The sequence below is a fragment of the Chitinophaga niabensis genome (assembly GCF_039545795.1).
Lineage (GTDB): Bacteria > Bacteroidota > Bacteroidia > Chitinophagales > Chitinophagaceae > Chitinophaga > Chitinophaga niabensis_B.
In genome coordinates this window covers 6,460,367-6,575,709 of the sequence record NZ_CP154260.1, presented here as the reverse complement: position 1 = coordinate 6,575,709, position 115,343 = coordinate 6,460,367, and the positions used below count along the sequence as shown (strand labels likewise).

94 protein-coding genes (2 of these 94 running past the window's edge) are annotated in these 115,343 nt (G+C 45.5%); 34 read left to right on the top strand and 60 right to left on the bottom strand.

The window, feature by feature from the left end:
- Both frr and AAHN97_RS26455 read right to left on the bottom strand, forming a co-directional pair.
- Positions 1-221: the 5' portion of a ribosome recycling factor gene (gene frr, locus AAHN97_RS26460; protein WP_343305084.1), read on the bottom strand. It extends 343 nt beyond the left edge of the window; the window shows 221 of its 564 coding nt (coding positions 1-221); its start codon is at positions 219-221; its stop codon lies off the left edge, out of view.
- 104 nt (positions 222-325) lie between these two features.
- Complete coding sequence (locus AAHN97_RS26455) at positions 326-1,396, bottom strand: MraY family glycosyltransferase (RefSeq protein ID WP_343308288.1); 1,071 nt, start codon at positions 1,394-1,396, stop codon at positions 326-328.
- Positions 1,397-1,626: 230 nt separating this feature from the next.
- Between AAHN97_RS26455 and AAHN97_RS26450 the strand changes: the two genes are divergently transcribed.
- Positions 1,627-2,466, top strand: coding sequence for a transketolase (locus tag AAHN97_RS26450; RefSeq protein WP_343305083.1), 840 nt, complete (start codon positions 1,627-1,629; stop codon positions 2,464-2,466).
- Between the two features lie 57 nt (positions 2,467-2,523).
- On the opposite strand, the gene AAHN97_RS26445 is transcribed toward AAHN97_RS26450, so the two are convergent.
- Positions 2,524-3,756, bottom strand: coding sequence for an ABC transporter permease (locus tag AAHN97_RS26445; RefSeq protein WP_343305082.1), 1,233 nt, complete (start codon positions 3,754-3,756; stop codon positions 2,524-2,526).
- A gap of 8 nt (positions 3,757-3,764) precedes the next feature.
- The gene (gene rbfA, locus AAHN97_RS26440; protein ID WP_074241188.1) at positions 3,765-4,130 is read right to left on the bottom strand and encodes a 30S ribosome-binding factor RbfA; all 366 of its coding nucleotides are present in this window, start codon (positions 4,128-4,130) and stop codon (positions 3,765-3,767) included.
- A gap of 113 nt (positions 4,131-4,243) precedes the next feature.
- Here rbfA and AAHN97_RS26435 point away from each other — a divergent pair, with 113 nt between their 5' ends.
- The 3 genes from AAHN97_RS26435 to AAHN97_RS26425 all read left to right on the top strand — a co-directional run bounded on the left by AAHN97_RS26435 (position 4,244) and on the right by AAHN97_RS26425 (position 8,168).
- Positions 4,244-6,064, top strand: coding sequence for an ABC transporter ATP-binding protein (locus AAHN97_RS26435; RefSeq protein WP_343305081.1), 1,821 nt, complete (start codon positions 4,244-4,246; stop codon positions 6,062-6,064).
- Positions 6,065-6,182: 118 nt separating this feature from the next.
- Positions 6,183-7,730 carry a glycosyltransferase gene (locus AAHN97_RS26430; RefSeq protein WP_343305080.1) on the top strand — a complete coding sequence of 516 codons (1,548 nt, stop codon included), beginning with the start codon at positions 6,183-6,185 and terminating at the stop codon, positions 7,728-7,730.
- A 162-nt stretch (positions 7,731-7,892) separates the two neighbouring features.
- Positions 7,893-8,168 (top strand): hypothetical protein, encoded by a 276-nt coding sequence (locus tag AAHN97_RS26425; protein ID WP_343305079.1) that lies wholly within the window; start codon positions 7,893-7,895, stop codon positions 8,166-8,168.
- Positions 8,169-8,442: 274 nt separating this feature from the next.
- On the opposite strand, the gene AAHN97_RS26420 is transcribed toward AAHN97_RS26425, so the two are convergent.
- Positions 8,443-9,459: a TraR/DksA family transcriptional regulator gene (locus tag AAHN97_RS26420; RefSeq protein WP_343305078.1), complete on the bottom strand. Its 1,017-nt coding sequence runs from the start codon at positions 9,457-9,459 to the stop codon at positions 8,443-8,445.
- A gap of 5 nt (positions 9,460-9,464) precedes the next feature.
- Entirely contained in the window at positions 9,465-12,791 is a 3,327-nt protein-coding gene (gene ileS / locus AAHN97_RS26415) for an isoleucine--tRNA ligase (RefSeq protein WP_343305077.1), read from the bottom strand.
- A gap of 230 nt (positions 12,792-13,021) precedes the next feature.
- On the opposite strand from ileS, the gene AAHN97_RS26410 reads away from it, so the two are divergent.
- Entirely contained in the window at positions 13,022-13,495 is a 474-nt protein-coding gene (locus AAHN97_RS26410) for a PepSY-like domain-containing protein (protein ID WP_343305076.1), read from the top strand.
- A 466-nt stretch (positions 13,496-13,961) separates the two neighbouring features.
- Here AAHN97_RS26410 and AAHN97_RS26405 read toward each other — a convergent pair whose 3' ends face one another.
- Entirely contained in the window at positions 13,962-14,888 is a 927-nt protein-coding gene (locus AAHN97_RS26405; protein WP_343305075.1) for a helix-turn-helix domain-containing protein, read from the bottom strand.
- Between the two features lie 104 nt (positions 14,889-14,992).
- On the opposite strand from AAHN97_RS26405, the gene AAHN97_RS26400 reads away from it, so the two are divergent.
- Together AAHN97_RS26400 and gyrB are read left to right on the top strand one after the other, a co-directional pair.
- Complete coding sequence (locus AAHN97_RS26400; RefSeq protein ID WP_343305074.1) at positions 14,993-16,675, top strand: hypothetical protein; 1,683 nt, start codon at positions 14,993-14,995, stop codon at positions 16,673-16,675.
- A gap of 144 nt (positions 16,676-16,819) precedes the next feature.
- The gene (gyrB, locus tag AAHN97_RS26395) at positions 16,820-18,799 is read left to right on the top strand and encodes a DNA topoisomerase (ATP-hydrolyzing) subunit B (RefSeq protein ID WP_343305073.1); all 1,980 of its coding nucleotides are present in this window, start codon (positions 16,820-16,822) and stop codon (positions 18,797-18,799) included.
- Between the two features lie 55 nt (positions 18,800-18,854).
- On the opposite strand, the gene AAHN97_RS26390 is transcribed toward gyrB, so the two are convergent.
- Positions 18,855-19,295, bottom strand: coding sequence for a DUF6756 family protein (locus AAHN97_RS26390; protein WP_430516958.1), 441 nt, complete (start codon positions 19,293-19,295; stop codon positions 18,855-18,857).
- A gap of 186 nt (positions 19,296-19,481) precedes the next feature.
- Here AAHN97_RS26390 and AAHN97_RS26385 point away from each other — a divergent pair, with 186 nt between their 5' ends.
- Positions 19,482-19,982, top strand: coding sequence for a hypothetical protein (locus AAHN97_RS26385; RefSeq protein WP_343305071.1), 501 nt, complete (start codon positions 19,482-19,484; stop codon positions 19,980-19,982).
- A gap of 249 nt (positions 19,983-20,231) precedes the next feature.
- Here the strand turns inward: AAHN97_RS26385 and AAHN97_RS26380 are convergent, their stop codons facing one another.
- Positions 20,232-20,954, bottom strand: a complete 723-nt coding sequence (locus tag AAHN97_RS26380) for an SIMPL domain-containing protein (RefSeq protein WP_343305070.1) — start codon at positions 20,952-20,954, stop codon at positions 20,232-20,234.
- A 152-nt stretch (positions 20,955-21,106) separates the two neighbouring features.
- Positions 21,107-24,478, bottom strand: a complete 3,372-nt coding sequence (gene mfd / locus AAHN97_RS26375) for a transcription-repair coupling factor (protein WP_343305069.1) — start codon at positions 24,476-24,478, stop codon at positions 21,107-21,109.
- A gap of 129 nt (positions 24,479-24,607) precedes the next feature.
- Between mfd and AAHN97_RS26370 the strand changes: the two genes are divergently transcribed.
- Positions 24,608-25,324, top strand: coding sequence for a ferredoxin--NADP reductase (locus AAHN97_RS26370; RefSeq protein WP_343305068.1), 717 nt, complete (start codon positions 24,608-24,610; stop codon positions 25,322-25,324).
- Here the strand turns inward: AAHN97_RS26370 and AAHN97_RS26365 are convergent.
- The 4 genes from AAHN97_RS26365 to dtd all read right to left on the bottom strand — a co-directional run bounded on the left by AAHN97_RS26365 (position 25,321) and on the right by dtd (position 28,081).
- Positions 25,321-25,728, bottom strand: a complete 408-nt coding sequence (locus tag AAHN97_RS26365) for a hypothetical protein (RefSeq protein ID WP_343305067.1) — start codon at positions 25,726-25,728, stop codon at positions 25,321-25,323. The two genes, AAHN97_RS26370 and AAHN97_RS26365, sit on opposite strands and share 4 nt — an antisense overlap.
- 72 nt (positions 25,729-25,800) lie before the next feature.
- Positions 25,801-27,231: a glycine--tRNA ligase gene (locus AAHN97_RS26360; protein WP_343305066.1), complete on the bottom strand. Its 1,431-nt coding sequence runs from the start codon at positions 27,229-27,231 to the stop codon at positions 25,801-25,803.
- Between the two features lie 69 nt (positions 27,232-27,300).
- Complete coding sequence (locus tag AAHN97_RS26355; RefSeq protein WP_343305065.1) at positions 27,301-27,627, bottom strand: nucleotide pyrophosphohydrolase; 327 nt, start codon at positions 27,625-27,627, stop codon at positions 27,301-27,303.
- Between the two features lies 1 nt (position 27,628).
- Positions 27,629-28,081 carry a D-aminoacyl-tRNA deacylase gene (dtd, locus tag AAHN97_RS26350; RefSeq protein WP_343305064.1) on the bottom strand — a complete coding sequence of 151 codons (453 nt, stop codon included), beginning with the start codon at positions 28,079-28,081 and terminating at the stop codon, positions 27,629-27,631.
- Between the two features lie 50 nt (positions 28,082-28,131).
- On the opposite strand from dtd, the gene arfB reads away from it, so the two are divergent.
- Positions 28,132-28,533 carry an alternative ribosome rescue aminoacyl-tRNA hydrolase ArfB gene (gene arfB, locus AAHN97_RS26345; protein WP_343305063.1) on the top strand — a complete coding sequence of 134 codons (402 nt, stop codon included), beginning with the start codon at positions 28,132-28,134 and terminating at the stop codon, positions 28,531-28,533.
- Positions 28,534-28,566: 33 nt separating this feature from the next.
- Positions 28,567-30,054 carry a lipopolysaccharide biosynthesis protein gene (locus tag AAHN97_RS26340; protein WP_343305062.1) on the top strand — a complete coding sequence of 496 codons (1,488 nt, stop codon included), beginning with the start codon at positions 28,567-28,569 and terminating at the stop codon, positions 30,052-30,054.
- Here the strand turns inward: AAHN97_RS26340 and AAHN97_RS26335 are convergent.
- A complete protein-coding gene (locus AAHN97_RS26335; protein WP_343305061.1) occupies positions 30,037-30,699 on the bottom strand; it encodes an MBL fold metallo-hydrolase in 663 nt (220 codons plus the stop codon). The two genes, AAHN97_RS26340 and AAHN97_RS26335, sit on opposite strands and share 18 nt — an antisense overlap.
- A 57-nt stretch (positions 30,700-30,756) precedes the next feature.
- Here AAHN97_RS26335 and AAHN97_RS26330 point away from each other — a divergent pair, with 57 nt between their 5' ends.
- Positions 30,757-34,119 (top strand): hypothetical protein, encoded by a 3,363-nt coding sequence (locus tag AAHN97_RS26330; RefSeq protein ID WP_343305060.1) that lies wholly within the window; start codon positions 30,757-30,759, stop codon positions 34,117-34,119.
- A gap of 50 nt (positions 34,120-34,169) precedes the next feature.
- On the opposite strand, the gene AAHN97_RS26325 is transcribed toward AAHN97_RS26330, so the two are convergent.
- Genes AAHN97_RS26325 through AAHN97_RS26315 form a run of 3 tightly spaced genes read right to left on the bottom strand, consistent with a single transcriptional unit; the run spans position 34,170 to position 35,483 of the window.
- A complete protein-coding gene (locus AAHN97_RS26325; RefSeq protein ID WP_343305059.1) occupies positions 34,170-34,520 on the bottom strand; it encodes a diacylglycerol kinase family protein in 351 nt (116 codons plus the stop codon).
- Between the two features lie 3 nt (positions 34,521-34,523).
- Entirely contained in the window at positions 34,524-34,820 is a 297-nt protein-coding gene (locus AAHN97_RS26320; protein WP_074241239.1) for a winged helix-turn-helix domain-containing protein, read from the bottom strand.
- Positions 34,821-34,850: 30 nt separating this feature from the next.
- Positions 34,851-35,483, bottom strand: coding sequence for a hypothetical protein (locus AAHN97_RS26315; RefSeq protein WP_343305058.1), 633 nt, complete (start codon positions 35,481-35,483; stop codon positions 34,851-34,853).
- 207 nt (positions 35,484-35,690) lie between these two features.
- Between AAHN97_RS26315 and AAHN97_RS26310 the strand changes: the two genes are divergently transcribed.
- The gene (locus AAHN97_RS26310; protein ID WP_343305057.1) at positions 35,691-38,198 is read left to right on the top strand and encodes a DUF5686 family protein; all 2,508 of its coding nucleotides are present in this window, start codon (positions 35,691-35,693) and stop codon (positions 38,196-38,198) included.
- 98 nt (positions 38,199-38,296) lie between these two features.
- Here the strand turns inward: AAHN97_RS26310 and AAHN97_RS26305 are convergent, their stop codons facing one another.
- From AAHN97_RS26305 to AAHN97_RS26285, 5 genes are all read right to left on the bottom strand, one after another.
- Positions 38,297-38,731: a helix-turn-helix domain-containing protein gene (locus AAHN97_RS26305; protein ID WP_343305056.1), complete on the bottom strand. Its 435-nt coding sequence runs from the start codon at positions 38,729-38,731 to the stop codon at positions 38,297-38,299.
- Between the two features lie 191 nt (positions 38,732-38,922).
- Positions 38,923-39,303, bottom strand: coding sequence for a VanZ family protein (locus AAHN97_RS26300; protein WP_343305055.1), 381 nt, complete (start codon positions 39,301-39,303; stop codon positions 38,923-38,925).
- Between the two features lie 35 nt (positions 39,304-39,338).
- On the bottom strand, positions 39,339-39,719 hold the full coding sequence (gene gcvH / locus AAHN97_RS26295) for a glycine cleavage system protein GcvH (RefSeq protein WP_343305054.1): 381 nt from the start codon (positions 39,717-39,719) through the stop codon (positions 39,339-39,341).
- Between the two features lie 87 nt (positions 39,720-39,806).
- Complete coding sequence (locus AAHN97_RS26290; RefSeq protein ID WP_343305053.1) at positions 39,807-40,469, bottom strand: peptidylprolyl isomerase; 663 nt, start codon at positions 40,467-40,469, stop codon at positions 39,807-39,809.
- 9 nt (positions 40,470-40,478) lie between these two features.
- Positions 40,479-40,811, bottom strand: coding sequence for a hypothetical protein (locus tag AAHN97_RS26285; protein ID WP_343305052.1), 333 nt, complete (start codon positions 40,809-40,811; stop codon positions 40,479-40,481).
- Positions 40,812-41,081: 270 nt separating this feature from the next.
- Here AAHN97_RS26285 and AAHN97_RS26280 point away from each other — a divergent pair, with 270 nt between their 5' ends.
- Genes AAHN97_RS26280 through rsgA form a run of 5 tightly spaced genes read left to right on the top strand, consistent with a single transcriptional unit; the run spans position 41,082 to position 45,972 of the window.
- The gene (locus AAHN97_RS26280) at positions 41,082-42,083 is read left to right on the top strand and encodes an AAA family ATPase (RefSeq protein ID WP_430516957.1); all 1,002 of its coding nucleotides are present in this window, start codon (positions 41,082-41,084) and stop codon (positions 42,081-42,083) included.
- 26 nt (positions 42,084-42,109) lie between these two features.
- Positions 42,110-42,982 carry a DUF58 domain-containing protein gene (locus AAHN97_RS26275; RefSeq protein ID WP_343305051.1) on the top strand — a complete coding sequence of 291 codons (873 nt, stop codon included), beginning with the start codon at positions 42,110-42,112 and terminating at the stop codon, positions 42,980-42,982.
- A 20-nt stretch (positions 42,983-43,002) separates the two neighbouring features.
- Positions 43,003-44,004 (top strand): hypothetical protein, encoded by a 1,002-nt coding sequence (locus AAHN97_RS26270; protein ID WP_343305050.1) that lies wholly within the window; start codon positions 43,003-43,005, stop codon positions 44,002-44,004.
- 9 nt (positions 44,005-44,013) lie between these two features.
- Positions 44,014-45,024: a vWA domain-containing protein gene (locus tag AAHN97_RS26265; RefSeq protein WP_343305049.1), complete on the top strand. Its 1,011-nt coding sequence runs from the start codon at positions 44,014-44,016 to the stop codon at positions 45,022-45,024.
- 18 nt (positions 45,025-45,042) lie between these two features.
- On the top strand, positions 45,043-45,972 hold the full coding sequence (rsgA, locus tag AAHN97_RS26260) for a ribosome small subunit-dependent GTPase A (RefSeq protein ID WP_343305048.1): 930 nt from the start codon (positions 45,043-45,045) through the stop codon (positions 45,970-45,972).
- On the opposite strand, the gene AAHN97_RS26255 is transcribed toward rsgA, so the two are convergent.
- A complete protein-coding gene (locus AAHN97_RS26255) occupies positions 45,969-46,136 on the bottom strand; it encodes a hypothetical protein (protein WP_343305047.1) in 168 nt (55 codons plus the stop codon). The two genes, rsgA and AAHN97_RS26255, sit on opposite strands and share 4 nt — an antisense overlap.
- Before the next feature lie 208 nt (positions 46,137-46,344).
- Positions 46,345-46,866, bottom strand: coding sequence for a gamma carbonic anhydrase family protein (locus AAHN97_RS26250; protein WP_343305046.1), 522 nt, complete (start codon positions 46,864-46,866; stop codon positions 46,345-46,347).
- Between the two features lie 34 nt (positions 46,867-46,900).
- Here AAHN97_RS26250 and AAHN97_RS26245 point away from each other — a divergent pair, with 34 nt between their 5' ends.
- Entirely contained in the window at positions 46,901-48,082 is a 1,182-nt protein-coding gene (locus AAHN97_RS26245) for an aspartate aminotransferase family protein (RefSeq protein WP_343305045.1), read from the top strand.
- Between the two features lie 69 nt (positions 48,083-48,151).
- Here the strand turns inward: AAHN97_RS26245 and AAHN97_RS26240 are convergent, their stop codons facing one another.
- The 3 genes from AAHN97_RS26240 to prfA form a co-directional block, all read right to left on the bottom strand.
- Positions 48,152-48,853, bottom strand: a complete 702-nt coding sequence (locus AAHN97_RS26240) for an OmpA family protein (RefSeq protein WP_343305044.1) — start codon at positions 48,851-48,853, stop codon at positions 48,152-48,154.
- Positions 48,854-49,009: 156 nt separating this feature from the next.
- Complete coding sequence (locus AAHN97_RS26235) at positions 49,010-49,585, bottom strand: hypothetical protein (RefSeq protein WP_343305043.1); 576 nt, start codon at positions 49,583-49,585, stop codon at positions 49,010-49,012.
- A gap of 77 nt (positions 49,586-49,662) precedes the next feature.
- On the bottom strand, positions 49,663-50,733 hold the full coding sequence (gene prfA, locus AAHN97_RS26230) for a peptide chain release factor 1 (RefSeq protein ID WP_343305042.1): 1,071 nt from the start codon (positions 50,731-50,733) through the stop codon (positions 49,663-49,665).
- 96 nt (positions 50,734-50,829) lie between these two features.
- Between prfA and AAHN97_RS26225 the strand changes: the two genes are divergently transcribed.
- Together AAHN97_RS26225 and AAHN97_RS26220 are read left to right on the top strand one after the other, a co-directional pair.
- Entirely contained in the window at positions 50,830-51,975 is a 1,146-nt protein-coding gene (locus tag AAHN97_RS26225) for an amidohydrolase family protein (RefSeq protein ID WP_343305041.1), read from the top strand.
- Positions 51,976-52,010: 35 nt separating this feature from the next.
- Positions 52,011-53,114, top strand: a complete 1,104-nt coding sequence (locus AAHN97_RS26220) for a mechanosensitive ion channel family protein (protein ID WP_343305040.1) — start codon at positions 52,011-52,013, stop codon at positions 53,112-53,114.
- A 134-nt stretch (positions 53,115-53,248) separates the two neighbouring features.
- Here the strand turns inward: AAHN97_RS26220 and AAHN97_RS26215 are convergent, their stop codons facing one another.
- The 3 genes from AAHN97_RS26215 to AAHN97_RS26205 all read right to left on the bottom strand — a co-directional run bounded on the left by AAHN97_RS26215 (position 53,249) and on the right by AAHN97_RS26205 (position 55,403).
- The gene (locus AAHN97_RS26215; protein WP_343305039.1) at positions 53,249-53,755 is read right to left on the bottom strand and encodes a hypothetical protein; all 507 of its coding nucleotides are present in this window, start codon (positions 53,753-53,755) and stop codon (positions 53,249-53,251) included.
- A gap of 10 nt (positions 53,756-53,765) precedes the next feature.
- Positions 53,766-54,308, bottom strand: coding sequence for a MerR family transcriptional regulator (locus tag AAHN97_RS26210; RefSeq protein WP_343305038.1), 543 nt, complete (start codon positions 54,306-54,308; stop codon positions 53,766-53,768).
- 120 nt (positions 54,309-54,428) lie between these two features.
- Positions 54,429-55,403: a M23 family metallopeptidase gene (locus AAHN97_RS26205; RefSeq protein ID WP_343305037.1), complete on the bottom strand. Its 975-nt coding sequence runs from the start codon at positions 55,401-55,403 to the stop codon at positions 54,429-54,431.
- 322 nt (positions 55,404-55,725) lie between these two features.
- On the opposite strand from AAHN97_RS26205, the gene alaS reads away from it, so the two are divergent.
- Both alaS and AAHN97_RS26195 read left to right on the top strand, forming a co-directional pair.
- Positions 55,726-58,341 carry an alanine--tRNA ligase gene (alaS, locus tag AAHN97_RS26200; protein ID WP_343305036.1) on the top strand — a complete coding sequence of 872 codons (2,616 nt, stop codon included), beginning with the start codon at positions 55,726-55,728 and terminating at the stop codon, positions 58,339-58,341.
- A gap of 159 nt (positions 58,342-58,500) precedes the next feature.
- A complete protein-coding gene (locus AAHN97_RS26195; protein WP_343305035.1) occupies positions 58,501-59,481 on the top strand; it encodes a PDZ domain-containing protein in 981 nt (326 codons plus the stop codon).
- A gap of 130 nt (positions 59,482-59,611) precedes the next feature.
- On the opposite strand, the gene AAHN97_RS26190 is transcribed toward AAHN97_RS26195, so the two are convergent.
- Positions 59,612-60,985, bottom strand: coding sequence for an aldehyde dehydrogenase (locus AAHN97_RS26190; RefSeq protein WP_343305034.1), 1,374 nt, complete (start codon positions 60,983-60,985; stop codon positions 59,612-59,614).
- Positions 60,986-61,084: 99 nt separating this feature from the next.
- On the opposite strand from AAHN97_RS26190, the gene gatB reads away from it, so the two are divergent.
- Positions 61,085-62,542 carry an Asp-tRNA(Asn)/Glu-tRNA(Gln) amidotransferase subunit GatB gene (gatB, locus tag AAHN97_RS26185; RefSeq protein WP_343305033.1) on the top strand — a complete coding sequence of 486 codons (1,458 nt, stop codon included), beginning with the start codon at positions 61,085-61,087 and terminating at the stop codon, positions 62,540-62,542.
- 212 nt (positions 62,543-62,754) lie between these two features.
- The gene (locus AAHN97_RS26180; protein ID WP_343305032.1) at positions 62,755-63,900 is read left to right on the top strand and encodes a TlpA disulfide reductase family protein; all 1,146 of its coding nucleotides are present in this window, start codon (positions 62,755-62,757) and stop codon (positions 63,898-63,900) included.
- Between the two features lie 36 nt (positions 63,901-63,936).
- Here the strand turns inward: AAHN97_RS26180 and AAHN97_RS26175 are convergent, their stop codons facing one another.
- From AAHN97_RS26175 to AAHN97_RS26140, 8 genes are all read right to left on the bottom strand, one after another.
- Positions 63,937-65,361, bottom strand: a complete 1,425-nt coding sequence (locus AAHN97_RS26175; RefSeq protein ID WP_343305031.1) for a RagB/SusD family nutrient uptake outer membrane protein — start codon at positions 65,359-65,361, stop codon at positions 63,937-63,939.
- Positions 65,362-65,384: 23 nt separating this feature from the next.
- On the bottom strand, positions 65,385-68,519 hold the full coding sequence (locus AAHN97_RS26170) for a SusC/RagA family TonB-linked outer membrane protein (protein WP_343305030.1): 3,135 nt from the start codon (positions 68,517-68,519) through the stop codon (positions 65,385-65,387).
- A 356-nt stretch (positions 68,520-68,875) separates the two neighbouring features.
- Complete coding sequence (locus tag AAHN97_RS26165) at positions 68,876-70,258, bottom strand: RagB/SusD family nutrient uptake outer membrane protein (protein ID WP_343305029.1); 1,383 nt, start codon at positions 70,256-70,258, stop codon at positions 68,876-68,878.
- A 4-nt stretch (positions 70,259-70,262) separates the two neighbouring features.
- Complete coding sequence (locus AAHN97_RS26160; protein WP_343305028.1) at positions 70,263-73,103, bottom strand: SusC/RagA family TonB-linked outer membrane protein; 2,841 nt, start codon at positions 73,101-73,103, stop codon at positions 70,263-70,265.
- Positions 73,104-73,330: 227 nt separating this feature from the next.
- Positions 73,331-74,797: a SusD/RagB family nutrient-binding outer membrane lipoprotein gene (locus tag AAHN97_RS26155; protein ID WP_343305027.1), complete on the bottom strand. Its 1,467-nt coding sequence runs from the start codon at positions 74,795-74,797 to the stop codon at positions 73,331-73,333.
- A 23-nt stretch (positions 74,798-74,820) separates the two neighbouring features.
- Entirely contained in the window at positions 74,821-78,078 is a 3,258-nt protein-coding gene (locus AAHN97_RS26150) for a SusC/RagA family TonB-linked outer membrane protein (protein ID WP_343305026.1), read from the bottom strand.
- A gap of 503 nt (positions 78,079-78,581) precedes the next feature.
- Positions 78,582-79,283: an IS1595 family transposase gene (locus AAHN97_RS26145; protein ID WP_343305025.1), complete on the bottom strand. Its 702-nt coding sequence runs from the start codon at positions 79,281-79,283 to the stop codon at positions 78,582-78,584.
- 243 nt (positions 79,284-79,526) lie between these two features.
- A complete protein-coding gene (locus tag AAHN97_RS26140; RefSeq protein ID WP_343305024.1) occupies positions 79,527-81,929 on the bottom strand; it encodes an efflux RND transporter permease subunit in 2,403 nt (800 codons plus the stop codon).
- A 120-nt stretch (positions 81,930-82,049) separates the two neighbouring features.
- Here AAHN97_RS26140 and AAHN97_RS26135 point away from each other — a divergent pair, with 120 nt between their 5' ends.
- Both AAHN97_RS26135 and recO read left to right on the top strand, forming a co-directional pair.
- On the top strand, positions 82,050-84,221 hold the full coding sequence (locus AAHN97_RS26135; RefSeq protein ID WP_343305023.1) for a hypothetical protein: 2,172 nt from the start codon (positions 82,050-82,052) through the stop codon (positions 84,219-84,221).
- 18 nt (positions 84,222-84,239) lie between these two features.
- Positions 84,240-84,974 carry a DNA repair protein RecO gene (gene recO / locus AAHN97_RS26130; protein ID WP_343305022.1) on the top strand — a complete coding sequence of 245 codons (735 nt, stop codon included), beginning with the start codon at positions 84,240-84,242 and terminating at the stop codon, positions 84,972-84,974.
- On the opposite strand, the gene AAHN97_RS26125 is transcribed toward recO, so the two are convergent.
- The 4 genes from AAHN97_RS26125 to rsfS all read right to left on the bottom strand — a co-directional run bounded on the left by AAHN97_RS26125 (position 84,971) and on the right by rsfS (position 88,961).
- Complete coding sequence (locus AAHN97_RS26125; protein ID WP_343305021.1) at positions 84,971-85,735, bottom strand: UDP-2,3-diacylglucosamine diphosphatase; 765 nt, start codon at positions 85,733-85,735, stop codon at positions 84,971-84,973. The two genes, recO and AAHN97_RS26125, sit on opposite strands and share 4 nt — an antisense overlap.
- 76 nt (positions 85,736-85,811) lie before the next feature.
- The gene (locus tag AAHN97_RS26120) at positions 85,812-86,447 is read right to left on the bottom strand and encodes a LutC/YkgG family protein (RefSeq protein WP_343305020.1); all 636 of its coding nucleotides are present in this window, start codon (positions 86,445-86,447) and stop codon (positions 85,812-85,814) included.
- Between the two features lies 1 nt (position 86,448).
- Positions 86,449-88,485 (bottom strand): ATP-dependent zinc metalloprotease FtsH, encoded by a 2,037-nt coding sequence (gene ftsH / locus AAHN97_RS26115; RefSeq protein ID WP_343305019.1) that lies wholly within the window; start codon positions 88,483-88,485, stop codon positions 86,449-86,451.
- A 71-nt stretch (positions 88,486-88,556) separates the two neighbouring features.
- Positions 88,557-88,961 carry a ribosome silencing factor gene (gene rsfS, locus AAHN97_RS26110; RefSeq protein ID WP_153660317.1) on the bottom strand — a complete coding sequence of 135 codons (405 nt, stop codon included), beginning with the start codon at positions 88,959-88,961 and terminating at the stop codon, positions 88,557-88,559.
- Between the two features lie 160 nt (positions 88,962-89,121).
- On the opposite strand from rsfS, the gene AAHN97_RS26105 reads away from it, so the two are divergent.
- Positions 89,122-89,862, top strand: a complete 741-nt coding sequence (locus AAHN97_RS26105) for a biotin--[acetyl-CoA-carboxylase] ligase (RefSeq protein WP_343305018.1) — start codon at positions 89,122-89,124, stop codon at positions 89,860-89,862.
- Between the two features lie 360 nt (positions 89,863-90,222).
- Positions 90,223-91,206 (top strand): aldo/keto reductase, encoded by a 984-nt coding sequence (locus AAHN97_RS26100; RefSeq protein WP_343305017.1) that lies wholly within the window; start codon positions 90,223-90,225, stop codon positions 91,204-91,206.
- A gap of 91 nt (positions 91,207-91,297) precedes the next feature.
- On the opposite strand, the gene AAHN97_RS26095 is transcribed toward AAHN97_RS26100, so the two are convergent.
- From AAHN97_RS26095 to AAHN97_RS26080, 4 genes are all read right to left on the bottom strand, one after another.
- A complete protein-coding gene (locus AAHN97_RS26095; protein WP_343305016.1) occupies positions 91,298-91,630 on the bottom strand; it encodes a translation initiation factor in 333 nt (110 codons plus the stop codon).
- Positions 91,631-91,641: 11 nt separating this feature from the next.
- The gene (locus AAHN97_RS26090) at positions 91,642-92,526 is read right to left on the bottom strand and encodes a diacylglycerol/lipid kinase family protein (protein WP_343305015.1); all 885 of its coding nucleotides are present in this window, start codon (positions 92,524-92,526) and stop codon (positions 91,642-91,644) included.
- A complete protein-coding gene (gene nadC, locus AAHN97_RS26085) occupies positions 92,523-93,383 on the bottom strand; it encodes a carboxylating nicotinate-nucleotide diphosphorylase (protein ID WP_343305014.1) in 861 nt (286 codons plus the stop codon). The genes AAHN97_RS26090 and nadC overlap by 4 nt, the downstream gene beginning before the upstream one ends.
- Before the next feature lie 121 nt (positions 93,384-93,504).
- Entirely contained in the window at positions 93,505-93,900 is a 396-nt protein-coding gene (locus AAHN97_RS26080) for a DUF4783 domain-containing protein (RefSeq protein WP_343305013.1), read from the bottom strand.
- A 233-nt stretch (positions 93,901-94,133) separates the two neighbouring features.
- Here AAHN97_RS26080 and gpmI point away from each other — a divergent pair, with 233 nt between their 5' ends.
- The 4 genes from gpmI (at position 94,134) to uvrC (ending at position 99,549) form a co-directional block, all read left to right on the top strand.
- Positions 94,134-95,657, top strand: coding sequence for a 2,3-bisphosphoglycerate-independent phosphoglycerate mutase (gene gpmI, locus AAHN97_RS26075; RefSeq protein WP_343305012.1), 1,524 nt, complete (start codon positions 94,134-94,136; stop codon positions 95,655-95,657).
- A 119-nt stretch (positions 95,658-95,776) separates the two neighbouring features.
- Complete coding sequence (locus tag AAHN97_RS26070; RefSeq protein WP_343305011.1) at positions 95,777-97,048, top strand: LVIVD repeat-containing protein; 1,272 nt, start codon at positions 95,777-95,779, stop codon at positions 97,046-97,048.
- A gap of 120 nt (positions 97,049-97,168) precedes the next feature.
- Positions 97,169-97,744, top strand: coding sequence for a hypothetical protein (locus tag AAHN97_RS26065; protein WP_343305010.1), 576 nt, complete (start codon positions 97,169-97,171; stop codon positions 97,742-97,744).
- The gene (gene uvrC, locus AAHN97_RS26060; RefSeq protein WP_343305009.1) at positions 97,741-99,549 is read left to right on the top strand and encodes an excinuclease ABC subunit UvrC; all 1,809 of its coding nucleotides are present in this window, start codon (positions 97,741-97,743) and stop codon (positions 99,547-99,549) included. Before AAHN97_RS26065 ends, uvrC begins: the two co-directional genes overlap by 4 nt.
- Before the next feature lie 284 nt (positions 99,550-99,833).
- On the opposite strand, the gene AAHN97_RS26055 is transcribed toward uvrC, so the two are convergent.
- From AAHN97_RS26055 to AAHN97_RS26015, 9 genes are all read right to left on the bottom strand, one after another.
- Entirely contained in the window at positions 99,834-100,460 is a 627-nt protein-coding gene (locus tag AAHN97_RS26055; RefSeq protein WP_343305008.1) for a DinB family protein, read from the bottom strand.
- 70 nt (positions 100,461-100,530) lie between these two features.
- Entirely contained in the window at positions 100,531-101,103 is a 573-nt protein-coding gene (locus AAHN97_RS26050; RefSeq protein ID WP_343305007.1) for a Crp/Fnr family transcriptional regulator, read from the bottom strand.
- An 87-nt stretch (positions 101,104-101,190) separates the two neighbouring features.
- Positions 101,191-102,222, bottom strand: coding sequence for a gliding motility protein GldN (gldN, locus tag AAHN97_RS26045; RefSeq protein ID WP_343305006.1), 1,032 nt, complete (start codon positions 102,220-102,222; stop codon positions 101,191-101,193).
- 23 nt (positions 102,223-102,245) lie between these two features.
- Positions 102,246-103,784 carry a gliding motility protein GldM gene (gldM, locus tag AAHN97_RS26040; protein WP_343305005.1) on the bottom strand — a complete coding sequence of 513 codons (1,539 nt, stop codon included), beginning with the start codon at positions 103,782-103,784 and terminating at the stop codon, positions 102,246-102,248.
- A gap of 54 nt (positions 103,785-103,838) precedes the next feature.
- On the bottom strand, positions 103,839-104,570 hold the full coding sequence (gene gldL, locus AAHN97_RS26035; protein WP_343305004.1) for a gliding motility protein GldL: 732 nt from the start codon (positions 104,568-104,570) through the stop codon (positions 103,839-103,841).
- 97 nt (positions 104,571-104,667) lie between these two features.
- Positions 104,668-105,948 carry an SUMF1/EgtB/PvdO family nonheme iron enzyme gene (locus AAHN97_RS26030; protein ID WP_074241342.1) on the bottom strand — a complete coding sequence of 427 codons (1,281 nt, stop codon included), beginning with the start codon at positions 105,946-105,948 and terminating at the stop codon, positions 104,668-104,670.
- A 407-nt stretch (positions 105,949-106,355) separates the two neighbouring features.
- Positions 106,356-108,374 (bottom strand): thioredoxin domain-containing protein, encoded by a 2,019-nt coding sequence (locus AAHN97_RS26025; protein WP_343305003.1) that lies wholly within the window; start codon positions 108,372-108,374, stop codon positions 106,356-106,358.
- Between the two features lie 90 nt (positions 108,375-108,464).
- The gene (locus tag AAHN97_RS26020; protein ID WP_430516956.1) at positions 108,465-109,097 is read right to left on the bottom strand and encodes a uroporphyrinogen-III synthase; all 633 of its coding nucleotides are present in this window, start codon (positions 109,095-109,097) and stop codon (positions 108,465-108,467) included.
- A 192-nt stretch (positions 109,098-109,289) separates the two neighbouring features.
- Positions 109,290-110,213, bottom strand: coding sequence for a DUF4271 domain-containing protein (locus AAHN97_RS26015; protein ID WP_343305001.1), 924 nt, complete (start codon positions 110,211-110,213; stop codon positions 109,290-109,292).
- A gap of 152 nt (positions 110,214-110,365) precedes the next feature.
- Here AAHN97_RS26015 and hemW point away from each other — a divergent pair, with 152 nt between their 5' ends.
- Positions 110,366-111,490 carry a radical SAM family heme chaperone HemW gene (gene hemW / locus AAHN97_RS26010; RefSeq protein WP_343305000.1) on the top strand — a complete coding sequence of 375 codons (1,125 nt, stop codon included), beginning with the start codon at positions 110,366-110,368 and terminating at the stop codon, positions 111,488-111,490.
- On the opposite strand, the gene AAHN97_RS26005 is transcribed toward hemW, so the two are convergent.
- The 3 genes from AAHN97_RS26005 to AAHN97_RS25995 all read right to left on the bottom strand — a co-directional run.
- Positions 111,487-112,506, bottom strand: coding sequence for an NAD(P)H-dependent glycerol-3-phosphate dehydrogenase (locus AAHN97_RS26005; RefSeq protein WP_343304999.1), 1,020 nt, complete (start codon positions 112,504-112,506; stop codon positions 111,487-111,489). The genes hemW and AAHN97_RS26005 overlap by 4 nt on opposite strands.
- A 116-nt stretch (positions 112,507-112,622) precedes the next feature.
- Positions 112,623-113,990: an efflux RND transporter periplasmic adaptor subunit gene (locus tag AAHN97_RS26000; RefSeq protein ID WP_343304998.1), complete on the bottom strand. Its 1,368-nt coding sequence runs from the start codon at positions 113,988-113,990 to the stop codon at positions 112,623-112,625.
- Positions 113,991-114,020: 30 nt separating this feature from the next.
- Positions 114,021-115,343 carry the 3' portion of a TolC family protein gene (locus AAHN97_RS25995; protein ID WP_343304997.1) on the bottom strand. The gene runs 120 nt beyond the window's last position, so the window shows 1,323 of its 1,443 coding nt (coding positions 121-1,443); the start codon falls outside the window, past its right edge — the gene reads right to left on this strand; its stop codon occupies positions 114,021-114,023.

The window sequence follows — 115,343 nt, the reverse complement described above, 5'->3', positions numbered from 1 at the left end:
TCCCAGGGCTGGATGGTGAGGGTACGGGCATCGGCCACACTCACATTTGCAACCTGGTTCAAAGCAGTGGGAGCACCATAGTAATCAACATAAATACCATCCAGGATCTGCGTATTCGCTTTACCAGCCCTTATTTTGGTGAGCTCGGTTTCCAGGTGCGAAATTGAATGCTGCATGGTTTCCTTTGCATCCTCCAGGATTAAATTAAGTTCGTCTTGCATAAGAAATAATACTTAAAGTGCATGCAAACCTACATGAAATCTTTTAATCATCAAAGGATGAGCCAGGATAGAAAAAGTAAATGGAGTTTATACAGGTGGCAATATTACTTGTCCTGTAACATTCCTTCTGTATTGATACGCAGAATCTTAGGTTTAGTAATGGCTGGCGCCACTTCTACTTCTTCCGCTAATACCACAGCCGGTTTCGGTGTTTCTTTCCGTTTCTTCAACACGAAAAGTATAGCGGTGAACCCTAAGGCCAGTGAGCCGATCAGGCCCATGAGGTAAGTTGTACCTATACTTTGTAAGGAAAAGGCTAAAGTGATAAAACCTGCATTGAACACCACGGCCACCAATGTTGCCTGGCGGTGCGAAAGCCCCAGGGCCAGCATGTAATGATGAATATGGTGCCTGTCTGCGGTAAAAGGAGATCTGCCGCGGCTCATCCTGATGGCAAATACCCTTAAGGTATCAAACAAAGGAATGATCAGGATGGCAAATGCGATAGCAGGAACTGCCTCCAGCGGCATTTTGCCCACCGGGTTACCTGCAATTTCAATGAATTTAACGATCAGGGTTGCGTTCACCAGACCCACTAAAAGTGAACCGGTATCTCCCATGAATATTTTCGCCGGGGTGATATTGAAGATCAGGAATGCGGCCAGGCCTGCAGCGAGACTGAATCCCATTACGGCAAAAGTAACCTCATTCACATAAAGGAAGTAAGCACCCAGCACTGCGGAAACCAGCATGCCGATACTACCCGCCAGCCCATCGATACCATCGATCAGGTTGAAGGCGTTGATCACTACGATAAAAGTGAAATAGGTAAGTAAAAGGCTGAAGTGGTATGGTAATGTTTCGATGCCGAACATGCCATACATATTGCGGATCTGGAGGTTACCCAGGTAAATGATTGCAAAAGCAGCCACCAGCTGACCTACCAGTTTCTTAACCGGGGAAAGGCCGGTGATATCATCTTTCATACCTACGATGAAAATGACAAAGAAAGCCGCAACAAGATATTGAAGAGGGAAAGTTTGCTGCGAAGGGGCGCAAACCAGTGTTGCCAGCACAAAGCCGGCAAAGAAACCCAATCCACCGAGCGTGGGGATACGGGATTTATGCGATTTGCGCTCGTCTGGTTCGTCATATAGATGTTTCAATTCTGCCACCCGGATTAAAACGGGTATGGCAAAATAGGTTATAACGAAACTCAGGACAGTCGCGATAATTACATTCTCCATACGGGGGGTTGTGGTGCAAAGATATTAAATTCAGTGATATGCGTATCAACATTTTATAAAAACTATGGTTTTTAGCCATTCTTCTAAAAAAACGCGGAATACGCTGAGAATCTGGGCAATTTCTTATTACTTTTGCGGCTTATAAAATGCCAATTATCATGCCAGAACTGAAAGATATAGCCACGCAGATCAGGCGGGACATTGTACGGATGGTACATGCTGTACAAAGCGGACATCCCGGAGGATCCCTGGGCTGTACGGATTATTTTACGGCCTTGTTTTTCAAGGTGATGGAACATCATCCCGAACCATTTGATATGGACGGTAAAGACCAGGACCTTTTCTTCCTCTCCAATGGTCACATTTCTCCTGTGTATTACAGTGCACTGGCGCATTCCGGCTATTTCCCCAAAGCGGAACTGGCTACTTTCCGGAAACTCAATTCCCGCCTTCAGGGGCATCCCACCACACATGAACATCTTCCCGGTGTTCGTATTGCCAGTGGCTCCCTCGGCCAGGGCATGAGTGTTGCACTGGGTGCAGCCCTCTCTAAAAAACTCAATAAAGACAGCAAACTGGTATATTCCCTTCACGGAGATGGTGAACTGGAAGAAGGTCAGAACTGGGAAGCCATTATGTTTGCAGCGCATCATAAAGTGGACAACCTGATCGCAACTGTGGATTATAATGGTCAACAGATCGATGGCCCTACAGATAAAGTAATGAGCCTGGGTGACCTTGGTGCTAAATTCACCTCTTTTGGCTGGGTTGTACTGAATCTGGATAACGGTAATGATGTGGATGAAGTGGTAGCTACCCTGGAAAAGGCGAAAAGCCTTGCCGGCAAAGGCCAGCCTATTGTAATTATCATGAAAACGGGCATGGGTAAAGGCGTTGATTTCATGGAAGGTTCCCATGAATGGCATGGCATTGCTCCTAATGATGAGCAATTAGCGAAAGCCCTGGCGCAATTGCCGGAAACACTGGGTGATTATTAAACCTTACAGTAAGTATAAAAAAAGGCGCCGTGTCAATTGATACGGCGCCTTTATATTTTAAGTGGCTTTTAGTGCTATTTCCTGGCTGGCAGCCCTTTTGGCCGGATACCAACTGGCCAGCACCCCTATAACGAGGATGGTTACACTCACCAGGATAAAATCATCTAAGTGCATCTCCACGGGGAAAGCATCTATCAGAAAAGAACCGCCTCCCAGCTTTACCAGGCCAAAATGCTGCTGCAATAAACAAATGGTGATAGCCAGGCTAAACCCGATGACGCTGCCAGCCCCTGCTATGATCAATCCTTCCGTTAGAAAGATCCGCTGAATAAGACTATTGCGGCTGCCCATGGCTTTCAGGATGGTAATGTCCTTCTGCTTTTCTATCACCAGCATAGATAATGAGCCGATCATGTTGAAAGCGGCAATTACCAGGATAAAGCTCAGGAACACATACACCACCCACTTTTCAGTTTGCATAATATTATATATGGTGGCATTCTGTTCCACACGGGTGAGCACTTTTACCGTATCTCCCAGTAATTCCTGCACTTTCCGCTTCACCTTCTTTTCCGAATACCCCGGCTTCACGGATAATTCCAGGGAAGACATTTCCCCGGGGCTCATGTTCAATAAGTTGCGCAGGAAGCTGATATCTGTGAGGATGTATTTGCTGTCAAACTCCTGCTGGATGGCAAAAGTGCCTACAGGATAGATCACCCCGGTATTCAGGGCCTGTTCAGGAAGTGCCGCATTGAGGTTACTGTTAGCATCCCTTTTAGGCATATATACGTTCACGGGTACCAGGCTATGTTCCACATCCACACCCAACGCAGTTTCTATTCCCATTCCAAATATGGCCTGGTAGCCATTTTCATGGCTAAGGTCAAACCGGCCCCGCACGATCTTGTCCTGCAAACCGGCTACAGATCTGAATGCAGTGTCCACTCCTTTCAGTACGGCAATGGTTTGTTCATTGCCAAAACGCAGTACGGCCTTTTCTTCGATGGACTGTGAATAATGTGCCACGCCCGGGATAGCTGCTATTTCTTTGAGCTGGCTGGCAGTTAGTATAATGGTTTTGCCGGTAGCCGGCGCTACTTTGAGTGTGGGGTAAAAAGAAGAATAGAGTGATTTAACAAGCCCGGTAAAGCCATTGAAAACACTCAGCACTGTGATCAAGGCGGCAGTACCTACTGCAATTGCCCCCACGCTTACCCATGCAATAATATTGATGGCGCTGGTGGATTTGCGGGCCCGGAAATAACGAAGTGCGAACTGCCAGATCATGTTGTAATTTACTTCTTGTCTTTATCCTCGTTGATCTTCTTAAAGAGTTCCTCCATCTTGAACACATGATCCAGCGTATCATCCAGGAAGAAATTGATGTAAGGCACGCGGCGTAATTGTTTGGCTACCCTGTTACCCAGTGCTCCCCTGATCTCACCCATCCGCTCATTGATCTTTTCCAGCATCTCTTCCGGGGATTTGATCTGGAACATGCTTAAATATACCCTTGCCTCCAGCAGGTCTGGCGTCATTTTCACGGAAGAGATGGAGATCATACCTCCCTCTGTAACGTTGAACCCCATACGCATGAATATATCACTCAATTCCTCCTGCACGAGTTGCCCTACCTGCTTTTGCCTTTTTGTTTCTTGCATTTTACTCAATTTAAGCTGAACGCCCCTCCATGGGAATCCGCTCAAAATTAACCATTTTATATGGTTATCCGCCCCGCTTTTAATGTACTTTTGCAGATCATCAATTAACAGGAATGAAGACTTTTAAGCGTTTGCTGGCATTTGTGAAGCCCTTGCACCATTATTTACCGGAATACCTGATCTATTCTATCATCGGGATCATATTCGGACTGGTGAATTTTGCCATGCTGGCTCCCTTGCTGGATGTGCTATTCAGTACGGAAAAAACGGAGGTACCTGCTATGCCTGAATTCTCCCTGACCGTTGGCTATTTTACGGATCTGTTCCAATACTACTTCCTCCAGATCAGCGATGTATATGGTAAGTTAAATGCTTTGGGATTTGTGTGTGCTATTATCGGGGCTGCTACAGTAATTACTAATACTGCCCGTTACCTGGGCATGCGGGTAATGATCCGGTTACGGATGAACATACTGGAAAGGATGCGGAATAAATTATACGAACAGGCAACCACACAATCCCTTTCTTTTTTCAATAAACGCCGTAAAGGAGATCTGTTGTCTGTTATGACGAATGATGTATCTGAAGTAGAATACATCATTGCTAACTCGATACAGGTACTATTGCGTGATCCGCTCATCATTATCGGCACTTTCATTGCGCTGTTCTACATATCGCTGAAGCTTACTTTATTCACCCTGATATTCTTTCCATTGTCCGGCCTGCTGATCTCTTATATTTCAAAACAGCTGCGCAAGAAAGGTTACTACAGCCAGGAGATGTTAGGAAAAATGCTGAATGTGTCCGAAGAAACACTGGGTGGTGTACGTATCATTCAGAGTTTTACGGCACAGAAATATATGCAGCAGAAATTTGGTGCCATCACCCATGCATTTACCCGTTTAAGCAAAGCCATCTATAATCAGCGTGAACTGGCTTCGCCTATTTCAGAAGCATTGGGTGTGATCTTAGTGGTTTTCCTTGTGCTGGTGGGTGGCTATATGGTACTGGAAACCGGAGAAATTAAACCGGGCACTTTCATCATGTACCTGGGATTATACTTCACCATCCTTCAACCCGCAAAGAATATCTCTGCTGCATTCACCTCTATGCAAAGAGGCCTGGTTGCAGGTGAGCGCATCTTTGATGTATTGGATGAACCGGTGGAGATCCAGGATAAAGCTGACGCTATAGCTGTGTCTGCCTTTAAGGATAATATCTCTTATCAAAACCTCTCTTTCAAGTATGATGAACAATATGTATTAAGGGATATTAATCTGACTATTGAAAAAGGAAGGATGATTGCATTGGTAGGAAAAAGCGGTGCCGGTAAATCTACCATGGCAGATCTGCTTCCGCGTTTCTATGATGCGAGTGAAGGAAAGATCACGATAGATGGAAAAGATGTACGTGATCTTAAATTGCAGGACCTGCGGCAATTGATGGGCATCGTTTCGCAGGAAGCTATATTGTTCAATGACAGTGTGTTCAACAACATCGCATTCGGACAAACAGATGCAGACCCTGCTAAGGTGATAGAAGCAGCGAAAATTGCCAATGCGCATGAGTTCATCACACACCTGGAAAATGGTTATGATACCTCCATCGGGGACAGAGGCAGCAAACTCAGTGGTGGTCAGCGTCAACGGCTCACCATTGCGCGGGCCATCTTTAAAAATCCACCGATCCTGATATTGGATGAAGCTACTTCTGCATTGGATACAGAATCCGAAAAGCTGGTGCAGGAGGCGTTGGACAAACTGATGCAGAATCGCACCACCATTGTGATCGCACACCGGCTTTCCACTATCCAGCATGCTCATGAAATAATTGTTATGGATAAGGGTGAGATCATGGAAAGAGGGCAGCACGACCAGCTACTGACCAACAACGGTATCTACAAAAAGCTGGTAGAAATGCAGGAATTTAAATAGTATAAAAAAATACACAACATTAAAAAGGCATTCTGTTGCAGGCAGAATGCCTTTTTTTATGGTATCATTTTTGGAGCTAGGAGGTACCTTATTTCTTCATTAAAAATCATTGAGACCTATGATTTCCGTAATTATACCAGTACTCAACGAAGGGGCTACTATCAGACAGGTGATCAAGGTGATCAAAAAAACGGCACGTGCTATTGAGATCATAGTAGTGGATGATAATTCAACAGATAATACCGTTGAGGAAGCGCTGAAAGAGAAAGTGCGTGTGATCACAAGCAGTCAGCGCGGTAAAGGCATTTCTATGCGGGAAGGCATGATGGCCGCCAAACATGATATTATTATGTATGTGGACGGCGACATCCTCACGTATCCGGAAAACCTGGTGGAGCTGCTGACAGATTCGATTGTGAATGATGAAGCAGATTTTACCAAATCATATTTTGAACGGCAGGCAGGCAGGGTAACACAGTTAGTTGCCAAACCGTTGCTGAGCATTCTGTTTCCCGATCTTTCACATTTCCAGCAACCGCTGAGTGGCATGATCGCTGCACGGAAATCTTTGCTGAAGCAGGTGCATTTTGAAAATGATTATGGTGTTGATATCGGCCTGCTGATAGATATGCATTTATTACAGGCGCGCATTCGGGAAGTGAATATCGGCAAGCTGGAAAACGCTATGCAAACATGGGAGCAGCTTAGTAAAATGAGCCGGGAAGTGTCCCGCACCATTTTGCGTAAAGCAGAAAGCATTCCGGTGCAGAACCTGGAAACACTGGGTAATATCAACATCATCCGTGAGCAGATGGAGTTCTCCATCCTGGAGTCTATAGACAAGTTGCAGAAGATGGTGATCTTTAACCTGGACGAAACGGTATTCACCCAAAATTACACCTACCTCGCTGCACTGGCATTTGATAAAGAGGATGCATTGTACCAGATCCTGGAGCATTATTCAGATCCGGTTGTCAGGCTGGAACGTTCTGCAGCGCTGTTCCAGGGCCGCAACCTGGCTGAACTGCTGGAAGTGGCAGACAGTATTCCGGTAACACCGGATATCCGGCATGTGATCCGTGAATTAAAGAAACGCGGTTATGTGTGCGGTTTTATCACAGATGGTTTTGAGTGTGTGGCAAATCATATGAAGAATAAACTGGGCGCTGATTTTGCATTTGCTAACCGGCTGCACCTGATCCACAGCGTGTCTACAGGCGAACTAACGATCCCTGAATATTTCATGGATGGAGGTAATCCTTCCGCTACTTACGATAAGAGCAATATCCTGAAATATATTTCAGACAAATACCACATCTCTCCACAGAATGTGATCTATGTGGGGAACGGTGAAAGCGACCGCGTTATGTTGCAGGAAGCAGGGGTTGGTGTGGCATATCATCCACAATTTGTGGAAGTGGAAACCATGGCGGACAAGGTTATAGAAGATATATGTATGGCACCTTTGCTGGATATTGCACAGGCAGGGAGCGCGGCACGGAGGAGCAACCGCTGGCCAAGCAAAAAGCTGATGCGGAATATCGGGATAGGAAGCCTGGCCGCGGTAGCAACAGCAGGGCTCGTTTATTTAGCAGCGAAACAAATTAAAAAGGCTTTTGAAACGGATAGTGATGATGTGGATGTGAAAGCGTTAAAGCCTGCATAAAGATTATCATCCAAGGAATACCCTGAGTGCTTCCCGGCGTTTTGCCGGGGAGCATTTTTTTTGTTTTAAACTCCGATAAAGTATCGGTTTCACTTAACAAAGTGTTGCTGTGTTTTCATGGTGTTTCTCGTTTAGACTTCTACATTCGTAAAAATGAAAATCATGAAAGTAAAGACTATGCGGGAGCGATTGCACGAAGCAATTGACCTGGCCAATGACGAAAAGATCATTGCCACATTCAGATCTATTCCATTAGAGATCAGCAGGAGTAAACATTTGTCTTTATCAGAAATACGGGAGCTGGTAAAGGATGCGGAGAAAGAATTCAGTGGATCTTCTTCATCGGAAGATCTGGAAGATATGCTTAAAGATGCGCACAGATCTTTTTTTGCGCTGTTGAAAAAGAGGCATGAAAACAGTGAAGAGGCATCCGCCTGAGCAAAGATTTCCATTGTAGATTGATCAACTCCCTATATCTCGTTGAGGGGTTTTATGCTTTACGAATGATCAATTTCACATTTAGTTTAAAGGGCCGGGGTCTCCCGGCCTTACAGATTGTAATTTTGGCCGACCTATATGCTGGAAACGGTAGCAGGCATTGGTATTCCTTGTGATCATGGCCTCATGGCAGATAGGATACTGCTTCTTTTTCCCCTATAAAAAAATGGCCGCCCGCTTATCGGACAGCCATTTACAATTATATAGTTGTTCACTATTTGCTTTTGGACAACTTTGCCTCAATGCTTAAGGTAGCATGTGGCACAGCTTTCAGGCGGGCTTTATCGATCAGCTTACCTGTAACACGGCAGATACCGTATGTTTTATTCTCAATCCGCACAATTGCTTTCTCCAGGTGATCCACGAACTGGATCTGACGGCTGGCCATTTGGTTCAGTTGCTCACGCTCCTGGGAACCGCCACCATCTTCCATGCTCATGTATTTATTTTCAGTATCATCAGTACCGGCTTCATCCTTGCGGGTGATCAGGCCCTGGAGATATACGAGTTCTTTTTTTGCAGCGTCCAGCTTTTTCAGGATGATCTCTTTGAACTCCTGTAATTCGCTATCGCTGTAACGGTAGATCGGACCAACCTGTGCATCTGGCTGATCTAATACGGATTTAGTGAACTCAGGGGTATAAGTGACGGTTTTCATCACTGGTCTGCCACCTGAAGATTTAGAAGCAGTTCTGGAAGTCGGTCTTTCCGTAAGCCGTTTAGCAGGTTCCACAACAGTGGATTTTTTAACTGTCTCCTTTTCTGGTTTGTCCTGTTTATTCTTTGCTGGCATTATATCTACTTTTTCTACGGGTTTAGAAATAACCGGTTGGGCAGCAGCTGGTGATTTAGCTGCGGGCTTGGTGGTAGCTGCCGGAGCGGGTTTGGCTTTAGGCGCCGGAGCAGGAGGTACTGCTTTCTTTACTGGCGCTTTAGGAGCCGGAACGGGCTTTTTACTGGCAGTTACAGCCGGCTTTTTAGCCGGAGCAGCCTTTGCAGGCGCTGCTTTCGCCGTTACCTTGTTTACTACGGCTTTCTTAGGAGCGGGTTTTGCCGCTGCCTTTGATGCCGCTTTTTTAGGAGCCGCCTTCGCCGGAGCTGCTTTTTTAGCAGGTGCCGGTTTAGCAGCCGATTTTTTAGCAGCAGGAGCGGGTGCCTTTTTAGCTACAGCTTTTTTGGCCGGAACCGCCTTTTTAGTAGTCTTACTAGCAACTTTCTTCTTTGTTGCCATGGGGATTAGCTTTTTTTGTTAACTAATACGTTGAACTTAAGATCGTTGACCTCTACCTCAATGCCCTCCTGTAATTGCGGCACTACATCCAAACTATCTGCCAAAATTTCCGTGCAAATATAGTCATTAAAGTTTATTATCGCCGTTTTCAAAGTCGCTACATCTGCCACTTTTACCGAAATCCGGTCAGTTAGCTCAAATCCGCTATCCTTCCGTATCTTCTGGATCCGGTTAACCAGTTCACGGGCATTACCCTCGTCCAGTAATTCAGGAGTAATTGTAATATCTAAGGCCACGGTAAGCGAACCTTTGTTAGCTACCGTCCATCCCGGAATATCTTCCGAGATGATCTCGACATCGGATAATAGTATTGGAACTCGTTCAGAATCAATAACTAAGCCAAATTCACCTTCTTTTTCCAACGTGGCAATGTCATGTTGAGCAAATGCATTGATGGCGTTAGCTACTGCTTTCATCTTAGCTCCCATCCTGCTGCCCAGGGTTTTAAAGTTTGGCTTGATCTTTTTCTTGATGAAACCTTCCGTTTCCGTAAGGTACTCAATACTTTTCACATTCACTTCGCTTTTCACCAAATGTTCCACCAAAGTCAACTGATCCCGCATATGAGGGTTCAGCACAGGTATCAGGATCTTCTGAAGTGGCTGACGGACCTTAATATTCATTTTCTTACGCAAGGATAATACCAATGATGAAATATCCTGCGCCAGTTGCATCCGCTCTTCCAGGTCTGTGTCTATCGCAGCATTATCTGCTACCGGGAAATCTGTCAGGTGAACGGATTCGGATGACAGCCTGCCACTTACTTCATTCAGGTTGCGGTACAGCCAGTCTGTAAAGAAAGGAGATACCGGGGCCATCAGCCGGGCTACTTTTTCAAGGCATTCATATAAGGTCTGGTATGCGCAGATCTTATCATGCTCATACTCCCCTTTCCAGAACCGGCGGCGGCAAAGACGCACATACCAGTTACTGAGATGTTCGTCCACAAATTCCTGAACGGCACGCCCGGCCTGCGTTGGCTCATATTCCTCCAGGCTGGAGCTCACCTGCCTTACCAGGGTATTGAGCGAGGAAATGATCCACCGGTCAATTTCCGGACGTTGTTCCAATGGGATATATGCCTCCTTAAACCTGAAATTATCCAGGTTGGCATACATCGCGAAGAAGTTGTACGTATTATATAATGTACCGAACAGTTTCCGTTGTACCTCTTTAATGCCTTCCACATCAAACTTCATGTTATCCCATGGAGAGGCATTGGTGATCAGGTACCAGCGGGTAGCATCTGCTCCAAACTTATCGATGGTTTCAAAAGGGTTCACCACGTTACCGAGGCGTTTACTCATTTTGTTGCCATTCTTATCTAATACGAGACCGTTGGATACCACTGTTTTATAAGCTACGCTATCGAACAGCATCACCCCCAGGGCATGAAGTGTGTAAAACCATCCACGGGTCTGATCCACGCCTTCAGCAATAAAATCAGCAGGGAAAGCCTGGCCTTTATCTATGGTGTCTTTATTCTCGAAGGGATAATGCCATTGCGCCACAGGCATGGCCCCACTGTCAAACCAAACATCCACCAGGTCTGGCTCGCGGCGCATGGGTTTGCCAGTGGAACTTACGAGGATGATATCATCCACATAAGGTTTATGGAGGTCCAGGATGCCTTCATGCAGGTAATGTTTGTTCACATCTCCTCCCAGCACTTCATTTGCAAGACGGATACCAGCATTCAGTTCAGCGATACTGCCTATGCAGATCTCTTCCGTACCATCTTCTGTACGCCATATCGGCAGAGGGGTTCCCCAGTACCGGCTGCGGCTCAGGTTCCAATCCACCATATTCTCCAGCCAGTTACCAAAACGGCCTGTTCCGGTAGCGGCGGGTTTCCAGTTGATGGTCTTGTTCAGTTCCACCATCCGGTCTTTCACCGCAGTGGTTTTGATAAACCAGGCATCCAGTGGATAATACAGTACTGGTTTGTCTGTACGCCAGCAATGTGGGTAGGTGTGCTCGTATTTTTCAACTTTGAAGGCCCGGTTCTCCTTTTTCAGTTTCACGGCGATGTCTACATCAACATCTTTATATCCGGGTTCATTCTTATAATCTTTTACATAACGGCCTCCGAATTCCCCAACGGAATCCAGGAATTTCCCTTGTCTGTCTACCAGTGTGAGGATGCCGATACCATATTTTTTACCTACGCGGTTGTCGTCTGCACCAAAAGCAGGTGCGGTATGAACAATACCGGTACCATCTTCCGTGGTCACAAAATCTCCCAGCAGCACGCGGAAGGGATCTCCCTCTTCCGGCTGAACATATGGCAACAGTTGTTCGTAATGGATATTTTCCAGCTGGCTGCCTTTGAAGGAGGCCAGTACAGTCCAGGGGATTATTTTGTCATCCGGCTGATAGGCAGCAAAATCGCCATTCTCTCCTTCCGGTTTGAAATATTTGCCCATGAGGTCTTTCGCCAATACCACATTAATAGGCAGATGGGTATATGGGTTAAAGGTTTTCACCAATACATATTCAATATTGGCGCCTACAGTAAGACCGAGGTTGGATGGAAGCGTCCAGGGAGTGGTGGTCCAGGCCATGAAGAACACTTCTTCAGAGCCGGCAGCATCAAATAAGAATTGCGATTTCTCTCCGGCGATGGCTTTAAACATGGCCACCACAGTAGTATCCTTCACATCTTTATAAGTACCGGGCTGGTTCAGCTCATGAGAGCTAAGCCCTGTGCCGGCAGCAGGTGAATATGGCTGGATGCTTACACTTTTATAGAGGAAGCCCTTCTTGTAAAGTTGTTGCAAACACCACCAAAGGCTTTCTATATAATTATTATCGAAAGTAATGTAAGGGTCCTGGAGGTCTACCCAATATCCCATTTTGCGGGTCAGGTTTTCCCACTCTCCTTTATATTTTAATACCTCTTTACGACAGGTATCGTTGTACTCTGCAATAGATATTTTTTTTCCAATATCTTCTTTCGTGATACCCAATGCCTTTTCCACGCCCAATTCAACAGGGAGACCATGGGTATCCCATCCGCTTTTGCGTTTTACCTGGAAACCCTGCATGGTTTTATAGCGGCATACCAGATCTTTCAGGGCCCGTGAGATCACGTGGTGAATGCCCGGTAATCCATTTGCACTGGGCGGGCCTTCATAAAATACGAAAGGCGCGGCCCCATCACGATTGGTGACGCTTTTTTCGAAGATCTGCTGCTGATCCCATGCTTGCAGTATATCCTGTTCTATTTGTGGTAAATTCAGCTGACTGTATTCACGATATTTACTGGACATATGAAAATCCCTCTTTTCGGGCTATTAATTGTGGCTGTAAAATTCTGCGAAGTTACGAAAATACAGGGAGGATTCAGAGGACTGCTACCATTCATAAAAAATAACGTTTTTATGAAAAAAGTGACCCAGAAATTGAGTAATTTACAATAAAGTATAGTTACTTTGCGTTTTTGGCATTGTTTTGGTTTAAGATTTAGAAGAGTATAACGCAGTAAAAACCATATCTTTTTATGAAAAAAGTAACCGTATTCATGTGCGCTGCTATCCTCACTTCTGGATTAGCTTTTGCGCAGCAAAAAACTTCAGCAAAAAAAACCAAGGCAGCAACAACAAAGAAAATAGAGGCTCCCGCAAACGTGAAAGATGCATTTCAGCAAAATGAACAATTTGCAGGAACAACAGATGCAGTATGGGCAAAAACATCTGCCGGTAACTGGATCGCTTCTGTGAATAAAGAAAATGTGAAAACTGCTGTTGAGTACAATGCCGAAGGAACCTGGATAGCTACACGCAGCGAATTTCCCGCAGGAAATGTACCTGAACCAGTTTTAGGAACTTTGAAGAACAAATATCCTTCTGCAGTTGTTAAAGAAGGATGGAAGATCGAAAGAGCGGATGTGGCATCTTACTACAAAATAAATATTGACGATAATGGGACTGCCAAAACCGTACTTTTGAACGATGCTGGCACTATTGTTGATTAAAGAAACTCCGTATAAAGAAATTAATTAAGTATTTCATAGGTATAGGGATAAATAGGACAGACCCTGCTCTTTTGGGCGGGGTTTTTCATTTTTAGTACATGCCGGAAAAGTTACGCAAAAAAAAGCCGTCATCAGAAAGATAACGGCTTATGCAAATTACAAGGAAAAACTTACGGACTCACAGGGCAATTCTTTAGGTCATTGTGGTGTTTGATACTGCCCCGCTTTATAATGGCTTTACTATCGTCTGCAAGCTGATCCTTAGGTCAAATCTGATAAGGAAGCTTATGAGGAACAGTGAATAGACATTCATTGATCGTGATACAAAGAAAGAACAATCTCTCCGAAAGCACTTTCCAAATCGGGAAAACAAATGATCATAAAGGGAAAAATGTCTTTATGGAATGTAGAACCGCCAGTACAAAGGGTTTACACACTGAGCTTTAAATTTTCTTTAGAATTACTGTTAGCGCAACAAAAGCTCACAGGGCTTGAGACCAGTATGTTTTTTGAAGGCAGTGGAGAAATGAGAGATGCAGGAATAGCCCATCATGATAGCTACTTCTGAAACGGAGAGGCCTTTTTCATAGAGTAACCCTTTCGCTTTTTCCATTCTTTCTTTCTGGAAGTAATCATAAATGGTGGTACCGAACATGGCTTTAAAACCTTTCTTCAGGTAACATTCATTCATGGCTACACGGCGTGCAAGGTCACGGATAGTGATAGGTGCATCCAACTGATCCAATAAAATACTACGGGCTTTTTCAATCTTCTCCCGGTCTTCCATATGTGTGAGGAAGCGGCAGCCATACCTTTCATCCGTATCATTCTGGATAAACTGATCGGAGCTGAATAATAGCAGCTCCAGGGCTTTACTTTGTAAGAAGATATTTTTAAGGATGCCTTCGTAGTTATGATGTACCATTTGCTCCAATACCGTTTTGGATTTGGTGCAGGGCTGAATGGTTTTTACAAAAGGCTTCTTGGATTGCAGTTCAAAGAGGGAGAAGGAAGTATTTCCTTTTTGCAGGGATTGAATGAAAGCTGGTTGAAAACGAACGGTGATCATGTCTACCGAAGGCATTTTCTCCTTACAATCATCATTCTTTTTCCCTTCGGAACAAAGCTGGTCTGTACACGAAGGATTTTTGCAGTACTTACTGCCGGCAACACAATACCGGAGTTCGATCATGGCAGACTGGCCACGTTTGGCAGGCTGATATACCACCATCGCCACGTCCTCTACAGGTAGCGGACGATCAAACACATACCGCTGGAGGTTATAGTCCAGGCAGTCAGGAACCGCCACAGTATCAGCTTCCGCCAATTGAAGGTGGTCGCTCAGAGCCGGTTGCGGGATGGCAAGTGATAATATCTCGTGTACTTCCTTCATCGTTTGCAGCACAAAACTAACGAATCGTTGTTATAATATTATTAGTTTGACAAACAGGTTACAAACCAAGGGAATTGGTACAAATTTAGCAACATCTTATAATAATGAAAAGGACCTGGAAGATCATCATAACGGTAGCGGTTGTACTGATATTTGCCTCGGCAGGTGTAACGTGGTACCTGAGCGTACACTGGAAGGGCATTCTGGACAAAGAGCTGAGGCGGTATGTGCAGGAAGGATCTGACAGTCTTTATACACTTGCCTATGGCCGGCTAGGCCTCAACCTGCTGAATGGCAGCCTCATTATACATCATGTAGCCCTTATTCCTGATAGCGCTGTTTATCAACGACTTGTGGCACAGCAAAAGGCCCCAAAAGTATTGATCAATGTGAAAATGGAGCGGTTACAGGTGAGCCGGATGAAGCTCTGGCGCTATTTTCTGAACAAGGAGGTGGACGCCAGCTCGTTCTCTCTTGTTAATCCTGAACTATTTATCACGGAAGATCAGCGGAGTGTGGATACTACTACCCATCAACGCCGTTTTGACCAGGTGGTGAATAAGAACATCCGCCATTTCAGCATCGGCAGGGTGTACATGGATAAGATCAAACTGACCTATACCCGGATCGGGAAAGATAGTAGTAAGGTGATCAGCAAACTGGAGGACCTGGGTGTAAATATCCGCGGCCTGCAGATAGATTCCCTCAGCCAAAGTGACCCTACCCGCTTTTTATATGCCCGGACCTTTGATGTGAGCCTGGAAAAATGGGACCACCGCACACCGGACAGTTTGTACTGGTTACATGTGAAGAAGGTAACCTACCATGCTACAGATGAGATCCTGGATGTGGGAGAAGTGGAACTAAAACCACGGTACAACCGGGCGGATTTCGACAAACAGATCAAAACGCAGAAAGACATGTTCCAGCTGGTTTTCAGGAATATCAACCTACAAGGGCTGTCGAGATTTGACCTTCTCCGGCAAAGCCTTCATATACAAAATGGCAGCATCGACGGCGGGGAATTAAATGTATACCGCAACAGGGGGCTTCCCATGCCGCCAGGAGATAAATATGGTCAATTCCCCAACCAGTTACTGGCCAAGCTGAAGCTACCACTGCAAATAGATACCCTTGCTGCCAGCGGGGTGGATGTGAGTTATACAGAACTGAACCCTAAAAACGGCGAAACCGGCAAGATCCAGTTCCTGAGAGCGGGAGGTACTTTCAGGCATATCACGAATATTGACTCCCTGGTAGCCAAGAATAAACATTGCACTGCAGACCTCCATGCCATCCTGATGAAAAGCGGAAAACTGAAGGCCAGCTTCGATTTTATCCTTGGCGATAAGAGCGGGGCTTTTAGCGTTTCCGGGCAGTTAAATAATATGGACGGGAAGGAATTCAACCCTGTTACAAAACCTTTAGGCATGGTAGAGATCCGGTCTGCCCAGATAAAAGAGCTGGAATTCAATTTCCTGGGGAATGAAAGAAGTGCCAGCGGCACCCTGAAATTCTTGTATTCCAATCTAAAGATCTCCATGCTGAAAGAGGAAAAAGACCCTAACGGAAACCAAAGGAAAGGGCTTGCCAGCCTGCTTGCCAACCTGATGGCCATCAAAAATGAAAACCCCTCTCCCGGCGAGGCTGTGCGAATTGTAAAACCAAGGTTTCAGAGAGATCCTCAAAAGTCCTTCTTCAACCTGGTTTGGAAGACCATTTTTACAGGGGTAAAAGAGACCGTTGGAACGGCTCTACTCGCCAGTATGGATGAGAGGAAAAAATAATACGTCTCCTTATTGATTTTTTGCTATTCACATACTATCCACCTCCTTCAAATATGCCGTATTATTCATGGGAATTAGGCCGATTTTGCTTACATTTGCATGATTGTCTACTGATTTGTTTAAAAAAGATTTTCAGCTAATAATATGAGTGAAGAACTAGCGCAAGCAACTACCCCCAGCAATGGCTATGATGCGGGGAGTATCCAGGTATTGGAAGGGTTGGAAGCCGTACGTAAACGTCCCGCCATGTACATTGGCGATATTGGGGTGAAAGGTTTACACCACCTTGTATATGAAGTAGTCGATAACTCAATCGATGAAGCCTTGGCCGGTTATTGCAAAAACATTGAAGTAACGATCCTGGAGGATAATTCCGTCCGGGTTGTTGATGACGGACGGGGTATCCCTACCGGCATTCACGCCAAAGAAAAACGTTCCGCCCTGGAGGTTGTAATGACCGTTCTGCACGCGGGAGGTAAATTCGACAAAAATACTTACAAGGTATCCGGTGGTCTCCACGGGGTGGGTGTAAGCTGCGTGAACGCCCTCAGTGATCCTTTGCATGTTACCGTACGCCGCGAAGGCAAGATCTTTGAACAGGAATACAGAATGGGGATCCCCCAATATTCCGTTCGTGAGATCGGTGACAGTGAAATTACAGGAACAACAGTTCATTTCAAACCGGACGCTACCATTTTCACAGAAACCACTTATAACCGCGAAACCTTAGCAGGCAGATTGCGTGAACTCGCATTCCTGAACAGGAAGATCCGCATCACCCTCACAGACGAACGTGAGAAAGATGAAAACGGCAATTCTTTCAGCGAAGTTTTCTACAGCGAAGGTGGTATTATCGAGTTCGTACAGCTGCTGGACCAGAATGGCCGTAGAACTGCTATCGTTCAGGAGCCCATTTACATTGAAACACACGATCCTGCCTCTAACGTAGCAGTGGAAGTGGCTTTGTTGTATAACGACTCTTTCCACGAGAACATTTTCTCCTACGTAAATAATATCAATACCATTGAAGGCGGTACCCACGTTGCTGGTTTCCGCAGGGCCATCACCCGTGTTTTCAAATCCTATGGCGATAAGAACAAAATGTTCGAAAAGTCTAAGGTTGAAGTAACAGGCGATGACTTCCGTGAAGGCCTCAGCTGTATCGTGAGCGTAAAAGTTCCTGAACCGCAGTTTGAAGGTCAGACCAAAACCAAACTGGGTAACTCGGAAGTAATGGGTATTGTGGACAGTGCAGTGGCCAATGTGCTGGACCACTTCCTGGAAGAGCATCCCCGCGAAGCCAAGATCATTATCAATAAGGTAGTATTAGCTGCCCAGGCTCGTGAAGCTGCACGTAAGGCCCGCCAGATGGTGCAAAGGAAAAGTGTAATGACCGGCAGTGGACTTCCCGGTAAACTGGCAGACTGCTCTGATAACGATCCTACCAAATGTGAACTGTACCTGGTGGAAGGGGACTCGGCAGGTGGTACGGCAAAACAAGGCCGTAACCGGAATACGCAGGCTATCCTCCCACTCCGTGGTAAGATCCTGAACGTAGAGAAAGCACTGGAACATAAGATCTACGAAAACGAAGAGATCAAGAATATATTCACCGCGCTGGGTGTTACCATTGGTACACCGGAAGATGAAAAAGCTTTGAACCTCAGCAAACTGCGTTATCACAAGCTGATCATCATGACGGATGCGGACGTGGATGGAAGTCACATTGCTACCCTGATCCTCACTTTCATCTTCAGGTACATGAAGGCGATGGTGGAACAAGGATATGTATACCTCGCCCAACCACCTTTATACCAGGTGAAGAAAGGTAAAGATCATATCTATGCCTGGACTGATGATCAACGTAAAGCGGCTGTGACTAAACTTGCAGGTGCCGGTAAAGAAGAAAGTGTTACGATCCAGCGTTATAAAGGTCTTGGAGAGATGAACGCTGAGCAATTATGGGATACTACCATGAATCCGGAAGTTCGTACGCTGAAGCAAGTAACTATCGATAGTGCTTTTGAAGCAGATCGCGTGTTTACGATGCTGATGGGTGATGAGGTTCCTCCGCGCAGGGAGTTCATTGAATCGCATGCGAAGTATGCTAGGATTGATGCTTAATTGAATGTTTTGAGAATATAGTGAGTCCCGGTTGCGTTAAGCGGCCGGGATTTTTTTATTTATCAAAAGGAGAACCGGCAATGCCACTTTTGTACAGCGTTATCTTTTCCGCATTACATTTAAAATAAGTTAACCAGCTGTATTTTTTATCTACAATATAGAAACTATACTTACTCAAGCTGATCAGGTCTTTAAGCGCTGCCGTGTTGCAGTCATATATCAGACGTTTTGCTGTAGGATAATCTCCCATCATCATTACTAACCAGTAATTGGCATCATTGGAGAGTGATGATAATAGTGTATCCAGTTCTTCTATTTCAATAGTAACCAGCTCCTCTTTTCGTTTAATATTATCTTCCCAATTGGAATCATAGGTTTTAATGATAAATCTATCTTCCATATTCTTAAGGATATCAGGCCACGAAGTGAATGGATCCTTAAATCCATGGGGGCCGTGTTTCTTTGCTATCTGGTCTATTTTCTCTTCCCAAAACATAATGGTTACAATATAGGTAACAATAAACAAAGCATCCCAATACCCTATCTCAACCCTATGTCAAGCCTATCTCCAGCATTCCATAGTCAAACCAACGTCCTCGAATAACAAAATTTATCTATAATATATTTTTTTAATCTATATATGTGCATTATATTGCACTTGTCTTTGTAACGCTTATATCCTATGAAATTGAAACAATCCTTACTGGCGCTGGGCCTACTGGCTACTGCTGCACTGAGCGCATGTGAAAAAGATAAAGATGTCGTTGTGGGCACCTGCTCGGTGAAAATAGATGACGTTCTTGTAAATATTAATAAACAACTTACCGCTACCTATTATGATACCGGCAGTGTTAACTCTTACCTGATCATTTCAGGGCTGGGGGCTGATAACCAGGGTATTACTATCAACGTAGTATTTCCGGACACCCAACTGAAACCGGGGACCTATGTTTTGTCCAACAGCACCTATAATTACCTGGCCTGGTATAAATCAGGATTCTCTGAGGCTTATTCTGCAGATGATGTGAACGATGGCGGCATAGCTACCATCACGCTGGAATCTATTTCCGAAACTAAAGCCAAAGGCACTTTCTCCGGTAAACTGATCAATGACGTGGATATATCGCTGTCGAAGACGATCACGGAAGGCAAATTTGATGTTAACGTATTACGCATGAAATAAACTTATTACCATATCCTATAATTCCCTATTTATCCCTGTTACCTATTACCTGATGCACTAAATCTTATAACTCCGCCGGGCGCAGTTTATAAGAAAATAGCAAAATAGAAGTGAATAGACAAGTTTAATTGACAGTAGAACAACGCAAAGCCATGCGTCTTCAGCCGCAGGCGAAATGTTTCAGACAGACAAGAAAAAGGCTACCAATGACGATTGGCAGCCTTTTTCTTTTATACTAATTTATATCTCTTATTTGATACCGAATACGGCTCTGATCTCTGCACGGATCTTGATGGTCTTTACATCAATGTTTGAATCCGGAACACCAGCACCTGCTGCATCTGCCTTCGCAAACATTCTCATATTTGCAGCTTCAGGACGAACATCACTGTACTGATCGTTATTGAACTCCTGGATCTCTATCACACCGCCTATCTTTTCATCGATGGCAGACAACAGGTATTCCGCTTTTGCTTTCGCTGCTTTCAGTGCATTTGTTTTTACCTGCTTGCGGTATTCTTCCATCTTGGAGGAGTTGAAAGAAGCGATGTTCACACTTTCAATACCTTCTTCATCTACAGCTGCGAGGATACCATTGATCTTGTCCAGGCGGTTTACTTTCAGCACATATTGTTTACGTGCCAGGAAGTCTTCTGTCGTTTTTTTCTTTTTCCACCACTGATCATAATTGTAACCAAATACATTACCGATGGTGAAATTCTCTTTGCTAATACCGGCATCCTGTACAGCTTTTTGTAACTGCGCTTCCAATGTGGTGATACCTACCTTGTTGGTTTTATTCTTATAGTATTCACGCAGGGTGATGTTGATGGTGATCTCGTCCGGTGTGATCTCCATCTCGGCTGTTCCGGTCACTTCAATTTTCTTTACCGGGGGTTTGTTGTCCGTTGTTTGAGCAAAAGATGTTGCTGTCATAAAGAGTCCCATTAATAATACGGTTAATCTTTTCATTGCTTTCAGTTTTAAATTCAAGTACAGGATGCAGGGTTTTGGTGTGTTTCCATATGCCCTTGCAGGCTTTAACTTTTCTTTTTGTTTTTAGTTAGGTAATGTGCGTGTAACGTACAACTCACGCATTTGTTACAATGATAATGCCAATCGGGTTAGTTACGGGCGTCACTCATTTTTTTGAGGAAGCTGTACAGATCATCCATGGTTTTGATCCGGTCTACTACTAACATAAAGTTCTTCCCTACCTGCTTCAGTTTTGCATTGTTGGTGCGCGTTTGTATATAAGACAGGATATGCTGGAAAGTGGGGGATTCGAAATACGGGCTATCCGGGTTATTAATAAAATAACAACGTAATTTTTCTTCTTTGAGGATCATCTTTTCAAAACCTAAGGCTATCGCTTCCCAACGACAACGGATAGTAGTGAACAGATCTTTTACAGGTGCAGGAACAGGACCAAAACGGTCTTCCATACCTGCTTCGAATTCTACGAGTTTACTTTCAATTGGTATATTATCAAGTTCCTGGTAAAGGTTCAGCCGCTCCTGTATACTTTCTATATATGAATCGGGAATTAGTATCTCCAGGTCTGTATCTATTGTACAGTCATTGATGAAATCTTTCTTTTCTTCGAGTTGTTCCTTGAAGAGGTCTTTGAAGTCGGTTTGCTTTAGTTCGCGGATGGCTTCATCGAGGATCTTGGTGTACATGTCGAATCCGATCTCTGAGATGAAACCGCTTTGTTCTCCGCCTAATAGGTTACCGGCTCCCCTGATGTCCAGATCGCGCATGGCTATCTGGAAACCACTGCCTAATTCACTGTGTTGCTCCAGTGTTTGCAGGCGTTTGCGGCTATCGGATGGTAAGGTGCTCATAGGAGGTGCCAGCAGGTAACAGAACGCCTTCTTGTTACTTCTTCCCACACGGCCACGCAGCTGATGCAGATCACTTAAGCCAAAGTGATTGGCACTGTTGATGATAATGGTGTTGGCATTGGAGATGTCCACACCGCTTTCTACGATATTAGTGCATACCAGTACATCATACTTCCGGTCGATGAAATCCATGATCACCTGTTCCAGTTGATGGCCTTCCATCTGGCCGTGGGCAGTGGCAATGGAAAGATCGGGACACAGTTCCTGGATCAGGCCTGCCATTTCACGCAAGCCGTTCACACGATTGTGAATGAAATATACCTGGCCGCCGCGTTCTGTTTCGTAATAGATAGCATCGCGGATGAGGTCTTTATCAAATACATGCACTTCTGTTTCAATGGGCTGGCGGTTAGGCGGCGGCGTATTGATCACAGAAAGATCACGGGCGCCCATCAGGGAGAACTGTAATGTTCTCGGGATAGGCGTTGCAGTGAGGGTAAGTGTATCTACGTTTACTTTGAGCGTTTTGAGCTTCTCTTTTGCTGTTACACCAAACTTCTGTTCTTCATCCACTACCATTACACCGAGGTCTTTGAACTTCACTTCTTTTCCTAACAGGGCATGTGTACCGATAATGATATCGATCTTACCTTCTGCAAGTCTTTGCAGTGTTTCCTTTTTCTCTTTGGCGGATTTAAAACGGTTGATATAATCTACGGTGCAGGGGAAATCTTTTAACCGTTCAGAGAATGTTTTGTAGTGCTGGAAAGCGAGGATAGTAGTGGGTACCAGTACGGCTGCCTGTTTACCATCCACTACTGTTTTGAAAGCGGCCCGAACAGCCACCTCTGTTTTACCAAAGCCCACGTCTCCACACACTAATCTATCCATCGGCGATGGCGATTCCATATCCCGCTTTACATCTGATACGGCTTTGCTTTGATCTGGTGTATCCTCATATATGAAAGAGGATTCCAGTTCTGTTTGCAGGTAGGTATCCGGCGTATGCGAAAATCCCTGTTGGGCTTTACGCGCGGCATATAGTTTAATGAGGTCTTTCGCAATATCTTTTACCTGCGTTTTGGCTTTCTCTTTCAGCTTATCCCAGGCATCGCTGCCGAGTTTATTCACTTTTGGAGAAACACCTTCTTTGCCGGTGTATTTGCTGATCTTGTGCAGGGAGTTAATGTTCACATACAAGAGATCGTTGTTCTTGTATATGATGCGGATGGCTTCCTGCATCTTTCCATTCACTTCTATCTTCTGTAATCCGCTGTATACGCCCACGCCATGATCAATGTGTGTTACGTAATCACCGGAGGATAACTCGCGCAGTGTTTTGAGGGTGATGGCTTTGTTCTTATTGTAAGCCTGTTTCACCTTGTATTTGTGATAACGCTGGAAGATCTGATGGTCTGTATAACACACCACTTTCAGATCGTTATCTATAAAGCCGTTGCTGATAGCAGCGGGAATGGGATAGAAACTGAAATCCGCTTTCAGGTCTTCAAAGATGCTGCGTAAGCGTTCCAGCTGGCGCGGGTTTTCTGCAAAGATGAAGAGGGCGGATTTAGCGGCATTATGTTTAGCCAGGTCTTTGATCAGCAGATCAAACTGGCGGTTGAATACAGGTTGTTCTGTGGTGCTGAAAGCAATTGACTGCACAGCGGCAGGTACTTTCTCAAAATTGAAATGAGGGCCGAATACTATACAGGAACGTTTTAACAACTGTTCCATGATCTCATTTCCTTTTACAAAATCGTCTTCCCCTAACAGCAGTTCTTCTTCTTCTCCCACTTTTACTTTCTGGCCGGTCTGCAACCAATCCTCCAAACGTTGTTCCATCTGGTTGATCACACCATGTACGTAAGCAGGATCTTTGATCCATACTACGGTATTTTTCGGCAGGAATTCCGGCAGGCCCATTTTGGTATGGGTAACTGCGCGTGTATCCATGTTGGCGATCAGCGTTACCTGGTTCAGTTTTCTTTCACTGAGCTGGGTTTCAGGATCAAACAGGCGGATGGAATCTACTTCTTCCCCAAACAGCTCAAAACGATAGGGTTTTTCATTCCCGAAAGAATAGATATCCAGGATCCCTCCTCTTACTGCATACTGGCCAGGGCCGTATACAAAATCGGAATGTTCAAAACCCCAGGCTACCAGTTTTTGCAGGAGCTCATCCACTTTAAGTATTTCGCCAACCTTCACATGGATCATGTTGGCATTGTAGGCTGTGTTACCGGCTACTTTCTCAAAGAGTGCTTCCGGGTAGGTAACGAGGATCTTTTTATGTACATGGTTGCCCGTTAGTTTCATCAGCGCCTCTGTACGAAGCATACTATGGCTGCTGTTGAATTCCTGGAACTGGCCTGTTTTTTTGAAAGAATCGGGGAAGTAGAAAAGGTCCAGCGCCTGTGTGAGCTGTTCCAGATCGTTATGAAAATAGGCGGCTTCTTCTTTGTCGTTAAGAATGAACAGGTGGTTGACATCAGCGCTGTTCCATATGGTAGCACCTACAAAAGCAGGCGCGCTACCGGAAAGACCTGTGAGGTGAAAATATCCCGGGCCAGGCAATAGGACTCCGGCCGCCAGTGATTTCAGGCGGGAATCTCGCTCGTACAACTGTAAAACTCCCTGCAAATTCATGAAGATGGCAAAGATAAGGCTTTTTGCCTTGCGGGAGGCAGGCCGGCTTATTTCATATATTGTCGTTTTTTATGTAAATTGATTGAACTGATAAGGAAGCAACGAACATTTTACATAAATCCTATATACATGCCCGAAAAATGGTTCACCGGCGTGGTAACAAAGATTGTGGAAGAGACTTACAATACAAAAAGGTTCTGGATCCGCGTTCCCGATAGAAGTTCTTTTGATTTTAAACCTGGTCAGTTTGTAACCCTCGACCTGCCGATCCACGAAAAAATGAACAAGCGCTGGCGAAGCTATTCCATTGCATCCCATCCTAACGGGACGAATGAAATAGAACTGGTGATCGTACTGCTGGAAGGAGGCCCTGGTTCCACTTATCTTTGCACACAGGTAAAGGAAGGCACGGAACTGACCATGCGTGGCCCTCTCGGTGTTTTCACCCTACCGGAAGTATTGGAAAAAGACCTCTTTTTTATCTGCACAGGAACGGGCATTGCGCCTTTCCGCTCTATGACACATCATTTGCATAATCATGGCATTGCACATCCCAACATCTATCTCATTTCAGGCTCCCGTTACGAAAAAGATCTTTTGTATAAGGAAGAAATGTTGAAGTTACATGCAGAGATGCCGGGTTTTCAATACATCCCCACTTTATCCAGGGAAGACTGGAGTGGCAGAAAGGGATATGTACATGCGGTGTATGAAGAATTGCTGGCAGATAAAAGGCCGGCGAATTTTTTCCTCTGCGGATGGAAGGCCATGATCGATGAAGCAAAACAAAAGATCGTAGCCATGGGGTACGACCGGCATGATATCCATCTTGAGTTATATGGCTAGTGAATATCTGTTACCACCGGTGCACTCTCGTAAGCATTCTTTTCATACATGGTTAGTTTACTATACCCGTTCAGTTTGTTGAAAGTATAGATGGCCCTGATGTGCATCAGTGCATCTTTATCCATGCCATACATGGCGGTTAAAGGATTTTTGGGGAAAACCGCGTTTTCCTTTTTATCAAAGATCACAATGAAATGGAAAAAGCCGCTTTTGAAACTATCCTTTTTCTCTTTACAGAATTGCTGCAAAGTGGCTGGATTGATAGAATCGTTGTAAGCGAATAAGAGCATTTCATTATTTTCTTCCTGTTTGGTTTCCACATACTGATAAGGATAGTTATTAACGGGTTGAGGTTGTCCGCAGCTGAAAACAGCTGTTAAAGCTAAAAGGAGTCTAAGGTTCATTTAATAGGGTCTTAAGTTTGTCTCCCCCTAAAATATAAAAAAAGGCCGGATGATTATCCGGCCTTTTGAAATTTATTCGAGGATCTTTTTCATTACCATTTCTTTTACGCTGGTAAGCGGTATCCTTTCCTGTTCCATACTGTCTCTGTAGCGGACAGTGACTGTGCCATCTTCTTTCGTTTGATGATCAATGGTTACACAGAAAGGTGTACCGATCGCATCCTGGCGGCGGTAACGTTTTCCGATGCTATCCTTTTCTTCGTAATAGCAATAGAAACTCTTTTTGCAGTCTGCCATTAATTCCTTGGCCAGCTCTGGTAAACCATCTTTCTTCGTAAGTGGGAATACAGCCAGTTTGATAGGTGCCAGCTTAGCGGGGAACTTCAATACCACACGGCTATCTGGTTTCTCCGGCGTGCCGAGGTCCTGCTCTTCATATGCTTCACTTAATACCATCAGGCAGCAACGGTCTAACCCGATAGAAGTTTCAATTACATAAGGAATGTAATTCTGGTTGATCTCTGTATCGAAGTATTGCATCTTCTTACCAGAGTACTGCTGATGTTGTTTCAGGTCGTGGTCTGTGCGGGAGTGGATACCTTCCACTTCTTTAAACCCGATCGGGAAATCGTATTCAATATCCACGGCTGCTTTGGCATAGAATGCCAGTTTTGCGTGATCGTGGTATTGCAGTCTTGCAGGATCAAGGCCCAGGCTCTTGTGCCATTTCATGCGTTCTTCTTTCCAGTAAGCATACCATTCATCTTCAGTGCCAGGGCGAATAAAGAACTGCATTTCCATTTGTTCGAATTCGCGCATGCGGAATACGAACTGACGGGCTACGATCTCATTACGGAAAGCCTTACCTACCTGCGCAATACCAAAAGGAATTTTCATCCGGCCGGTTTTCTGCACGTTGAGGAAGTTCACAAAAATACCCTGTGCTGTTTCGGGGCGCAGGTAGATCTCATTGGCATCTTCCGCAACACTCCCCATTTGCGTGGAGAACATCAGGTTGAATTCCCTTACGTCCGTCCAGTTAACGGTGCCGCTTACAGCACATTTGATCTTATTATCTTCTATCAGTTTTTTCAAACCGGGGTAATCGTTTCCTTTCAGCAGATCTTCCATTTGCTGGATCAGTGCTGTTTTTTCTGCTTCGGGCAGGGTATCTGCATATCCTTCTATAAGGTGATCTACACGATAACGTTTTTTGCTATCCTTGTTATCGATCATAGGATCGCTGAAATTATCCACGTGGCCGGAGGCTTTCCAGATAGTGGGGTGCATGAAGATCGCAGAATCGATCCCCACAATATTTTCGTGCATTTGCGTCATGCTCTTCCACCAATAATCCCGTACGTTCTTCTTGAGTTCCGCACCATACTGGCCATAATCATATACTGCACTCAATCCATCGTATATTTCACTGGACTGAAAAATAAAACCGTATTCTTTACAATGCGAAATGATCGCCTGGAACTTGTTCTGATCTGTTGCCATAGTCGCGCAAAGATAAATTTGAAAATTGAAACAACGTATTGAATTAATATCGAAACTGTAATTTGTTAATTACTTGAGTTTTTCATTGTCTTTATGCCGGTTTGCATCCCGGATGTTCTTCTTCTCGAAATTCTTTTCGAGGGCGGCGGTAAGGTCTACTCCGGTTTGATTGGCCAGGCAAACCAGTACCCATAAAACATCTGCGAGCTCATCTCCCAGGTCCTTATTTTTATCGGATTCTTTAAAGGACTGGTCGCCATATTTTCGGGAGATCAGCCGGGCTACCTCTCCCACTTCTTCTGTGAGTATAGCCATATTCGTTAGTTCAGAGAAGTACCGTACCCCGGTGGTTTTGATCCACTGGTCTACACGTTCCTGGGTTTCTTTGATGGTCATATTATTCCCTGTTTTTTGTATCTATTATAATGGTAACGGGGCCATCGTTGAGGAGGGCTACTTTCATATCTGCTCCAAACTCCCCGGTACCGATGGTTTTTCCCAGATCCTGTTCCAGCCGGGCCTTCATTTTTTCATATAAAGGTATAGCCGTGTCCGGCTTACTGGCTTTCAGGTAAGAGGGGCGGTTCCCTTTTTTGGTGGAGGCATGGAGGGTGAACTGGCTCACGAGAATCAGTTTTCCCCCTGTTTCCAGCAGGCTTTTGTTCATAACCCCGGCTTCGTCATTAAAGATCCGCAGGTTAACGATCTTATTACTGAGCCAGGTGATATCTTCTTCCCCGTCCGCATCCTCTATCCCTACCAAAACCAACAAACCTCCGTCTATGGCTGACTTCACTGCTCCATTGATGGTAACACTGGCATTTGTAACTCTTTGGATCACTGCTTTCATAATATCGCCGGATTCGGTTTACTTTTGTGTTTAAAGATAAGAAATGCTTTATGCTGGATGTAGCATCGGAAATTAAATTTAAGACCGCCCGTAGTGGTGGCAGTGGCGGACAGAATGTGAACAAGGTGGAAACCATGGTGGAAGGCTATTTTAATATTGCGGAGTCTGCCATTTTAACCGAAGAGCAGAAAACACGGATCCTTTCCAAACTGGGCAGCAAGCTGAATGCCGAGGGGCTTTTACAGGTGAAGAGCCAAACCGAACGCAGTCAGCTGGGCAATAAGGGAGAGGTGATCAAAAAGATGAACCATCTTTTGCAACAGGCGCTTATCGTTCCAAAGAAACGCATCAAGGTGAAACCTACAAAGGCGATGATAGAAAAGCGGATCCAATTGAAAAAACGGTTGAGCGATAAAAAGAACAACCGCCGGAATAACTTTGGAAACGAGTAAGTCAACAGCTATTTTTGAATCAAATTCAGCGCATTGGGAAATATTAAAAAACTGGCGGGACAAACGATTTGGTACGGTTTACCTACTATCACCAGCAGATTCCTCAGCTTCTTCACCTCCATACTTTTTACCGGCTTCCTGGTGCCCTATGATTTTGGGCAGATGTCCCTGGTATACCAGGTGATCCCTTTCCTGAATGTTATTTTCACTTACGGGCTGGAGACCAGTTATTTCCGGTTTGCCCAAACTACGGATAAATCAAGGCTGTATAATACCCTCTGTGTTTCCATGCTGGTGAGTACTTCTGTATTCACATTTTTTTTGTTAGCGGCTGCCACTCCTATCGCGGACCTGTTGAAGCTGCCCGGCCATGCTGATTTCATTTATTATACGGCTATTATCATTTTCCTGGACACCCTTTCCACTTTACCTTTTGCCCGTTTAAGGCAGGAGGGCAGGCCCCGGAAATATGCTTTCATCAAACTGATGAACGTGGTTTCCAACCTCGTTTTTTCCATGTTCTTCCTGATGATCTGCCCCATGTTGCAAAAAGGCAACCCGGACTGGATGAGTTGGTATGATCCGCTCTACGGGGTAGGTTATATATTGATCGCCAACTTACTGGCCTCTCTGCTTACCCTGGTACTTTTATCGGCGGAGATAAAGGTCATCCAGTGGTCTTTTGACAAAACGCTTTGGAAGGAGGTGATGCGTTACAGCCTCCCCCTGGTGATCGTTGGGTTTGGCGGAATGATCAATGAGCTGATGAGCCGGCTTTCTTTTACTTATTTATTACCCGGGGCGCAGTTTGACGTGCAGGGTATTTTTTCTGCGAATTACAAGCTGGCGCTGCTGATCGTTATTTTCATCCAGGCATTTAAAATGGCGGCGGAACCTTTCTTTTTTAACATGAGTAAAAATGAGGATGCCCGGCTTACCTATGCGCGGATCATGAAATTCTTTGTGATGGTTTGTGGTGCGGTATTCCTGGGGGTTGCACTTTTCCTGGATATCTGGAAATTACTGATCACTACCAAAGATGCCTCCTATGCAGATGCCCTGGATATTGTACCTATTATTACCATGGGCACGGTGTTCCTCGGAATTTATTATAACCTCACCATCTGGTATAAGCTCACCAATCAGAACATGATCGGCGCCTATATTACTGTGGCCGGGGCTGTGATCACCATTGTACTCAACATCTGGCTGATCCCCCGGTTCGTTTACATGGGCGCAGCCTGGACAACCCTGATCTGTTATGCTTTTATGATGGTTACTTCCTATCTGTTCGGGCAGAAATATTATCCTGTTCCCTACCCGGTAGGCAAGATCCTTTCCTACCTGGGGCTGGCAACCGTTATTTTCCTGGCACATCATTACCTCCGTTCCCAGCATCCGGGTATGCTTTTACTGCATGCGGCCGGGCTTGTGGGTTTAGGTATATATGGCGCCGTTATCCTTTATATGGAAAGGGCAGAATTTGGCAGCCTGCTTTCCCGCCTACGCAAAACGCGTTGAGGGATCTTCCGGCACAAAAGGATTATGTTTCTTCTCAAAACCTATAGTGGTGGAAGGGCCATGGCCCGGATAAACAACCGTTTCATCCGGTAGTTTGTATAATTTCTCACGGATGCTGCTGGTGAGTACTTCTAAATTACCGCCTGGGAAATCGGATCGACCAATACTCTGTTTAAATAACACATCTCCGGCAATCACAAAACCCTGTTTGGCGCAATAGAAAGAAATGCTGCCAGGGGAATGGCCGGGGGTAAGGATCACTTCCAGTTCATCTTCTCCCAGGATCACTTTGTCCCCCTCTTCCAGGTAAGATGCCGGCATGGGGGATGGCTCAAAGGGAATGTTATACATCAACCCTGACTGGCTGGCGCGATCCAGCACCACCTGGTCTTTCTGGTGAATTTCCAGCCCTACATTAAAGGTTTTGGCCACCAGCTGGTTGCTGAAAATATGATCAAAATGGCAGTGGGTATTCAGCAGGCGGGCAACGTTCAGGCCGTTATCCCGTATAAACTGAAGGAATTCATCGCGTTCATTTTGATAATAATAGCCCGGGTCTATAATGATACAGTCCTTTTTGTCGTTTATAAGAACGTACGAGTTTTCCTGTAAGGGATTCACCGTGAAATATTTGATTTCAAACATTGTTGACCGATTTTTGCTAATTTTAATTCAGAACACAATATTATCAATACTTTCCGTATGAACCGATTTATTACCAGGTCATTCTTATTCTTCACTATCCTATTGATTGGCACGTTTCACGTTAAGGCTCAGACTAATACGGTGGAGTTTGGTCAGAACCGGGTTCAGTTCAAGAACTTCAAATGGCGGTATTATACGACCCGGCATTTCAACACCTATTTTTCACAAAATGGGCTTGAACTGGGAAAGTATGTGGCACAGGCTGCTGAAAAAGAATTACCCAGCCTGGAGGAATTTATGGAATATACTTTCCGCCAGAAAGTGAATATTGTAGTGTACAATAACTTCGGGGAATTCAAGCAGTCCAATATAGGTATAGGGATAGAATGGCAGAATACGGGAGGGGTCACCAAACTGGTGGGCAATAAGCTCCTGGTATATTTTGACGGGAACCATGAAAATCTGCGCCGCCAGATCCGCCAGGGTATTGCCCGGGTGATGCTGGAAACTTTGCTGTTCGGAGAGGATATCGGCGAGTTTGCCGGAAATGCGGTATTGATAGATTTCCCGAACTGGTTCACGGATGGTTTCATTGCCTATGCGGCAGAAAACTGGAACCCTCAGCTGGATGAAGAATTAAAAGCAGTATTCGCTTCCAATAAATACTCTTCCTTTAATAAACTGGCGTACGATAAACCCTTGCTGGCCGGCCAGGCTTTCTGGTATTATGTGGAAAGCAAGTACGGAAAAGATGCAGTGCCTTACCTGATGTACATCACCCGGATCAACCGTGGCCTGAAGAAAGGTTTTGAGCAGGTGCTGCACATGACCCCTAAAAAGGCCATGAAGGATTTCATGATATACACCACAAAACGTTACCAGGAAGATAACCGCAAACGCCGTCAGTATACCCGTGGAACAGGTGTTATCTCTAATGAGATCGGCAAATCCAATTTCTACCGTTACCAGGCTAATCCTAAAAACAGCATGTATGCGGTGATCGAATACCGCAAAGGATTGTACAAAGTGGAGATCAACCTGGGTTATAATACTTCAAAAGTATTGCTGAAAAGCGGGGTAAGACAATTATCCTCTAAACTGGACCCTAACTATCCTTTGCTGGCCTGGAACCAGAAAGGTAACAGACTGGCCATTATCTATGAGCATGAAGGCAAAACCAAACTCATGGTATATGACCTGATCACCAAAATAAAGATCTACCAGGACCTTCCGCAGTTTGACCGGGTAATAGACTTTAAATACTTCTTTGAATTTGATAACTCCCTCTTGCTTTCTGCGGTGAAAAATGGCCATACGGACATTTTCACGTACAGTATCACCAATGGCAAGGTAGAACAGATCACCAACGATGTGTATGATGACCTGGACCCTTCATTTGTTGCTTTCCCCGGCAAGAGCGGTATCATTTATTCTTCTAACAGACCTTCTCCAAAGGCCCGTGGCGGAGATACCGTATTACCACACAACCGTTACAATATCTTTTTGATCGACAACTGGAACAAGTCTTCCGAAAAGCAGGTATCTCAATTAACAGACCTTCCTTATGGTAATGCACGCCTTCCGGTACAATATAATGGTACCCACTTCACATTCGTAACAGATGCGAATGGTATCAATAACCGTTACGCCGGTTTCTTTAAAACAGAAAGGGCCGGTGTGGATTCCCTCTTCTTTGTAGGAGCCGAAATACTGCACAACCCTGATAAGGAAGAACTGGATTCTGCACTGGCAGAATATGGTTCTACTGCGCCGGATTCTGTTCAGGCCATTACGATCACTAACGATTCCACTTACGTGTTCCCGGTTACCAACTATCAACATGGCATCAAGGAATCACGTATTGCAGGCGACCAGGGCATGGTTTCTGAAGTAGTGCAGATTGGTGATTACAAACGCCTGTACAAACTGAAAGTGGATACGAATACTTTGCGCAGAAGGAATGTGAATGCAAGACCTACGCGTTTCCGTTCTGCACAGATGCATGCGGACAGTCTGAAGTTGGGCCTGCCCAGCGTGTATAATCAAAAGGATACTTCAGCGGCCAAACAAAACGATTTCTTCCAGAATGAATTTGGCAATGAGCCGAAAGATACTACCAGCCAGCAAACCGTTGATGCACGTGCTGCCAGGGATGAACCACCTGTACTGAAACTGGCGAGACTGAGCAATTACAAGCTCAAGTTCTCTTCTGACTATTTAGTGGCGCAGATAGATAACTCTGTGCTCATGAGTAAGTACCAGGCATTTGGTGGTAAACCGATGTCGCCGATCCGGTTAACAGACCCAATTAACGGGTTGATCCGTATAGGAGTGAGTGACCTGATGGAAGATTACAAATTCAGTGGTGCCTTCCGTATCCCGCTGGGATTGGATGGTACGGAATATATGTTCTCCATGTCCTACCTGAAAAAACGGTTCGACTATAAGTTCACTTATTACCGTAAGGTAGATAAGGGAGACCTGGTGTCTGAGCAAGTGGCCTACCCGGTGAAGAACAAAACCAATATCTACCAGGGAGAGGTGAAATATCCTTTTGATGTGGTGCGCAGCCTTCGTTTGCAAGCGGGTATCAGAAGAGATGAGCTGGTGGTACTGGCAAACGATATCCCTTCCCTGAACCAGAAATCTTTTGTTCAAACTTACGCACTGGGCCGTTTGGAATATGTGCACGATAATACGCTGAACCCTGCTATCAATATTTATAAAGGTACCCGTTACAAGATCTACGGAGACCTGATGGCACAGATGTCCAGCAACCGGAATACTTTATTCGGGCAGGTAACGCCAAAAGGTAAACTGACCTATAACATGGGTATCGATGCACGGCACTATGAGCAGATCCTGCGTAACTTTATCTGGGCTACCCGTTTCTCTGCAGACCTCTCCTGGGGTAGCAGCAAGCTGGTGTACTTCCTGGGTGGGGTAGATAACTGGACGTTCACACCGGACATTCATAAGAACACGCCGATGACGAATGATAATTATGCATACCAAACCCTGGCGGTTAACATGCGTGGTTACAAACAGAATATCAAAAACGGTAACAATGTAATGTTGCTGAATACGGAATTACGTTTACCGGTATTCACCACTTTCATTGACAAACCGATCAACTCTGCATTCCTTCGCAACTTCCAGCTGACCACTTTCCTGGATATTGGTACTGCCTGGAACCAGAAGCTGAGCTTCAAGGATGCCAACTATACTACGTACACCAGTAACGATGGTCTTATTGTGAAGATCAAAGAAGGGTTCCTGGGGCCATTTGTAGGTGGTTATGGATTTGGTGCGAGAACTACATTGCTGGGTTATTTTGTGAAAGCAGATGCGGGCTGGCCAATGACTGGTTTCTTCCGCGGTAAACCACTGCTCTATATTTCAATGGGTGTAGATTTCTAATCTTAATGCTATAATTGAAAAAGGCTGTCTCCATCTGAGACAGCCTTTTTTTATACTATTTTCGGAACAAAGATCAATGCACCTGTTATGGCAGCGGCCAGTGCAGCTATGAGTACTGCCCCGGCTGCAATATCCTTGATCCTTTTCACACCGGAATGTTGTTCCGGTGTAATATGGTCCATGATCTTTTCGATGGAAGTATTGAGCATTTCTGTTAACCAAACCATGGCCATTACAATGATGAGTATGGCCCATTCTGTAAGGCTGCAATGGAACCATACCCCTGCTATGATCACCACAATCGTAGCCACAAAATGGATGCGGCCGTTAGGTTCACTGCGGAGGAAGGATCTGATGCCGTTAAAGGCATGCCGGAAACTTTGCAGGCGTTTGGAAAACATAAACTAAGAACTGAATTTGATCATTGCTTCCAGTGCGGCAAGATGCCCTTTGAAGGCTTTTTCGCCTGCTTTGGTAATGGAATAGGTAGTATTGGTTTTTCTGCCGATGAATCCTTTGTGTACTTTGATATAAACATTTTCTTCTAAAGTGGCCAGATGGGAAGCCAGGTTGCCGTCTGTTACTTCCAGCATTTGTTTGAGGTCATTAAAGCTGACCTCTTCATTTACCATAAGCACGCTCATCACCCCCAGGCGAATGCGGCTTTCAAATATTTTATTCAGGTTACCGATCGGATTCATGACCATACTTTTTAGGGGATCAGGCGTTCATTATTCTGCCGCCACACGTTCATACTTCCACCACATCAGGGCACCATAAATAATGTGCATCACTCCGAAACCCAGCGCCCAGAATAACAGCCCGTGGTAAAGATTGAACAGTGCCAGGGTGCCGAGCAGGATCTCTGCATATCCCAAGTACCGTATATCCGTTACCGTGTATTTGCTGGCATTTACCAGTCCGAGGCCGTAAAACACAAGACAGCTGGGCGCTATCAGTGCCAGTTGATTATTATATAACAACCCAAATATAAACAATCCCCCTGCAGCGAGTGGGATCATGAGGTTAATAAATACTTTGCGGGCCACGGCATCCCAAACGGGAAGGCCCGACCTTTGTGCTTTTCTCCAGGTGAAATAAAATCCTGCACCTAAGGCAGCTACCAATACCGCTGCGGCAATCATGAGCAGGCGTATCACCAATAAAGATTCTCCTCCCCTGGCCACGGCATCGTAGCTGCTACTGCCACGAGCTTCAAGAATATTCCAGGCAAAATATGCTCCCACCAGGGCGCTGATACCAGCTCCTATACCTCCAAGGCCGCTGAGGGACATGAAGCGGGTGGATCGCTCCATGATACGTTTGATGTCTGTGAGTGTTTCGAGATGTTGTTGCTCGTTCATAAGAAAAGCACTTTGTCCAATAAAGTTAAACGAATATTGGAGAATTTACGTTTAAAGTTTGTTATGTTATTAATGGTATAGGGGTGAGAGGAAGGAAGGGCCGTCTAATTAGATGTGCTCTTTTATCATAAATATTTGTTATAAAAGTGTCGCTTTTACCCGTGCCTTAACGTATTTACTGTGAATTTTATCTAATTTGCTGCCTGTATGACCGGCTGGAAACGAACCATAGCTTTAGTTATTTGCATCATCAGCTTCTTACCCCTTAACGCTCAGTTCAAGATTAGTGGCATCGTTAAGGACGCGCATACCGAGGAACTGATCCCGTTTGCAACCTTACAGTTTGTTGGCACCAATACCGGCATGGTGACTGATGCGGAAGGTCATTTCGTGTTTGAGCTGCCCGCTATTCCTTCTGATTCATTACTGGTGAGGGTAATGGGCTATCGCAGAACGGTGCTTTTTGTAGATAAAACTTTAAAAGACCAAACCCTCAATTTTGAGATCAGCCGTTCAGATGTTTCCCTTAAAACATACGAGATAAAAGCCAATGTGAATTTTGCGCTGGTGTTGCTGCGTCATATTATCCGCAAAAAACCGGAGAACAATTACGACCGGCTGGAGAGTTATAAGTATGAGATATACAATAAACTGGAACTGGACCTCAAGAACCTGAACACGGTGAAACTATCCAGGAACCGTTTTACCAAACCGTTCTCTTTTATTCTCAAGAATATAGACAGTACTACAGAAAACCAGCCTTTCCTGCCCGTTTTTCTGACAGAAAGTATTTCTGATTACTATTACCAGAAAAGCCCCAAGCGAACGAAAGAAGTGATCAAGGGCAGCCGCACCTCCGGTATAGATAATGAAAGTGTAACGAAGTTCCTGGGTGGCATGTACCAGAATATCAATGTGTATGATAACTATATCCCTGTATTTGATAAGAACTTTGTAAGCCCTATTGCCAATAACGGTACTTTATTCTACAACTATCGTATTACAGATACACAATACATCAGTAATCACCGCTTCATTAAACTGAATTTTGAACCCCGTCGTAAAGGAGAGAATGTTTTTATCGGGGAAGTATGGGTGCAGGATTCAACTTATGCCGTACAGAAAATGAGTTTATCTGTCCCCGGCGATGCAAATATCAACTTCGTAAGAAAGATCAGCCTGGTGCAGGAATACAAACAATTCCCGGATAGCAGCGGATGGTTCCTGGCTAAAGATAAATTCATTGTAGACTTCTGGACACCCAGTCCCAAGCCAACTAAAACCCTTGATTTCATTGGCCGCAAAACCACTTCTTATAACAATGTGATTGTGAATGATACGGCGGCTACGAATATCTTCACAGAGAAACGTTATCCGCAGAACATTGTGGTAACGGACAGCGCCAACCAACGTCCGGATTCTTTCTGGGCCAATAACCGGCACGACCGCCTCAGTAAAAATGAACAGGCTATCTATAACATGGTGGATACTTTGGAGAAGATGCCCCTGTTCCAGAAATATTCCAACACCATCCGCTTCCTGGCTACAGGTTATAAACCTTTCGGGCCTTTAGAATGGGGGCCTTATTTCTACCTGTTCTCGCAGAATAAACAGGAAGGTTTCCGCCTCCGGCTGGACCTGGGGACCACGCCTAAGTTTAATAAAGACCTCTACCTGAATGGTTACCTGGCCTATGGTTTCGGAGACGACAGGTTTAAAGGCAAACTCTCTGCACTCTGGTTGCTGCAACGCCATCCGCGTATGTATGTATACGGTTCCTTTGTGCGCGATATTGATAATGGCGCTACTTACTATGATGAAGTGGGAACGGATAATATCTTTACGCTGGCTATCCGCAAACCAAATGTACCGCAGAAGTTTATGCTGATAGATGAAAAGCGGGCGGAGTTCTTTAAAGAATATTACTCCGGTTTCTCTCATCATTTTTCCATTGTGCATAAACAGTTCATTCCTTATGCGCCCCTGCCTTCCGGCAGCTTCTTCCACAGCAATGGAGAAGGGCTTGACCCTTTAACCAATATGGAAGTCGCGGTTAAACTACGCTATGCTTTCCGGGAAGAATTCCTAGAAGGGAATTATTACCGTTACAGCTTAGGCAGTAAATACCCTATTGTAGAATTCAAATATGCCATGGGTGTTAAAGGTATTTTGAAGAGCAATTATCACTACCACAAAACATCTCTTACCATTTCAGATTATGTAAAGCTCCCACCTTTCGGCAGCCTGTATTATAACTTCTTTGGTGGTAAGATCTTTGGCTCCGCAATGCCTTATCCATTGCTGGAAATACATCCGGGTAACGAGATCTACTATTATAACAAGTATGCCTTCAACATGATGAACCGGTTTGAATTCATTAGTGATCAATATGCCGGTTTCAACCTGGAGCATACGCTGGGCAGTGGTTTATTCAACTATATTCCACTGGTGCGCAAATTAAAGCTGCGCCAGTTCTGGACGGCTAAAGGTATTATCGGCAAACTCTCTGAGTCTAACAAGAACCTGAACCTTAACGCGGGTTATCCTTTTAAAACACTTCAAAGCCATCCTTATGTTGAAGTGGGTACCGGCGTAGAAAATATCCTCAAATTCATCCGGATAGATTTTGTGTGGCGCCTAGCACCGAAGCCACTACCGGATGAACCTTATGAAAAAAGGTTTGGCATCTTCGGTAGTTTCCGGCTTCAGTTCTAGCTTGGGTAGCAAAGGAATTAAAGGTTAACTGCAATGGACGAACGCATTGTTTCTATGCCTACTTTGATGAATCTTTTAACAAACAATGGATGCATGAGTTATGCTGAACTTAAACGTTGCTGATGCATCTCCAGCTGCATTTCCATCAGGCGGTGAATAGCTGCCGTATTTTCCTGTACCTGCTGCCTGAGGACATCACTTATTTCTTTCAAAATGCTTAATGCAGCATGTAAGATCTCCTTATCTTTTCTGAAGTAATGCAGTACTGCGAGCAGGTTGATATCACTGAATGCATCGCTTTGTTTTTTCTTATTGGCCAGGAAGACGTCTCTTTCTGTAAAACCAAATAATTCAAATACATGTACTTTGAGGATATCCGCTATTTCCTTTAAGCGATCAATGGTGAGCCGCTTCACATCATTACGTTCTATATTTCCATATGCCGTTACACCGATGTTCAGTTTTGATGCCATGTATTCCTGCGTAACATTTCTTTCTTCTCTTAATCTTCTGATGATAGATCCAGCATTCATGGGTTAACAATCATTTCTTGAAAATAAAATTAGGGGAAAGGAAAATCGCTGCCAAATGATATGGCCTCATTCGGAGAAAGTGTTTGTTTCAGTTCACAAAAGTTCTCTCATTCCGATATTCGGAACGTCATTATAACAAAAATGCACTCATTTTGAGTGCATCGAAATCATTAAGGGGGAGTTAAGCGTAATTATTTGAGGAATCTTTTCCCGATCCAGCGGAAGATCAAGGCACCCATTGCTGCGCCTGTACCATCAGCCAAAACATCCATCATATCAAAACTCCTGTTCGCTACAAGGTATTTTTGAATGAATTCTATTGCCAGGCCGTATAAGGTAACAACCAGTACGAGGCTTAAAAGCCCCAGGTCACTAAGGCCGTTATTCTGTTTGTAGTAACCATAGGCCAGTAAGATCACGGTTCCGCCAAACAGTACAAAGTGTACTACTTTGTCTATGTGCAGTTTGTCCAGGATCGAGATCTTTGGAATAGATGATCCGGGCAGGGTGCATAAAAAAAGAATGAGAACGATCCAACCCATTGCTGGTAAATAATAAAGGATCGTTCTCATGCTAAATTTATTATTAGTATTCAGTTCGTTCATGCTTATTCTCCGATCAGTGCCTGGTAAGCATCTGCGGTTAACAATCCGTCCACATCAGCAGCATTACTTACTTCGATGGTTACCATCCAGCCTTCGCCATATGGATCAGTGTTCACCAGTTCAGGGCTGTTTTCCAGTCTTGGGTTTACGGCACCTACGGTACCGGCAACAGGCAGGAACAGATCAGACACTGTTTTTACCGCTTCCACGGTACCAAATATTTCTTCAGCACCCAGTGTTTTACCAGTTGTGGTGATGTCCACAAACACGATATCACCCAGTTCACGCTGAGCAAATTCAGTAATACCCACTTTAGCAGTGTTTCCTTCTAACAAAACCCATTCGTGGTCTTTTGTGTAACGCAGTTGTGACGGAAAATTCATGTCAAGTTTGATTTTGAGCCGTAAAAATAAAGATTGTGGGGTGAATTATAAAAACTTCTTCCCCCCGAATATGTTAAAATTCAATGATTAAAAGAACAAGAACTTCTTTTTCAGCCTGATCTTCATCCGTACATCCTGTAAAGGGCGATTGTTCTTATCTGTCTTCACCATGGCAATGCTGTCTACCACATTCAGTCCTTCGATCACTTCTCCGAAGATGGTGTAATTCTGGTCCAGATGTGGCGTTCCGCCTATCTGTTTATAGACTTCCCGTTGGTCTACCGGTAATTTCCGGCCCCCCAGGCGGGTTTGTTCCAAAGTATCCAGTTGCCCTTCTGTGAATTTCTTGCCTTGTACAATGTAAAACTGGCAGCCATCGGAAGCTTTTGTGGGATTATTATCCCGGGCAGCGGCCAATACTCCCTTTTTATGAAAGAGGTCCAGCTGAAATTCTGCCGGCACGGTGTATCCTACTCCTCCATTCCCTAATTCCGTGCCGGGTTTGGCGTTTTTGGAATCGGGGTCTCCGCCCTGGATCATAAAGTTGTGGATCACCCGGTGGAACAACAGGCTGTCGTAAAAATGCTTTTTTACGAGTTTGATGAAATTGTTGCGGTGCAGTGGTGTTTGGTCATACAACCTGATCACCATGGTACCGTATTCCGTGGTCACTTTCACTTTACGGTTACGCTGGGCATTCACAGAGATACAGAACAATAAGAAGAAAGACAGTAGTAGTGCTCTATGCATAAGGATGGTTTATTCTTCAAAGTAAGCGATTATATGCTCCTTCAGGAACCTTTCCTGCTCTTCCATACCCATTTTGGGGACGGGTTGTACTTCTTTAAAATGAGGCCAGCCATCTCTGTCGCGGCCTTCCGGTTCAAAATATCCGCTTTGGCTCAGCAGGGAACAAACAGCTATGTGCATGAGATCCTGCTTCTGTTCTTTGGTGAACTTCTTTTTAGGGCTGTTGAGTTCCTGTATACCTATCAGTAAAAGGGTGGCCTCCATATTCGGCGTTTTGCCAAATCGTTCTGTGAGCATATCTTCCACCTTTTTCCACCTTATATTGAAATCATCCTGATCCATTTCTTTATTTTTTTAACGGTTCCGGCTGCTAATCAAGCATATGGCATATAGATTGCAGACCGGTAACGAACAGCAAATGTACGGTTTACATAAAAAATTGATGTAAATATCGCTGCCCTTTATTAAATTGGATTTTTTTTTAAACCATATCTGTCTACCGGGGAAGCTGTTCAGGGTCGTTATTTAACAGCACTTTAACTGCGGATTCCCGCCATGGCAGGATGTTTAAGGAAGGGAATCAGTATTTTAGCAACCTCGAAATGTAAATACATGGAAAATACATCGTACGATATTCGTCAACTCAACGAAAAGATCCATCAGGCCAGTTCTTTTGTTGATATCCTGAATATGGAGATCAACAAAGTGATCGTAGGGCAGAAGTATATGGTTGAACGTCTTATGATCGGATTGCTCGCACAGGGGCATGTGCTCCTGGAAGGGGTACCCGGTTTGGCTAAGACCTTATCCATCAAATCTTTATCTTCTGCCATCAATGCACGTTTTTCACGGATACAGTTCACGCCTGACCTTTTACCGGCAGACGTTGTAGGTACCATGATCTACAATCAGCAACGGAATGAGTTTGTAGTACGCAGGGGGCCCATTTTCGCCAACTTTATCCTGGCGGATGAGATCAACCGTGCCCCGGCAAAAGTGCAAAGTGCCCTGCTGGAGGCAATGCAGGAAAGGCAGGTGACCATCGGAGATACTACTTTTAAACTGGATGAGCCATTCCTGGTACTGGCCACCCAGAACCCGATAGAGCAGGAAGGTACTTATACCTTGCCGGAAGCCCAGGTAGACCGTTTTATGCTGAAGGTAGTGATCGGGTATCCCACTAAAGACGAAGAACGCCACATCATCCGTCAGAACCTGCAACCGGAAGGCCAGGTGAAGATCAATCCTGTGGTAAGTCCGGAAGACATCCTGGAAGCACGCAAACTGGTGCGCCAGGTGTACATGGATGAAAAGATCGAACAATACATCATCGATATAGTGTTTGCCACACGTAATCCGGAAGATTACAAACTGGGCAAACTGAAACCGCTGATCTCTTACGGTGGTTCACCACGTGCCAGCATTAACCTGGCCCTTGCTTCCAAAGCTTATGCCTTTACAAAACGCAGAGGATATGTGATCCCTGAAGATGTACGCAGCATCTGTTTTGATGTAATGCGCCATCGTATTGGTCTTACTTACGAAGCGGAAGCAGAGAACGTAACCAGCGAAAATATCCTGAGCGAGATACTCAACGCAGTTGAAGTGCCATAAGCCGAGAATTAAAACCTGCAACAAACATGGAGACTTCAGAAATACTCAAGAAGGTCCGCCAGCTGGAGATAAAAACCAAAGGCTTAACGAATCATATCTTCGCAGGCGAATACCATAGCGCTTTTAAGGGCAGGGGTATGTCTTTCAGTGAAGTGAGGGATTATCACTTTGGAGATGACGTGCGGTCTATAGACTGGAACGTAACGGCCCGTTTCAATCATCCTTTTGTAAAGGTGTTTGAAGAAGAACGGGAGCTGACGGTAATGCTGCTTGTGGATGTGAGCGAAAGTGAAGCATTCGGCACAGCCCAGCATACCAAACGCAGCCTTGTAACAGAACTCTGTGCAGTACTGGCATTTTCTGCCATCAAGAATAACGATAAGGTAGGGGTGATCTTTTTTAGTGACGGGGTGGAGAAATACATTCCACCTAAAAAAGGTAAATCACATATCCTCTTCATCATCCGCGAACTATTGTCCTTTACACCTAAAAAGAAAGGGACTAATATCGCGGAAACGCTGCGTTTCTTTAATAATGCAAACAAGAAGCGCAGTATTATGTTCCTGCTGAGTGATTTCTTTTCCGGTAATTACCAGGATGCACTGAACATTGCTGCTAAAAGGCATGATGTGGTAGGTGTGCAGGTATATGATCCGCGGGATAAGGAATTGCCTTCCGTAGGTATGATGAAGATGACGGATAGTGAAACCGGCGCCACACAATGGGTAGATTCCAGCGATAAGAATGTGCGGAAATATTATACCCATCAATTCCAGCAGCATGCGCAGTATTGCCGTAACGCATTTATGAAAAGCGGGGCAGACCTGGTCAGTATACGCACGGATGAAGATTATGTAAAAGCACTACAATCATTTTTCCTGAAAAGGGTTAAAGCATAAACTGAGCACTGCCACACCGGATGAAAGTTAATAAGAACATATTCGTGTATACCTTGCTGGGATGCCTGCTTGCAACAACGCAATTGTTTGCGCAGCAGGAGCAATACCAGGATTATTTTAAGGTGAAAGCGATCCCCGATACTACGCAGATCCGTATTGGTGAACCTATCAAATTAGAAGTCACTGCCAAGGTGATGATCTATGCCCTGAAAGGCGCTAATCTGAAAGTAGTGTTCCCTAATCTGCCGGATTCCCTCAATCACATAGAGATCACAGACCGTACGCCGATCGATACTTCCGGTTCCAATGAACAGCAGAAGTTATTCAAACAGATCATTACGATCACGAGTTTTGATTCCGGCCGTTGGGAAATGCCCCCTATGAAATTTGAAGTGTTCTCTGTAACGGATGGCTCTTACGATTCCGTTTTTACAGAACCCTTTTTCATTGATGTAAATACAGTACCGGTAGATACCACCAAAGCATTCAAACCTATCAAAGCATTGCGCTCGGTGGGCTGGAATATACTTGACTACTGGCCTTACCTGCTGGCCTGTTTAGCTTTGAGCGCGGCTATTGTGCTGTATTTTGTATTCTGGCATAAGAAACGCAAACCTGCTGTGGCGGCACCTCCTGCCAAACCAGCCAAAGCTCCTTATCAACTGGCCATGGAGCAGCTGCAATTGCTGGAAAAGGAAAAGCCATGGAACAGCGATGTAAAATTATATTACACACAACTCACGGATATTCTCCGGCAATATTTTGAACAGCAGTTCCATATTGCTGCGCTGGAACAAACCAGTGCAGAGTTGATGCAAAACATTAAACCTGTAACGGTGCTGAACCAGCAACGGGATAAATTACAGAGCATCCTTACGCTGGCTGACCTGGCTAAGTTTGCCAAGTTGCAGCCCTCTCCGCAAGAGCATGAGGATTGCCTCCGTAAAGCGATAGCTGTGGTAGAATGGACAAAACCATCTGCTGTTGCTGCTGAACAACCTGCACCTAACAGCACAAATTAGTAATTGACGATGAACCCGGACATCTGGAAACATATTGAATTTGCTTACCCGGCCTTCTTCTGGCTGCTGCTCCTCATTCCCGTAATGGTATGGTGGCAATTCAGTGCCGGCCGAAAGTTCCAGGGATCTATCCAGGTATCTTCCCTGCAAGGCCTGAAAGGTTTACCTGTATCCTGGAAAGTGCGCTTCCGCCCATTATTGCTGGTATTGCGCGTTCTTGCTTTTGCAGCATTGGTGACTGCACTGGCTCGCCCTCAAACATCCAATACTTCAGAGAATATAGACAGTGAAGGGATAGACATTGTGTTGAGTATAGACATTTCAGGTAGTATGCTGGCAGAGGACCTGCTGCCCAACAGAATGGAAGCGGCCAAAAAAACCGCGATGGATTTTGTGGACAGCAGAATAAGTGACCGCATAGGGCTGGTTATCTTTTCCGGTGAAAGCTTTACCCAGTGCCCCATTACCATGGACCATGCAGTATTGAAACAACAGATCATGACCATCCGCAGCGGTTTGCTGCAGGACGGTACTGCCATAGGAATGGGATTAGCTACAGCGGTAGACCGTTTGCACAGCAGCAAAGTAAAAAGCAAAGTGATCATTCTGCTCACGGATGGTGTGAACAATACCGGTCTTGTAGATCCGCTCACTGCATTGGAGATTGCCAAAGCCTATAAGATCAAAGTATATACGGTGGGTGTAGGAACAATCGGCAAAGCCCCCTCTCCTGCTACGATGCCTGATGGTTCTGTACAGATGCAAATGGTGGATGTGCAGATAGATGAACCACTGATGAAGAAGATTGCTGCTGAAACCGGCGGCCGTTACTTCAGGGCTACAGATAATACTTCCCTCAAAAATATCTACGGAGAGATTGACAAACTGGAACGTACGAAAGTGGAGATCACTTCCTACAAGCGTTACAAGGAATATTTCTTCCCATTGGCCATGATTGCCCTGGCTTGTCTTTTACTGGAAGTGGTGCTGCGGTACACACTCTTCAGGAGACTCCCTTAATTGGCTTATCTTTACGCCGTGCAAGCAACGATCTACAAATCAACGGGCAGCTGGTATGCTGCCAAAACTGAAGCAGGTGACTTCCTTCAGGCCCGTATCAAGGGCATCTTTAAGAAGGATGACGACATCACTTCCACCAATCCTATTGCAGTAGGCGATGAAGTGACGCTCAGCCTGGAACAGGATGAAGAAGCGGCTGCTATGATCACAGGCATCAGTGACCGGAAGAATTATATCGTGCGGGCCTCTCCAAAGGGCAAACACATGAAACATATTGTTGCCGCTAATCTTGATCAGGCGGTATTGGTTTGTACCGTAAAAGAACCCCGTACTTCCCAGGGGTTTATTGATCGTTTTCTTGTAACGGCTGCTGCCTATCATATTCCTGCTGTGCTCATCTTCAACAAAATGGATGTGTATAAGGATAAGGAAATGGAAAAATTCGAACACTGGAAAACAGTGTATGAATCCATGGGCTATAAGGTATTACTCACGGCTGCAGGAGCCGGTGCGGGTATGGAAGAGATCAAAGCCATGCTGCATAATAAAACAAGCCTTATTTCAGGGCATTCCGGTGTGGGAAAATCCACTATCATCAACCGGTTATTGCCAGACCTTAAACTGAAAACAAAAAATGTAAGTGGCTGGAGCGGGAAGGGTTTACATACTACTACTTTCGCGGAGATGTTTGATCTGCCGGATGGCGGAAGATTGATCGATACACCGGGGGTGCGGGAATTTGGGATCGTTGATATTCCAAAAACGGAACTCTCTCAATATTTCCTGGATATGCGGCCATTTCTTCCTAACTGCCAGTTCAATAACTGCCAACACCTGGATGAACCTGCCTGTGCTGTGAAAGAAGCTGTGGAAGCGGGAGAACTGGATATGGAAAGGTACCTCAGCTATGTAGCTATCTGGCACACCATAGAAGATAAATCTTATTAACCTCCTCTGTTGAACAGCCCTTTCTTTTTGGGCGCGTTCATTTCGTCCATCACTTTTTCTGCACCCATATTACGTTTGGGAACTTTACAACCTGTTTTTTGCGTGCGGCATCCTATAGCCAGGATACCTGCTGCCAGCATCAGTAAAAAGCAAAGCCTGCGCATAAACTCCTGTTTAGAATAATTTCATTTGTTTACCGGCCTTTGAATTTTGCTTTGCATTTCCCTTGTTGTAATAAGTACTGCCGGGGCAGCCATATTTCTGAGATGCGCAACTGGTCAGTAGAAAAACCGCCCAAAGCAGGAATAAGCATTTTCTTTTCATAGGGACAGGGTATTATCTTATGCAATATAGTATTTTTTCCTCAAGTGATCACACCTGGTCCCGGAACCAATCCGCATACATGATATAGTTGTTTGCTATCCTGTTAATTTCCCCATGGATCAGTTCCTGGCTGATGGTTTTCACCTTTTTAGCGGGTACGCCGGCATAAATGGTCCCGGGTTCTACCTGTGTTCCTTCCAATACTACGGCACCGGCGGCAATGATGGTATTACTGCCGATATGGGCATTGTCCATCACAATAGCGCCCATGCCGATCAATACATTATCCTCTACAGTGCAGCCATGTACAATGGCATTGTGGCCAATGGACACGTTGTTGCCGATAGTGGTTTTGGTTTTCTCGTAAGTGGCGTGGATCACAGCACCGTCCTGGATATTCACCTTATTGCCCATACGAATGCTGTTCACGTCTCCCCGTACAACGGCATTGAACCAAACGCTGCAATCGTTGCCCATTACCACATCTCCTACGATGGTAGCATTGGGGGCTATAAAACTGTTTTCTCCCATTTTAGGGTATACTCCTTTTACTGGTAATATTACTGGCATGTTACAAATATAGAACTTCACTAACTTCGCGGCAATGAATAACAGGCAGCTTTTTTTACAACATGTGGCTCAAACCTCAGATGCCCCGCTGGCATTGGAGATCGTGAAAGCGGAGGGCATGTATATGTGGGATGCGGATGGCAAACAATACCTTGATATGATTGCTGGGATCAGCGTTTGTAATGTGGGGCATTGTCATCCTGCGGTGGTAAAGGCCATCCAGGAACAGGCGCAGGCCTATATGCACCTGCTGGTATATGGGGAATTTGTGCAATCTCCCCAGGTAGCTTATGCCACCTATCTCACACAACATTTGCCGGCTTCCCTGAACAGTGTGTATTTCACCAATTCCGGCAGTGAAGCTACGGAAGGTGCCATGAAATTAGCGAAACGCCATACCGGGCGTACAGAGATCATTGCCTTTAAGAATAGCTACCATGGCTCAACACAGGGATCATTGAGTATCATGGGTGATGAATACTGGCGGAATGCTTACCGGCCATTGTTACCGGATGTGCAGCATCTTTTACATAACTCCATGGAGATGCTGGATAGTATTACAGAACGTACGGCTTGTGTGATTGCCGAAACAATACAGGGAGAAGCTGGTGTGCTGGCCCCTGCGACAGAATGGTTACAGGCTTTGCGTAAAAAGTGTTCTGAAACAGGTGCCCTGTTGATACTGGATGAGATACAATGCGGTTTTGGCCGGAATGGAACCTTATGGGCATTTGAGCAATATGATGTAGTGCCGGATATTCTTTTGCTGGGAAAAGCATTGGGAGGCGGCATGCCTTTGGGTGCTTTCATTGCTAACCGGGATGTGATGTGGAGCCTTACCAATCAACCGGTATTGGGCCATATCACTACATTTGGCGGTCACCCTGTTGCCTGTGCTGCCGGCCTTGCGGGAATGAAGGCATTGATAGAAGAGAATATGATGAAGGAAGTAACGATGAAGGAAAAGCTATTCCTGGAACTGTTACAACATCCGCGCATCAAAGCGGTGCGCTCAAGAGGTTTGATGTTTGCCGTAGAACTGGAAGATTTCCCTGCGAATAAAAAAGTGATCGATCATTGTATAAAAAATGGTGTGATCACAGACTGGTTCCTGTTTGCACCACAATGCATCCGGCTGGTACCTCCATTAATTATCACGGAAGAAGAGATCCGTACTGCCTGTAAGATCATACTGGCGGGACTTGATACCCTGTAAAAGAAAAATCCTCCCGGAAAACCGGGAGGAAGATTTCAAATGCTTATGAGAAAATTCAACTAAATACTTTTATTGTTGACCTGCTTCTTTCTTCGCATCCTGCTTCATTTTATCATTCGCGTAGATGGAGAATTCCACACGGCGGTTTTGTGCACGGTTAGCTTCTGAATCGTTTGGTACTTTAGGCTGGGTTTCACCATACCAGAAAGTCTGGATACGATTAGCGGCAACACCTTGTGAGCTGAGATAAACTGCTACTGCTTTTGCGCGGCGTTCAGACAAACTATAGTTGTAAGCGTCTGCACCGGTATCATCAGTATGGCCTTCCACACGTACGTGCGTATCAGGATATTTATTTAATACTTCAGCCAGTTCACGGATATTGGATTGGGCAGTAGCGGTAAGATCTGATTTATCAAAACCGAACAGTACGCCGGAGTTGAAGGTAACATTGATACCTTCCCCTACTCTTTCCACGGTAGCATTGGGTACTTCGTTTTTGATCTCCTGTGCCTGTTTGTCCATTTTCTTACCGATCAATACACCGGCAGTTCCACCAACGGCTGCTCCGATGATAGCACCAAGGGCTGTATTACCGGCAGCTTTACCAATTACGGCACCTGCTGCTGCACCACCGCCTGTTCCGATCACTGCTCCTTTTTTTGTGTTATCCATGCCCTGCCATGTACTACAGCTACCAAGTAACAGTGTACCGGCTAAAGCTATTGCTACAAATGCATTCATTCGTTTCATCATAATTAATTTTAACATAGTGAGATTTTTGCCAGGTTTTTTGTTGCCTGCATATAGTTTGTACACTAGCCCTAAACAAATAGTTTGCCAAGAAAGCGGTTTTCTCTATAAATAATTGAGGAGCAGTATTTTAAAAACGGACAGGAACGATGCCTGCCTGTCCGTTTAAGGTAGTTATTTTCCAAAGATGCCGCCTAAAAGGCCGCCTAATCCTCCGCTTCCCTGTTGTTGTTTTGCGCCATTGCTGATCATTCCCACCATATCCTGCATATCCACATCGCCATCGCCGTCTTTATCGAGGCCGCCGGCAAATTTGCCGAGCAGGCTACCCAAATTGAGGCCCTGGGAGGAACCTCCGGTGAGGGAACTGAAAATGCCATCCAGGGAAAAACCGTTGTCGCTTGGGTCGTTGGTCTTTTTTACCAGGGAACCCAATACACTGGGGATGAGAGAACCTGCGATAGCTGCTGCTGAGCTGCCATTGAGGTTGAATTTCTCCTTAAGGCTGCTGATAAGGTTACCGGAAATGTTGTTGACCACGGGGTTGCTATTGTCTACCTGGCCATTGGAATTGAAAAGGCCCATTACGTCCTTTACATTTCCACTGGCGAGCGCTTCCTGTAAACCGGAAGCGATGGAGTGAGAAGCCTCTCCGATCACTGCATCGTTTTGCTCATTAGGTATAGCTGGATTGGCTACCACTGTTTCCTGTGCGCTGTCACGCACCAGTTGAACTAATTGATCAAGCATTTTGATATGGTTTAGGGTGGAAAGATACTACTGTAGAACATAATAACATTCCCTTGCCCCAAAATGTTTGCTGAAAGTTAAACCTGGTCCCCCATCTTCATTTTCTCTGCGTTCTCCGCAAACTGAAGGGCATCGATCATGTCCTGGATGTCCCCATTCATAAAGGCATCCATATTATAGGCGGTCATTCCAATACGGTGATCTGTGATCCGGCCCTGGGGATAGTTATAGGTACGGATCTTGGCAGAACGGTCTCCGGTGGAAACAAGACTTTTACGTTTGGAGGCAATGGCATCTTCATGTTTGCGTACGGCAGCTTCGTAGATGCGTGTACGCAGCATTTTCATGGCAATGTCTCTGTTAGAGTGTTGGCTACGGCCCTCCTGGCATTCCACGATCACTCCGGTTGGAATGTGGGTAAGCCTTACGGCGGATTCCGTTTTGTTTACGTGCTGACCTCCTGCTCCGGATGCACGGAAGGTATCCATTTTAATATCTGCATCCCGAACGTCCACATCCACTTCATCTGCTTCCGGCAAAATAGCCACGGTAGCGGCAGAGGTATGTACCCTTCCGGAACCTTCTGTGGCTGGTACCCGTTGTACACGATGTACGCCGGATTCGAATTTGAGGGTTCCGTATACATCATCACCGGTCACTTCCACCACTACTTCTTTATAACCACCCACGGCACCGGGGTTTTCGTTCATGATAGCGGTTTTCCAGCCTTTGTTTTCACAATAACGGAGGTACATGCGCAGGAGGTCTCCTGCAAAAAGACTGGCTTCGTCTCCACCAGTACCTCCCCGGATCTCGAGGATGGCATTCCTTTCGTCCTGCGGGTCTTTCGGGATCAGGAGGTTGCGGATCTCTGCTTCGGCCTGCTCTTTCTGTTCGCTCAGGCTTTCGGTTTCTTCCTTGGCCAGCTCCCTCATCTCATCGTCGCCGCTTTCCAGCACTTCTTTATTAAAAGCAATGGCATCCAGTAACTTACGATAGTTATCGTAGGCTTTCACGATCTTCTCCAGCTGGCGGTATTCTTTGCTCAGCTTGCTGAATTGCTTATTATCCTTTACCACTTCGGGGTTGGTGAGAGCCAGGGATACCTGTTCGTACCGGCCCTTGATGGCATCTAATTTATCTATCATAATCAGTGACGAATTAACAATTACGAACTAAAAGAGCTTATTTCGCAATTACTTCGGGTTGCAAAATTACATTTTTGCCCCTAAAAAAAGACAAAGATGATAAAGCTGGCAGCAGACGACATTTTTGATGGTCAACGGTTCCATGGGCCGGACAGGGTATTGATCCTGGACGATGCAGGAAAAGTATCTGCACTCGTTCCAAGGTCCTGGGCAGGCGAAGATATTTTACAGGTTGAGGGATGGCTTTCCCCGGGGTTCATTAACACCCATTGTCACCTGGAGCTTTCGCATATGAAAGGGAAAGTACCGGAGCATACAGGGCTCCCTGTTTTCCTCCGGACGGTGATGGAGCAAAGACAACCTCCCACTGCGGAAATCCTGGAGGCAGCGATTGCTGCCGCCGGAAAAGAAATGGAAGAAGGAGGGGTTGTGGCCGTGGGAGATATCTGTAATACGCCAGCCACCCTGGAACATAAACTGAAATCTTCCCTTTACTGGCACAGCTTTGTGGAATGTATGGGTTTTATTGACGCGGTAGCCCATCAGCGGCTGGAACATTCCGCTACCGTGTTTTCACAGTTTGCCGCAAAGGAGCAGCCCGTTTCGCTGGTACCGCATGCTCCTTATTCTGTATCTGCCACTTTATTCAAACTATTGGGCAGCATGGAAGGGAATACACCAGTTAGCATACATAACCAGGAATGCCCTGCGGAGGATGAATTGTACCAGCACAAAACGGGAGATTTCCTGGATTTCTATCAGCATTTTGGGATTGATATCGCTAAGTTCGCTGCTACGGGTACCAGTAGTTTGCAAAGTTATCTCCCCTACTTCTCTCATACTCCCCGCATGCTGCTGGTGCATAATACGTATACAACGGAGATGGATATACGCTTTGCTAATTCAAGGCCGCAGGAAATATTCTGGTGCCTCTGCCCTAATGCGAACATGTATATTGAAAACCGTTTGCCGGACATTCCTGCTTTTCTGCAACTGGGCGCCAGGATAACGTTAGGCACGGATAGCCTTGCCTCCAATCACCAGTTATCTATCTGGGCAGAGATCAAAACAATACGGGAACAATATCCGCATATTCCTTTGGCGAACATTATGCAATGGGCTACGATCAATGGTGCGCAGGCATTGGATATTGCAGACCTGTATGGAAGTTTTGATAAAGGAAAGAAGCCCGGACTGGTGCAGATTGTGAATGATGAAGCAAGGGTTTTCCGCATAGCTTAATGACGGTTTTAGGCTATTTACTACATTTGCAAAGTATGGAAGACATCTTAAACAGTATCATCTTTAGCAATCCCGTTCGCAATTACCTGATTGTGCTGGGTATTGTATTGTTTGTATTCTTTATCCGGCGTGTGTTGTCCAAAAGCCTGGCTTCAGGGCTTTTCAAGCTGATCAAACATTGGTCTCCCACCATTCAGCAACATGAATTTGTTGAGCTTTTATTACGTCCATTAGAATACTTCCTCCTGCTCACTGCTTTTATCATGGGCAGTAATCACCTGATATTCCCACCGGAATTAAATATCACTATCTATAACCGCAGCAATGATCCGTATACTTTACACATGCTGCTGCAAACCTTGCTGCAGATCACTTTCAGTGTTACGGTGATATGGATCTTACTCCGCCTGATGGATTTTGTGGCATTGATCCTTGAAAAGAAAGCAGACCTCACGGAAGACAGAACGGATAACCAGTTCATTGTTTTCTTCCGGGATTTTTTCAAGGCCATCATGATCATTATCGGGAGTATGGTATTGATCAATATATTATTCGGGCAGCATATTGTGGAGAAGCTGGTGGCGGGGCTTGGAATTGGTGCGGCTGCACTGGCATTGGCTGCTAAAGAAAGCATCGAAAACCTTATTGGTTCTTTCATCATATTTTCGGATAAACCTTTCCGCGTGGGCGACAGCGTAAAAGTGGATGCCTTCCAGGGAACGGTGGAAAAGATAGGTCTCCGCAGTACACGCATCCGTACATTGGAGAAAACCTTTGTAACGGTGCCGAATAAAAAGATGGTGGACAGTGTGCTGGACAATCTTTCACTGCGTACGCAGCAAAGGGTTGCGGTGAAACTGGAACTGGCTGCAGATACACCTTCGGATGGTGCCGCCAAAGTAGTAAGAGGCATACAGGAATATCTTTCCAAACATGAGGATGTGGAACCAGGTTATTCTGTGAGCCTGTTTGATTTCACGAAAGATTCCTTTGTATTGCAGATCATTTACATGACCAATATCCTGGAGAATGCAGCTTATGTGAACCTGCGGGAAGATGTGAATTTTGCTGCGATCAGGATACTCCAGGAGAATGGGGTAAAGCTGGCCATGAAAACAGACACCCCACCAGTTCAGTAATACTAAAATACCCCGGGTATAGGAGTGTAAAAGGAATAACGAACACTGACCCTATGTGAAGGGTTTATCCCTGCTAAACAAAAAGCCTCGCTGAAATTATTTCAGCGAGGCTTTTTAATTGCGTTCATATCGAACTAATCTTTCTTATTATTCATTTTCATAATGATCTGAGCGAGGTCGTCCTCAACTGTTTGTTTGGGACTTCCGGAGATACGTCCTTCTTCTTTACCATCGCGCATAACGAGGATAACGGGCACTCTTTTCACTTTGTAACCATCTGCCACCGTGTTTCCTGTATTACCACTGTTATCCGCTCCGTAGAGGTGAATACTTTCTTCGGGAACGCTGGCCAGGATCATCACTTTATAGAATGCGGGCAATAATTTTTTGCTGGCATCGTCTGTAGTATTTACGAGCGCTACCAGTTGGATCTTATCTTTATTTGTTTTGATGTAGTTCACCATGTTGGCATTTGCATCATACCTGTTCACACCGGTATAGAACCATGCAAAAGCAGAATCGCTGGTCAGTTGTTTCATTTCTATCTTTCCTGTCAACTGCTTGGTGCCATTAACGGATTGCGCCATAGTCACGGAAGACAACAGCAATCCACATCCTAATAATACTGTGTGTAAACGCATAATCTGTATTTTATAATTGATCTTTTAACTCTGTTAAAAATGCTCTCACTTTTTGCAGTGATTTCACCATTTCAAAATTGCGGGAGGCGGAGCGTTTATCTTCCCGGAGTTTTTGTTTAGCTCCTTCGATGGTGTATTTGCGTTCGCGCAGTAAATGATAGATGAGCTTCAGGTTCTGGATATCCTCCTGCCGGAAAAGGCGGTCTCCCTTACGGTTCTTTTTGGGTTGCAGAATATCGAATTCATTTTCCCAATACCTGATCAGGGAAGTGTTTACCCTGAACATGCCTGCCACTTCGCTGATGGAATAATATTGCTTATCCAGTGTAAGTTTTTCCAGTTCCTGGATCACATGCGGGTCACTGGCCAGTTCTTTCAGGCTTTTGCGTCCGCGCTTCTTTCCTTTTAAAGGCTGGTGGTGATCGATGGATTCCGCCGGTTGTTCTTCTCCGCTATCGGCCACGTTCGTTTTTTCCAACTCCTTTTTAGGTGCAGGCTTGCCGGGTGCGGGCTGTTGCGGCTCGGCTCCAAATAAGTCCAGTTGCTGCATCATAACCGATATCAATTAATTGAAAGAGAATATGGATACAATATTACGGAATCACCTACGCATCCTATCCTGCACAGCTATCTAATTTTATGCACACGGGCATTTCCTCCAATAATCATTCCATTAATCGAAGGACTGGTTGCCGGAGCGGGCTATCTTCAGCATGCGGTCAAACTGTTCGGGCGTAAGGTCGTTATAAAAAAAGTATACAGGATCTACCCTGGTTCCGTTCTTGCTTACTTCGTAATGGCAGTGCGGGCCGGTTGATTTTCCCGTGCTTCCTACCCAGCCTACCACATCTCCTCTTTTAACTGTCTGCCCACGTTTTACTTTCATCCTCACCATATGGCCATAGAGTGATTTATAACCATAACCGTGATTTACTACCACATGGTTACCATACCCCACATCACTCAGGCTGGCTTCTTCGATCACCCCATCTCCTGTAGAATAGATAGGTGTGCCGGATGGAGCGGCAAAATCGAGGCCGCCATGAAATTTCATGGTTTTATAAATAGGATCGATCCGGTAACCGAAACCGGAAGCTATCCTGTCCAGATCTTTATTGGATACTGGCTGGATGGCAGGAATGGAGGCCAGCATTTTTTGTTTGTTCTTGATCAGGTCTTCTATCTGCACGTAGGATTTCTCCTGTACTTTCACCCGGTTGATCAGTTCCTGGAGCACTTTAGCGGTTGCCCTGATAACTTCGTGGTTGTCTTTGGACTGCAACTGCTCCATTTCCTGTTCCGTTTTTTCCGGTTTGCCAGCCCTTACACTGTCCGGGATGGGAGCGGCTTCAAAGATCACGCGATAAATTTCATTGTCGCGATGCTGTAATTCGTCCATATGGCCTTTCAGCTCATTCATCCTTGCCTGGAGGGCGGAGTATTCTTCCTCCATGCTTTCGATATCCGCGCGCAGGAGTTTTTCTTTAGGAGAATCCAGGAAGCGATAAGCGACAGAGAGGAAGATGATACCGGTAACGATGGCTGCCGAAATAAAACCCAGCACCCGTAATATTTTAACCCGCAGGGACACTACGAGCTTTTCGTATTTTAGTGTTTGTGTATTATAAAAATATTTGATCTTCTTCATGAACCTGTTTGGGTTGATATGGTGCGCGACCGTTTAACGTAGCGCGGTCAATATTATTATCGCTGCTTTTTTTTAAGGAAAACTGCGATTATCGCTTGTTTTTGATTATTTCGATATTTTTGCACCGCGTTCATTTTGTCCCTTTGCATTGCACAATTTAAAAACGGGGTGCACAAACCTAAGCGAAATAGGCTAAAACGGCAACCTTTTGAATGTCAATTTTAAGAACAGACCAATTTTTCATTAATTACAAATTAAAGTCAAATTTAGAACTGACGCAATTATAAAGTTAAAATTAGATATTAATACGTAGTAATATTTTATGACCGCAGCCGAGATCAGACAACAGTTCCTGGATTTTTTTGCTTCCAAAGGCCACCAGATCGTGCCTTCAGCCCCAATAGTGGTTAAAAACGACCCCACCCTGCTTTTCACGAATGCGGGGATGAACCAGTTCAAGGATATTTTCCTGGGAAACAAGCCTGCGGCCTATAAAAGGGTGGTAGATACACAAAAATGCCTCCGGGTGAGCGGTAAACATAATGACCTGGAAGAGGTAGGTATAGACACTTACCACCATACCATGTTTGAAATGCTGGGTAACTGGAGCTTTGGGGATTATTTTAAGGCGGAAGCCATTGCCTGGAGCTGGGAATTGCTGACGGAGGTATACAAACTGCCTAAAGATCGTTTGTATGTGACTGTATTTGAAGGAGATACAAAAGAAAACCTGGCCTCTGACACAGAAGCCATGGAACACTGGAAGAAATATGTTGCGGAAGACCGGATCCTGATGGGTAATAAAAAGGATAACTTCTGGGAAATGGGAGATACCGGTCCCTGCGGCCCTTGCTCTGAAATTCACGTGGATTGCAGAACGGACGAAGAAAGGGCACAGGTTCCGGGAAAGGACCTGGTAAATAATGACCATCCCCAGGTGATAGAGATCTGGAACAATGTATTCATGCAATTCAACCGCCTGAAAGATGGCAGCCTGGAACCACTTCCGGCTAAACATGTGGATACCGGGATGGGTTTTGAGCGGCTGGTGAGGGTTTTACAGCAAAAACAAAGTAACTACGATACGGATGTGTTCATGCCTGTCATTCATGCAACAGAAAAACTCTGCGGTAAGGAATATGGACACACGGAGAAGATAGATATCGCTTTCCGCGTAATCGCAGATCATATCCGTGCCATCTGTTTCACCATCGCTGATGGACAACTTCCCAGCAATACGGGAGCAGGATATGTGATCCGCCGCATTCTCAGAAGGGCAGTGCGTTATTACTTCTCTTTCCTGGATGTGAAGAGACCTTTGCTGCATGAACTGCTGCCGGTACTGGCGGGCCAGTTTGCAAAAGTGTTCCCGGAACTGCTGCAACAGGAAGATTTTGTGAAGAAGGTGGTGTTTGAAGAGGAAAACAGTTTCCTGCGTACACTGGATAGCGGTATCCGCAGAATGGAAGATTTTATGGGCGGCGCTCCTTCCAAAAATGTGGATGGTAAAACAGCCTTTGAACTATATGATACTTTTGGCTTTCCGCTGGACCTTACCATGCTGATAGCCAATGAGAACGGTTTTAAAGTAGATGAGCCGGGCTTTGATGCTGAAATGAAAAAGCAGAAAGACCGTTCCCGTGCAGCTACAGAACTGGATATGGGAGACTGGAATATTCTGCAGGATCAACCTTCCGGTATTTTTGTGGGGTATACGGAACTGGCATCTCCTGCAAAAGTGCTGAAACACCGCAAGATCAAAGCCAAAGGGAAAGAGCAATACCAAATAGTGTTGGACAGAACTCCTTTTTATGCAGAGAGTGGCGGACAGGTAGGAGATACCGGTACGCTGGATTTTAACGGAGAGCTCATTACCGTTACGGATACCAAAAAAGAGAATGATCTGATCGTTCATTTTGTGGATGCTTTACCGGCTGATCTTACAGGTACTGTACAGGCAACGGTGGATGCTTCCAAAAGGAAAAACACAGAACGCCATCACTCTGCCACACACTTATTGCATGCTGCTTTAAGAGCTGTGCTGGGAACACATGTTGCACAGAAAGGCTCTTTAGTAAATGCAGATTACCTGCGTTTCGACTTCTCTCATTTTGCGAAAGTAACAGATGAAGAACTGGCTGCGATTGAAGCGATCGTGAATGAAAAGATACGGGAGAATATTCCTGTGGTGATAAAAGAACTGCCTCGTGAAGAAGCCCTGAAACTAGGTGCTATGGCACTTTTCGGGGAGAAGTACGGTGAAACTGTTCGCGTTGTTACCATCGATCCATCTTATTCTATTGAGCTTTGCGGTGGTACGCATGTTGGTAATACCGGGGAGTTAGGATTGTTCAAATTCATTGCTGAAAGTGCTGTGGCTGCAGGTGTGCGCCGTGTTGAAGCAGTAACAGGTGCAAAAGCGGAAGCGTTTGTAAATGAACAATTGCAGCAACTGAAAGAAGTGAAAGCACAATTGAAGAATCCAAAGGATATAGTAAAAGCTATTGAGAACCTGGCGAATGATAAAACAACTTTGGAGAAACAGCTGGCATCTATGGAAGCTAAGCAGGCGCAGCAATTGGCAGCTACTTTGCCTCAGCAGGCTGTGGCTGTGAATGGGGTGCAGTTCCTGGGTGCAGTGGTAGAAGTTGGCAGTGCAGATATGGTAAGGCAATGTGCCACCAATGTAAAAGACCTGCTTACCGTACCTTATGTAATTGTACTGGCTGCGAATGTAGCCGGGAAGGCACAGGTGGCTGTTATCTTATCTGAGGACCTCGTGAAAGAGAAAGGGCTGAATGCACAGAAGATCATTAAAGAACAGGTGGCACCTCTGATCAAAGGAGGTGGCGGCGGACAAGCTACTCAGGCTACAGCCGGCGGGCAGGATGTAAGTCAGTTGCAACAGGTGATTGCGCAGGTGAAGGGGATCCTTTAAGCAGCCGGTCAACGAAAATACCGGAGACCTGGAGGTCTCCGAAATACTATAACAGACGGGCGGGCCGGGGTATAAAATACCTTTGCCCGCCTGTCCTTTTTTAACATTTTATTACCCCGATTACCCCTTAGATTTGCGATATATAAAACCCGATATTGTATGCGTAAACTATTATTCGTATTCAGCTTAGGGGCTATGACAATGGCTCTGCCGGCTTTTTCCCAGGAAAGGCCTTCTACCAAACTGGGTGAATATGATGAGATCATCATCAAACGAAAAGGCGCTGACAAGAACGCAAAAGTGACTATTGAGATCAAAGACGGAGAGGTGTTTGCAGACGGGAAGAAATTAGATGAGTTCAATGATAAGGATATCATTGTCCGCCGCCGGGTGATCACACCAAGGAATGGCAATCTGCCGCCAGGTTCTCCTTTTGAAGAACAGGAATTATCCATCTCTCCCAACCCGGCAGTACTCGGTGTTATCACCAAAAAAGAAGATGCCAAAGGTGCTACGATCACCGAAGTTGCAGAAGGCAGCGCTGCTGAAAAAGCAGGATTGAAAGAGGGTGATGTGATCACGGGCATCAATGATAAAAAGATACTGGAACCTCAGGAATTGTATGAAGCGATCGGTGCACTGAAACCAAGTGATAAGATCACTGTTTCTTACCTGCGTAATGGCAAAGAGCAAAAGGCTACCGCAACGCTTGAGAAAAGACAAGATGCTCCCCGTTCTTTACGTTTAGGACCAGGAGGTGGTAATCAATATCAATTCAGGATGCCTGATGGCAGAAGTCCTTTTGGCAATACACCTGATGGACGGGAATATCCTTTTGCAGAGTTCTTTAAAGACAGGAACGCTACAAGGCTGGGACTTTCCGTACAAGATACAGAAGAATCGAATGGTGCTGTGGTATTGGATGTAGCGGATGGCACTGCTGCTGATAAAGCAGGGTTTAAAGAGAAGGATGTGATCACGGAGTTAGCAGGCAAACCTGTGAAGGATGCGAAGGATGTTGTGCAGTTGTACAGAGACAGTAAAGAAGCCAAAAGCATCACGGCAAAAGTGAAAAGGAATGGAAGTACACAAACGCTGACCATTACAATTCCGAAGAAATTAAACACTGAGAACCTGTAGTTGCATACAGTAACGAAGGGTGAAAAATTATAGTTTAGTTTAGTGTAAAGCAAAAGGAAGCGGCTCGTGTCATGCGGGCCGTTTTTTGTTTGGGCGGAGACCTTGCCGCGCAGCAGAGGGCGGAGTTTTTTTACCTCATCATCAATTTCGCCAGCTTCAGCTTATTCTTAAACGGCGGATATTTCACCGGCACATCCAGCCAGGTAGCGGTTTTCATCACACCTTTAAAATGCGTGAATTCATCAAAACTGGAACGTCCGTGATAGCGGCCCATGCCACTGTAACCAATCCCTCCGAAAGGCAGGTCTGCATTGGTAAAATGTACGAGTGTGTTATTGATACAACCACCTCCAAAAGCTACTTTATCTATAAACGTTTTCTCCGTGCGGCGGCTGTTTGAAAAGATGTATAACGATAAGGGATATGGATTTTTCGCGATCATCTTTATGGCTTCATCTGCTGTGTTGTATGGGAGCACCGGCAGGATGGGACCGAAGATCTCATCCTTCATTACAGCTGCGTCAAATGAAACATTGGTGAGGATGGTGGGTGCAATGTATTTATGTGCCCTGTCTGTTTGCCCGCCTGCTACAATAGTCCCCTGCTGCAGGTATGTGACCAGCTGATCAAATCTTTTTTCATTGATGATGCGGGGATAATCTTTACTCTGTGACACATCTTCTCCAAAGAAACGGGTAATGGCTGCTTTCATTTCTTCGATGAGGGGGGCCATCACACTTTCATGTGCTAATATATAATCCGGTGCAATACAGGTTTGGCCTGCATTCCAGCATTTACCCCATATGATCCTTTTAGCGGCAGTTTTAATGTCTGCGCCTTTATCAACAATGCAGGGGCTTTTTCCTCCCAGCTCTAATGTTACAGGTGTTAAATGCGGGGCGGCCATTTCCAGGATCTTACGCCCAACGGGGATGCTGCCGGTAAAGAAAATATGATCGAAACGGTTTTGCATGATCTCCGGGATCACGGTATGGCCTTCTCCTGTAATCACAGCCACAAATGCAGGATCAAAGGCATCTTTGATCACTTTTTGGGTAATGGCCTCCGTTTGCGGGGCCAGTTCCGATGGTTTCAGGATGGCACAATTCCCTGCTGCTATGGCTCCTATCAGCGGATTTATGAGTAACTGGAAAGGATAATTCCAGGGACCTATCAGCAGGGTAAGCCCTTTCGGTTCCCGGTAGATCTTGCTGGCGGAGGGATAATGCATCAGTGGGGAACTGACAGCCTGGGGGCGCATCCATTCCCTTAAATTGGTGAGGGTATGGTCTATTTCATCGAATAACAGGCCCACTTCACTTGAAAACGCCTCCAGCGGATGTTTGGACAGATCAGCCTGCAAAGCCTCCAGGATAGCGGTTTCATGTTTTTTCAGCGTGGCTTTCAGTTTTTTCAGCTGAGACTTGCGGAATGCAAGGGAACGGGTGGCGCCGGAATCGAAAAAGCTACGCTGGGCGGCATGTACATCGGAAATAGAGGCCATAACGATAGAATTATAGAAATGATATGTTACAATTTCGCGAAAATTCCCTGCTTTTTTGCAGTTTGAATATCTTTGTGCGAATCAGTACGGATTAATAGTATGAGCGCGAGCATCGATTATAACAAATATGAAGCAGTGATAGGCCTGGAGGTACATGCCCAGCTATTGACGCAAAGTAAGCTTTTCACCAGTGACAGCGCGGCATTTGGCGGTTTACCCAACACGCATATCAGCCCCATTACCCTTGGGCACCCGGGTACTTTACCTTTTCTGAACAAGAAAGCGGTAGAACTGGCGGTACGTCTTGGATTTGCCTGCCATTGCGAGATTGAGCGGGAAAACTTCTTTGCCCGTAAGAATTACTTCTACCCTGATCTTCCAAAAGGTTACCAGATCAGCCAGCATACAGCACCTATCTGCATTGGAGGCCATGTGCCCATTTTTACAGAGGGCAACAGCCGCAACATCCGGCTGAACCGGATTCACCTGGAAGAAGATGCCGGAAAATCCATTCACGACCTGGACCCTCAGAATACCATGGTGGATTACAACCGCGCAGGAGTACCCCTGGTGGAGATTGTAACAGAGCCGGACCTTCATACCAGTGATGAAGCATATGCATACCTGACAGAAATGCGCCGCCTGGTACGTTGGCTGGATGTGTGTGATGGTAATATGGAAGAAGGCAGTATGCGTTGCGATGCAAACATTTCCATCCGCCTGAAAGGTGATACCAGCCTGGGAACCAAGGTGGAAGTAAAAAACATGAACTCTATCCGCAACGTCAAACGGGCTATAGATAATGAGATCAAACGCCAGATAGAACTGGTGGAAGGCGGAGAACGCATTGTGCAGGAAACACGCAGTTTTGATGCATCCAATGGCAGTTCTTTCCCGCTCCGGTCCAAAGAAGAAGCCAACGACTACCGTTATTTCCCGGAGCCGGACCTGGCACCATTCCGCATTACAGAAGCATACCTGGATGAGGTGCGCGCCACTTTGCCGGAACTGCCGGAAGAAATGCTGGCCCGTTATACACAGCAACTGGGGCTTCCTGAATATGATGCCCGCGTGATCTGTGATGATAAAGCCACTGCCGTTTATTTTGAAGCACTGATCAACGCCACCCCACATCACAAGGCTGCGGCCAACTGGATACTAGGACCTGTTAAATCATGGCTGAATGAACAGAATGCCGGTATGGAGGCATTTCCGCTTACACCCACATCGCTGGCAGCGCTTATTGCATTGATTGCAGATGGAAAAGTGAACTTTTCCATTGCATCCTCCCGTATCCTGCCGGCTATGATCACAGCGCCGGATAAAGATCCACTGGCGATTGCCACTGAATTGAACCTCCTGCAGGACAATGATGCAGGGAACATTCTGCCGGTGATTGAAGAAGTACTGGCAAAATACCCGGGCAAAGTAGCGGAGTTTAAAGCCGGAAAGAAAGGACTCATCGGGCTTTTTGTGGGAGAAGTGATGAAACTCAGTGCAGGGAAGGCAGATCCTAAACTCACTAACGAACTCTTAATGAAACGGTTGAACAGCTAAATAAGCCGTTCATCCAAATTGGCGTGAATGGGAATATTGCTACTGCAATGACATTGCTGTCTATTGCCATAAGTTACAAAGCATTAACCCGGAAATGAAGATATTCCCGTTGTAACATGCCCGAACCGGCTACATAATTTAACAAAACCGCTGGGGAGCATCCAATTAATTAACCCTAATTTTATTCCATCATATAGTAAAAAGAAAAGCCCATGAAAAAATTAGCCATTTGGTGTGCCGGTGCAGCTTTGCTGGCCGGATGTAGCAGCCACCCGGAAAAAGGCGGATTCAAGATTGATGTACAACTGGCCAATGCCCCGTTAGAAAAAGTTTACCTGGAAGAAATGGCCCTGCAAGGCCCTAAAATAGTTGATACCACAGCTGTAAAAGATGCCAGTGGCAAGTTTGAGCTGGATGGTATGGTAACCGAACAAGGTTTATACCGCATCCGTTTTGAAAACGGGAAATACATTGTACTGGGACTTGATGCAGGAGACATGAGTATCCATGGAGATTACAACGAACTGGAAAAAATAGCCGTGAAAGGCTCCGAAGCTACTTCAGAGATCCAGCAATTACTCAATCAGTACAGTGAAAAAGCACAGGTGATGAGTAAAGAGATCCAGGCGATGGACAGCCTCCGCATGGCTAAAACACCAGACAGTCTGCTCACAGCAAGACGGAACGCATTTGAGCAGGAAGCGAAAAACTTCCGCCAGTTCTTTATGGATGCCGCACAAAAAACAAAACAACCTGTAGCCGCCGTGTTTGCTATGCAACTGGTGCGCTTTGATGATATCACGGAATTCCTGGAGAATAAAGCGGCTTTCGAAAACATCGCGAAACGTTTCCCGGATAACTCCATGGTGAAGGAAATGATGAAGTCTGTTGAAGAAGCAGAGAAAGAATCCAAACAGGGAGCTTCCAGCGGACCGGAATCAAAAGTTGGCCAGGTAGCGCCTGATTTTGTATTACCTGATCCTAATGGTAAACAGGTAAGCCTGAGCTCTTTCAAAGGAAAATTTGTGCTGGTTGACTTTTGGGCAAGCTGGTGCGGGCCCTGCCGCCAGGAAAACCCAAATGTGGTAAATGCTTACATGAAGTACAAGGATAAGAATTTCACCATCCTGGGTGTTTCTCTTGATAAAGCAAAAGAACCCTGGTTAAAAGCGATTGCTGATGATGGTTTGATGTGGAATCATGTAAGTGATCTGAAGTTCTGGGAATCTTCCGTTGTTCCTTTATATGGTATTACGGGTATCCCTACCAATATCCTCGTAGATCCGCAAGGCAAAATTGTTGCGGCTAACCTGAGAGGTAAAGCACTCGAACAAAAACTAAGCGAAGTATTACAATAATAAAAAAGGAGCATCTCTACGATGCTCCTTTTTTTGTTAGTACCCTTTATTCTGTGCTAACTGTTTATTTGATTGTGTTTCCAGCAGCGGGATGGGGAAGATCACATAATCTGTTCCCGCAGCCTGTGCCAGGTGTTGCGGACGAGCCGGAATAGCTCTGCCGGTACGAAGGAAATCCATCATACCAAAACCTTCAAACGCTAACTCTATCCTTCTTTCATTCAGGATCAGCGTAATCAGTTCTGCCTGTGATACCGGTGGAACAATTACAGATGCGCCACGTATGGTGCGGATATCCATTAACTGTGTGAGTGCACCTGCACTTACCAATGGGTCCAGCCTGGCCATGGCTTCTGCTTTGTTCAATTTTATTTCTGCGAGCCGCAGTACCGGTACCCATTGTTCCCTTGGGTTCAGATAATATTTACCGGTATAGGTTGATGTTCCGGAAGTACGGATCATGGCTGCATTCCTGCGTTTATCTGTTGGTGCGAAATTAGGAATGCCAAAGTAACCTGCTGTATTAACGGAGATATCTCCCCTGCCCAATGGACTGTAGTGCTGGCCAATGGCATTATTGGTGTTGGGATTGTCTGCACTGTTCATGGCCACAGAGAAGATCCTCTCTACTGTAGCATTCATATTAGCGAAGGTCCAGTTATCTATGGGTTCCGTTGCCAGTTTAAATGCAAGTGGAGAAGCAATCACAGCATCTGCGCTGGCGTTGGCGTTTGTCCAGTCTCCTTTGTTGAGGTATACCCTGGACAATAAACCATCTGCAGCAGCTTTGGTTGCACGTGCGCGGTTAAAGTATGCATCATTCCAGTTTGGTGTAAGTGCAGCAGAAGCTTCTGTAAGATCTTTGATCATCTGATCATACACTTCTTTTACGGTATTCCTTTTTACCCTGTTGGCAGCGCTGAGTGCCTGTGCACCATCTTCTGCAGCATCCAGGATCAATGGAACTCCGGGATGACCTGCATCTCCCTGGAAGTTATAAGGCTGTGCATATAAACTTACGAGGTAGAAATAACACAATGCCCTGATGAATTTTGCTTCCCCATAATACTGCGTTGCTTTTGGTGTGCCTACTACGGCTTCATTCTGCTGTAGTTTTTTCATGAAGAGATTGGCTTCATAAATAGTACGGTAACCGCCTGTCCATGCATTCAGGGCAATAGCATCTCCGGAGATCATATTGAAGGAACCCACATTACCAAAGAAGGAAGCTACGTTCACATCGTTGCCACGCTGATCTGCGTAAATGAGGATACGGCCGCCAAAGAACTCTGCATTCTGCAATGCATTGTACATACCCAATGCTGCTTTTTCCACACGGGAAGGATCGCTGAAGATCTGTGCCGGATCAATAGCACTAAAGGGCTTCTGTTCATCTACTTTTGAGCAGGCGCTGCCCAGCAACAGGCCCAGTACAAGTATATATTTAGAAAACGTTGTCATAATTGTAAGTTTTAGCTTAAACATTAGAATCCTGCTCTAAGGCCCAGTGTAAATGTGCGTGGTAATGGTACACCGCGGCTATCCACACCAAAGGCAACGTTGGCCTGACGGTTGGTATTGATCTCAGGATCTGCACCTGAATAACCTGTGATGATAGCAGCATTATTCACAGATGCAAATACCCGCAAAGCCGTCATGTTTAATTTCTGCTTCACACCCGGGAAAAGATAAGCCAGCATGATCTCCTGTACACGCAGATAGTCTGCTGATTCAAGCCAGCGTGTAGATGTTTGCGTAGTGATATTATCCCTCAGGAATAATTTGGGTGTGATGGTATTGGTGTTGGTAGGTGTCCAACGGCCTTTGATCTCTTCAATATTATTCTGGAAGAAGTTGGTCATCATACCCTGCCTGGTAGCATTGATCACGTAGTTGCCTCCGCTGTATTGTAAGGTAATCCCTAATTCAATGCCTTTGTAAGAGAAGGTATTGGACCATCCGCCATACCAGGTTGGATAACCTGTTTTGTCATCCAGGTAAACGGCATCTGCTCCTGTGATAGCAGTTACTTTGGCTGATCCGTCAGGAGTTGTCCAACGGTCTGCTGTAGCAAGGCCGGGACTTGGGTTGTACATTTTTACCGTACCGTCTTTCGCCAGGAATTGCCCGTAACCTGTGGTTGGGTTTACACCTGCCCAGCGAATCATATAGAACACGCCTAAAGGTTTACCTACACTTGCCCTGCTGGACCCGCTCACGATATCATTTTCATCTGCGAGTTTGGTAACCCTGTTCTTGAGGATAGTAAAGTTGGTGGAAGTGGTCCAGTTGAAATCTTTTTTGGCTATGGGGTTTGCCGTAACCGTCAATTCAAATCCCCTGTTATACATTGCGCCGATATTGGTAGTTACAGAAGAACCCGGAACACCAACGGTACGTAATACCGGGGCAGCAAGGATCAGATTGTCCACATCATTATTAAAATAATCGAACGTGATGCCTAATCTGTTATTCAGCAGTGACATGTCAAAACCGATATCCAGTTTTTTAGATGTTTCCCATTTAAGATTGGGGTCTCCGATCTGTGATACAGATAAACCATTCACATCAGCATACTGACCTCCGCCATACAAAGTTCTCCATGCATATGCGCCCACTTCAGAGCTACCTACGAGACCATAACTTGCACGGATCTTGAAATCGTTGATGGCTTTGATATTATCCCTGAAGAAAGATTCTTCGGAAACACGCCATCCTGCAGATACACCAGGGAAATAACCACGCCTGTTATTGATGCCGAAGCCGGAATAGGCATCTGCCCTGAATACACCTTCTATATAATACTTGTTCAGGTAATTATAGGTGAGTCTTCCGAAGTAAGAGTCAAAAGCATCTGCTCTTGCCACACCACCCGAGAAAGTATTGGTGGTACCTGCGTAGAGGCCATCATAAATACTGGTAAAATAACCGTCTGCCAGGTTACCCTGCCCGGTATATAATTCAGTACGTTTACTATATTGGTATTCCATCCCCGCTGTTAAAGCAACTGTATGTGCCTGATTGAATGTATGGGTATAGGTAGCGAAGTTGGACCAGTTCCACTGGTTGATGCGCAGCAGGTTTTCCTGTACCAGCCCGTTAAGACCAAAACCGTTACCGGCCTGATCAGGTCCGCTGTACTGGTCTTCAAAGTTCTGAATGAAATCCACACCAAAACGGGAGGTGATCTTCAAACCTTTAATAGGAGAAAGCTCGCCGTAGATGTTACCCATGGTACGGTTAGAGATATTATCATTCCGGCCCATGTACACAGTGGTGAGCGGATGGAAGAAACGGTTCAAACGGTTCGTAGCTACGTTCACGTTATTACCGTCTGCCAGATCGCGGTTAGCGGCAGAGAGATAATATCCGCCGTAAAGACCAGTGTTATTATAGATCGGCACATTGGGCGGAGCATTGTAACCGGCAAAGGTGGCGCCGGCCAGTAAACCGTCAGACAGCACACCATTGTTCACACCTTTGGAAGAATAGAGGCTTACCCCTACTTTCAGCCAGGTTTTGGGTGTAACATCCAGGTTGATGCGTACAGAACCACGGCGCAGCCTGTTAGTGATCACTATACCATTCAGGTCAGCATAATCAAAGGCGCCATAATACTGCGCTTTTTCATTACCCCCGGAAACGGATACACCATGATTTTGTGCGAAGCCTGTTTTAAAAACTTCTTTTAACCAGTCTGTACGATCCGGTTTGCCGTCATTGTTTACATCAATATCAACGGCAATGGGTGGAAGATTTAAGTTAGCGGCCTTTTCATTCTGAATGGCGGTGAAATCTTCTCCATTCAATACTTTAGGCAGCCGTGCTGCTTTTGCCCAGTTGAAATCACCATTATAGGTAACGGCAACAGTGCCTTTTTTACCTCTCTTGGTGGTGATCACTATCACGCCATTGGCTGCACGTGAACCATACAGTGCAGCGGCTGCAGCATCTTTCAATACGTTAATGGATTCGATATCGTTAGGGTTGATATCTGCAAGGGGATTAAAGCGGGTACCGTTACCACTATTGAACACGTTCAGGTTGGTGCCGCTGATCAATGGAATACCGTCCAGTACGATCAATGGAGCAGTTGCGTTGCTGATGGAGTTTACACCGCGGATGCGGATAGTAACAGCATCACCAACAATGCCGGAGGTAACATTCACGTTCACACCGGCAGCCAGGCCATCCAATGCCTGGTCAAAACTTTGTACCGGTTTGTCGTTGATCTTGTCTCCGCCTATAGTAGTGGCGGCAACTGTAGCATCTTTCCGTTTGATGTCCACATAACCTGTTACAATCACTTCCTGCAGCGTTTTATCGTCCGTATTCAACTGAACGTCCCTGCTGCTGCCTGCAGGCGCTTGAAATTCTACGCTGCCATAACCAATAAACGAGTATACCAATACATCGGTGGGTTTGGATATTTCTATCCTGTAATCACCATTTGCATTGGTAATAGTTCCTTTGGATGTGCCTCTGATGGAAACGGTAACACCCGGTAGCGGGGCACCATCTTTAGAATCGGTTACTCTCCCTGTAATAATACGGGATTGGGCGAGGAGTTGCCCACAAAGCATAACCGAAAAGAAAATGAAGAGTATCACTCTTTTCATATCGATTAGATTTTGGTGTAAACTTATCTTGCTGAGAAAAAGCCTGTCGTTGTTGAGATCGGGTTCTGTTAACGGTAAAAGCCGGGTTAAGTACAATTCCTTACTGATGTTGCTTTGGGTCGTTGATCAATGCTCTATAATAGTAATTTACGAAACATTTATCAAAAAGCTATCTTGATCAGTGAAAACAACATGAATTAAATAAATAATATTTGATATATCTGATTATTTATGTATCTGTGAATCTATTCGAAACTCCATATATTTATCATGATAGCGCGGATTTTGCTATATACAGAAAAAGCTGATCTTCAAACAGATCAGCTTTTTTAATATTTATTTATAACTTGATAAGATTAGTTGTATTTAGGGTGCTGGGAGATGTTTTCGTTTGCCTGAATTTCTCTCAAAGGAACAGGCAGGTAATATGCTTTATCCGCAGCCGTTAGTCTTGTAGAAGTGGGTGCCTGTATAACATCTGCGGTTAAACGGGTAATATCCATATTTTTTCTGCGGAGGTCTAAATAACGATGTCCTTCAAAAGCGAGTTCTTTAAATCTTTCCAACAGTATGGCATCCATCAGGCTGGCCGGGTCTGCAAAAGTTTGCGGCGTGTAGCCATTGATGCGTTGTGTGCGTAATGCATTGAGGTCTGCAGTACCGGCATTTAATCCTGTTACTCCTTTTGCGGCATAGGCTTCTGCGCGGATCAGGTACATTTCAGCTACGCGGAAAAGTTTAATATCCACGAGGTTAGCCAGTGCAGGTTGCCCGCCAACATACTTTGTCACAGCCCATCTTGCCGGAGAAAGCTCTCTCATGTAAGTATTGAAACGCACATCGTTTGATGCATCCATTACCCCTCTTAATTCAGCAGAAGGTGCGAACAATATCTTATCTGAACCATCCCGGTAGAAATCGCCGAACTTGGCATCCTGTGCTTCGCGTTTTAATTCCCATACTACTTCCACATTGTTTTTATCCAGCCAGATGTCCGGGAATTGTGCTATGGTGGCCAGTGGCATGGCATTGATCACTTCGCTTGCATAGGTAATGGCTGCATCCCAATTCTTTTGCCATAAAGCGGCCCTTGCCTGGATGGCAGATACAGCCTGTTTTGTAATACGGCTGCGGTTGGTAAATCCAGCGGGGATCAATCCTTTTGCCAGTTCCAGATCTGCATTGATCTGTTCAAATACTTTACCTACGGTTTCCCTTGCAGGTTTTCCTATCTCCGCTGTTTTCATTAAAGGCACACCGGGAGAAGCAGGTTCATAGTCCACTGCATATAACCGCAATAATTCAAAATGGCAATATGCACGCAGCGTGAGCAGTTCTCCTTTGTATTGATTGCGCAGGGTTTCTTCCTGTGGTGTGGCATACACTTCATCAATTACATCCAGGATGCGGTTGGCACGGTCCAGCACCTGGTAAAAACTTTGCCAGGGAGCAATGGCTTCGGGATTTACGGGATCCTGCCGCCAGCTGTACATCAATGTACCTCGGCCTGTATTATTCTCCAAGGGCCACATGGCTTCATCAGCAATCAATGTATTGGTGCTGATGGTGTGCGTAGATAAACCTGCGTACACACCCAATACACCGGCATTCACATCATCTATGGATTGGAAGGCCAGTGTTTGATCTATTATCTCCGTAGGTTTAACATCCAGGTCTGCAAGGCAGGAGGATGCAAATACAAGGAAGAGGATCGGCCACTGTTTATTTAATATTTTCATTTCCTTAGAATTGTATACTCAGGCCTGCTGTGATGGTGCGCGCAGCAGGATATTCAAAAAAGGCGGTGCTGTTATTATCCTCCGGATCAAAACCCGTCCAGCTGGTGAACGTTAATAAGTTCTGGCCCTGTACATAGATCATGGCGCTGCGCAGCAGCTGTGTGCGTTTCACGATCTCAGCAGGGATGCGGTAAGCCAGCTGCGCATTCCTTAACCTTACGTAAGATGCATCCTGGATATCACGGGAAGTGAAATTACGTGGTTCAGCAAACGAAGGCTGATCTGTAATATCTCCTGGTTTGCGCCAGCGGTCCAACCATTTCCGGGATTGATTGCTGGATGCAAACTGATTGCTGTTAAGCAGGTAATATTCTTCTGAATTATACCTGTACAGGTCCTGTGCAAAAGAGAAAAATACTTCTGCGGAAAAATTCTTCCAGTTCAGCCTGCTGGTGATACCACCTGTATACAGCGGATCTATTGTTCCAAATGTTGCCACACTTTGTGATACCACATTGTAATTAGTGGTAAGTGATCCATCCCTGTTATAATATTGTGCCTTCCCTGTCTGCGGATCTACACCTCCCCATTTTACAATGTAATGCGTATTAACTGGTAAGCCTACACGTATTATGCTGGCCCCCTGTGTAAATTCATTCACGCCACCAAGACTGACCACTTTATTCTTATTATAGGCCACATTAAATCCTGCAGACCAGGTGAGGTTTGCATTCCTGATAATATCTCCACTTAGATCTATTTCAATTCCCCTGTTGCGGATTGCACCAGCATTGATCTTGCGGCTACTGAACCCACTGGTTTGAGAGATCTGCTGATCTAAAAAGATCCCTTCCGTGCGTTTGTTATACCAGTCTGCGATCAGGCGCAACCTGTTATCCAGGATAGCCAGGTCTACTCCTACATTAAATACCTTCATATACTCCCAATCGTAATCATCATTCCCTACAGCGCTGGGTATAATTGCCGGAGAGCCATCGTAACGGCTGCCGCCATATCCTGCAGCATAAGCAAAGTTAGAAGAGAAAGGAGAAGCAGAGGTACCATAACTGCTGCGGAAACGAAGGGTGTTGATCCATTTGGCAGCCGCCAGGAAGGCTTCTTTTTTCAGGTCATATCCTGCTCCCACTGCATAGAAATTATGCCAGCGGTTACTCTCCGGCACGGTGGAAGAACCATCTCTGCGGAAGGTTACATTCAGGGTGTATTTGTCCTTATAAAGATACCTGGCCAACGCAATCCAGGAAGCCAATGCAGAACCTGTTCTGCCTCCTTCCGCTTTAGGGATAAATCCATTCAGTGCGGAACCGGGTGTTATGCCGGAAATAGTTCCTGCCAGGCCGGGTGTGATGCCATAACCGGTAAGCTGCATACTGGAATATTTCATCCTGTTAAACTCATAGAATCCTGCTAGGGTAAGCTGGTGTATATCTTTCAGGGTCCTGGAATAAGTTAATCCACTCACTGCGGTGAACTGGAAATAACGAGCCATTCCTTCCGCATGCATTCCCTGCCTTCCCGGAATGGAAGACTGGCCGCCACTGTATGTTCCGGGTTTGATGGTACGTACCTCAACATTTTCCCTGTAATCAAAACCCAGGTTGCTGCTGGCATAGAGGTAGTCTGTAAAATTATATTTCAGTGCGGTGGTGAGTGTACCTTTTAATTGATTGACGTTATAGGTGGAGCTCTGTAATCTTTCCAGTGCATCTGAACCCTCCCGTGTATCGTATGTTCCGCCGAAACGTGCTTTGTTACCGGTATGTACCAGTTGCCCATTCACGTAAGGCTGTTCATAGGGCAGGGCATAATAAACCGCAGCCATGGTATTGGTGGTGCCGGGAGAGCCCTCGCTTTCTATGAGTTTGTTATTCGTATAACCCACAGCGGTATTAATGGCTGCCGTAAAACGTTTGGAAGTAACATCCAGGTTTGTACGGAAGCTGTAACGTTCTATACCGGAACGAAGGGCAATACCTTCCTGTTTATAATAGTTTGCAGCGGAGTAAAAGCGGATGCCTTCTGTTCCTCCGGATGCACTTAATTCATATTCATGAAAGGGTGCATTGTTACGTAAAAAAACATCTCTCCAGTTGGTATGGATACTTCCAAGGCTATCCAGTATCCTTGCGTAACGTTGTTTTTGTGCCTGTGGTAATGCGGCGTTGGCTGGGTTCTTATCAGAAAAGATCCAGCCGGCACCAGTGATCTTACCTGTTTCCAAACCTACTTCCTCTTCAAATTGCAGGCGTTCTTCCGTGTTCATTACATTGAAGCGGGAGCGTGTAGGTTGGGAAACGCCATGCTGTGTATTAAATGTAAAAGTGAGTTCGCCGGCTTTACCTCTTTTAGTGGTGATGAGTATCACACCATTTGCACCGCGGGAGCCATATAGTGCTGTAGCATTTGCATCTTTAAGCACGCTGACGGATTCAAAATCCCCGGGATTCATGGTCATGAAAACACCGCTCTCTACTGCAATCCCATCCACCACATATAATGGTGAAACAGAACCGGAGATAGTTGCCTGGCCTCTGATAACCACTTTTGCGGCAGCACCCGGCTGGCCGCTACCGGATGCAACATACAATCCGGGTGCACGGCCCTGCAGCATCTGGTCGAAAGACGCCATAGGGATCTTGTTGAGCTTGCCTCCCTGGATAGTAGATACAGCTCCTATGTATTCTTTACGTGTTGCAGTATTGTATCCCGTGATCACTACTTCTTCCAGGATCTTCTTTAACGTGTCGGTTTTCCCCTTATACTGTTGTGAAACGCCGGGAATGCTTATAGCTATGGCGAGCCATAAGAGTAGCGCTTGTTTCATATGATTTGCTTTATGCCTCGTTCCAGAAAATGAATGTGTCTAAACCCCCAAGCGCACAAGATACTGATTTTCAACTGATAGAGTACTACACAAAGATGTTATGGTTTTATTACATAAAGAAATGCCCTGCTGGCGGGCGTTTTTGTTTTTTACTTAAAGATTAAGGGGTTGCAAAAAGCATTTTACGCTTGTTGCAACCCCTTAATAATTATCTGGTGAAATCTGTGTTATTTATCCCACCAAACCGGAACATCCAATTTTTCGGCGCCGGGGAATTTAGCATTTGTGGTGAGCTCTGTGTTAGGATAAGGCAAACGTAAAGGGAATTTACCAGCTCCCAGTGCCCCTACTTTAGAGACAACAAAGAAGGATGGGAAACCAGTACGGCGCCATTCTGTCCATGCTTCGAAAGTTTGCTTACCATTCATGGCATAATATTTCTGCGTGATGATGGCTTTTATCTGCGCATCATTAGCATTACTGGCAGGCCATTGTGCATCAGGTGCAGCTGCAATGTATGCAGGTGCTGCTGCTGTGATGCCATTAGCAGTAAAGCTGGCTGTGATACCACTATGGAAGAGTGTTGCAGGTGTACCTGCTAACCATCCGCGTACTGCTGCTTCTGCCTGCAGGAAATAACTTTCTGTAGCAGAAATGAATATTACAGGAGCCAGCGCAGAGTTGTTATCATCACCTAAACCACCAGTTGCAGCACTTGGGAAAGAAACAGCAAAGCCGGGGATTGTACCATATGAACCTTGCGCAATACCTACGATGGTATCAACTTCAACACCATTGTATTCATTTGTAACAGTGGTATACAATACTTTCAGACGGGGATCCTTATTAGCTGTCATAGCATCAATTGCAGTAGAGCTGGCTACCAGGTTCTGCGTTCTGCCTAAACCAAGGATCTCTGCGAACATTGGATTTTCATTACCTCCTGAAGAAGAGTAAATGATCTTTGCATCTTTTTCCAGGAAAGTAGCATTAGCAGTCTGTAATGCTCTGATACCAGCTTCTGCTTTAGCAGGAGCTGCTTTAACGATCCGCAGGTATGCTCTCAGTTTGAGGGTGTTTGCAAATCTCCTCCACTGGTCCATATCTCCGCTAAAGAACAGATCTTCCGCACCAGGTTTGAGTTGGTTAGCGGGATCGATCAGTGCCTGACCTTTGCTGATCCAGGAGAATATACTATCGTATACTGCTTCCTGTGTATCATATCCAACGCTCAGGCTGTCTCCGCCTTTCAGTGCTTCCTTTAAAGGAATATTACCCCAGGCATCTGTGGCCATCTGGAAAGTGTAGGCTTTCAGCAGATAAGCGATAGCACCGTGTTGAGAGAACTGACCGTAATTTTTGATCACACCCTCGTAGTTCTGTAAGGCATTCCTCCAAATAATCAGCCATGGCCTGTCTGACGAAGTACCTGGATTCAGATAACGGTCATTGGTTTTGTATTGGGAAGAAAACGGACTTTGCGTCCAATATTGTGCCCACAAACCAGAGTTGATACCGAATTGATTACTTAACACATGGCTGGTGGAGGCAGCAGCCGAAGGAAGCAGCAATTTAACATCTGCTGTAGTAGGCTTGTTGGGATTCTCGTTCACATCCAGGAATTTGCTACACCCGGTGCCCATTATCGCCAATGAAAGCGCTACTGTTGCTATTTTGATTTTCAATTTTGTCATTTTCAGATAATTTGCTTGAGCTATTAAAAAGAAACCTTCAGGTTAAAACCAAAATTCCTTAAGGATGGCTGAGCTGTAAAGTCAAGACCTTGTTCGTTAGATGCACCACCTGAGTTTACTTCCGGATCTACGTATTTGTTAGATTTCGGCGTCCAGAGGAACAGGTTGTTTCCGAAGATACCGATGGATACATCTCCAAAAGGACCTCTGTTTAACAGTGATTTAGGCAAACGATAAGAAAGGCTGGCTTCTCTCAATTTAACGTACGAAGCGTCTACAATATGTTGACCGGAAGGGATCAGATCCGTCCAGTAGTCAATCATGTTGTAATTTATTGTGTTGGTGACATATTTACCGGAACCAGCTGGTGACTCAATAACAGAGTTCGGGAATGGGTGATCAAGGCGGTGGCCTTCAGCACTTTCTTCAGAAGCACCAAAGAATGCCAGGTCATCTTTTACTTTAGAGAAGAATACACCACCTTGTTTTGTATCGAACAATGCGCTGAAGCTCCAGTTCTTGTAACTGATGTTAGTTCCAAGGGAAGCCTGGTAGTCAGGATTGTAAGAACCCAGGTACTGTGGTAAAGTAGTGAGCAAAGGCAAACCGGTGTCTTCATCAACTATTACCTGGCCACCTGGTGTTCTTTGCAGCGTTAGTGCATAGAATGTACCGTAAGGTTTTCCTACAGCAGCAACGATACTCATACCACCAAATCCTCCGATCACAACCTGGTCAACACCTGGCAGCAATTCTTTCACTTCACTTCTGTTGCGGGTATATGTACCAAAGAGTTCAACAGTGAGGCCATAAGATGTTCTTATTGGCGTTCCGCGTAAACCTAACTCAATACCTTTGTTCTGGATAGAACCAGCGTTAATACTCTTGAAGGAGAAACCTGTTGGTACAGGAATAGGAATGTTGAGGATCTGGTTCTTTGATCTGTTCTCGTAGTAAGAGAAGTCAACAGTTAACCTGTTATCAAAGAAGCCCAGTTCAGTACCCACTTCAAATGCAGTAGTGATCTCAGGTTTCAGATTAGGATTACCGATGTTGCTAGATTGCATTAACCCTGGTATACCATTGAAAGGGAAAAGGGTTACACCAAAACCACCGGTATTAATGCTGGTACGCTCATAATAAGTTTCCAACTGATAAGGAGCGGCATCGTTACCCACCTGTGCCCAGCTGGCACGGATCTTACCATAATCCAGCACTTGTGCTATTTTGGAATCCTTCATCAGCTCTGTGAATACGAATGAACCGTTCACACTTGGATAGAAGAAGGAATTGTTACCCTTAGGCAAAGTAGAAGACCAGTCGTTACGTGCAGTAGCTCCCAGGAACAACATGTTCTTATAAGCGAGGTTCAGGTCTGCATACACACCAATGAGGCGGCGGATATTGTAATCGTTCACTGCCTGAACAGGGCCGTTACTGTTACCCATGTTATACCATCCAGGTACTACCAGACCGCCTGATGGGTTGGTTTGTACTTCAGATACAGAGAACTGACGCTGACGGATGTTGTTGCCCACCATCAGGCTCGCCTTGAAGTCTTTACTGAAATCTTTCCTGGCAGTGATCATGAGGTCGTGTGTGATCTCATTGAGGGTGTAGTTATCCTCTTCGTACTTACCGTTTTTGGTTTTAATGTTGTCTGCTAAAGTGTATTCACCGGAAGTGAGATCAGCAGGTTCATACCTGTACTTAGGATATTTGAACTTACGACGGTCAGAATAAATATCAGCACCCAATCTTTCCACTACATCCAACCATGGGGTTGGTTTGTAAGTGATAGCGAAGTTACCGTTCATACGGTCAACATTCTGCAGGTTTCTGTATTGCTGCAACACCCAGTAGGGGTTATCTGTATAAGCACCGTAGTAACCATAAGTTGGGTTACCGGCGGCGTTTGTGGTATTACCATAACTGGCGTATGGATTGTCCATGTTTTTCAATGAACTCAGCGGAATATCACGTGGTGTTCCAAGTACGCTCGCGTAAACAGAACCGGGGCCTTGTCCACCCTGTACCATGTCTCCATTGATCTTGGTATAGTTGATGTTCACGCTGGTAGAGAACTTGTTGCTCAGTTCAGCAGTACCGTTGAAGCGGATACCATATTTGTTGAACTTATCATAGTTACCAGGCATTACTCCATCTGAGTTCAATGCGTTCAGAGACAGGAAGTAAGTGGTTTTATCACCGGAACCGGACAGGGAAAGGTTATTATTCATTGCTTTACCTGTTTCGAAGAAATCCTTCACGTTATCAGGGATAGCAGAGTAAGGTTTTGTTTGCCTTACACCATTGATCTCCTGACCCCATTCCTGGTTTTTACCATCAAATGCTTTACCCCAGCTCCAGTTTTCTTTTGGATCGTTGTGAAAACCATCGGGGTAACCAGCCTGAGGGTAACCTTGTCCGAATTCATTTTGGAAATCAGGCAGTTTCAGGATACGGGAGAAAGTGGTGGCATTGTTGAAAGTGATCTGTTGCTTAGCACCTTTTTTACCGCTTTTGGTAGTGATGATCAAGGCACCGTTAGAAGCGCGTGAACCATACAATGCAGCAGCGGCAGGACCTTTCAGGATAGAGATAGATTCAATATCGTCCGGGTTGATATCATTTCCCCTGTTACCAAAGTCAACAGAAGAACGGCTGTCCTGTGCCAGGGTAGCAGAAGCGCCACCACCCATGATGTTGGTGTTATCGATGGGCACACCATCTACTACCATCAGGGCCTGGTTGTTACCAGAAATAGAGGAACCACCACGTAATACGATGCGGGAAGAACTACCCGGTGCAGAAGCTGTACTGGAGATATTTACACCGGCTACTTTACCGGCAAGGCCGTTCAAAGCACTGGTGCTTTGGCCTTTTGTAAGTTCATCGCTCTTTACAGTAGGTGCTGCATAACCCAGCGAACGTTTATCCCTGCGGATAGCGTTTGCGGTAACAACAGTTTCAGTCAGTGTTCTAACATCCTGACTTAATACAACGTCCACTTGTGTGCCGTTGATCTTTGCTTCGACATCTTTCATGCCGATAAACTTAACTACAAGCGCAGTTACGCCATCCGGTACGTTCAGGGAATAAACGCCATCGGCATTAGTTACAGTTCCAACATTTGTTCCTTTAGCTAAAATAGTAGCGCCAATAATGGGCGTACCGTCCTCAGCAGCCGTAACCTTTCCTTTGATGGTTCGACTCTGCGCCAAGACCTGTCCTGATAGGGATATCAGGATCAGGAAAAGTGCGGTTAGACCTTTCCTCATAAGCATAATTTAGTTGTTTAACGAAATTTTAACACTCAAATATAAATTACTTAACGGTTTTTTAACGCAATGCGATTGTAATTTTTTTGGAGGAGCCATAGATTTTTTTTTAAGTAATGAATAAATACTAGATAAGTTCTTCGTATGGAAGGAGTGCCTGCTTCCAAAGCCGGGGGAGGCTTTAGGGGGTTCTTAAAAAAGAAAAGCAGGCGACAAGATTATCACCCGCTTATCATCAACCAAAATCTAAATCGAGACTCTTTATGATATTTTCATTGCCGGACCAAGGTTCGGCTATATGTCTTCTATTGGCTGTAGTGGCTAACAGCAAAGGGTCTACGAACATGTACAATTGGGTTACACGGCCGCAGGATGATATGGCGTTATTTGGCCATATCAGGTGATTTGATAATGTCTTTTTCATAAGCGGTGAGATCTTGGTTAATCCAATCTAAGTTTTCAGGATTGAATAACCATACCCGCTTATTCAAGAAATTACCCGGTCACGATAAGTTCAAAGGGAATGTTTTCAAGAGATTCATCAGAACATTGTACAGATCATCATTCCGGTAGTTGTAGCGGAATTCGCATTCTTTGAGGTGCAGATAAGCTGTGTTGCGGTTCAGGCCCTTGAATTTGGCCAACCGGTGTTTGGTGAGCCCCCAGAAACCATCTACATCATCCAGCAATGCCTTACCGGCATCCGCATCATGATGCCCGTTCCCCAGATGATACAAGCGGTACTGCCCAAGGTCCACTACTCCCTGAAAACGACGGATACGTTCCGTACTGCCTACGGTTTCCAAAACACTGCGCCCACGCGCAATAGCCTGGATCATAGACCTGCTTACATCGGGAAGGATCTCGGTGAATACTTTGTTGTCCTGCTTGTAGATTCCAAAGATGACGGGCTTTATAATACGATCAACGTCTGCCTTTACAGCAACGGCCGTATCATGAGCGTCTGTGTGAGAATGGCTCCTCTGCAGCCATGTAGCTGCATTGGGCGTAGATTCAGGTTGCAGGGACTCGCAATACTTTACGATCTGCAATCTTATCTTTTTCAGGTAACTGTTGATAGTTACTCTGCTAACCCCGCTGATATTTGCAATCTGCGTGGCGGTCAAGTCTTCGGAGAATAACTTAAGTATCTCCTTAAACTTGCGCTCGGACAAATGAGCGCCTTTTAGGAACTTATTTTTCATGGACTAAGAGGTTAGAATGGCATTATAAACCTCTTACTTTTTCTTCTGTATATATAATGCTTTATTATAAACGGCGATTAGCAGATGATGAACGTAGCCCACTAGATTATTTTAGGCGGGGGATCAAAAAAAATCCGTGGTATTGAGCCACGGACTAAGGTTTTGCGGGGGACACATCCAAAAAAATTATCATGCCCCTTTTATATTAATTTGTTTGAGCGGTAAAATTGAAGGATAAGCGTTTTAATCAATTTTCTCATCCAGGCCTATCTGACCCAGCTCAAGATCCGGCTCTTCATCCAGCGGTGTCCATTCCTTCTTCTTTGCTCTCTTCTGAAGGGCCTTTTCCATCCATAACAGCAGGGCAGGCAGGATGGTAAGATTGGTGATCATGGCCATTACCAGTGTGAGGGAAGTAAGCCAGCCCAGTGCTTTTGTGCCCTGGAATTCAGAGAAGGCAAAGATCATGAAGCCGGCAAAAAGGATCAGCGAAGTATAGATGATACTGAGCCCGGTTTCATTAATTGTCTGCCTAACGGTAGCGGATATATCCAGATTATTCTGCGGTAATTCCTGCTTGAAATTTACGAGGAAACGGATGGTAACGTCTATGGCTATACCCAAAGCAATACTGAACACCAATACCGTAGATGGTTTAATGGCAATGCCCATCCAGCCCATCACTCCGGCGGTAACAACCAGAGGTATAATGTTAGGTATCAATGAGATCAGCAACATCCTCCAGGAACGGAAGAGGTATAACATACAGAAGATGATCAGCACAAATGCCAGCAGGATACTTTCCATCAAACCGTTGATAATGAAACGGCTTCCTTCAAGGAAGATGATGCTGGTACCGGTGAAGGTCACTTTATACTGTGCAGTATCAAAGATGGCATTTACCTGCGGGCGCAAAGAATCTATCAGCCGTGGCAATTCCACGGAGCCCACATCAGCCATGTTCACACTTATGCGTGCTACCTGACGGGTACTGTCCATAAAGGAAGAAACCAGTTTGGTGAAGGTGGAAGCCTCTCCGGATGCATTTTTCATCCGCAGATAAGGAGCCAGGAAGCCAATGTCAAACTGGTTTGGGACGGCATAGTTCAAACTATCCCCTCCATAATAAGCCTGTTTCGCAAACTTGATCCCTTCTGCCACAGAAAGCGGACGGGCACATACGGGTTGTTCTGCTATTAACTTACTTACTTCATCGAGCTTACTGAGTGTTTGCAGGTTTACTACCCCATTCTTCTTTTTGGTATCTACCACTATTTCCAGGGGCATTACTCCTTTGAAATTCTTCTCGAAGAACTTCAGGTCTGTATAAAGCTTATCTGATTTCGGAATATCATCTACAATAAACCCTACAGACTTCAGGCGCATCATACCCAGGATGGCAGCCCCTACCATTAATACCGTTACCAGGTATACCATGGGGCGGTATTTGAACACCAATGTATTGAGCAGGCCCAGCACGGAACAGAACATCTTGTTTTCCAGGTAGCTGGTATGTTTTGTTTTGGGTGGCGGTAAATAACTCAGTACGGATGGTAAAAAGATAAAGGAGATCAGGAAGATGAGCATGATGTTCACACCAGCCACTACCCCAAAATGTTTGAGGATGGCGCTATTGGTGAAATAGAACACACCAAAACCAATAGCCGCCGTGAGATTGGTGAAGAGGGTAACAATACCCATCTTTTGTACCATGCGCACCAGGGCTTTTGATTTGTTGCCATGCAAGGCATATTCCGTATGGTATTTATTGAGGAAGTATACGCAGTTAGGGATGCCTATCACTACAATCAGCGGAGGGATCAACCCTGTGAGCAATGTGATCTTGTAGCCGCAAAGCACAATGGTGGCCACAGACCAGATCACACCAATGGCCACAACGATCATACTCATCAGTACAGCACTGAAGGAACGGAAGAAAGCGAGCAGGATCAAAGCAGTGAGCACGAAAGAGATCTTCAGGAACATCTTCAACTCATCAGCTACCTTGGTGGCCATGATGGTACGGATCATGGGAAGACCGCTCAGCTTTACTTCTATATTATGCTTTTTACCAAAAGCTTCGGCTGTTTTAGTAATGGCCTCCACTACTTCTATCCTTTTTACGGAATTGAGGATATCTTTATTAATATGTACGGCTATCAGGTATGAGTGGCTGCTGGCACTGTATAAAAGTCCTTTGTAGAAAGGAAGGGAATGAAAAACTGCAGCAAGGCTATCCAATGTGGCCTGGTCCTGCGGTACGGGCTGGAAGAGTGTTACGGCTTTGAGTTTGCGGGTGCTGTCGTCTTTTACGAGATTGATAGCAACGGGGATGCTCAGGGTATTTTCCACGGCAGGGATCTTGCGCAGATCATCATTCAGCTTCACGTATTCTTTAAAGAATTCCAGCTGAAAGAGACTGTCGGTTTCAATGCCTACCACCATCATGTTGCCGTCTTCGCCGAACTTGCTTTTAAAGTCCTGGTATTCAAGGAACTTAACGTTGTCACGGGGAATTGCGCCTGTAAATTCGTAGGACAATTCTACCTTGCTGGCGTAATATGCCATGATGCCTGTGCCTGCAAATAACAAAGCCAGTAGCCATAAACGGTATTTCAGTACAAATCCTGCCAGCCGCTGCCACATATATATTATATGTTTTGGTAAGGTCACAAAGGTAATAATGAATTTATGAATTTTGAATTATCAATGATGAATTGAACGATTTATGCATAAAGGATTATTCGTAATTGTTATTTTTGAGGTATGCGCATAGCCCCTCCTTTCCTTTCTCTCCTGTTGTTTTGCTCCCTTGGGAGGGCGCAATCCGTTCCCATAGGGCAATGGCGGGAACACTTCCCTTACCGGCAGGCAGTTTCCATTGCCGCAGGAGGAGAGCATGTTTATTGCGCCAGCCCTTTCAGTTTGTTCTCAGTTTCGCTGCAGGACAATGAAATCACGCGTTATAGTAAAGTGAACGGGCTGCACGATGCGGGCATTGCCGGTATCGGGTATCATGAAAGCAGCCAGGCCCTGGTGATCGCTTATAATAACAGCAACCTGGATATTCTCCGGAAAGAGAACATCATTAATATACCGGACATCCTGCTCAGGCAAACCTCCGGAGACAAAAGGATCTATCATATTGCATGCTGGGGCAACCATGCTTACCTCTCTACGGGCATAGGGATCATTGCCGTAAACCTGGAAAGGTTTGAGATCACGGATACTTACCTGAACATGAAAGTCAATGCAGTGGCAACAGATGACCGTTATTTTTATGCAGCTACGGCTACCGGCATCAAACGGGGATCACTGCAGGGCAGTAATCTTGCGGATCCGCAAAACTGGATGGATCTTCCGCAACCGGGTGTTGTAACTACACTGGCCAATATAGGGCAGCGGGTGATTGCGCAGGTGAAGGATACTTTATTTATATGGAATCAAACACAGTGGGACCGCTGGTATACAGACGGGCAGGTGATCAGGGGAATTACTGCTTCCGGTAATGCTTTATTTGTGAGCCAGCCGGGGCGTGTGCTTCAACTCTCCGCCACAGGAACCGTAACGGCTACTTTTCAAAGTACCTCTCCTTCCGGAGCAGTGAATGCAGGGAACAGTACATGGATAGCAGACAATGGTAAAGGGCTGCTCAAATATAATAATGGTGTGTACCAAAACCTTACGCCCAATGCTCCTCCGGATATCGTAAGAGGAGAAATGATCGTTCATCAGCATGCGCTCTGGGCTGCCGCAGGAACTGTTACCACCAACTGGCAGGGCACTGGTAATAAGAGTGGTGTATTTAAGTTTGAAGGGGATGAATGGCAAAGTTATCAGACCACAGATTCACTTGCTGATATTGTTACAGTAGCAGGTACAGCAGATGCAGTATATGCCGGTTCTTTTGCCCGGGGGCTTTGGAAGGTGGGTAGTACGGTTGTAGAAAACCCGCCTGCCCAAGTAAGCGGACTGGCAACGGATAAAGAAGGAAATCTTTGGGTGAGTGATTACGGTGCGCAGAATAATTTACTGGTGAAAAAGAAGGATAACAGCTGGTTGCAAATTTCCATTCCCGTTTTTCATATAGCCAGGGCAGTTAGTCAGATACTGGTAGATGATGCTGATCAGAAATGGATTGTTTCGCCACGCGGGAATGGCGTATTTGTTTTTAATCATGGCAGCAGTATCGACAATACATTGGATGATCGCTGGAAATTGTATCAAACCGGTGCAGGACGTGGAAACCTGCCATCAGATGAGGTGAAGTGCATTGCGAAAGATCTGCAGGGCTGGATATGGATAGGTACTACCAGGGGTGTTGGAGTTGTACAATGTGCTACGACAGCGCTTTCGCCGGGAGGTTGTGAAGCCGTGCTGCCCATTGTGCGGCAGGATAATTTTGCAGGTTTCCTTTTTCAGAATGAACAGGTGAACACGATAGCAGTAGATGGCGCCAACCGTAAATGGGTGGGCACACAAAATGGTGTATGGCTGATCAGTCCAGACGGGGAGAAACTCATTCAACATTTCAATACAGGCAACAGCCCCTTATCCAGCAATATTATATACCGGATAGTTGTACATCCTGTAACGGGCGAAGTTTTCTTTGCCACTGCTACCGGGCTTATTTCCTGGAGAGGTACGGCCACAGAAGGAAGTACCACGCAGGGAAAGGATGTACTGGTATTCCCCAATCCGGTGCCACGGGGTTATGAAGGCACCATTGCCATTAGAGGTCTGGTACTCAATGCTATTGTGAAGATCACAGACATTACGGGTAAACTTGTATTTCAGACCCGTGCCCATGGCGGACAGGCTGTTTGGAATGGAGTAGATTATACAGGGCATCGTCCGCAAAGTGGTGTTTATCTCATTTTTGCTTCCAATGAAGATGGTCAGGAAAAATTGGTCACGAAGCTGGTATTTATCCATTGATGTACGACTTTTGCAGATATGCTGCATAAAACACCCGGAATAGTTCTGCGTACGGTTAAATATGGCGATGCCAGCGTTATCCTGAGTATTTTCACGGAATTATTCGGGATACAATCCTACATCGTGAATGGCGTGCGTTCCTCCAAACCTAAAGCAGCAAGGGGGAACATCCTGCAGCCGGGGAATATCCTGGACCTGGTGGTTTATCATAACGATCAGAAAAACCTCCACCGGATCTCAGAATTCAAACTGGGGCATGTGTATACTTCCATGCATGTGAACATTGTAAAGAATACGGTGGCCTTATACCTTATTGAACTCTTACAAAAAGTACTGCGGCAACCGGAACATAATCCGGAACTCTATCAATTTGCAGAAAGTGTATTCAAAGCTCTGGATACGGAACCTACTGCAGTAGCCGCCAACCTTCCTTTATACTTTACCCTGAAACTGGCTATACATCTCGGTTTCCACTTCGGTGGCCATTATTCTGAATACACGCCTTACCTGGATCTGCAGGAAGGGGTATTCACGGATCTGCCACCACATCACAGTAATTACCTGGATGAAGTTTCCAGTGAAATAACGGATCGCCTGCAACAGGTGGTATATGCTGCTGATCTTGGGAAGATTGAATTGAATAAGGAAAGAAGGAGGAATATGCTGTACGCTTACCTGGATTTTTACAAAGTGCATCTTCCTGATTTTAAGGAACTGCACTCCCCTCCTATATTACACGAGATACTGGGTTAAGGTTTGTAGTATTTCAGTTCCAGCGTGTTGCCATCAAAAACACCATAGGAATTATAATTGAGCCAGTCGCCCAGGTTCACATATCGACTGTTCTCTCCTACATTCAGGTCCAGTGGGAGGTGGCGGTGCCCGAAAATAAAATAATCGAAATGTTCTTTCTGCAGTATTTCTTTACTGTAAATGGCCAGCCATTCATCCTGCTCTCCCAGGAACTGTTCCAGTTCAGAACCTGTAGCAGCACGGCTTTTGCGGCTCCAGTAATTGGCCATGGAAATACCCCACCTGGGATGTAAACAGGAAAACAACCAGCGGCAAACGGGGTTACGAAATACTTTCTTGAGGAATTTATAACCATGATCACCGGGGCCTAAACCATCTCCATGGCCGATATAGAATTTCTTGCCGGCAATGGTATAAGTCTGTGGTTCATAGTAAACGGGGATCTGCAATTCATCTTCAAAATATCCATTCATCCACATATCATGGTTGCCGATGAAAACGGAAATGCCAATGCCCTTGTCCCGCAGTTCTGCCAGTTTACCCAGCAGGCGGGTATACCCTTTGGGGATCACATCTTTATATTCAAACCAGAAATCGAAGAGGTCGCCCACCAGGAAGATGTGCTGTGCATCTTTTGCCGCTTCTTCCAGCCAGCGTACTATCAGCCTTTCCCGCTCGCGGCTCTTTTCCATATCAGGAGCACCGAGGTGAAAGTCCGAAGCAAAGTAAATACGCTTGTCTGCAGGCAATAACAATTCCATGATCCAGCTTAAATGTAAAATGCAAAAGTGATGATTTCCTTTTGCATTTTACATTGTTTGTATTGATTAAAAATATCTATTCGTCCAGTAAGAACACATATACCTCTTTAGGTCCGTGTACTCCCACTACCAGTGTTTTCTCGATATCTGCCGTACGGCTTGGGCCGGTGGCAAAAGAGATCATGGATGGAAGCTGACCGGGGTATTTCTCTTTCATTTTGCTGATGCCGTCTTTTATATCCAGTACCAGTTGATGCGTGTAGGCAATCACAATATGGATGGGTGCAAAAACCGGCAATGCTCTTCCTGAAGGCTGCGCTGCGCTCATGATAATACTTCCTGTGCGGGCTACGAGCCATTCACAATCTGTAATGGCTGCATCCAGTGTATGTTCATCCCCTACGTTGAGGTAGGCTGGTGAATATGGCTGCAGGATCTTTTCCAGCGCAGGTGTTTTACAATGTACGTGCGTCCATTCTTTATTCACTACCAGGGCCTGCAGATTTTCTGCCAGCTCATCGCGTGAAGAACAGAAGATAAACTTGCCTTGCAGGCGGGTGAATTCTTCTGCGAACTTCATTTCCAAACCATCATGTGCTGTTTCAAACACAGAGTTGTTTCCTTCCGCATGCGGAAATGGCAACTGCACTGGCTGGCTGAGCGCATTCCTGACTTTCTTCAGGATATTTTCTTTGGCAGGAGATACTTTCATCCTATTCTGAGATCACATTTGCCGGTGAAGGATTGATAATATCTGTAGGATGAACACCATCAAAGCTGGTACCTTCCTTGTTAGGAACGATATGTTCTTTGTGCGTCTCGTAAGGGCGTTTGCCGATGAGGCGCTCCAGGTCATCTTTATAGAGTACTTCTTTCTTCAGCAGTTCGCCGGCCAGTAATCTCACGTTATCCATTTTATCAGCCAGCAGTTTTTTAGTACGCTGGTATGCCTGGTCTATCAGCAAACGTACTTCATGGTCGATCATTTTGGATGTTTCTTCAGAGTACGGTTTGGTGAAAGCCTGATCGCTGTTAGGATCGTAGAAAGAAACGTTACCGATCTTATCGTTCATACCGTATACAGTGACCATAGCATAAGCCATGCGGGTAATTACCTGCAGGTCGTTCTGCGCACCGGTAGATACTTTACCGAATACCAGGTCTTCTACTGCGCGGCCACCAAGGGTCATGCATATATCGTCCATGAGTTGTTCAGTATTATAGAGGTATTGTTCTTTCGGCAGATACTGAGCATATCCCAAAGCAGCAACGCCGCGTGGAACGATGGTCACTTTTACCAGCGGGTTAGCATGTTCCAGGTACCATCCGCAGATAGCATGGCCAGCTTCGTGGTAAGCGATCACTTCTTTTTCTTCCGGAGAAATGATCTTGTTCTTTTTCTCCAAACCACCAATTACACGGTCGATCGCATCATTGAAGTCGTCCATTTCCACTTGCGTTTTGCCTTTACGGGCAGCAATCAAAGCTGCTTCGTTACATACGTTGGCAATATCCGCTCCGGCAAAACCGGGGGTCATGGAAGCGAGTTTTTTGATATCGAGGTTTGGAGATGTTTTGATCGGTTTCAGATGCACATCAAAGATATGCTCACGGCCAGCCAGATCTGGTTTATCAATAGAGATCTGACGGTCGAAACGGCCGGGGCGCAATAAAGCGCTATCCAGTACATCCGGACGGTTGGTGGCTGCGAGGATGATGATACCACTGTCTGTTCCGAAACCATCCATTTCTACCAGTAACTGGTTGAGGGTGTTTTCGCGTTCATCGTTGCTCATCATTACGTTCTTACCACGGGCGCGGCCGATAGCATCAATTTCATCGATGAAGATGATACAGGGTGCTTTTTCACGTGCTTGTTTGAACAGGTCACGTACACGGCTTGCACCTACCCCTACGAAAAGCTCCACGAAATCGGAACCGCTCATAGAGAAGAAAGGTACTTGTGCTTCACCGGCCATGGCTTTTGCGAGCAGGGTTTTACCTGTACCCGGAGGGCCAACCAGCAATGCACCTTTTGGTATTTTACCACCTAATGAGGTGTATTTCTTTGGATTTTTCAGGAAATCCACGATCTCCATCACTTCCACTTTTGCTTCGTCCAAACCAGCCACATCGTTAAATGTGATGTTCACCCTGGTGCCTTTATCAAATAAAGTGGCTTTGGATTTGCCGATATTGAAGATGCCACCTGGTCCGCCACTTCCACCGGAAGGGCCTCCCATTTTACGCATCAGCAGGATCCACATACCAATTAAAAGCAGGATGGGCAATAATATCTGCATCAATGGATCGAACCAGTTCTGACGATCCTGGAAGGATACGTTCATCTGATCCGCCAAAGGAACATCAGCTTGTGCTTTGTCCAGTTCTTTCTGGAAACCTTCCACGCTACCAATTGTGAACTGATAGTGCGGGCCGGGATTAGGCTGACCGAAACGATTTTTATTCACTGCATCATACTTCGGATCGTTCAACCGATCTTTCTTGATGTAGATCTCCACCACCTTTTTATTCACTACAACAAGTTTGTCCACATCTCCTGTACGCAGGAATTCCTGCTGGAATTGTTTAAAACCGGTGAGTTCTTTCGGTTGGTTCTTTAAGTCAATAAAGTTCATAGCCAGCAGGGCTATCCCTATAAAGGCATAAACCCAGTATATATTGAACTTTGGTCCTTTTTTTGGAGATTTATCGGATCCCTTGTTATTGTTGTTGCCTCCTTTTTCCATGATCGTTCGCTCCTTTACGAATGAGTGTTGTCTTTTTATACAAATAATTAATACAAAACCGGCGGTTTTGTTCAGTTTTCAAGGTGTTCCATGCTTTCCGCATCACTCCACATCTCCTCCAGTTTATAGAATTTGCGTGTTTCAGGTATGAAAACATGCACTACAATATTCACATAATCCACCAGGATCCACTGTTGGGCAGTAAAACCCTCGTGTTTGTAAGGTGTTTCTTCTGTTGCGCGCCTCACTTCTTCTTCCACAAAGTCTGCAATGGCTTTAACCTGAGTGTTTGAATTGGCCTCACATAAGATAAAAAAATCAGCAACAGCTTCAGGGATCTTGCGCAGATCAAGGGAAACGATATTCTCCCCTTTTTTGTCCTGTATGGCCTTTATGATGGTAGTAAATATCTTGCTGTTCCTGTTTACGCGTGTTACCGCCTTTTTCCGGGTATTTAGAATGGTTAAGGGTGCCAATAAATGCTGTTTTTGTTAAAAATAAACTTTAATCTTCAAAATTACTAAACCAGCCCCAAAATATCACAACTGCTTCATATCTGTTGACGATTGAGCCGGTAAAAAATTGTTAAAATGGTGTTACTTTGTTTCAGATCGTTTTAAAGATAAAAACAGACTTGTGATCGGCAACCCATTTCATGTGCTGTCAACTGTAGACAGCACCAATAACTATGCCATGGCCCAGGTCAATGCAGGGCCTGTGGCAGACGGCAGCACCTGGTTCGCTATGGAACAAACGGCCGGAAAAGGACAGCGTGGTAAACAATGGCTTTCAGAACCGGGAGAGAACATTATGCTTACCACTGCTCTTCAACCCGCGCTGGCATTGCCTCAACAATTTATGCTCAGTGTTGCCGTGGCTTTGGGCGCCTATGATTTCTTCTCTAAATACGCAGGAGACGACACGCGGATCAAGTGGAGCAACGATATTTACTGGCGTGACAGAAAGGCAGGGGGTATTCTGATAGAGAATGTTTTACGTGGAAATGTATGGCAATATGCCATCACAGGCATCGGTATTAACATCAATACGCCGCATTTCCCGCCGAGCCTGATCAATCCTGTATCCTTAAGACAGATAACGGGCAAGAACTGGGACAGCCTTGCATTGGCACATGAGCTCTGTGCCTGCCTGGAAGAACGTTACAGCCGTTTACACCCTGCGATATTTGATCAGTGGCTGGAAGAATATAAGTCTTACATGTACCGCTTTAAAGAACCTGGGTTATACAAGATAAACGGGGATATCTTCCAGGGTGTTATCATGGATGTATTACCGGATGGGCGGTTATGTCTCGAAAAAGGGAAAACTATGCTGGAACTGGGATTTGGGGAGGTAGAGTTCGTGATCGTGAAATAAAGCAGTTGTGCGGTAAATGGTAGTTTGGCTGTATTCAGTGAAGGCGTAGTGAAATAAAAAAGCCAGTTTGTCAACTGGCTTTTGGAGAAGTGGAATTTGTAAAGACAAATCAGTCTGCTTCTCCAAAAACGCCAGTCATTGGGCCAGGCCCGCTGATTTTGGTCAATAAATGGAGGCATACAAGATGGAGTTTCTTTTTTAACTAGCCAAATATAAAAGTGCAACACATGTTGCAATTCCTATGAAACCTGCCGTAGTTGCATAAAAATTCTTCCTCTGATATTTGCAATTTCCCGTTTGAATCGTGCAATTATTGATCATCCATCCGCAATTACATTTGTGTATTAAAATCCTATTACAATGCAATACAGAACACTTGGTAAATCTGGAGAAAAGGTATCCGCTATTGGCCTGGGATGTATGGGTATGGCCTTTGCATACGGACAACGGGATGATCAGGAATCACAAGCCACACTGGAACTTTCACTGGACCTCGGCATCAATTTCTGGGACACAGCGGATATGTACGGCCAGGGCCTGAATGAAGAACAGCTCTCCAAAGTACTGGCCACCCGCCGCAAGGATGTTTTCCTGGCCACTAAATTCGGCTTCCGCATGCGGGAGGATAATTCTACTTACATTGATGGTTCCCCCGCTTATCTCAAAAAGGCCTGCGAAGCAAGCCTGAAGAGGCTTGGTACAGATCACATCGATCTTTATTACGCCCATCGCGTGGATGCCAATATACCGATCGAAGAAACCGTAGGTGCCATGGCTGAGCTGGTGAAAGAAGGTAAAGTGCGCTTCCTGGGGCTTTCTGAATCCTCCGCAGCTTCTCTCCGGAAAGCTGATGCGGTACATCCGATTGCCGCGCTTCAAAGCGAGTATTCCCTTTTTGTAAGAGACCTTGAAAAAGAGATCATCCCCACTGCGCGGGAACTGAATATCGCCCTGGTTCCTTACAGCCCGCTGGGCAGGGGTGCTTTAACGAATACACTGAAGGATGTAAAGACCCTGGATGAAAATGATTTCCGCCGTAACCTGCCCCGCTTTCAGCAGGAAGCTTTTGAGAAGAACCAGGCGATTGTGAATGCACTGACAGAAGTGGCCGCGGGAAAGAATATTACTACCGGCCAACTGGCATTGGCCTGGTTATTGGCAAAAGGAGATGATATCATTCCCATTCCGGGAACCAAAAGAAGGAAGTACCTGCAGGAGAATGCTGCCGCGGCGGATGTGCACCTTTCTGCTGCTGATGTGCTGGCGATTGAGCAATTGATGAAGGGATATGAGATCAGCGGGGAACGTTATTCGGAGGGTGCCCTTAAGCTGGTTAACAGATAGGTATAGGATCATCAAACGAGTGCCCTATGTTGAGCCTATGTCAAGCCTATGTGAAGCATTCTCTGAACCTTCTCATAGGCTTGATTTCTCCTTATTTAGCTTTATAACCCCAGTCCTGTAACCACTTCACTATCTTATCTTTATAATCGCCCTGGATAAGGATCTGGCCGTCTTTTGCACTGCCTCCGGTACCACATTTGGTCTTCAGGTCTTTCCCCAGTTTTTCGAGATCAGCTTCTGTTCCGGTAAATCCATCTACAACGGTAACCGTTTTACCTGCGCGCTGCTTTTTATCCAGCGTTACTTTCAGTTGCTGCCGGGCGGGTGGTAATGTGGCTTGTTCCTCCTGTTCTTCCTGTGGATAGGAATAATTGGGATCTGTGGAATACACGATGCCGCCGGAGCTGTTTTTCTTCTTACTCATATCAAGGTTTATTATTCAGCAGGTACGATCACCTGTAATGCACCTGCCGCTATGCGAAAATACACTGTTTTCCCATTGGTCAAAGGTACAGCATCCCCATCTACCTGTAAGCAGTTCAGGTCGGTACTGTTCACTTCAATTTCCTTGCCGGTAATGTGTTCCATGTAACGGCTTTCGTCAATATTACCTTTTAAGGAATGAATGCTGAGGGGCAGCAGATCCCAGAAATGTATCGGTGGTACCAGACATATATCCAATAAACCGTCAAAAACACTGGCTTTGGGAGCGAGCTTAAATTCGTAGCCGAACTGGTTGCCGTTGGCCACCGTCATCAGAAAGGCTTTTTGAACTCTTTCCTGCCCATCCACTTTGATGGAATAAGCAGCCGGTTTGTAACTGGCGAAGCCTCCTATCACCAGGCGGGCATAGTTGATAAGACCGCGCTTTTTGCTATGTCTGAAACGGTCTGCGATGAGGGCATCGAAACCTACGCCTGCATTACTCAGGAAAAGATGTTCATTGGCAAAACCGGCGTCCATAGGTTTTCTGGTGCCGTTGGCTACAATCTGCAAAGCTGCTGTGGCATCCAGCGGAATGCGGAGTGCGCGGGCAAGGCCGTTTCCACTTCCCAATGGCACAATAGCCAATGCAGTTCTGGAACCTAAAAGGCCCTGTGCAATTTCATTGATGGAACCATCGCCGCCTACAGCAACTACTGTATCTACTCCCCGTTGAACAGCTTCACGGGCAAGGTCTGTTCCATGGCCAAGGTATTGCAGGTAAGTGATTTCAACAGCGAACTGGTCTGCCGGGAGTTGCTGGCGGATAACCAATCCCAGTTGCTTTTCACGATCGGTACCGGCTTTGCGGTTGATGATGATCAGGATCTTTCTCATTTGTTGGGGTGGATAACAGCTTTAAGGCTCAGATCAAGACTTACGGCATGATGGATGATGGCGCCCACGGAAACAAAGTCCACACCCGTTTTTGCATAAGCTTCCACATTGGCTAAAGTGATGCCGCCGGAAGCTTCTGTTTCATATTTTCCATTGATCAGTTCCAGTGCGGCGGGGATCTGTTCCGGCGTGAAATTGTCCAGCATAATGCGGTGTACATTTCCAACGGCCAGTATTTCCCGTACATCGTTCAGGCTGCGGGCCTCTACTTCTATCTGTAAGTTCAGTCCTTTCTTTTTCAGATAATCCACCACATTATTTACTGCCGGTGTGATTCCTCCGCAGAAATCGATATGGTTGTCTTTCAGCATCACCATATCGTACAGGCCCATGCGGTGATTCACACCTCCCCCGATGCGTACAGCTTCTTTTTCCAGCATACGGAAGTTGGGCGTGGTTTTACGGGTATCGAGCACTTTGGTATGGTAACCTTTAAGACGGTCTGTGTATTGCCGGGTGAGGGTGGCAATGCCACTCATCCGTTGCATGCAGTTGAGCACCAGGCGTTCTGCCATGAGCAAAGTATGTACGGCAGCATCTACTTCAAAAGCCAGTTCACCGGGCTGCATGGCATCACCGTCTTTTTTGAAGGGACGGAATTCCGTGAACATATCCAGGTAACGAAAAACAGCTTCGGCTACTTCCATACCTGCCAATACCCCGGCCTCTTTGATCTTCAGCTGAGCGGTGCCTTTTGTGGCAGGGGGAATGGAAGCCATTGTACTATGGTCTCCGTTGCCGATATCTTCTGCCAGCGCACTGCTGATAAAGTTGGTCAATGCTTCTTTTTGTAACATGTAAACTGCTGGTTTGAAATAAAGCGGCAAGTTACATAAATCCCTTTGAGATAAAGCCTGGCACAAAAAAGGCCGCCTGCCGGCAGCCTTTCAATCTCTCTCTTCTTAAGCTAAATTTCCGTTATTTATTTTCGAACCTTAATTCATTCAATACAAACGTTGTCCCTTTCTTTTGGAGGAAAAATGAGATACGATAGCTTCCTGCGGAAGTTACCAGGGTACCTACGCCAAAGAATCCGCTGCCTTCCTGACCACCTTTGTGGATGAGCTCGAAGGACTTTACACTGTTTTTGCTAAAGAAATCTTTCAAAATGATCTCGGCTTGCGCCTTACTGTAGGAATTTGACTTCCCCATCATGTTGATCTCCACCGTGTTATCCAGATTTTTACCTAGGCTTGCGGCATCCCCTTGCTTGATGGCGCTGATCACATCTTCAAATGGCCCGGCCATCAAAGTGAAGGCCGTAAACATTCCGCATGCTATCAGTACCCCCAGTGCAAAGATTAACTTTTTCATTATCCGTTTTTTAGATCGAACTATACTTTTATCAACCGTAGCAGGTGCCAAAACTATGCCAAATTGCTGATGTTCAATAATATCCCATCATTGTGCTATTTGCATTTCAGACCTGTTATTCTAAATAATTGATATGTGTGTAGTTGGGCCATTCTTAAAAATTTAACCCTCAAAAGGGATGTTATTATTAATTTCACGACCCGATTCATTCATCACACAACGGACAAAACTGTATGGAAAACAAAAGAGCGATCCTGGTTATCATGGACGGCTGGGGACAGGGTCAGGTTCCTGCCGCAGACGCTATAGCACACGCAAACACCCCCTTTGTAGATAATTTATATGAGCAATACCCCCATGGCCAGCTGATCACCTGTGGTGAACAGGTAGGCCTTCCGGATGGCCAGATGGGCAATTCAGAAGTAGGGCACCTCAATATTGGCGCAGGCCGTATTGTATACCAGGAGCTGCAACGCATCAATGTAGCTATCCGTACAGGGGAACTGGCAGCCAGCAAAGTACTGCAGGCCTCTATGGATTATGCGCTGAACAATGATAAAGCCCTTCACCTGATAGGTCTTGTCAGCGATGGCGGTGTGCATTCTCACATCTCCCACCTGAAAGCCATTATCAGCATTGCACATCAGCGTGGCCTGAAAAAGGTGTTCATCCATGCATTTACAGATGGCCGTGATACAGATCCCAAAGGCGGTTTCGCTTACCTGGAAGATCTGCAGCAGCATTTACAACAAACCACCGGCCAGATCGCTTCCGTAACAGGACGTTATTATGCCATGGACCGTGATAAACGCTGGGAACGTGTGAAACTGGCTTATGATGCTATGGTGTATGGTATTGGTGTCCCCACGCAAAATGCTCCCCTGGCTGTAAAAGCTTCTTATGCAGATGGCGTTACGGATGAATTCATCAAACCGATCATTTCGGTAAATGATCAGCAACAGCCTATTGCTACTATCAAAGAAGGCGATGCGGTACTTTGCTTCAACTTCAGAACAGACCGCTGCCGCGAGATCACGGAAGTGCTCACCCAGCAGGCTTTCCCTGATTTTGGTATGCAACCGCTGGCACTGAACTATACTACCATTACGGAATACGACAAATCCTTCAAGGGCGTACACATCATTTTCGATAATGATAACCTGGTAATGACGTTGGGCGAAGTATTGGAAAAACATGGTAAAACTCAGATCCGTATTGCGGAAACAGAGAAATACCCACACGTTTCCTTCTTCTTTTCCGGTGGCCGTGAAACACCGTTTGTGGGTGAAAGACGTTTACTGGCCCCTTCTCCCAAAGTGGCTACTTACGATCTGAAACCGGAAATGAGTGCGCCGGAGCTGGCAGATCTGATCGTTCCTGAACTGGAACAGCGGACCACAGACTTTATCGTGCTCAATTTCGCGAATGCAGACATGGTGGGGCATACAGGAGTATGGCCTGCTGTGATCAAAGCAGTAGAAACCGTAGATGCCTGTGTGGCAAAAGTGGTGACCACTGCCCTGCTGAATGATTATGTGATCTTCCTGACAGCAGATCATGGTAATGCAGATTACATGATCAATGAAGACGGTACTCCTAATACGGCACACTCGCTGAACCCTGTTCCTTTCTTTATCATCAGCCAGGACTTTAAGGGTGATGTGAAGAACGGTAAACTGGGAGACATTGCGCCTACCATCCTGCATTTCATGGGACTTCCCATTCCTCCTGAAATGACCGGCAACCTGTTGGTTTAAAATCATATTCTTATCAAGAAGAGTTGAGTTGCTGTCAGTTGCAACTCAACTCTTTATATTTTAGTCCCCCTGTAACTTTTCTCTCCCCCGCCCCGTTTTACTTTCAAATTCATCCCCCTATGCGTACCATGCTGTTTAAACTCCCCGTTATAATAGCCGGAATTCTGGCTTTTAGTGGATGTGTTAAGGAAAAGTGCAGCAGGATCACCACCACAACTATTTATACGCCGGTTATTATGGCGAAAGCAGATTATTGGGCAAGCGTAAAATCAGAAGCGCCGCAGGAAGTAGGCACTCCGGGCAAGATCTACGTAAAAGACCAGTACATCTTTGTAAATGAGATGCAGAAAGGGATCCACGTCATAGACAACAGCAATCCCCGGGAGCCGAAGAATGTAGCGTTCCTGAACATCCGGGGAAATGTGGACATCGCTATCAAAGGGAATACTTTATATGCAGACAGTTATGCGGACCTCGTTGTATTCAATATCCTCGACCCGCTTCATATCTCGTTCGTTAAAAAACTGGATAATATCATCAATTACCCGATCAATTCAGCAGGGTTAATGATGGGCCAGTCTGTCCGGAACAACGATAGCATTGTAGTAGGTTATACCACCAGGGATACTACTTATGAGTGTGAATGTGCGAAAAAAGATGAATACCTGGTATATGACATGGCAGGTTACAGTCTGAACTCAGCTGCTTATAAAGCGAGCGGAGGAACAGGAAAAGGTGGTTCCATGGCGCGTTTCACTATTGCAAAAGATTATTTATACACCGTTAACTGGAGCCAGCTGAAAGCATTCGATATCAGTAATGCAGCCAATCCGGTTCACAAAGGGGAACAAAATATACCAGGCGGAAGCATTGAAACCATCTTCCCATATGGGGAATATCTTTTCATCGGCAGCATGAACGCCATGCATATTTATGACATCATCGATCCGGCAGCTCCGAAGAAACGCTCTACGGCAACTCACTTCAGGGCCTGTGATCCGGTGGTGGTGGAAGGAACAAAAGCTTATGTAACAGTAAGGAGCGGCGCGGCCTGCGGTGGTAGTATTAATGAGTTACAGGTTTTTGATGTGTCCAATGTAGACCAGCCGGTTAAACTGGCCAGCTACCAGATGAAGAATCCGTATGGCCTGGGCGTAAGCAATGGCAAGCTGTTCATCTGCGAAGGCACATTTGGATTGAGGTTCATGCAGGGTACAGACTTCGCTTCTATCAGCACCACCAGGCTCATAGAAGGCCTGACCACCTACGATGTGATCCCTTATAGTGACAAAAACCTGCTGGTAAGTGCGGCGGATGGAGTATATCAATATGATTACTCCGCCATGAACAACCCGGTATTACTCAGCAAAATCAGTATCAAAAAACGCTAGTTTCTACATAGTTGAAAATTTTAGTGCTCTCGACAGATTTGCTCATGCATCAGATGCGCCGTTTTCACGGCGCATTATTTTTTTATGGGGGATTGTGGATTCACCATTAAATTTGCTGACATGAGACCATTGTTATTGTGTATGTTAATTGGCATGGCAGCAGGTTGTAATCTTCAGCAGGAGAAACCGGCTATCACAGCAAAAGACACCAGTTACCGCGCACTTGGCAATTATTGCCTGGAAGAAATTGCCCGTTTAAAGGAACAGCAGATGCAAATGACAAAGGTCGTGCGGCTCAATGGTGTCACAGATTCTGTGAAAACAAAGGAGGGCATAGCACTTGAAACCCTGTTCCGGCCATTGATGGATGCAGATATCAGCAAAACTTCCCTGTCAGATGCCTATTCCCGGGATACCATTGCTGACCAGTTAGGAGCAGACACCACTTTCATCTTTCTTTCCAAAGGCAAACAAACCCGCCCTTACCAGCTGATCCTGGATGTGGACAAACAAGGTTATATCAAAACCGCCCATGCCACTTCCCATACTTCCAACCTCGTATATGAGTACCGGCAGGAAGTATTTTATGAACGCAATAAGCAGTTAAGAGTGATCACTTATCAAAAGATCGTTTTCATGAAACCGGAGAACATGGAAGTACAAACATTCTTCCATCCTTCAACGCATAAGATATGACAGCAGCGGAATTTCAACAGGTAGCACATACTTTACCTACGGATGCCGGTATTTACAAATATTTTGGGTCAGACGGCGAACTACTCTATATCGGCAAGGCCAAAAGCCTGCGTAAAAGGGTGAGTTCTTATTTTGTTAAAAACCACGATAACTATAAAACACGTAAACTGGTAGAAACAATCCACCACATAGAGTTTACGATCGTTGATTCCGAACAGGATGCCTTTTTGCTGGAAAACTCACTGATCAAACAGTTCCAGCCCAAATACAACATTAACCTGAAGGATGATAAAAGTTACCCTTTCATTGTTATCAAACATGAACCTTACCCACGTATTTTCCTGACCCGCCGCATTATCCGCGATGGCTCTGAATACCTTGGCCCTTTTACTTCTGTAGGCCGTGTGCGCGAAGTGCTGGAGCTGATCAAGAACAGTATTCCCTTGCGTACCTGCAACCTCAACCTCAGCCAGCAGAACATCCAGAAAGGTAAAATGAAGGTGTGCCTGGAATATCATCTGGGCAACTGCAAAGGGCCTTGTGAAGGATTGCAGACAGAAGAAGATTACCGGGAAGGGTTACAGCAGGTGAAAGAAATACTGCGGGGAAACCTCACACCCGTTCTCAATATTTTCCGCACACGCATGCAGGAGCATGCGGCCAACATGGAATTTGAGAAAGCGGAAATAGAACGCAAGAAGATTGAAGGCCTCCAGGCTTATAAAGCACGCTCTGCCATTGTAAGCGCAACAGTTGGCAATGTAGATGTGTTCACCATCCTCAGTGAAGGCAACTTTGCCTATGTAAATTACCTGCGCGTACTGAATGGTACCATTGTAGATACTAAAACAGTAACGCTGGAAAAGAAACTGGAAGAATCAGATGAAGAAGTGATGGCTTATGCCATTGCTTACCTTCGCGAAGCTTTCCAGAGCCTTGCCAGGGAGATCATCCTGCCCTTTGCGGTTGAGTTTCCGGAGGAAGGTATTACTGTCACCATTCCCAAAGGAGGAGATAAAAAGAAACTACTGGACCTTTCTACCAAAAACGTTAACTATTTCACGGAGGAACTGAAGAAGAAAAAGATGTTGCAGCTGGAAGGGAAAAGTGATATGGAACGGAAGAAAGTACTGTACCAGTTGCAGGCAGATCTTGAACTGCAGGACCTTCCCTTACATATCGAGTGTTTCGATAACTCTAACTTCCAGGGCAGTTACCCGGTTTCCGCCTGTGTGGTATTTAAAGATGGTGTGGCTTCCAAAAAAGATTACCGCCACTTCAATATCAAAACGGTGGAAGGTATTAACGACTTCGCCTCTATGTCTGAAGTAGTGTACCGCCGTTACAATCGTTTACTGGCAGAACAACAGCCTTTACCACAACTGGTGATCATAGATGGTGGTAAAGGTCAGCTGGGCGCGGCTATGGACAGCATCAATAAATTAAACCTGATCGGAAGCATGACGGTGGTGGGCCTTGCGAAAAATGAAGAAGAGATCTTTTTCCCGGGAGACAAAGAGAGTATTAAACTTCCTTATGATAGTGAAAGCCTCAAATTGATCCGCCGCATCCGGGATGAGGTACACCGTTTCGGTATTACTTTCCATCGTTTAAAAAGAAGTAAAGGCACTTTCAAGAATGAACTGGAAGAGATCAAGGGCATTGGTGAAAGTACGGCCACGCAACTATTACAGACGTTCCGTTCCGTTAATAAAGTGAAGCAGGCTACGATGGAAGAATTAGTGAGGGAAGTGGGTCAAAAGAAAGCACAGCTGATCTGGGAACATTTTCATGAAAAGGAATAATAAGAAACTGGCACTTACGTTAATGAGAGAGCCCGGTTTGAGAACCAGGCTCCTTTCCCCAAGTTAACCATTAAAAGACACAGATTTATTTTTGAATTCCGGTGACGACCGGAAGATTCGGCGGTGTTGTTTTCAGCACTATTTCTACCCCTCCTTCCGCTTACTAAAGTAGGATTCGCCTCGTATAACATTTGTTAAGAATTTGTTATCGGTGAAAAATAGTAACAGCCACAAAACCTTCTCCCAATAAAGGTTTGCAGAGATTTTTCTAACAGCAGTAGCCGTTAACCAACATTCCCTGTCAGGTACTGCATAGATACCGCAGTGAAGCCTCCGCCACCATAAGCAAGCATGGCACGAAGTGCCTGTAACATGTGCCGTTGCTGATGTGCAATGAGAAACCTGAAAGTATCGCCGGCGGACATTTTAATGAAACGTGTTAGTGAAGTGGGAACGCGGAAATGCCCGATATCAGTGGCTTCTGCGCGATGCAGTAATTCCAGCATCTGTTCCTGCTGCAAAATAAATTCTTTTATTACCAATGCTGCATCCGGTTGCTGCACAGGGCGATATCCCTGAGGTGCCTGCATACGTGACCGCAAAGCACCGTCTGGCTTGGGTTGCATAAGATTGGTAAAGTAGTTTCCTAACCAGCCGCTTTTGAATAATGGTTTTGCGGGAATGCGTTGCTGCTCTCCTTTACTGATCACTTTATGCAATTGAGGCAGGTAATAATGGCCATAGCTGTTGAGGTGATCAAGGCATTGGATCACACTCCAGCTACCGGGAGCAGGTTGCTGCAATAATACGGCATGGGGTTGATGCTCTATGCGTGTACGCATCACATGCAACAGATTGTTCACGTCGTTACTAAGGTCCTGTAATAAATTGGCAGCGTTAAATGTGGGCATAATGTATTGTTTAGATCCGGTTACAAAATTACGCCTTGCAATTATTGGAAATCTTGATGCAGGCAAAGATTTATATGCGAACTGCTCCCATGAGCTTGCTGAAAGTAGCGGGATCTATTCCCAAGTAGGATGCCAGGTATTTATGTGGTATCAGCTGTAAAACATGGGGGCTGCGGGACAGTAAACGGCGGAACTTTTGTTCCGCACCCAGGGTGAGTGTTTCAATATGCCGTTCCATCAGACCGGCCATTGCATGTACGGTGCTGATATGCACCCATTGTGCTATCAGGGGATACTCCTGCATCAAACGGGAGAGATCAGCGAAAGAGAGCCTTAAAAAGGCGCTTTTTGTAAGTGTCTCCAGGTAGTAACGGGAAGGCTGCTGTAAAAAGTAGGAATCTATGATGCCAGAAAAGGAACCGGTGTAGGAAAAGATAAGTGTTGCATCCTTTTGCCCTTCATCCAGGCAGAAGGCGCGTTGCACACCTTCCAGTACATAATACAAATAACGTTCTGTGTCTCCTGCTGCTGTAAGTACTGTTTTGCGCTTGGCATTCATGGGTTGCCAGCAGGTGATCAATGCCTCCCATTCTTCATCAGGGAGAGGAACAACAGCATTTATAGTGGTCCGCAGCGCTTGCATGTGCACAAGATATCATAAAAAAACTGCCTCCCATGAAGGAAGGCAGTTTTTCATTATTGTTCGAAGGATTTGAACGTTGTTAACAGATCAATACTGCCACAAGTCCTGTTCTTTGTTGAAGATCTTGTCTTTGATAGCCTGCCCTTCCAGGAGACGCATTACACCATCTTTGATGTAGTGCTGGATCTCACGGTTGTAAGCATTCTTTTCTTTTACCACAAAGCTGGAGAAGAAGCGCATTTCAAAGAGGTCTTCCCAGGTCATCGTAGATGCATCGTTGTTTTGATTGTACACATCATACTTGGCCAGAACGGGACGCAGGTCAGGGTAGTAAACCCAGAACAGCGGAATGGATGCACGGATAGAACCATCATCATTGATACGGGACACCATGGGAGCGATACCCAGGATACGTACTTTCAGTGCAGATGCTTCACGGTCGAAAACCCAAACTTCCTTGATCTTGTATTGCTTGATGGTTTCAGGGTTGAATTCATCCCTGGTTTCCACCATTTTCTCTTCCCCGGTTACAGGGTCGATACTTCTTACAGTCCTTACTTCTCCGGTCAGGCGGGTCATGATCTCCTGGTAAGGCATCACAGTGCTGAAACGGTCATCGATAGGGCTGAAGGCTTCTACTTCCTTATTTTTAATGGAATTGAGCAGGATATTGATGAGCAGTTGGTTGGTGCCATTCTCATCTTCCACGTTGTACTGGAAGGGAATGTTCATTTTTTCCCGCACGTCTATCACTTGCCAGATCTGTTTTTCCCAGAATTTATCGTCCTCACGGATGTGATCATATGTAATGGGCACACGGTCGCGGATAGGACTCTTCTCGGAAACACCATCCACGCGTAATGATTTACGTGGTGTATCAACCGGAGTACCTACTCCATCCTGTCTTAAAGAAGGGGGAGGTGTAGCTGGTGCCGAAGGCACGTTTACAGGGTTACCGGTTGCCGGGTTTGTTACCGGTGGGTTATTCTGTTGCGTTGCAGGAGCATTACCTGCAGGCTCAGCTGCTCTTCTCCGGCGGGATTGTGCATCCGCAGAAGAAGCCAGAACTACCAGTAAAAACGCACTCCAACTGATTCTTTTCAATATTACTGCTCGCATAGCCCAGTAATTAATTTGTGTTATTAATTGATCTTGATATTAAAGTTCTGCATAGAACGTACCCTGCCATCAGGACCTTTTACTTTAATGTTCTCAAAGTAGATCAGGTCACCTGGTTTAGCAGCGCGGATAGCTCCCTGGATATCAGATTTGTTAGGCCAGTACTCAGAGGTGGATTCACCTTCTGCATACTCACGGCCTCTTGAATCGATACCCATACGGTAACCTACCACTGAGTATTTCACGCCTTCAAACAGGAAGTCTTCCAGGTCAGCACGCAGACCGCCTTGTGCTTTAAAGTCTGCCGCTTTCATAGTAGATCCTTTGTTGAAACCCACTTTCATTACAGGGTCAGGAATTTGTTTCACGCGGAATTCTTTTGAATCCAGTGATTTTACTTTTCCGTCTACTTCTGCAGAAACATTGATGGTGGCTTTACCGGTCTGGCTTACTGTTACAATAAACTCACCGGGGCCTCTTTTGGTGATAGAACCACCGCCGCCGCTGATAGAAGCCTGGATCTTTTCTGCAGGAACGCCAGCCGCCGTAATGGTGATGGGGTTTTGCAGAGCGATGTACAGTACGTTCATTTTATCAGCAGAGATAGAGGTAGCAGATGCACCAACTTTATACGTCTCTGTGAAAGGGCTTGTTACTTTCTGACCGTTAGGTTTGATCAGTTCCACCACACCGGAAATAGTGTGTTCACCGATGCCGCCTACAGTAGTGGTGTAAACACCTTTACCTTCAGAAGCTGAAACGGGTTGGCCGTTGATGATGATAGTAGGGTTTACAGTACTGCTGTAAGCACCCATTACTACTTTTGCTTCGAGGGTCTGACCGGTAGTGAAGTTCTTAGAGTTCAATGATACGAATGCTTCCAGTTTATCGAAAACGAAGTCATCTTCAGATACTTCTTTCAGCAGTTTATCGATGATCATTGCTTCTGAGTTCTTGATATCGTTCTGGAACTTACCAAGGATGGTGATAGCTGCAATGCTGGGCACCATGTTAAAGTGGTAGGTTGTCCAGGTTTTCTTAGCTGGTCCTTTTTGTGGAGGCTCAATGATCTGCAGGGGAAGGTTAGCTTCAAAAGCAGCGCGGTCCTTAGGATTGATGAGGTCCAGCATAGACTTGCGCAGGCCGGCCAGTTCCTTTTCCAGGGCAGGGCCTTTCTTTTGATTTTCCATTACGCGGGTTGCCGCGTCCAGGTTATCCTTTCCTTTTATTTCTTTGTGTTCATTAAGGCCACCGCTTTCCTTAATGATTTCATTCTTAAGATTTTCGATATAGGTATAGGCTGCGGCTGACAAGGATCTTACCTTGTTTGCTTTTTCATTAAGCGGACCAACTTTAGCAGCATCAGATGCCATTAATTTGGCGAACTGTTTATAGGTAACAGTGTTTTTACTTTCAATAGAATTATTAGAAGTTCTGATTGAATCATTAACGATATCAAAAGCGTTCAAAATTTCGGCGGATACGTTCATAGCTAACATAGCTGTTAGCACCAGGTACATGAAGTTGATCATCTTCTGCCTGGGATCTTTAGGTAAAGCCATAGTTGATTACAAGTTTTTAATGAATGATCTTGTTTGGGTCACTATTGCGTTACCTTATCTGCCCTGCATTGCAGTCAGCATGTTACCATAAACGGTATTGAGGTTACCAAGATTACGTGCGAGCAAAGAGATCTGCTCTTGTGTTTTCTTAGCATCTTCAACACTGCCGCTCATAGCCTGGGAAGCGTTCAACAGATTGCTGTAGAAGCTGTTCATAGCTTTGAGGTGGTTATTGGTATCCTGCAGTTCCAGTTCATAGATGGCGTTCAATGAAGCCAGGTTTTTGGTCATTGATTGTACCTGATCGTGGAAGTGGCGGGTAGATTCGGATGCATTATTAAAGCTGGAAACGGCTTGTGCTGCGCTCGTGTAAGCCTGAGTTACAGAACCGATAGCAATAGACGCTTCGCGTGTTTTTTGCGTGTAGTCTCCTGTAGCTGCAACCACGTCACTGATATCCCGCATTTTATCTACGGTGGTACCAAGTTTAGAGAAGTTTTCGCTCAGGCGTGCCAGGTTAGTTGGCGTAATGTCTGCTTCCTGCAGCATTTTGTCCATTCCTGCCAATGCGGGGCTACCACCTGCTACTGCAGTTTTAGGTGCCGGTGCATGGTCATCCGGAACGAATGCATATGCAAAGAAGATCGCTGCTTCAACACTCAATCCGAGGATCAGCGCTACGTCAGCGCCTGGCCAGTGTTGGATTTTAAACAATGCTCCGATGATCACGACAGATGCGCCGATACATACAAAGAAGTTTAGCCATTTCGCTGTGTTAGGATTCATAGCCATAGGTTAAAATTTATTTATGGTGATTAAAAGGTAAAAAGCTCTTTTCAAATGTGCCATGTCTGTGATTTTTCAGAGGATTAGCTATTCATTCCTATTTTCTGTTAAAGTCATTTTTAGACCTGCTCAGGAAAGCGATCGTACAGCGGAAGCCGATGTATGATTTGGCACTGTCCTGATACTCGTAAGAACGGGTACCATTTTGCAGGAAGTATCCTATGTCTTTCCAGCTGCCACCTCTAACGGTTTTACGTTTCATCTTTGGTGCTGCGTTATCCGGAATGTCCATTTTCAGATAAGGGTTCATATCGGATGTGAAAGAATAAGCATTTTGATAGAAGATGTCCTGTGTCCATTCTGCTACGTTACCAGCCATGTTGTATAAGCCGTAATCGTTCGGCCAGTAAGCATCTGCGCGTACGGTGTAGAAACCACCATCTTCAGGATAGTTACCACGGCCGGGTTTGAAGTTAGCGAGGAGACAACCTTTTTTGTTACGCAGGTAGTAACCACCCCATGGATATGGTGCTTGTTCACGACCGCCACGGGCTGCATATTCCCATTGTGCCTCAGAAGGTAACTGGAATTTATCTTCCGTGAATTGCTTCTTGGAGATACGGTAATCTTCCCAGAATTTACTCCGCCATTCGCAGAAGGAATTTGCCTGGTGCCAGGTAACTCCCACTACCGGATAGTTATCAAATGCCGGGTGCCAGAAATACATCCGGGTCATCGGCTCATTATAAGCATAAGAGAAGTCGCGGATCCAGCACAAAGTATCAGGATAGATGGCCACATCTTTTCTTTCAATGAAAGTAGAACGGGGTTTATCCTTGAGCTCACGCTGTTTTGCTTTCTCCCAGTTAAATGTTTCCTGGTGGTACAGCAGTTTACGTACATCTATCTCTTTACGGCCGTACAGGCGATCATCTGCTGAATAGATCATAGCGTCTACTTTTTCGTAGGTGGCTTTGTCCTTCCAGTTGATCTTCTGTTTCCAGTCGATGTAGTCCTGTCCGTCTACATTCTTCACATGCCCCAACAGGATATGTGCAATGGAGTCCGTTACCCAGTTTACGAACTGACGGTATTCGTTGTTCGTGATCTCGGTGGCATCCATGTAGAAACCGGAGATAGAAATGGATTTGTTCCTTGCTGTGTAAGCATAGTTTACATCCTCATCACTCGGACCCATGTGAAAGGTTCCGGAAGGCACATACACCATTCCGTAAGGTACAGGGGGGGAGTACTTTGGTCTTGGACTAACACCTATCAGCTGTCCCTGTGCGTTCTTTGGGGTCTTACCACCACCGCAACTGGCCAGCAATACCGGCAGCAGTACAACCAGCATCGCACTACAATAATTAAGCTTCATAAGGGTGACTTTCATTAGAATACGATTTTTCTTGAACCTGCCAGATGTTATGGCCAACACGCCTGATATCTTTTTAGTCACACTTTTCACCTGGTTGTTTATCAGAAAGATAGCAAATGTAATAATTAATTTTAATCCGTAGTTAGTTTTCAGCCAACTTTTTCAATTCAACATCTTCGGTCTCGGTAACACATTTAAACGTTGGTTTTAACATTTTATTATGTAATTGTCCACTCCTTTTAATAATTAACCATGGCGAGATATCTTTTTGGGGATATCGTAAACTCTTGCCCCTCAAGGCTATAGACACATACAATATAAATATAATACTTATTTGTGAATATCCAATGTCCTAATTTTCTCGTTAACACTAAATTAATCAAAGGGATAGCAATTTACAACAAATATCATATTAAATTAAGTATTTCTGATATATCTTCTGCAGGTTTCATACAATGATAATCTTCACATAGGTATATCAGTGTTTTTCCGGCCTGCGTTCTTTGTTGCAAAAGCGGCATGTCTTTTTGGTCTGCATCCGCTCCCACCAACACTTTACCGGGAATATACAGTTTATTAATCTCGCTCATTTGCTCTTTATACCCCGCTCCTGCCACAGCCAGCTCCTTTGTTCCCTGTACGATCCGGAGGATCATTGCTGCCCAGATCCCGAAGGAAGTAGGGTAACGGGTAACGGATTGGGCCAGGCTTGCCGTCATGCCCAGTGCTCTGTCTGCCCATTCCTTATTATCAAAAACGATGGAAAGGTGCCAGAGATTATGTGCCATGATTGCATTTCCGCTGGGTACTGCTCCGTCATACACTTCTTTCTTACGTACGATAACATCTTGCTGACCGGATGCAGTGTAATAGAAATAACGCGAAGTTTCGTCTCCAAATTGTTCAACCACAAAATGTGTTAAATCTTTTGCTTTCCGGAGCCAGTCCAATTCTCCGGTAACTTCCTGTAAAGCAATGAGTGCGCGTATAAGATAGGCATAATCATCTAAAAAAGCGGGGTAACGCGCATCCCCTTGTTTATACGTATGCCAGAATGCAAGGGATGCCCCGGGCTTCTTCATTTTTTCCCAGACACATGCCATGGCATTTTCCGCCATCCCCAGGTATTCTTTATTTCCCAACGCGGCATAGGCTTTACAGCAGGCATGGATCATCAGTGCATTCCAGCCCAGCAGGATCTTATCATCCAAACCAGGGCGGATCCGCTGGTCCCTGACAGCCATCAGTTTAGCCCTGCACTCTGCCATTAATGCTTCCAGGGTTTCTGACTTTTCAGGAGGAACAGGGATCCATAAAATATTATGATCTTCCCAGTTGCCCTCGCGTTTTACATCATAGTAAGCGCAGAATGCGGGCGCATCTTTTCCCAGTACTGTTTCTATTTCTTCCAGGCTCCATACATAAAACTTCCCTTCCACTCCCTCAGAATCCGCGTCCAGCGCAGCATAGAAGCCTCCTTCCGGAGAAGTCATTTCCCGCTGGATAAAGGCCAGGGTGTGTTCTATGGTTGCTGCGTAAGCTTTGTTACCGGTGAGCTGATAAGCTTCACAGAGTGTATCGGTGAGCAGGGCATTGTCGTACAGCATCTTTTCAAAATGCGGGGCCAGCCATTGCTCGTCTGTAGAATATCTTGAAAACCCGCCACCCAGCTGATCATAGATCCCTCCGGCTATCATTTTGTCCAGGGACAATAATGCCTGCTGTAAAGCGGCATCATCTTTTTTCCTGCGGTTATAGCGCAGGAGGTATTGGATGGTGAAAGAACCCGGAAACTTAGGCGCACGGCCAAATCCACCCCATTCTTTATCCGCCTGGCCCATAATGGCCAGCACTATGGCATCGCATTCTGCCTGGCTGAACATTTCTTCTTTCGGCAACAGTTTATTCACTGTTTCCATGCCAAACTGGTTGCTTTGATGAAGGTGTTCTGTGAGGTTGGAAGCCTGGTCTTCCAGGTCTTTCCGTTTGGTTTTGAAAGCATCTGAAACGGCCAGCAGTACTTCTTTCCAGGAGGGCCGGTTATAGGCTTTCTGCGGAGGGAAATAAGTGCCGCCATAAAAAGGACGGCGGTTAGGCAGGAGGAACATGTTCAGGGGCCATCCGCCGGAACTGCTCATGGCCTGCAGGGCATCCATATAAATATGATCAATGTCCGGGCGTTCTTCCCGGTCTATTTTTATATTGATAAAGTGTTCATTCATGATGCTGGCTGTAGCTTCATCTTCGAAGCTTTCCCGTTCCATCACATGGCACCAGTGGCAGGCGGCATAACCAATGCTTACAAGGATCGGCTTATCCTGCTGCTCTGCAAGCTGCAAAGCCTCTTCACCCCAGGGATACCAGTTTACGGGGTTGTGTGCGTGTTGGAGCAGGTAAGGGCTGGTTTCCTTGCCTAAGCGGTTCATAGTCATGATTAAATTCAGGTCCGGAGCGAAAATAAATGAAAAAGGGAGCATTCCTGCGAATGCTCCCCAATTTTTTTATACTGTTGTTTCTTATTTCTTGTTCAATCCTGTAAGGAACTGTTCCAGCGCAGCCACCATTGATGGCGCTTGTGGTGCCGGAGCTTTCACATCCAGCCTCAGACCTGCTTCTTCCACCGCAGCGGAAGTGGAAGGACCAAACGCCCCGATGTGTGTGCCGTTCTGTTTGAACTTCGGCATGTTCTCGAAGAGTGATTTTACACCGGAAGGGCTAAAGAACACGATCATATCGTATTCTGTTTGCGACAACACTTCTTTGACATCGTTGGAAACGGTCTTGTACAAAGAGGCAGTTGCATACTCGCACTTGCTGGCTTTCAGCCATTCTTCAATGTCTTTCTTCTGACTGTCTGAGCTCGGGAAAAGGAACTTTTCGTTCTCCCTGTGCTTGTTCATCACTTCCAACAGGCTCTTTGTAGAGCCATCGGCACCATAAAACACTTTGCGTTTGCGGTAGAGGATGAATTTTTGCAGATACAACGCAACTGCTTCTGTAATACAGAAGTACTTGCAATCCTGGGACACCTTCACTTTCAATTCTTCGCATACGCGGAAGAAGTGATCAACAGAGTTTCGGCTCGTGAATATCACCGCCGTATAGGTGATAATATCCACTTTTTGCTTCCGGAAGTCCTTACCTGGCACGCCTTCTACCCGAATAAAAGGATGAAAATCCAACCGAACATTGAATTTCTTAGCTAAGTCGAAATAAGGTGATTTCTCTGTCTCTGGCTTAGGTTGGGAAATTAGGATCGTTAGTTGTTTTACCTGCGAATCTTTTTTTGGCCCGCCTTTTATCATACGTAATTTGCTCTTGTGTTAACAATAGCAGTAATCTTACGGATTACCAGTTAACCAAATCAATAGTACCTTTGTAATTATTAAAACCGGCACTACTTCGAATGCGCAAAGGTAAAGAAAAAAATGCAATTTGCTAAAAGACAGATACTGCCTTACCAGGGAATAAGACCTTACGTACCTGTAAATTACCAGTAATACTATAAAGAATATTGATATATACAGGCTGGCAGTGGCGATGCCGGGATCACAAAAGGCCAGTATCACTAAAAATGGCGCCAACATTATTCCCAATACTTTATTGATCAGGTATAAAATAAACACATAAGCGTCTATTAATTCCTCATTTCCGAAGAGCCAGCCACAAAAACGCAGTACAATGTATTTCACTACATATATGGCGCCTACCAGTAATACCAGGCCGGGAATCAACATCCAGGCAATGGCAGCGGTGGTATAATTCAGGCGGTACATCAGCAGGTAAAGGTATACGCCCAGGCTCACCACAAAAAAGGCATTCAGCAAAAAGTTGGGGAAAGGCGACTGTGACAGCTGGTCTTTCAACTGCCGCTGGCTCAGGGTTGGATTCAGGAAAGCCCTGAAGAGGTCTGTAAAATATTTTAGATATGAGGTACGGATGATCCCTAAAAGCAGCAATACACCACCCACCAGGTAGATCAGCCAGTCCTGCTGTTTATTGGAACGAAGGGGGTTAATGTCGTACTGCAGGGGCTTCCCTTCTGTATTAAGATAAGGTATCCTTTTCGCAAGACCCTGCATAACGGTATCGTAAGCATGTATCTTTGGCGCCGGCACTGCTGGAATGGAGTCAGCCGGAATTACCGCTGCCTTCAACAAAGAATCTGCTTTACCTTTGTTAACGCTGGTTTTGACGGGCTTTTTAGGCGCAACAACGGAAACGGTAGTATCAGCCTGTGCTAACACAAGCAATGAACAATGCATGATCAGGAAAAACAACAACCAGGTTCGCAACGATTTGTTTTGTTTAGTAAACGCTATGCAATTAACTATTCTTGTTCCAAAAATATCAACAAAACTCACATGTATTTTCGAGGTTTGCAAATAATCTCAGCAATTCTTTCTTAAAACGACTCATGGCAGGTATCTATCTTCATATTCCTTTTTGTAAAAAAGCATGCCACTATTGCAATTTTCATTTTTCCACTTCCCTGCAACACCGTGAAGAGATGGTCCAATGCCTGATACTGGAGGCGGGCATGCAGAAAGAATACCTGATAGGCCAAACAGTTCAGACGATATATTTTGGCGGCGGCACGCCCAGCCTGCTATCCCCCGGAGATATTTCCGCTTTGCTGGAATCCCTCCGTTCACATTATTCCATCAGTGAGGATGCTGAAATAACCCTGGAAGCCAATCCGGATGATCTCAGTGCCAGGGTATTGGAAGGTCTTTATGATGCCGGCGTTAACCGTCTCAGCATTGGCATTCAATCATTTTTTGAGGAAGACCTCCGCTGGATGAACCGTGCCCACAATGCAGAACAGGCTATCAGTTGCCTGGAGCTTGCTAAGAAAACGGGCTTTGACAATATCAGCATCGACCTCATCTATGGCGGCCCCACTTTAACCAATGAGCGCTGGGCAAAAAATGTTTCAAAAGCGGTATCACTGGGCATTCCCCATCTGTCCTGTTATGCCCTTACGGTTGAACCCGGCACTGCGCTGGACCATTTTATACAGCGGAAAAAGATCCCTGCCATTGATCCGGACAAGGCTGCACAGCATTTTGAAATGCTCATGGAATGGTTGGAGGCGGCAGGTTACGAGCATTACGAGATCTCGAACTTTGCCTTACCGGGTAAACGATCCAAACATAACAGCAGTTACTGGCAGGGCAAACCTTATTTAGGTCTCGGCCCTTCCGCACACTCTTTCAACGGTTATTCCCGCCAATGGAATGTGGCCAATAATTCATTATATATACAAGGTATCCGCAAGGGGGCCATACCCTTTGAGAAAGAAATGCTCAGCCCCAAGATGGCCCTGAATGAATACATTATGATCTCCCTCCGAACGGAAGCCGGCTGTAACCTTGATAAGGTAGCTGATCAATATGGGCAGGACAAACAGCGGCAGTTGCTGATTGCCGGGAAAGAGTTTATTGATAAAGGATGGATGAAACAGGAAGGCCCGATACTAAAGCTTACCCGGGAAGGGAAGTTTTTTGCAGATGGCATCGCTGCAGCTATGTTTTTCTAGATCAATCCTTTTTCCAGTTCCAGGAAAGCTTCTTCCGTACGCATCTGCTCCCAGAGGATAGCATATACTTTTTGTGCGATGGGCATATAAGCCCCGATCTCTTCATTGATCTCAAAGATGCAACGGCTGGCATAGTATCCTTCGGCAATCATATTCAATTCCAGCTGTGCGGCTTTTACCGTATAGCCTTTACCGATCATATTGCCGAATGTACGGTTACGGCTGTGTAAGGAATAACAGGTCACCAGCAGATCTCCCAGGTATGCGCTGGCATTATAATTATGTACGGTCACTTCTTTTCCTGTGCCGGCCTGGTATTGTTCATATTTTTCCAGGAATTCCTGCATTTCGCGGAAACAGTTGGTGATGAATACGCTCAGGAAATTGTCCCCATATTCCAGCCCATGTGCAATCCCGGCTCCCATCGCATAAATGTTCTTGAGCACGGATGCAAACTGTACGCCCATCACATCTTTGTTGACAATGGTTTGCAGGTATTCTGTATTGAACCTGGCAGCCATTGTTTCTGTTTCTGCGGCATTGATACCGGAGAAGGTAAGATAGGAAAGCTTTTCGCTGGCCACTTCTTCCGCATGACAGGGACCGGTGATGGTGAAATATTGTTCCAGCGGGAGTTTAAATACATCTGCCAGGTAATCATTGATCAGTTGGTTGGTTCCCGGAACCAGGCCTTTGATGGCGCAAACCACCTTTTTACCTGCAAATGCGTCAGGGGCCAGGGTTTCCAAAACGGTACGAAGGAAGGCAGATGGAACGGCCAGGATAATAATATCGCTGGCTTTCACCACTTCTGCCAGATCGTTGTTCAATTGCAACAGGCTGGTATCGAAGTATACAGATGTGAGATAATGTTTGTTATGGTGCCGTAACTGCATGTGGCGGATGGTTTCCTCGTTACGGATCCACCAATGAATGTGCTGGTTGTTGTCTGTCAGTATCTTAGCCAACGCGGTGGCCCAACTGCCGCTTCCAATAATGCCGATATGATTACCCATGCTCAACTTTCCAAATTTCCTGCAATGTAAAAAAAATCAACGGGCTATGGCCCATTGGGGGATATAAAAAAGCAGGCATACCATTTACGGCATGCCTGCTTCCTATATCAATCTGCTTATTTCTTTGTGCCTTCGAAGAGCTGTGCCTTAGGCACTACTTTTACTTTCTTTCCGTTTTCCAGGGTTTTGGAGATCGCCGTGTAAGGTCCGCTGATCACTTCCTCTCCTTCTTTCAGACCGGTTTTGATCTCGATATTGGTATCATCCTGAATGCCGGTGGTCACTTCCACCATTTTCACGGTATTATCTTTCTGCAGTACGAATACCACTTCTTTGAAGTCTTTTTTAGCTTCTCCTGTATTCTCAGAAGGAGGTGCAGGTGCATCCTTATCTGCTTTTTTAGCTTTGCCGGTATCTTCCGGGTTACGGGTGGTTACGGCATTGATAGGAATAGACAATACCTGTTTCTCCGTACGCGTCTGAATATCCACGCTGGCACTCATTCCGGGGCGGAACGGGAACCGGCGGTTCTTTCCGTTGGAGATGACTTCCAGGTCTGTATAAGAAGATGGCGCAATACGAATGTGTACGATGTAATTGGTCACCTGCTCGGCAGAAGTGGTAGCTGAAGTGGCCGCACCTTTGCTGGAGCTGGCAATCTGTGTTACCACACCTTTGAACTTGCGGTTATTATATGCATCTATTTCAATGATGGCGGAATCGCCGAACTTTACTTTAGGAATATCGTTTTCTCCAACATCCACCTGCACTTCCATGGTGCTCATATCTGCGATGCGCAACATTTCCGTACCGGTCATTTGTGCGGTACCTACCACGCGCTCTCCTTTCTTTACAGATAAAAGAGAAACAGAGCCTGACATGGGAGACAGGATAGTGGTACGGCCAAGGTTCTTATTGGCTTCTGTGAGGTTGGCCTGTGCACTGGCCACAGCAAACTTGCTGCTGTTGATCCTTTGGGCGGCAGCATTATAATCCGCCAGGGCTGACTTATAAGTAGCCTCGGCAGTTTCAAATTCTGATTTGGAAATAACTTTTTGCTTATGCAGTTCCATGTTACGGTCGAAAGCAAATTTTGCCTGGTCCAGCCTGGCTTTGAAGGCATTCAATCCAGCAGTGCTATTGGCCAGTTCTGCTTCAGACTGACTAACGGCAGCAGCAGCACGGTCTCTCATGGAACCATATACATCTGCATAAATGCGCGCCAGTACCTGCCCTTTTTGCACGGAATCTCCTTCCAGCACCAGGAGGTCTGTGATCTCACCTGATACATCGGAGCTTACTTTCACTTCAATTTCAGGATACACTTTTCCACTGGCAGAAACCACTTCAATGATATCTTTTTTGGCAGCTTTATCTGTGGCAACTTTAGTGCCTTCATCATTGCCTGATCCTTTGACCACGGCGAGGATCACAATAAGGACCACAAGGCCGCCGATTATCCAGTAAAGCAGTTTCTTCTTCATATGCGCATTTATTTCTGTGTCCGATCCCCGCTATAGCGTTATGCGTTGATCGCGATAGAATTCGAGTAATTTAATTTTGAAAATATAGTCGTATAGGGCAGATACTTTGTCAATCTGCGCTTTAAACAGGTTCGTTTGTGTAGTAATATACTCTACGGTATTCATTAAACCAACATTGAAACGTTTGGTAGCAAAGTCATAAGCTTTTTGCGATGCACGTTCAGTGGTAATGGCCGCCTGGTATTTCTGGAAAGCTCCTACCGCATTCGCATGGGCCGTGTAAACATCCTGACGAAGCTTCTGGCGGTTGATATCTAATGTAAGTTGTCTGTCCTGCACATCAATTTTAGCACGTTCTACATTACCGCGAGCCCTCCATCCGTTGAAAATTGGAATGCTCAGGCTCAGGCCTACGTTCTGGCCAAAGTTATTACTTAGCTGATCACCAAAAGGCACCGTTCTTCTTGCCTGTGAAGAGGTGGGGGTCTCTACCAGAGAAGTAGGATCGTTCTTCAGGTATCCGATCGTTTGTGTTCCTGTAGTGATGGGCCCAAAGCCTTCTTTGATGGTATTGGCATAACTGGTATTGATCCCGGCGGAAAGGCTGAGGTTTGGATACATCGCTCCTCTTGCAGAGGCCAGGGACCTGTTGGCTGCTTTTACATACATGGAATCTGCACGGTATTGAGGGTATGAGGCCAAAGCGGCACTGTATACCATTTCAGGTGCTGTTTCCCATAAATTCAGCACAGGTATGCGTTCAATGTTTTCCGGTAATTCCACTACAAAAGGCACTGCAAAATCCAGGTTTAGCAAAGCTTTCATCTGCAGCACGTTGACGATACTGGTGTTTTGTGCAGCCACCAGTGTAGAACTATCCCTTGCCAGCTGGGCTTCCAGGTCCGCCTGGTTGCTTTCCGGTACGGAACCTGCGGCTACCAGTTTCTTGGTATTTTCCAGCTGGGCCATACTAAGGTCCACCTGAGATTTACTGATCTTTACCTGCTCGTTGGCCAGCAGGATCTGTAAAAAAGCATTGGCCACGTTTACGCCCATATCGTTCCGGGCTCTTTCCAGTAAAAAATTACTGGCATATACCTGGTACTTACTGGCGGCTACTGTGTTCTGTTTTGTGAACCAGCCAAAAAGGTCCACCCCGGTATTCAGGCTTACCCCGCTACTGAAGTTCGCCGTATTTACATAAGTATTTGATTCAAACGAAATGTTCCGTCCAAAGCGGTATTCACCACTTGCCCCGCCGTTTAAGGTAGGGAGCCTTGCCATCTGGTTCTGCTTCAGGGTTAACTCCGCAAGCCTTTTCTGCAGCACACTTTGCTGAACCGTGAGGTTATG

Bases quoted from the DNA above. Each gene is read 5' to 3' on its own strand.
- AAHN97_RS26450 (WP_343305083.1), top strand. From the start codon at position 1,627: ATGCCAGAACTGAAAGATATAGCCACGCAGATCAGGCGGGACATTGTA.
- AAHN97_RS26445 (WP_343305082.1), bottom strand. From the start codon at position 3,756: ATGATCTGGCAGTTCGCACTTCGTTATTTCCGGGCCCGCAAATCCACC.
- rbfA (WP_074241188.1), bottom strand. From the start codon at position 4,130: ATGCAAGAAACAAAAAGGCAAAAGCAGGTAGGGCAACTCGTGCAGGAG.
- AAHN97_RS26435 (WP_343305081.1), top strand. From the start codon at position 4,244: ATGAAGACTTTTAAGCGTTTGCTGGCATTTGTGAAGCCCTTGCACCAT.
- AAHN97_RS26430 (WP_343305080.1), top strand. From the start codon at position 6,183: ATGATTTCCGTAATTATACCAGTACTCAACGAAGGGGCTACTATCAGA.
- AAHN97_RS26425 (WP_343305079.1), top strand. From the start codon at position 7,893: ATGAAAGTAAAGACTATGCGGGAGCGATTGCACGAAGCAATTGACCTG.
- AAHN97_RS26420 (WP_343305078.1), bottom strand. From the start codon at position 9,459: ATGGCAACAAAGAAGAAAGTTGCTAGTAAGACTACTAAAAAGGCGGTT.
- ileS (WP_343305077.1), bottom strand. From the start codon at position 12,791: ATGTCCAGTAAATATCGTGAATACAGTCAGCTGAATTTACCACAAATA.
- AAHN97_RS26410 (WP_343305076.1), top strand. From the start codon at position 13,022: ATGAAAAAAGTAACCGTATTCATGTGCGCTGCTATCCTCACTTCTGGA.
- AAHN97_RS26405 (WP_343305075.1), bottom strand. From the start codon at position 14,888: ATGAAGGAAGTACACGAGATATTATCACTTGCCATCCCGCAACCGGCT.
- AAHN97_RS26400 (WP_343305074.1), top strand. From the start codon at position 14,993: ATGAAAAGGACCTGGAAGATCATCATAACGGTAGCGGTTGTACTGATA.
- gyrB (WP_343305073.1), top strand. From the start codon at position 16,820: ATGAGTGAAGAACTAGCGCAAGCAACTACCCCCAGCAATGGCTATGAT.
- AAHN97_RS26390 (WP_430516958.1), bottom strand. From the start codon at position 19,295: ATGTTTTGGGAAGAGAAAATAGACCAGATAGCAAAGAAACACGGCCCC.
- AAHN97_RS26385 (WP_343305071.1), top strand. From the start codon at position 19,482: ATGAAATTGAAACAATCCTTACTGGCGCTGGGCCTACTGGCTACTGCT.
- AAHN97_RS26380 (WP_343305070.1), bottom strand. From the start codon at position 20,954: ATGAAAAGATTAACCGTATTATTAATGGGACTCTTTATGACAGCAACA.
- mfd (WP_343305069.1), bottom strand. From the start codon at position 24,478: ATGAATTTGCAGGGAGTTTTACAGTTGTACGAGCGAGATTCCCGCCTG.
- AAHN97_RS26370 (WP_343305068.1), top strand. From the start codon at position 24,608: ATGCCCGAAAAATGGTTCACCGGCGTGGTAACAAAGATTGTGGAAGAG.
- AAHN97_RS26365 (WP_343305067.1), bottom strand. From the start codon at position 25,728: ATGAACCTTAGACTCCTTTTAGCTTTAACAGCTGTTTTCAGCTGCGGA.
- AAHN97_RS26360 (WP_343305066.1), bottom strand. From the start codon at position 27,231: ATGGCAACAGATCAGAACAAGTTCCAGGCGATCATTTCGCATTGTAAA.
- AAHN97_RS26355 (WP_343305065.1), bottom strand. From the start codon at position 27,627: ATGACCATCAAAGAAACCCAGGAACGTGTAGACCAGTGGATCAAAACC.
- dtd (WP_343305064.1), bottom strand. From the start codon at position 28,081: ATGAAAGCAGTGATCCAAAGAGTTACAAATGCCAGTGTTACCATCAAT.
- arfB (WP_343305063.1), top strand. From the start codon at position 28,132: ATGCTGGATGTAGCATCGGAAATTAAATTTAAGACCGCCCGTAGTGGT.
- AAHN97_RS26335 (WP_343305061.1), bottom strand. From the start codon at position 30,699: ATGTTTGAAATCAAATATTTCACGGTGAATCCCTTACAGGAAAACTCG.
- AAHN97_RS26330 (WP_343305060.1), top strand. From the start codon at position 30,757: ATGAACCGATTTATTACCAGGTCATTCTTATTCTTCACTATCCTATTG.
- AAHN97_RS26325 (WP_343305059.1), bottom strand. From the start codon at position 34,520: ATGTTTTCCAAACGCCTGCAAAGTTTCCGGCATGCCTTTAACGGCATC.
- AAHN97_RS26320 (WP_074241239.1), bottom strand. From the start codon at position 34,820: ATGAATCCGATCGGTAACCTGAATAAAATATTTGAAAGCCGCATTCGC.
- AAHN97_RS26315 (WP_343305058.1), bottom strand. From the start codon at position 35,483: ATGAACGAGCAACAACATCTCGAAACACTCACAGACATCAAACGTATC.
- AAHN97_RS26310 (WP_343305057.1), top strand. From the start codon at position 35,691: ATGACCGGCTGGAAACGAACCATAGCTTTAGTTATTTGCATCATCAGC.
- AAHN97_RS26305 (WP_343305056.1), bottom strand. From the start codon at position 38,731: ATGAATGCTGGATCTATCATCAGAAGATTAAGAGAAGAAAGAAATGTT.
- AAHN97_RS26300 (WP_343305055.1), bottom strand. From the start codon at position 39,303: ATGAGAACGATCCTTTATTATTTACCAGCAATGGGTTGGATCGTTCTC.
- gcvH (WP_343305054.1), bottom strand. From the start codon at position 39,719: ATGAATTTTCCGTCACAACTGCGTTACACAAAAGACCACGAATGGGTT.
- AAHN97_RS26290 (WP_343305053.1), bottom strand. From the start codon at position 40,469: ATGCATAGAGCACTACTACTGTCTTTCTTCTTATTGTTCTGTATCTCT.
- AAHN97_RS26285 (WP_343305052.1), bottom strand. From the start codon at position 40,811: ATGGATCAGGATGATTTCAATATAAGGTGGAAAAAGGTGGAAGATATG.
- AAHN97_RS26280 (WP_430516957.1), top strand. From the start codon at position 41,082: ATGGAAAATACATCGTACGATATTCGTCAACTCAACGAAAAGATCCAT.
- AAHN97_RS26275 (WP_343305051.1), top strand. From the start codon at position 42,110: ATGGAGACTTCAGAAATACTCAAGAAGGTCCGCCAGCTGGAGATAAAA.
- AAHN97_RS26270 (WP_343305050.1), top strand. From the start codon at position 43,003: ATGAAAGTTAATAAGAACATATTCGTGTATACCTTGCTGGGATGCCTG.
- AAHN97_RS26265 (WP_343305049.1), top strand. From the start codon at position 44,014: ATGAACCCGGACATCTGGAAACATATTGAATTTGCTTACCCGGCCTTC.
- AAHN97_RS26255 (WP_343305047.1), bottom strand. From the start codon at position 46,136: ATGCGCAGGCTTTGCTTTTTACTGATGCTGGCAGCAGGTATCCTGGCT.
- AAHN97_RS26250 (WP_343305046.1), bottom strand. From the start codon at position 46,866: ATGCCAGTAATATTACCAGTAAAAGGAGTATACCCTAAAATGGGAGAA.
- AAHN97_RS26245 (WP_343305045.1), top strand. From the start codon at position 46,901: ATGAATAACAGGCAGCTTTTTTTACAACATGTGGCTCAAACCTCAGAT.
- AAHN97_RS26240 (WP_343305044.1), bottom strand. From the start codon at position 48,853: ATGTTAAAATTAATTATGATGAAACGAATGAATGCATTTGTAGCAATA.
- AAHN97_RS26235 (WP_343305043.1), bottom strand. From the start codon at position 49,585: ATGCTTGATCAATTAGTTCAACTGGTGCGTGACAGCGCACAGGAAACA.
- prfA (WP_343305042.1), bottom strand. From the start codon at position 50,733: ATGATAGATAAATTAGATGCCATCAAGGGCCGGTACGAACAGGTATCC.
- AAHN97_RS26225 (WP_343305041.1), top strand. From the start codon at position 50,830: ATGATAAAGCTGGCAGCAGACGACATTTTTGATGGTCAACGGTTCCAT.
- AAHN97_RS26220 (WP_343305040.1), top strand. From the start codon at position 52,011: ATGGAAGACATCTTAAACAGTATCATCTTTAGCAATCCCGTTCGCAAT.
- AAHN97_RS26215 (WP_343305039.1), bottom strand. From the start codon at position 53,755: ATGCGTTTACACACAGTATTATTAGGATGTGGATTGCTGTTGTCTTCC.
- AAHN97_RS26210 (WP_343305038.1), bottom strand. From the start codon at position 54,308: ATGATGCAGCAACTGGACTTATTTGGAGCCGAGCCGCAACAGCCCGCA.
- AAHN97_RS26205 (WP_343305037.1), bottom strand. From the start codon at position 55,403: ATGAAGAAGATCAAATATTTTTATAATACACAAACACTAAAATACGAA.
- alaS (WP_343305036.1), top strand. From the start codon at position 55,726: ATGACCGCAGCCGAGATCAGACAACAGTTCCTGGATTTTTTTGCTTCC.
- AAHN97_RS26195 (WP_343305035.1), top strand. From the start codon at position 58,501: ATGCGTAAACTATTATTCGTATTCAGCTTAGGGGCTATGACAATGGCT.
- AAHN97_RS26190 (WP_343305034.1), bottom strand. From the start codon at position 60,985: ATGGCCTCTATTTCCGATGTACATGCCGCCCAGCGTAGCTTTTTCGAT.
- gatB (WP_343305033.1), top strand. From the start codon at position 61,085: ATGAGCGCGAGCATCGATTATAACAAATATGAAGCAGTGATAGGCCTG.
- AAHN97_RS26180 (WP_343305032.1), top strand. From the start codon at position 62,755: ATGAAAAAATTAGCCATTTGGTGTGCCGGTGCAGCTTTGCTGGCCGGA.
- AAHN97_RS26175 (WP_343305031.1), bottom strand. From the start codon at position 65,361: ATGACAACGTTTTCTAAATATATACTTGTACTGGGCCTGTTGCTGGGC.
- AAHN97_RS26170 (WP_343305030.1), bottom strand. From the start codon at position 68,519: ATGAAAAGAGTGATACTCTTCATTTTCTTTTCGGTTATGCTTTGTGGG.
- AAHN97_RS26165 (WP_343305029.1), bottom strand. From the start codon at position 70,258: ATGAAAATATTAAATAAACAGTGGCCGATCCTCTTCCTTGTATTTGCA.
- AAHN97_RS26160 (WP_343305028.1), bottom strand. From the start codon at position 73,103: ATGAAACAAGCGCTACTCTTATGGCTCGCCATAGCTATAAGCATTCCC.
- AAHN97_RS26155 (WP_343305027.1), bottom strand. From the start codon at position 74,797: ATGACAAAATTGAAAATCAAAATAGCAACAGTAGCGCTTTCATTGGCG.
- AAHN97_RS26150 (WP_343305026.1), bottom strand. From the start codon at position 78,078: ATGAGGAAAGGTCTAACCGCACTTTTCCTGATCCTGATATCCCTATCA.
- AAHN97_RS26145 (WP_343305025.1), bottom strand. From the start codon at position 79,283: ATGAAAAATAAGTTCCTAAAAGGCGCTCATTTGTCCGAGCGCAAGTTT.
- AAHN97_RS26140 (WP_343305024.1), bottom strand. From the start codon at position 81,929: ATGTGGCAGCGGCTGGCAGGATTTGTACTGAAATACCGTTTATGGCTA.
- AAHN97_RS26135 (WP_343305023.1), top strand. From the start codon at position 82,050: ATGCGCATAGCCCCTCCTTTCCTTTCTCTCCTGTTGTTTTGCTCCCTT.
- recO (WP_343305022.1), top strand. From the start codon at position 84,240: ATGCTGCATAAAACACCCGGAATAGTTCTGCGTACGGTTAAATATGGC.
- AAHN97_RS26125 (WP_343305021.1), bottom strand. From the start codon at position 85,735: ATGGAATTGTTATTGCCTGCAGACAAGCGTATTTACTTTGCTTCGGAC.
- AAHN97_RS26120 (WP_343305020.1), bottom strand. From the start codon at position 86,447: ATGAAAGTATCTCCTGCCAAAGAAAATATCCTGAAGAAAGTCAGGAAT.
- ftsH (WP_343305019.1), bottom strand. From the start codon at position 88,485: ATGGAAAAAGGAGGCAACAACAATAACAAGGGATCCGATAAATCTCCA.
- AAHN97_RS26100 (WP_343305017.1), top strand. From the start codon at position 90,223: ATGCAATACAGAACACTTGGTAAATCTGGAGAAAAGGTATCCGCTATT.
- AAHN97_RS26095 (WP_343305016.1), bottom strand. From the start codon at position 91,630: ATGAGTAAGAAGAAAAACAGCTCCGGCGGCATCGTGTATTCCACAGAT.
- AAHN97_RS26090 (WP_343305015.1), bottom strand. From the start codon at position 92,526: ATGAGAAAGATCCTGATCATCATCAACCGCAAAGCCGGTACCGATCGT.
- nadC (WP_343305014.1), bottom strand. From the start codon at position 93,383: ATGTTACAAAAAGAAGCATTGACCAACTTTATCAGCAGTGCGCTGGCA.
- AAHN97_RS26080 (WP_343305013.1), bottom strand. From the start codon at position 93,900: ATGAAAAAGTTAATCTTTGCACTGGGGGTACTGATAGCATGCGGAATG.
- gpmI (WP_343305012.1), top strand. From the start codon at position 94,134: ATGGAAAACAAAAGAGCGATCCTGGTTATCATGGACGGCTGGGGACAG.
- AAHN97_RS26070 (WP_343305011.1), top strand. From the start codon at position 95,777: ATGCGTACCATGCTGTTTAAACTCCCCGTTATAATAGCCGGAATTCTG.
- AAHN97_RS26065 (WP_343305010.1), top strand. From the start codon at position 97,169: ATGAGACCATTGTTATTGTGTATGTTAATTGGCATGGCAGCAGGTTGT.
- uvrC (WP_343305009.1), top strand. From the start codon at position 97,741: ATGACAGCAGCGGAATTTCAACAGGTAGCACATACTTTACCTACGGAT.
- AAHN97_RS26055 (WP_343305008.1), bottom strand. From the start codon at position 100,460: ATGCCCACATTTAACGCTGCCAATTTATTACAGGACCTTAGTAACGAC.
- AAHN97_RS26050 (WP_343305007.1), bottom strand. From the start codon at position 101,103: ATGCAAGCGCTGCGGACCACTATAAATGCTGTTGTTCCTCTCCCTGAT.
- gldN (WP_343305006.1), bottom strand. From the start codon at position 102,222: ATGCGAGCAGTAATATTGAAAAGAATCAGTTGGAGTGCGTTTTTACTG.
- gldM (WP_343305005.1), bottom strand. From the start codon at position 103,784: ATGGCTTTACCTAAAGATCCCAGGCAGAAGATGATCAACTTCATGTAC.
- gldL (WP_343305004.1), bottom strand. From the start codon at position 104,570: ATGAATCCTAACACAGCGAAATGGCTAAACTTCTTTGTATGTATCGGC.
- AAHN97_RS26030 (WP_074241342.1), bottom strand. From the start codon at position 105,948: ATGAAGCTTAATTATTGTAGTGCGATGCTGGTTGTACTGCTGCCGGTA.
- AAHN97_RS26025 (WP_343305003.1), bottom strand. From the start codon at position 108,374: ATGAACCGCTTAGGCAAGGAAACCAGCCCTTACCTGCTCCAACACGCA.
- AAHN97_RS26015 (WP_343305001.1), bottom strand. From the start codon at position 110,213: ATGCATTGTTCATTGCTTGTGTTAGCACAGGCTGATACTACCGTTTCC.
- hemW (WP_343305000.1), top strand. From the start codon at position 110,366: ATGGCAGGTATCTATCTTCATATTCCTTTTTGTAAAAAAGCATGCCAC.
- AAHN97_RS26005 (WP_343304999.1), bottom strand. From the start codon at position 112,506: ATGGGTAATCATATCGGCATTATTGGAAGCGGCAGTTGGGCCACCGCG.
- AAHN97_RS26000 (WP_343304998.1), bottom strand. From the start codon at position 113,990: ATGAAGAAGAAACTGCTTTACTGGATAATCGGCGGCCTTGTGGTCCTT.